90 protein-coding genes and 2 pseudogenes are annotated in these 95,608 nt (G+C 59.3%); 43 read left to right on the top strand and 49 right to left on the bottom strand.

Annotated elements, in window-relative coordinates:
- Nucleotides 1–15: 15 nt before the first annotated feature.
- From rsmB to def, 3 genes are all read right to left on the bottom strand, one after another.
- Nucleotides 16–1,335, bottom strand: coding sequence for a 16S rRNA (cytosine(967)-C(5))-methyltransferase RsmB (gene rsmB / locus N5D61_RS24000; RefSeq protein WP_279894427.1), 1,320 nt, complete (start codon nucleotides 1,333–1,335; stop codon nucleotides 16–18).
- Nucleotides 1,332–2,291 carry a methionyl-tRNA formyltransferase gene (gene fmt / locus N5D61_RS23995; RefSeq protein ID WP_279894426.1) on the bottom strand — a complete coding sequence of 320 codons (960 nt, stop codon included), beginning with the start codon at nucleotides 2,289–2,291 and terminating at the stop codon, nucleotides 1,332–1,334. The genes rsmB and fmt overlap by 4 nt, the downstream gene beginning before the upstream one ends.
- Nucleotides 2,292–2,423: 132 nt before the next feature.
- Complete coding sequence (gene def / locus N5D61_RS23990; RefSeq protein ID WP_108236350.1) at nucleotides 2,424–2,930, bottom strand: peptide deformylase; 507 nt, start codon at nucleotides 2,928–2,930, stop codon at nucleotides 2,424–2,426.
- Nucleotides 2,931–3,066: 136 nt separating this feature from the next.
- On the opposite strand from def, the gene N5D61_RS23985 reads away from it, so the two are divergent.
- The 3 genes from N5D61_RS23985 (at nucleotide 3,067) to N5D61_RS23975 (ending at nucleotide 5,926) form a co-directional block, all read left to right on the top strand.
- The gene (locus tag N5D61_RS23985) at nucleotides 3,067–4,092 is read left to right on the top strand and encodes a LysM domain-containing protein (RefSeq protein ID WP_279894425.1); all 1,026 of its coding nucleotides are present in this window, start codon (nucleotides 3,067–3,069) and stop codon (nucleotides 4,090–4,092) included.
- A gap of 124 nt (nucleotides 4,093–4,216) precedes the next feature.
- Nucleotides 4,217–5,329, top strand: coding sequence for a DNA-processing protein DprA (dprA, locus tag N5D61_RS23980; RefSeq protein ID WP_279894424.1), 1,113 nt, complete (start codon nucleotides 4,217–4,219; stop codon nucleotides 5,327–5,329).
- Nucleotides 5,330–5,368: 39 nt separating this feature from the next.
- Nucleotides 5,369–5,926: an L-threonylcarbamoyladenylate synthase gene (locus tag N5D61_RS23975; protein WP_108236353.1), complete on the top strand. Its 558-nt coding sequence runs from the start codon at nucleotides 5,369–5,371 to the stop codon at nucleotides 5,924–5,926.
- A gap of 113 nt (nucleotides 5,927–6,039) precedes the next feature.
- On the opposite strand, the gene N5D61_RS23970 is transcribed toward N5D61_RS23975, so the two are convergent.
- Complete coding sequence (locus N5D61_RS23970; protein ID WP_279894423.1) at nucleotides 6,040–7,017, bottom strand: NADPH:quinone reductase; 978 nt, start codon at nucleotides 7,015–7,017, stop codon at nucleotides 6,040–6,042.
- Nucleotides 7,018–7,175: 158 nt separating this feature from the next.
- On the opposite strand from N5D61_RS23970, the gene hemF reads away from it, so the two are divergent.
- Both hemF and aroE read left to right on the top strand, forming a co-directional pair.
- Nucleotides 7,176–8,096, top strand: a complete 921-nt coding sequence (gene hemF, locus N5D61_RS23965; protein ID WP_279894422.1) for an oxygen-dependent coproporphyrinogen oxidase — start codon at nucleotides 7,176–7,178, stop codon at nucleotides 8,094–8,096.
- Nucleotides 8,096–8,923: a shikimate dehydrogenase gene (aroE, locus tag N5D61_RS23960; protein ID WP_279894430.1), complete on the top strand. Its 828-nt coding sequence runs from the start codon at nucleotides 8,096–8,098 to the stop codon at nucleotides 8,921–8,923. Before hemF ends, aroE begins: the two co-directional genes overlap by 1 nt.
- 107 nt (nucleotides 8,924–9,030) lie before the next feature.
- Here aroE and choX read toward each other — a convergent pair whose 3' ends face one another.
- Both choX and betC read right to left on the bottom strand, forming a co-directional pair.
- Nucleotides 9,031–9,960, bottom strand: a complete 930-nt coding sequence (gene choX, locus N5D61_RS23955; RefSeq protein ID WP_279894421.1) for a choline ABC transporter substrate-binding protein — start codon at nucleotides 9,958–9,960, stop codon at nucleotides 9,031–9,033.
- A gap of 39 nt (nucleotides 9,961–9,999) precedes the next feature.
- Nucleotides 10,000–11,505 (bottom strand): choline-sulfatase, encoded by a 1,506-nt coding sequence (gene betC, locus N5D61_RS23950; protein WP_279894420.1) that lies wholly within the window; start codon nucleotides 11,503–11,505, stop codon nucleotides 10,000–10,002.
- A gap of 114 nt (nucleotides 11,506–11,619) precedes the next feature.
- Between betC and N5D61_RS23945 the strand changes: the two genes are divergently transcribed.
- Nucleotides 11,620–12,570, top strand: coding sequence for a LysR family transcriptional regulator (locus N5D61_RS23945; protein WP_279894419.1), 951 nt, complete (start codon nucleotides 11,620–11,622; stop codon nucleotides 12,568–12,570).
- Between the two features lie 45 nt (nucleotides 12,571–12,615).
- The gene (locus N5D61_RS23940; RefSeq protein WP_279894418.1) at nucleotides 12,616–12,948 is read left to right on the top strand and encodes a DOPA 4,5-dioxygenase family protein; all 333 of its coding nucleotides are present in this window, start codon (nucleotides 12,616–12,618) and stop codon (nucleotides 12,946–12,948) included.
- A gap of 131 nt (nucleotides 12,949–13,079) precedes the next feature.
- Here the strand turns inward: N5D61_RS23940 and N5D61_RS23935 are convergent.
- From N5D61_RS23935 to trpB, 3 genes and pseudogenes are all read right to left on the bottom strand, one after another.
- Nucleotides 13,080–13,546, bottom strand: a pseudogene (locus N5D61_RS23935) (anti-virulence regulator CigR family protein).
- 124 nt (nucleotides 13,547–13,670) lie between these two features.
- Nucleotides 13,671–14,483 (bottom strand): tryptophan synthase subunit alpha, encoded by an 813-nt coding sequence (trpA, locus tag N5D61_RS23930; RefSeq protein WP_279894417.1) that lies wholly within the window; start codon nucleotides 14,481–14,483, stop codon nucleotides 13,671–13,673.
- The gene (trpB, locus tag N5D61_RS23925; RefSeq protein WP_279894416.1) at nucleotides 14,483–15,709 is read right to left on the bottom strand and encodes a tryptophan synthase subunit beta; all 1,227 of its coding nucleotides are present in this window, start codon (nucleotides 15,707–15,709) and stop codon (nucleotides 14,483–14,485) included. The genes trpA and trpB overlap by 1 nt, the downstream gene beginning before the upstream one ends.
- Before the next feature lie 119 nt (nucleotides 15,710–15,828).
- Between trpB and N5D61_RS23920 the strand changes: the two genes are divergently transcribed.
- Complete coding sequence (locus N5D61_RS23920; RefSeq protein WP_108236362.1) at nucleotides 15,829–16,728, top strand: LysR family transcriptional regulator; 900 nt, start codon at nucleotides 15,829–15,831, stop codon at nucleotides 16,726–16,728.
- On the opposite strand, the gene N5D61_RS23915 is transcribed toward N5D61_RS23920, so the two are convergent.
- Complete coding sequence (locus N5D61_RS23915) at nucleotides 16,729–17,055, bottom strand: DUF883 family protein (protein ID WP_108236363.1); 327 nt, start codon at nucleotides 17,053–17,055, stop codon at nucleotides 16,729–16,731.
- Between the two features lie 179 nt (nucleotides 17,056–17,234).
- On the opposite strand from N5D61_RS23915, the gene N5D61_RS23910 reads away from it, so the two are divergent.
- Nucleotides 17,235–17,450 carry a dodecin gene (locus tag N5D61_RS23910; RefSeq protein WP_108236364.1) on the top strand — a complete coding sequence of 72 codons (216 nt, stop codon included), beginning with the start codon at nucleotides 17,235–17,237 and terminating at the stop codon, nucleotides 17,448–17,450.
- 140 nt (nucleotides 17,451–17,590) lie between these two features.
- Nucleotides 17,591–17,815 carry a DUF1161 domain-containing protein gene (locus N5D61_RS23905; RefSeq protein WP_108236365.1) on the top strand — a complete coding sequence of 75 codons (225 nt, stop codon included), beginning with the start codon at nucleotides 17,591–17,593 and terminating at the stop codon, nucleotides 17,813–17,815.
- A 267-nt stretch (nucleotides 17,816–18,082) separates the two neighbouring features.
- On the opposite strand, the gene N5D61_RS23900 is transcribed toward N5D61_RS23905, so the two are convergent.
- Nucleotides 18,083–19,084, bottom strand: a complete 1,002-nt coding sequence (locus N5D61_RS23900) for an LLM class flavin-dependent oxidoreductase (RefSeq protein ID WP_108236366.1) — start codon at nucleotides 19,082–19,084, stop codon at nucleotides 18,083–18,085.
- Between the two features lie 286 nt (nucleotides 19,085–19,370).
- On the opposite strand from N5D61_RS23900, the gene N5D61_RS23895 reads away from it, so the two are divergent.
- Both N5D61_RS23895 and N5D61_RS23890 read left to right on the top strand, forming a co-directional pair.
- Nucleotides 19,371–19,802 (top strand): OsmC family protein, encoded by a 432-nt coding sequence (locus N5D61_RS23895; RefSeq protein ID WP_108236367.1) that lies wholly within the window; start codon nucleotides 19,371–19,373, stop codon nucleotides 19,800–19,802.
- Between the two features lie 124 nt (nucleotides 19,803–19,926).
- The gene (locus N5D61_RS23890; RefSeq protein WP_108236368.1) at nucleotides 19,927–20,160 is read left to right on the top strand and encodes a DUF1161 domain-containing protein; all 234 of its coding nucleotides are present in this window, start codon (nucleotides 19,927–19,929) and stop codon (nucleotides 20,158–20,160) included.
- 43 nt (nucleotides 20,161–20,203) lie between these two features.
- Here N5D61_RS23890 and N5D61_RS23885 read toward each other — a convergent pair whose 3' ends face one another.
- Nucleotides 20,204–20,620, bottom strand: coding sequence for a hypothetical protein (locus N5D61_RS23885; protein WP_108236369.1), 417 nt, complete (start codon nucleotides 20,618–20,620; stop codon nucleotides 20,204–20,206).
- 120 nt (nucleotides 20,621–20,740) lie between these two features.
- Here N5D61_RS23885 and N5D61_RS23880 point away from each other — a divergent pair, with 120 nt between their 5' ends.
- The gene (locus N5D61_RS23880) at nucleotides 20,741–21,796 is read left to right on the top strand and encodes an aminopeptidase (RefSeq protein ID WP_256601163.1); all 1,056 of its coding nucleotides are present in this window, start codon (nucleotides 20,741–20,743) and stop codon (nucleotides 21,794–21,796) included.
- Nucleotides 21,797–21,931: 135 nt separating this feature from the next.
- On the opposite strand, the gene N5D61_RS23875 is transcribed toward N5D61_RS23880, so the two are convergent.
- Together N5D61_RS23875 and N5D61_RS23870 are read right to left on the bottom strand one after the other, a co-directional pair.
- The gene (locus N5D61_RS23875; protein WP_279894415.1) at nucleotides 21,932–22,582 is read right to left on the bottom strand and encodes an HAD family hydrolase; all 651 of its coding nucleotides are present in this window, start codon (nucleotides 22,580–22,582) and stop codon (nucleotides 21,932–21,934) included.
- A gap of 78 nt (nucleotides 22,583–22,660) precedes the next feature.
- Complete coding sequence (locus N5D61_RS23870) at nucleotides 22,661–23,209, bottom strand: gamma carbonic anhydrase family protein (RefSeq protein WP_279894414.1); 549 nt, start codon at nucleotides 23,207–23,209, stop codon at nucleotides 22,661–22,663.
- Nucleotides 23,210–23,321: 112 nt separating this feature from the next.
- On the opposite strand from N5D61_RS23870, the gene prlC reads away from it, so the two are divergent.
- Together prlC and N5D61_RS23860 are read left to right on the top strand one after the other, a co-directional pair.
- A complete protein-coding gene (gene prlC, locus N5D61_RS23865) occupies nucleotides 23,322–25,373 on the top strand; it encodes an oligopeptidase A (protein WP_279894413.1) in 2,052 nt (683 codons plus the stop codon).
- The gene (locus tag N5D61_RS23860) at nucleotides 25,370–25,657 is read left to right on the top strand and encodes a YheV family putative zinc ribbon protein (RefSeq protein WP_279894412.1); all 288 of its coding nucleotides are present in this window, start codon (nucleotides 25,370–25,372) and stop codon (nucleotides 25,655–25,657) included. Before prlC ends, N5D61_RS23860 begins: the two co-directional genes overlap by 4 nt.
- 85 nt (nucleotides 25,658–25,742) lie before the next feature.
- Here N5D61_RS23860 and N5D61_RS23855 read toward each other — a convergent pair whose 3' ends face one another.
- The gene (locus tag N5D61_RS23855; protein ID WP_279894411.1) at nucleotides 25,743–27,377 is read right to left on the bottom strand and encodes a hypothetical protein; all 1,635 of its coding nucleotides are present in this window, start codon (nucleotides 27,375–27,377) and stop codon (nucleotides 25,743–25,745) included.
- Nucleotides 27,378–27,547: 170 nt separating this feature from the next.
- Nucleotides 27,548–27,868 (bottom strand): annotated as a pseudogene (locus tag N5D61_RS23850) (hypothetical protein); the annotation flags it as partial.
- A gap of 142 nt (nucleotides 27,869–28,010) precedes the next feature.
- On the opposite strand from N5D61_RS23850, the gene N5D61_RS23845 reads away from it, so the two are divergent.
- The gene (locus tag N5D61_RS23845; RefSeq protein ID WP_279894410.1) at nucleotides 28,011–29,912 is read left to right on the top strand and encodes an ATP-binding protein; all 1,902 of its coding nucleotides are present in this window, start codon (nucleotides 28,011–28,013) and stop codon (nucleotides 29,910–29,912) included.
- Entirely contained in the window at nucleotides 29,878–32,178 is a 2,301-nt protein-coding gene (locus tag N5D61_RS23840; protein WP_279894409.1) for a hypothetical protein, read from the top strand. Before N5D61_RS23845 ends, N5D61_RS23840 begins: the two co-directional genes overlap by 35 nt.
- Before the next feature lie 119 nt (nucleotides 32,179–32,297).
- Here N5D61_RS23840 and N5D61_RS23835 read toward each other — a convergent pair whose 3' ends face one another.
- On the bottom strand, nucleotides 32,298–32,948 hold the full coding sequence (locus N5D61_RS23835) for a hypothetical protein (protein WP_279894408.1): 651 nt from the start codon (nucleotides 32,946–32,948) through the stop codon (nucleotides 32,298–32,300).
- A gap of 405 nt (nucleotides 32,949–33,353) precedes the next feature.
- Here N5D61_RS23835 and coxB point away from each other — a divergent pair, with 405 nt between their 5' ends.
- From coxB to N5D61_RS23815, 4 genes are all read left to right on the top strand, one after another.
- Nucleotides 33,354–34,481, top strand: coding sequence for a cytochrome c oxidase subunit II (gene coxB, locus N5D61_RS23830; protein ID WP_279894407.1), 1,128 nt, complete (start codon nucleotides 33,354–33,356; stop codon nucleotides 34,479–34,481).
- 63 nt (nucleotides 34,482–34,544) lie between these two features.
- A complete protein-coding gene (gene ctaD, locus N5D61_RS23825; RefSeq protein WP_108236378.1) occupies nucleotides 34,545–36,131 on the top strand; it encodes a cytochrome c oxidase subunit I in 1,587 nt (528 codons plus the stop codon).
- Nucleotides 36,132–36,695 carry a cytochrome c oxidase assembly protein gene (locus N5D61_RS23820; protein ID WP_279894406.1) on the top strand — a complete coding sequence of 188 codons (564 nt, stop codon included), beginning with the start codon at nucleotides 36,132–36,134 and terminating at the stop codon, nucleotides 36,693–36,695.
- A 17-nt stretch (nucleotides 36,696–36,712) separates the two neighbouring features.
- Nucleotides 36,713–37,597, top strand: a complete 885-nt coding sequence (locus N5D61_RS23815) for a cytochrome c oxidase subunit 3 (protein ID WP_108236380.1) — start codon at nucleotides 36,713–36,715, stop codon at nucleotides 37,595–37,597.
- A 1-nt stretch (nucleotide 37,598) separates the two neighbouring features.
- Here the strand turns inward: N5D61_RS23815 and N5D61_RS23810 are convergent, their stop codons facing one another.
- A complete protein-coding gene (locus N5D61_RS23810; protein WP_279894405.1) occupies nucleotides 37,599–37,802 on the bottom strand; it encodes a twin transmembrane helix small protein in 204 nt (67 codons plus the stop codon).
- Between the two features lie 71 nt (nucleotides 37,803–37,873).
- Between N5D61_RS23810 and N5D61_RS23805 the strand changes: the two genes are divergently transcribed.
- The 4 genes from N5D61_RS23805 to N5D61_RS23790 all read left to right on the top strand — a co-directional run bounded on the left by N5D61_RS23805 (nucleotide 37,874) and on the right by N5D61_RS23790 (nucleotide 41,075).
- A complete protein-coding gene (locus N5D61_RS23805) occupies nucleotides 37,874–38,647 on the top strand; it encodes an SURF1 family protein (protein ID WP_279894404.1) in 774 nt (257 codons plus the stop codon).
- Entirely contained in the window at nucleotides 38,613–39,206 is a 594-nt protein-coding gene (locus N5D61_RS23800; protein ID WP_108236383.1) for a hypothetical protein, read from the top strand. The genes N5D61_RS23805 and N5D61_RS23800 overlap by 35 nt, the downstream gene beginning before the upstream one ends.
- Nucleotides 39,207–39,217: 11 nt before the next feature.
- Nucleotides 39,218–40,276 (top strand): COX15/CtaA family protein, encoded by a 1,059-nt coding sequence (locus N5D61_RS23795; RefSeq protein ID WP_279894403.1) that lies wholly within the window; start codon nucleotides 39,218–39,220, stop codon nucleotides 40,274–40,276.
- A 166-nt stretch (nucleotides 40,277–40,442) separates the two neighbouring features.
- On the top strand, nucleotides 40,443–41,075 hold the full coding sequence (locus N5D61_RS23790; protein WP_279894402.1) for an SCO family protein: 633 nt from the start codon (nucleotides 40,443–40,445) through the stop codon (nucleotides 41,073–41,075).
- A gap of 54 nt (nucleotides 41,076–41,129) precedes the next feature.
- Here N5D61_RS23790 and N5D61_RS23785 read toward each other — a convergent pair whose 3' ends face one another.
- The 3 genes from N5D61_RS23785 to N5D61_RS23775 form a co-directional block, all read right to left on the bottom strand.
- The gene (locus tag N5D61_RS23785) at nucleotides 41,130–41,903 is read right to left on the bottom strand and encodes a MetQ/NlpA family ABC transporter substrate-binding protein (protein ID WP_279894400.1); all 774 of its coding nucleotides are present in this window, start codon (nucleotides 41,901–41,903) and stop codon (nucleotides 41,130–41,132) included.
- A gap of 65 nt (nucleotides 41,904–41,968) precedes the next feature.
- Complete coding sequence (locus tag N5D61_RS23780; RefSeq protein WP_108236387.1) at nucleotides 41,969–42,643, bottom strand: methionine ABC transporter permease; 675 nt, start codon at nucleotides 42,641–42,643, stop codon at nucleotides 41,969–41,971.
- Entirely contained in the window at nucleotides 42,643–43,650 is a 1,008-nt protein-coding gene (locus N5D61_RS23775) for a methionine ABC transporter ATP-binding protein (protein WP_279894399.1), read from the bottom strand. The genes N5D61_RS23780 and N5D61_RS23775 overlap by 1 nt, the downstream gene beginning before the upstream one ends.
- 400 nt (nucleotides 43,651–44,050) lie before the next feature.
- On the opposite strand from N5D61_RS23775, the gene katE reads away from it, so the two are divergent.
- Complete coding sequence (gene katE / locus N5D61_RS23770; protein ID WP_108236389.1) at nucleotides 44,051–46,210, top strand: catalase HPII; 2,160 nt, start codon at nucleotides 44,051–44,053, stop codon at nucleotides 46,208–46,210.
- A 161-nt stretch (nucleotides 46,211–46,371) separates the two neighbouring features.
- On the opposite strand, the gene N5D61_RS23765 is transcribed toward katE, so the two are convergent.
- From N5D61_RS23765 to N5D61_RS23750, 4 genes are all read right to left on the bottom strand, one after another.
- Nucleotides 46,372–47,085, bottom strand: coding sequence for a PA5502 family lipoprotein (locus N5D61_RS23765; protein WP_279894398.1), 714 nt, complete (start codon nucleotides 47,083–47,085; stop codon nucleotides 46,372–46,374).
- Nucleotides 47,086–47,243: 158 nt separating this feature from the next.
- Nucleotides 47,244–48,026, bottom strand: coding sequence for a zinc ABC transporter permease subunit ZnuB (gene znuB / locus N5D61_RS23760; RefSeq protein ID WP_279894396.1), 783 nt, complete (start codon nucleotides 48,024–48,026; stop codon nucleotides 47,244–47,246).
- Complete coding sequence (gene znuC, locus N5D61_RS23755) at nucleotides 48,019–48,831, bottom strand: zinc ABC transporter ATP-binding protein ZnuC (RefSeq protein ID WP_279894395.1); 813 nt, start codon at nucleotides 48,829–48,831, stop codon at nucleotides 48,019–48,021. Before znuC ends, znuB begins: the two co-directional genes overlap by 8 nt.
- Nucleotides 48,831–49,313 carry a Fur family transcriptional regulator gene (locus N5D61_RS23750; RefSeq protein ID WP_108236392.1) on the bottom strand — a complete coding sequence of 161 codons (483 nt, stop codon included), beginning with the start codon at nucleotides 49,311–49,313 and terminating at the stop codon, nucleotides 48,831–48,833. Before N5D61_RS23750 ends, znuC begins: the two co-directional genes overlap by 1 nt.
- Nucleotides 49,314–49,370: 57 nt before the next feature.
- On the opposite strand from N5D61_RS23750, the gene N5D61_RS23745 reads away from it, so the two are divergent.
- Nucleotides 49,371–50,297, top strand: a complete 927-nt coding sequence (locus N5D61_RS23745; RefSeq protein WP_108236393.1) for a zinc ABC transporter substrate-binding protein ZnuA — start codon at nucleotides 49,371–49,373, stop codon at nucleotides 50,295–50,297.
- Between the two features lie 101 nt (nucleotides 50,298–50,398).
- Here N5D61_RS23745 and N5D61_RS23740 read toward each other — a convergent pair whose 3' ends face one another.
- Complete coding sequence (locus N5D61_RS23740) at nucleotides 50,399–51,349, bottom strand: homoserine kinase (protein WP_279894393.1); 951 nt, start codon at nucleotides 51,347–51,349, stop codon at nucleotides 50,399–50,401.
- A gap of 33 nt (nucleotides 51,350–51,382) precedes the next feature.
- Nucleotides 51,383–51,673, bottom strand: a complete 291-nt coding sequence (locus N5D61_RS23735) for a DUF2782 domain-containing protein (RefSeq protein WP_279894391.1) — start codon at nucleotides 51,671–51,673, stop codon at nucleotides 51,383–51,385.
- A 72-nt stretch (nucleotides 51,674–51,745) separates the two neighbouring features.
- On the opposite strand from N5D61_RS23735, the gene polA reads away from it, so the two are divergent.
- Nucleotides 51,746–54,511: a DNA polymerase I gene (gene polA / locus N5D61_RS23730; protein ID WP_279894389.1), complete on the top strand. Its 2,766-nt coding sequence runs from the start codon at nucleotides 51,746–51,748 to the stop codon at nucleotides 54,509–54,511.
- 251 nt (nucleotides 54,512–54,762) lie between these two features.
- On the opposite strand, the gene yihA is transcribed toward polA, so the two are convergent.
- Nucleotides 54,763–55,398: a ribosome biogenesis GTP-binding protein YihA/YsxC gene (gene yihA / locus N5D61_RS23725; protein WP_279894388.1), complete on the bottom strand. Its 636-nt coding sequence runs from the start codon at nucleotides 55,396–55,398 to the stop codon at nucleotides 54,763–54,765.
- Between the two features lie 218 nt (nucleotides 55,399–55,616).
- Here yihA and N5D61_RS23720 point away from each other — a divergent pair, with 218 nt between their 5' ends.
- The 6 genes from N5D61_RS23720 to N5D61_RS23695 all read left to right on the top strand — a co-directional run bounded on the left by N5D61_RS23720 (nucleotide 55,617) and on the right by N5D61_RS23695 (nucleotide 62,731).
- Complete coding sequence (locus tag N5D61_RS23720; RefSeq protein WP_108236398.1) at nucleotides 55,617–56,234, top strand: c-type cytochrome; 618 nt, start codon at nucleotides 55,617–55,619, stop codon at nucleotides 56,232–56,234.
- A 202-nt stretch (nucleotides 56,235–56,436) separates the two neighbouring features.
- Entirely contained in the window at nucleotides 56,437–57,078 is a 642-nt protein-coding gene (locus N5D61_RS23715; RefSeq protein ID WP_279894387.1) for a thiol:disulfide interchange protein DsbA/DsbL, read from the top strand.
- Nucleotides 57,079–57,088: 10 nt separating this feature from the next.
- The gene (locus tag N5D61_RS23710; RefSeq protein ID WP_108236400.1) at nucleotides 57,089–57,967 is read left to right on the top strand and encodes an endonuclease/exonuclease/phosphatase family protein; all 879 of its coding nucleotides are present in this window, start codon (nucleotides 57,089–57,091) and stop codon (nucleotides 57,965–57,967) included.
- Nucleotides 57,964–60,129 (top strand): diguanylate cyclase, encoded by a 2,166-nt coding sequence (locus N5D61_RS23705; RefSeq protein WP_279894385.1) that lies wholly within the window; start codon nucleotides 57,964–57,966, stop codon nucleotides 60,127–60,129. Before N5D61_RS23710 ends, N5D61_RS23705 begins: the two co-directional genes overlap by 4 nt.
- A gap of 124 nt (nucleotides 60,130–60,253) precedes the next feature.
- The gene (locus tag N5D61_RS23700) at nucleotides 60,254–61,030 is read left to right on the top strand and encodes an N-acetylmuramoyl-L-alanine amidase (RefSeq protein ID WP_279894384.1); all 777 of its coding nucleotides are present in this window, start codon (nucleotides 60,254–60,256) and stop codon (nucleotides 61,028–61,030) included.
- A gap of 81 nt (nucleotides 61,031–61,111) precedes the next feature.
- Nucleotides 61,112–62,731 (top strand): EAL domain-containing protein, encoded by a 1,620-nt coding sequence (locus N5D61_RS23695; RefSeq protein ID WP_108236403.1) that lies wholly within the window; start codon nucleotides 61,112–61,114, stop codon nucleotides 62,729–62,731.
- Nucleotides 62,732–62,773: 42 nt separating this feature from the next.
- On the opposite strand, the gene N5D61_RS23690 is transcribed toward N5D61_RS23695, so the two are convergent.
- Nucleotides 62,774–64,561: a KinB sensor domain-containing domain gene (locus N5D61_RS23690; RefSeq protein WP_108236404.1), complete on the bottom strand. Its 1,788-nt coding sequence runs from the start codon at nucleotides 64,559–64,561 to the stop codon at nucleotides 62,774–62,776.
- A 10-nt stretch (nucleotides 64,562–64,571) separates the two neighbouring features.
- The gene (algB, locus tag N5D61_RS23685) at nucleotides 64,572–65,918 is read right to left on the bottom strand and encodes a sigma-54-dependent response regulator transcription factor AlgB (protein WP_108236405.1); all 1,347 of its coding nucleotides are present in this window, start codon (nucleotides 65,916–65,918) and stop codon (nucleotides 64,572–64,574) included.
- Nucleotides 65,919–66,137: 219 nt separating this feature from the next.
- Here algB and N5D61_RS23680 point away from each other — a divergent pair, with 219 nt between their 5' ends.
- From N5D61_RS23680 to N5D61_RS23655, 6 genes are all read left to right on the top strand, one after another.
- The gene (locus N5D61_RS23680; protein WP_108236406.1) at nucleotides 66,138–66,992 is read left to right on the top strand and encodes a BON domain-containing protein; all 855 of its coding nucleotides are present in this window, start codon (nucleotides 66,138–66,140) and stop codon (nucleotides 66,990–66,992) included.
- A gap of 227 nt (nucleotides 66,993–67,219) precedes the next feature.
- The gene (locus N5D61_RS23675; RefSeq protein WP_279894383.1) at nucleotides 67,220–67,504 is read left to right on the top strand and encodes a hypothetical protein; all 285 of its coding nucleotides are present in this window, start codon (nucleotides 67,220–67,222) and stop codon (nucleotides 67,502–67,504) included.
- Nucleotides 67,505–67,594: 90 nt separating this feature from the next.
- The gene (locus tag N5D61_RS23670) at nucleotides 67,595–67,759 is read left to right on the top strand and encodes a DUF1328 domain-containing protein (protein ID WP_108236408.1); all 165 of its coding nucleotides are present in this window, start codon (nucleotides 67,595–67,597) and stop codon (nucleotides 67,757–67,759) included.
- Nucleotides 67,760–67,826: 67 nt separating this feature from the next.
- A complete protein-coding gene (locus tag N5D61_RS23665) occupies nucleotides 67,827–68,231 on the top strand; it encodes an inhibitor of vertebrate lysozyme family protein (protein ID WP_279894429.1) in 405 nt (134 codons plus the stop codon).
- Between the two features lie 708 nt (nucleotides 68,232–68,939).
- Nucleotides 68,940–70,271, top strand: coding sequence for a glutamate/aspartate:proton symporter GltP (gltP, locus tag N5D61_RS23660; RefSeq protein WP_108236410.1), 1,332 nt, complete (start codon nucleotides 68,940–68,942; stop codon nucleotides 70,269–70,271).
- Between the two features lie 94 nt (nucleotides 70,272–70,365).
- Nucleotides 70,366–71,604: a spore maturation protein gene (locus tag N5D61_RS23655; RefSeq protein WP_279894382.1), complete on the top strand. Its 1,239-nt coding sequence runs from the start codon at nucleotides 70,366–70,368 to the stop codon at nucleotides 71,602–71,604.
- Here N5D61_RS23655 and N5D61_RS23650 read toward each other — a convergent pair.
- The 9 genes from N5D61_RS23650 to N5D61_RS23610 all read right to left on the bottom strand — a co-directional run bounded on the left by N5D61_RS23650 (nucleotide 71,577) and on the right by N5D61_RS23610 (nucleotide 82,043).
- Nucleotides 71,577–72,215, bottom strand: coding sequence for an ABC-type transport auxiliary lipoprotein family protein (locus tag N5D61_RS23650; RefSeq protein ID WP_108236412.1), 639 nt, complete (start codon nucleotides 72,213–72,215; stop codon nucleotides 71,577–71,579). The two genes, N5D61_RS23655 and N5D61_RS23650, sit on opposite strands and share 28 nt — an antisense overlap.
- Nucleotides 72,212–73,150, bottom strand: coding sequence for an MlaD family protein (locus tag N5D61_RS23645; RefSeq protein WP_279894428.1), 939 nt, complete (start codon nucleotides 73,148–73,150; stop codon nucleotides 72,212–72,214). Before N5D61_RS23645 ends, N5D61_RS23650 begins: the two co-directional genes overlap by 4 nt.
- A complete protein-coding gene (locus N5D61_RS23640; RefSeq protein ID WP_279894381.1) occupies nucleotides 73,150–73,956 on the bottom strand; it encodes an ATP-binding cassette domain-containing protein in 807 nt (268 codons plus the stop codon). Before N5D61_RS23640 ends, N5D61_RS23645 begins: the two co-directional genes overlap by 1 nt.
- The gene (locus N5D61_RS23635; RefSeq protein ID WP_108236415.1) at nucleotides 73,953–75,110 is read right to left on the bottom strand and encodes an ABC transporter permease; all 1,158 of its coding nucleotides are present in this window, start codon (nucleotides 75,108–75,110) and stop codon (nucleotides 73,953–73,955) included. The genes N5D61_RS23640 and N5D61_RS23635 overlap by 4 nt, the downstream gene beginning before the upstream one ends.
- A gap of 22 nt (nucleotides 75,111–75,132) precedes the next feature.
- Nucleotides 75,133–76,302 carry a DUF5924 family protein gene (locus N5D61_RS23630; protein ID WP_279894380.1) on the bottom strand — a complete coding sequence of 390 codons (1,170 nt, stop codon included), beginning with the start codon at nucleotides 76,300–76,302 and terminating at the stop codon, nucleotides 75,133–75,135.
- Between the two features lie 117 nt (nucleotides 76,303–76,419).
- The gene (locus tag N5D61_RS23625) at nucleotides 76,420–77,802 is read right to left on the bottom strand and encodes an insulinase family protein (RefSeq protein ID WP_279894379.1); all 1,383 of its coding nucleotides are present in this window, start codon (nucleotides 77,800–77,802) and stop codon (nucleotides 76,420–76,422) included.
- A 67-nt stretch (nucleotides 77,803–77,869) separates the two neighbouring features.
- Nucleotides 77,870–79,513 carry a Na/Pi cotransporter family protein gene (locus tag N5D61_RS23620; RefSeq protein WP_279894378.1) on the bottom strand — a complete coding sequence of 548 codons (1,644 nt, stop codon included), beginning with the start codon at nucleotides 79,511–79,513 and terminating at the stop codon, nucleotides 77,870–77,872.
- Between the two features lie 393 nt (nucleotides 79,514–79,906).
- Nucleotides 79,907–80,674, bottom strand: a complete 768-nt coding sequence (locus tag N5D61_RS23615; RefSeq protein WP_279894377.1) for a TerC family protein — start codon at nucleotides 80,672–80,674, stop codon at nucleotides 79,907–79,909.
- 61 nt (nucleotides 80,675–80,735) lie between these two features.
- On the bottom strand, nucleotides 80,736–82,043 hold the full coding sequence (locus N5D61_RS23610) for a CitMHS family transporter (protein ID WP_108240576.1): 1,308 nt from the start codon (nucleotides 82,041–82,043) through the stop codon (nucleotides 80,736–80,738).
- Nucleotides 82,044–82,369: 326 nt separating this feature from the next.
- Between N5D61_RS23610 and N5D61_RS23605 the strand changes: the two genes are divergently transcribed.
- On the top strand, nucleotides 82,370–82,771 hold the full coding sequence (locus N5D61_RS23605) for a GFA family protein (RefSeq protein WP_108240574.1): 402 nt from the start codon (nucleotides 82,370–82,372) through the stop codon (nucleotides 82,769–82,771).
- Nucleotides 82,772–82,974: 203 nt separating this feature from the next.
- Here the strand turns inward: N5D61_RS23605 and N5D61_RS23600 are convergent, their stop codons facing one another.
- The 10 genes from N5D61_RS23600 to N5D61_RS23555 all read right to left on the bottom strand — a co-directional run bounded on the left by N5D61_RS23600 (nucleotide 82,975) and on the right by N5D61_RS23555 (nucleotide 92,823).
- Nucleotides 82,975–84,936 carry a DUF4105 domain-containing protein gene (locus N5D61_RS23600; RefSeq protein ID WP_108240573.1) on the bottom strand — a complete coding sequence of 654 codons (1,962 nt, stop codon included), beginning with the start codon at nucleotides 84,934–84,936 and terminating at the stop codon, nucleotides 82,975–82,977.
- Nucleotides 84,933–85,253 carry a DUF2388 domain-containing protein gene (locus N5D61_RS23595; protein WP_108240572.1) on the bottom strand — a complete coding sequence of 107 codons (321 nt, stop codon included), beginning with the start codon at nucleotides 85,251–85,253 and terminating at the stop codon, nucleotides 84,933–84,935. The genes N5D61_RS23600 and N5D61_RS23595 overlap by 4 nt, the downstream gene beginning before the upstream one ends.
- Nucleotides 85,254–85,288: 35 nt before the next feature.
- Nucleotides 85,289–85,594 carry a DUF2388 domain-containing protein gene (locus N5D61_RS23590; protein ID WP_108240571.1) on the bottom strand — a complete coding sequence of 102 codons (306 nt, stop codon included), beginning with the start codon at nucleotides 85,592–85,594 and terminating at the stop codon, nucleotides 85,289–85,291.
- 113 nt (nucleotides 85,595–85,707) lie between these two features.
- A complete protein-coding gene (locus N5D61_RS23585) occupies nucleotides 85,708–86,025 on the bottom strand; it encodes a DUF2388 domain-containing protein (RefSeq protein ID WP_279894376.1) in 318 nt (105 codons plus the stop codon).
- Between the two features lie 335 nt (nucleotides 86,026–86,360).
- Nucleotides 86,361–86,576, bottom strand: coding sequence for a DUF1127 domain-containing protein (locus N5D61_RS23580; RefSeq protein WP_108240569.1), 216 nt, complete (start codon nucleotides 86,574–86,576; stop codon nucleotides 86,361–86,363).
- 319 nt (nucleotides 86,577–86,895) lie between these two features.
- Entirely contained in the window at nucleotides 86,896–88,389 is a 1,494-nt protein-coding gene (locus N5D61_RS23575; RefSeq protein WP_279894375.1) for an acetyl-CoA hydrolase/transferase family protein, read from the bottom strand.
- A gap of 189 nt (nucleotides 88,390–88,578) precedes the next feature.
- Nucleotides 88,579–90,024, bottom strand: coding sequence for an NAD(P)(+) transhydrogenase (Re/Si-specific) subunit beta (locus N5D61_RS23570; protein WP_108240567.1), 1,446 nt, complete (start codon nucleotides 90,022–90,024; stop codon nucleotides 88,579–88,581).
- Entirely contained in the window at nucleotides 90,024–90,359 is a 336-nt protein-coding gene (locus N5D61_RS23565) for an NAD(P) transhydrogenase subunit alpha (protein WP_108240566.1), read from the bottom strand. The genes N5D61_RS23570 and N5D61_RS23565 overlap by 1 nt, the downstream gene beginning before the upstream one ends.
- Nucleotides 90,360–90,370: 11 nt before the next feature.
- The gene (locus tag N5D61_RS23560; RefSeq protein ID WP_108240565.1) at nucleotides 90,371–91,492 is read right to left on the bottom strand and encodes a Re/Si-specific NAD(P)(+) transhydrogenase subunit alpha; all 1,122 of its coding nucleotides are present in this window, start codon (nucleotides 91,490–91,492) and stop codon (nucleotides 90,371–90,373) included.
- A 407-nt stretch (nucleotides 91,493–91,899) separates the two neighbouring features.
- Nucleotides 91,900–92,823, bottom strand: coding sequence for a LysR substrate-binding domain-containing protein (locus tag N5D61_RS23555; protein ID WP_279894374.1), 924 nt, complete (start codon nucleotides 92,821–92,823; stop codon nucleotides 91,900–91,902).
- A 174-nt stretch (nucleotides 92,824–92,997) separates the two neighbouring features.
- Here N5D61_RS23555 and N5D61_RS23550 point away from each other — a divergent pair, with 174 nt between their 5' ends.
- Nucleotides 92,998–94,179 carry an acyl-CoA dehydrogenase gene (locus tag N5D61_RS23550; RefSeq protein ID WP_108240563.1) on the top strand — a complete coding sequence of 394 codons (1,182 nt, stop codon included), beginning with the start codon at nucleotides 92,998–93,000 and terminating at the stop codon, nucleotides 94,177–94,179.
- 13 nt (nucleotides 94,180–94,192) lie between these two features.
- A complete protein-coding gene (locus N5D61_RS23545; protein WP_279894373.1) occupies nucleotides 94,193–95,413 on the top strand; it encodes a CaiB/BaiF CoA-transferase family protein in 1,221 nt (406 codons plus the stop codon).
- Nucleotides 95,414–95,608 lie beyond the last annotated feature (195 nt).

Raw genomic sequence — 95,608 nt, 5'->3', positions numbered from 1 at the left:
GCGCTCCTACAGGGATCAGCCCGCAGCGATCTTGATGAGCTTGGCGTAATAGAACCCATCATGCCCGCCTACCTGAGCCAGCAGTTGTCGGCCATGGGGTTGTTTCAGCCCGGGCGGCGGATTGCCTGCTTGCCCGGCAATGTCCAGCTCCCTGGCACCCGGTGTCCGGGACAGAAACGCCTCGATCATCTCCGTATTTTCGGTCGGCAGTGTGGAACACGTCGCGTAGAGCAGAATCCCGCCCACTTGGAGGGTTGGCCATAATGCGTCGAGTAACTCGCCCTGCAGCATCGCGAGGGCCGGAATGTCATCGGCCTGGCGTGTCTGCTTGATGTCGGGATGACGACGGATTACGCCGGTGGCCGAACAGGGCGCGTCCAGCAGGATGCGTTGGAACGGCTTGCCATCCCACCATTGGTCGGTAGCGCGGGCGTCGGCGGCAATGAGGTCTGCGCTCAGCCCCAGACGATCGAGGTTCTCTTTGACGCGGACCATGCGCTTGGCTTCCAGGTCCACCGCTACCACGCCGGATAACCCCGTTTGTGCTTCCAGCAGATGGCAGGTCTTGCCTCCCGGCGCGCAGCAGGCATCCAGCACGCGTTGTCCCGGCGCCAGCTCCAGCAGCTCGGCGGCCAGTTGGGCTGCTTCGTCCTGAACGCTGATCCAGCCCTCGGCAAAGCCCGGCAGCGAGCGCACGTCGCCCGGCTCGGTCAGGACGATACCGTCCTGGCTGAAGGTGCTGGCCGTCGCTGCAACGCCTGCGTCCTCCAGCAACTGCAGGTACTGATCGCGGGTTTTGTGGCGGCGATTGACCCGCAGAATCATCGGCGGATGCGCGTTGTTGGCGGTGCAGATGGCTTCCCAGTGCTCAGGCCAAGCGGCCTTGAGCGCTTTTTGCAACCAGCGCGGATGCGCGGTTCGGACTACCGGGTCGTGCTCCAGCTCAGTCAACAACGCCTCGCCCTCACGCTGGGCGCGCCGCAGTACGGCATTGAGTAAGGCCTTGGCCCAGGGCTTTTTCAGTTTGTCAGCGCAACCGACCGTTTCGCCGATGGCAGCGTGGGCTGGGATGCGTGTGTAGAACAGTTGATACAGCCCCACCAACAGCAACGCCTGGACGTCGGTGTCCGCAGCTTTGAACGGCTTCTGCAGCAGTTTTGCCGCCAGGGCCGACAGCCGTGGCTCCCAGCGGGCGGTGCCGAAGGCAAGGTCTTGAGTCAAACCCCGATCCCGGTCATCGACCTTGTCCAGTTGAGCGGGCAGCGAGCTGTTCAGCGATGCCTTGCCGCTGAGCACCGCAGCGAACGCCTTGGCGGCGGCTAAACGCGGGTTCATTGAGCTTCAACCGAGAGGCCGAGCACAGTCCCCGTCGCGAATTTTTCGCGGCGGCTGTTGAACAGGTCGGCGAAGCCCAGCGGCTTGCCACCCGGCAGTTGTAGACGTGTCAGGCGCAAGGCGTTTTGTCCGCAGGCGACGAGCAGGCCCTCCTTGCTGGCATCAAGAATGGTGCCCGGTTCACCCCGCCCTTCGGCGACCTGCGCGGCGAGCACTTTCAAGGTTTCGCCGTTGAGGGTGCTGTGGCAAATGGGCCAAGGATTGAAGGCGCGCACCCGCCGCTCCAGCTCATCGGCCGGACGCGACCAGTCGATACGCGCCTCGTCCTTGTTCAGCTTATGGGCGTAGGTAGCCAAGCTGTCGTCCTGTACTTCGCCGACCAGCGTACCGTTGGCCAGGCCGGCAATGGCCTGCACCACTGCGTGGGGGCCCAGTTCAGCGAGACGATCATGCAAGCGGCCGCCCGTGTCGTCGGCGCTGATCGGGGTGGTGACCTTGAGCAGCATAGGACCGGTGTCCAGACCCGCTTCCATGCGCATCACGGTCACACCGCTCTCGGCATCACCTGCCTCGACAGCGCGCTGAATCGGCGCGGCACCACGCCAGCGTGGCAGAAGCGAGGCGTGACTGTTGATACAGCCCAGACGCGGGATGTCGAGGACCCCTTGCGGGAGGATCAGACCGTAGGCGACCACCACCATCAAGTCGGGCTGGAGCGCGGCCAGTTCTGCCTGAGCCTCCGGCGCCCGCAAGGTCGGTGGTTGGCGCACAGGAATGGCGTGTTGCAGCGCGAGTTGCTTGACCGGGCTGGGCATCAGCTTCTGGCCTCGGCCTGCAGGGCGATCCGGCTGGGTGTAGACCGCGACCACTTCATGAGGGCTGTCCAGCAGGGCTTTGAGGTGTTCGGCGGCGAATTCCGGGGTCCCGGCGAAGACGATGCGCAGTGGCTCGGTCATGGGTTTCTCTTGGGAGGTAGCTTTGAGGAGCGCGCTTGCCCGCGAATAGAGGGTGCTGATGATACGAAGGTGACTGACACAATCGCGGGCAAGCGCGCTCCTACGGTCTGGAAGGCATGGGACGAAACCCGATCAAGCGTTCTGCCTGTGTTGCTTTTCGAGCTTTTTCTTGATCCGGTCACGCTTCAGAGTAGACAGGTAGTCGACGAACAGCTTGCCATTCAGGTGATCGCATTCGTGTTGAATGCATACGGCGAGCAGGCCTTCGGCGATCAACTCGTAGGGTTGCCCGTCGCGGTCAAGGGCTTTGACTTTCACCCGCTGTGGACGGTCTACGTTCTCATAGAAGCCGGGCACCGACAGGCAGCCTTCCTGATACTGATCCATCTCGTCGGTCAGCGGTTCGAGCTCGGGGTTGATGAAAACCCGGGGCTCGCTGCGGTCTTCCGAGAGATCCATTACAACCACGCGCTGGTGTACGTTAACCTGCGTCGCCGCCAGCCCGATGCCTGGCGCTTCGTACATGGTTTCAAACATGTCGTCGACCAACTGGCGAATGCCGTCGTCCACGGCCGCCACCGGTTTGGCGATGGTGCGCAGGCGCGAATCGGGAAATTCGAGAATGTTTAAAATGGCCATATACGTAAGAGTTGCACTTGTAGGGTAAAGTCAAAATCGGCTGCTAGGCTTGGGACGTCGCCAGCGCGGGCAGCCACAGAAGTCTCGCGAGACTCCATGTTTCACGCGAAGCCAACATGATAAAGGGATTCACCGCATGAGGAAATCACTACTCGCCCTGCTGCTGTTGGCCACCACGGGCCTTGTTCAGGCGCAAGTACAACTCAGGGAAGGCCATCCAGAGCAGTACACCGTTGTCGCCGGTGACACCCTTTGGGACATTTCCGGGAAATTTCTCAGCCAGCCATGGCAATGGCCGCAGATCTGGAGGGCCAATCCCCAGGTCCATGATCCCGATCTCATTTACCCCGGCGACACCCTGAACCTCATTTATGTCGACGGCCAGCCCCGAATCGTCGTCAACCGTGGCGAATCACGTGGCACCATCAAGTTATCCCCCCGGGTGCGCAGCACCCCGATCGCCGAAGCCATCCCCACGATTCCCTTGGGCGCGATCAATGCGTTTCTGCTGAACAACCGCATCATGGACCGTGCTCAGCAGTTCGACGATGCGCCGTATGTCGTCGCGGTCAATGGCGAGCGGGTCCTCAGTGGCGCAGGGGACCGCATCTATGCTCGGGGCCACTTCAGCCCTGAACATGTGTCTTATGGCGTTTTCCGCAAGGGCAAAACCTACTTCGATCCCGACACGAACGCTGTGTTGGGCATCAACGCGGACGATATCGGCAGCGGCGAGATCGTTGCCAGCGAGGGTGACATCGGTACGCTGCAAATGCAGCGCTCGACCGAAGAGGTGCGGTTGGGTGATCGCTTGTTCGTCAGTGAGGAGCGCGCGATCAATTCCACATTCGTCCCCAGCGAGCCAAAGCAGCCGATTCAGGGGGTGATTCTGGACGTGCCCCGCGGTGTCACGCAGATCGGCGAATTCGATGTGGTAACGCTGGACCGCGGCAAGCTGGACGGCCTGGTCGAAGGCAACGTGCTGGCGATCTACAAGACCGGCGAAAAGGTGCGTGATCGGGTCACCGGCGAACAGGTCAAGATCCCTGACGAGCGCGCAGGCCTGCTCATGGTATTCCGCACCTATGATCGGCTGAGTTACGGGATGGTCCTGCACGCTACCCGTTCTCTGGCGGTGTCTGACAAGGTCCGCAATCCGTAATCCTATGTATCAGCTTTGAAACGCATTTTCCCACCGGCGTGCTTCACTTATCTAAACGTTGTTAACAGAGTTATCCACAGGCTGTCCTGCCGATTGAGGCAGGCGCCCCATCAAGGAAGAACTCATGCCGTTGTTCGAAAATGCCGGGCAGTCGCCTGCCGAGCTGGAAGCCCGTTTGCGCCTTCATCGATTGCCCGAGATCGGTTCCAGACGTTTCAAAATCCTCATCGATGCCTTTGGCAGCGCGTCCGCCGCGCTCAGTGCGCCTGCCTCAGCCTGGCATTCATTGGGCCTGCCCACCGCCAGCGCGCAGGCCAGGCGCGACCCGGCTGTAAGGGATGGCGCCAGCGCCGCATTGGCCTGGCTAGAGCGGCCGGGCCAGCATTTACGGATGTGGGACGACGCTGATTACCCCGCGCTACTCGCAGAAATCCCCGACCCTCCTCCCCTGCTCTTCGTCGCCGGCGATCCCGCGCTTCTGGACCGTCCACAGCTCGCCATGGTCGGAAGTCGACGCGCTTCCAAGCCAGGATTGGATACCGCCGCTGCCTTTGCCCGCAGCCTGGCAAGTGCTGGATTCGTCATCACCAGTGGCCTTGCACTGGGCATCGACGGCGCCGCCCATCGAGGGGCGCTTGAGGGAAATGGCGCCACAATCGGCGTACTGGGAACGGGCCTCGAAAAACTTTATCCACAGCGGCATCGCGCGTTGGCGGCTGACATGATGGCCCGAGGGGGCGCGGTCATTTCCGAGTTGCCGCTGGACACTGAACCTCAAGCGAGCAATTTCCCGAAACGCAACCGTATCATCAGCGGCCTCTCGCTCGGCGTGTTGGTGGTCGAAGCCAGCGTGGCCAGTGGCTCGCTGATCACGGCGCGGCTTGCTGCGGAACAAGGTCGAGAGGTGTATGCGATTCCTGGGTCGATTCATCACCCTGGCGCCCGAGGCTGCCACCAACTGATTCGAGACGGCGCCATACTCGTTGAAACCATCGAGCACATTCTCGAGGGGGTACAGGGCTGGAAAAACCTTCCGCCCTCGCCGGCACCGGGGCAAGGACGGGCAGTGCCCGATCATCCGCTTCTCGCCTTGTTGCACGCGGCGCCGCAAACCAGCGAGACCTTGGCGAGCAACCTTGGCTGGCCATTGCCCCGGGTTCTGGCTGCGCTGACGGACTTGGAACTCGAGGGTTGCGTGGTGTGTGAGGCTGGACGATGGTTTGCCCGGGCGCGCTGAGGTTACACTGCCCGCCAGCGTTAAATCGGAGAGCGAACGATGGTCAGCAGTTGGCGTGTGCAACAAGCCGCACAAGAGGTTCGGGCCGGGGCGGTGATTGCCTATCCAACCGAAGCGGTTTGGGGGTTGGGATGCGATCCCTGGAATGCCGAAGCGGTGTACCGCTTATTGGCAATCAAAGAGCGGCCGGTGGAAAAGGGGCTGATTCTGATCGCGGACAACATTCGCCAGTTCGACTTTCTCTTCGAGGACTTTCCCGAGCTGTGGATTGACCGCATGGCCAGCACCTGGCCTGGGCCGAATACCTGGCTGGTGCCGCATCAGGGGCTGTTGCCCGACTGGATCACTGGCGGGCGAGATACCGTTGCTCTGCGTGTCAGCGATCATCCCCAGGTCCGCGAATTGTGTGCATTGACTGGCCCGCTCATTTCAACGTCCGCCAACCCGACCGGCCGGCCAGCCGCCCGCTCTCGCTTGCGCATCGAGCAGTACTTTCATGGGCAACTGGACATGGTGCTCAACGGTGCACTGGGCGGACGGCGCAACCCCAGTGTGATTCGGGACTTGGTGACCGCCGAAGTGCTTAGAGCTGGCTGAGTTCGCTTCTTATTCTGGCCGAAGGCCGTAGGAGCGCGGCCCAGAGACGAGCGTGCTCCTACGCCCTTTGGGCAGAAGCGGAACGGGTGATGGCCACGCTCCGCGCCAATGCCTCATGGCACCAGAATGATTGACCCGGTGGTGCGCCGTCCGGAAAGGTCGGTATGCGCTTGAGCTGCGTCCTTCAACGCATATTTCTTGAGGTCATCGACCTTCACCTTGCCACTGGTGACCATCGCAAAAACCTCGTCGGCCATCGCTTGCAGGGCTTCAGGGCCGTTGGCGTAGGAGCCGAGCGTCGGACGGGTGACGTACAGCGAGCCCTTGGAAGCCAGGACGCCAAGGTTCACCCCTGTCACTGCCCCTGACGCATTGCCGAAGCTCACCAGCAATCCTCGTAGCTCCAGGCAATCCAGCGATGTTTCCCAGGTGTCTTTACCCACGCCGTCGTAGACGACCGGGACCTTCTTGCCATCTGTCAGTTCGAGCACCCGCTTGACCACATCTTCCTTGCTGTAATCGATCACTTCCCAAGCACCCAGCGCTTTGGCATGAGCGGCCTTCTCCGCGGAACTGACGGTGCCGATCAAACGCACGCCAGCCGCCTTCGCCCATTGGCAGGCGATGGACCCGACCCCACCGGCCGCTGCGTGAAACAGGATGGTTTCTTCAGGACGGATTTCGTAGGTCTGACGGAACAGGTATTGGACCGTCAGGCCCTTGAGCATGATCGCAGCTGCCTGTTCGAAACTGATGTCGTCTGGCAGCTTGACGACGTTGGCAGCTGGCGTCAGGTGCAATTCTGCGTAGCTGCCCAGCGGGCCAGTACCGTAGCCCACGCGGTCGCCCACCTTGACGTGAGTGACTTCACTGCCGACGGCCTCGACCACGCCAGCCCCTTCATTTCCCAAGCCCGACGGCATGGAGGCAACGGGGTACAGGCCGGTGCGGAAGTAGGTCTCGATGAAGTTGACGCCAATCGCCTTGTTGCGCACGAGGACCTCTTTCGGCCCCGGTTCGGCAGCTTCGAAGTCAACGTATTCGAGGACTTCAGGGCCGCCATGGGCGCGGAACTGGATACGCTTTGCCATATGCTTTCTCCGTCATGGATCGAAACGGCTGGAACAAAACTGAATGCCGTGAAGGGATGTATCGGACTCCTTCGTTCGGTCTTCGTCAACTGCGAGGCTGGTCGAGCAGGTGTATGCTACGCGCCAATTTCGAAGCACCGTTACTTCAAGGTACCGCCATGTCTTTCCGTACTGATGCCGTCAAAGCCTACCTGCTCGATCTACAAGACCGGATCTGCGCGGTCCTGGAACACGAAGACGGCAGCGCTCGTTTCGTCGAAGACGCATGGGAGCGCCCAGCCGGTGGAGGTGGCCGGACCCGGGTGATCGAAAATGGCGAAGTGTTCGAGAAAGGCGGCGTGAATTTTTCCCATGTTTTCGGCGCGGGCCTCCCGCCTTCCGCTAGCGCCCACCGCCCCGAGCTGGCGGGCCGTGGCTTCGAAGCGCTGGGCGTGTCGCTGGTGATGCACCCACATAACCCTCATGTTCCGACCTCCCATGCCAACGTGCGCTTTTTCATCGCCGAGAAAGAGGGCGAAGAACCGGTCTGGTGGTTCGGGGGTGGTTTTGATCTGACCCCCTATTACGGGGTGGAGGAAGACTGCATCCACTGGCACCGTGTGGCCGAGCAAGCCTGTGCTCCGTTCGGGGCCGATGTCTATCCGCGTTACAAGGCCTGGTGCGATCGGTACTTCCACATCAAGCACCGCAATGAACCGCGTGGTGTGGGGGGGCTCTTCTTCGATGATTTGAACGAATGGGATTTCGACACCAGTTTTGCCTTCTTGCGCGCCATCGGTGAGGCGTACATCGAGGCGTACCTGCCCATCGTGCAACGTCGAAGATCCGCGCCGTATACGCCGCAGCAACGCGAATTTCAGGAGTTTCGGCGGGGACGTTATGTGGAATTCAACCTGGTCTACGACCGTGGCACGCTCTTCGGTCTGCAGTCGGGCGGGCGTACAGAGTCGATCCTCATGTCATTGCCGCCTCAGGTTCGCTGGGGTTACGACTGGAAAGCCTCGCCAGGCAGCGAAGAAGCGCGTTTGACGGAGTACTTCCTGCAAGACCGCGACTGGTTGGCCGAGGAGGCCCAATGATGACAGATCAATACGTGGTTTTTGGCAATCCCATCGCTCACAGCAAGTCGCCATTGATCCATCGCCTGTTCGCCGAGCAGACCGGTGAAACCCTGGAGTACCAAACGTCGTTGGCGCCCCTGGATGACTTCACGTCTTTTGCCAGGCGGTTTTTCGAAGCGGGTCGTGGTGCCAACGTCACCGTGCCATTCAAGGAAGAGGCCTATCGTCTGGCCGATCACCTGACCGAGCGAGGCCGTCGCGCGGGTGCGGTGAATACCTTGGCACGTCAGGCGGACGGCAGTTTGTTGGGAGACAACACCGACGGCGCCGGGCTAGTGCGGGACTTGAAAGTGAATCATGGCGTGGCGTTGAGCGATAAGCGCATTTTGTTGCTCGGTGCGGGCGGCGCGGTGCGAGGTGCGCTGGAGCCGTTGCTCGCGGAAACGCCCCACGTACTCGTCATCGCTAACCGCACGGTGGAAAAGGCCGAGCAATTGGCGAAGGAATTCAGTGATCTAGGCCCCGTGCTGCCTGCCGGTTATGACTGGCTCGAAGAGTCTTTCGATATCATTGTCAACGCGACCTCGGCCAGCCTGGCGGGGGCGCTTCCGCCGATTGCTCCCAGCCTGATTCAGCCGGGCAAGACCTTCTGTTACGACATGATGTATGCCAAAGAGCCAACCGCGTTCTGTCGTTGGGCCTCGGAGCATGGTGCCGCACAAGCGGTCGACGGTCTGGGTATGCTGGTTGAGCAGGCCGCCGAGGCCTTTTACCTATGGCGTGGCGTCCGGCCGGAATCGGGGCCGGTGCTGACAGCATTGCGGCGGCTGATGGCTGAGGCGTGATCTGATCTCTGCCGTACGTTCACCCAATCCCTTTGACCAAATGATCGTTCCCGCGCAGAGCGTAGGAACGATCACAGACCCACCGCGCTTTCAAAGGGCTGTCAGGATCACAGCTTCGCTTTGACGGCTGGCAACGCCTCCTTGCCGTCGATGGTTTTCACCCCTTCGAGCCATTTTTCCAGCACCGCCGGGTTGGCCTTGACCCAGCCTTTGACGGCGTCGGCGTTGCTGATTTTCTTGCTGTCCACTTCCTGCATGATGCTGTTTTCCATGTCCTGGGTGAACATCAGGTTAGCGAACAGCTTGGCCACATTGGGGCAGGCGTCGGCGTACCCTTTACGGGTCACGGTGTAAACACTGCCGGTATCACCGAAGTACTTTTCCCCACCCTTGAGGTAGTGCATGCCTTGGATCTGGACGTTCATCGGGTGCGGCGTCCAGCCGAGGAAAACCACGAATTCCTTCTTCTTCACGTTGCGCTTCACTTCGGCGAGCATCGCCTGCTCGCTCGATTCGACCAGCTTCCAGTCGCCCAAGTCGAATTCGTTTTTCTTGATGATTTCCTGAATCGAGGCGTTGGCCGGAGCCCCGGACCCGATGCCATAAATCTTCTTGTGGAATTTGTCGGCGAATTTGTTCAGGTCGGCGAAGTCATGCACGCCTGCGTCATAGACATAGTCCGGGACGGCCAGGGTGAACTCGGTGCCCTCAAGGTTTTTTGCGTATTGCGTCACATCCCCGGTGGCGATGAACTTGTCGTAGAACCCCTGCTGCGCAGGCATCCAGTTACCCAGGAAGACGTCCATCTGACCGTCCTTGAGGCCACCGTAGGCAATGGGTACTGCCAGCGTGTCCACCTTGGTCTTGTAACCCATGCCGTCCAGTAGAAAACCCGCCGTCGCATTGGTCGCAGCGATGTCGCTCCAACCCGGATCGGCCATTCTCACCGTACTGCAGCTGGGTGCGTCAGCGGCGTTTGCGACGACGCTCCCCAGACTCATCACCGCGACCGCCAGTGTTGTGAACAACTTCTTCATGGTGTGCCCCTTTTTTGATTTTCTAGGTGTTGGCAGGGTTCAAGGTTGTGGATAACGGGCCTTGCGCTCCAGATCGTCCAGATCGATATGGTTGCGCATGTATTGCTGACTGGCGTCTACCAGCGGCTGGTGATCCCAACTCTTCAGCTTGCCGAGTGTCAGCGATTGGGCGACGAAGCGCCGACGCCGCTGACTGGCGAGCACCTGATGGTGTATCGCCGGAATGTCCCATTTGGCCTTCGCTTCGGCCAGGAACGCGTTGAACAGGTCGCGGTGGGCCTCGGAATGGCTCAGCTCCTCGCGTTCATTCGGATCGTTGTCCACGTCATACAGCAGACAAGGGTCTTGCTCCGAATAAATGAATTTGTACGCGCCGCGCCGAATCATCATCAGCGGGCTGGTGGTGCCCTCGGCCATGTACTCACCGAACACTTCGTCATGGCCGCCCTCGCCCTGCAGATGCGGCATGAGTGAACGTCCGTCCAGCGGCAGACCGGCTTCAAGCTCGCCATCGGCCAACGCGACAAAGGTCGGCAGCAGGTCAGCAGTGGAAACGGCAGCCTTCACCCGGCCGGGCTTGAACTGACCCGGCGCGTAAACCAGCAATGGCACGCGGGCGGACATTTCGAACCAGTGCATTTTGTACCAGAGGCCTCGTTCGCCCAGCATGTCGCCATGGTCGCCGGAGAACACCACGATGGTGTCGTCGGCCAGGCCGTTGTCTTCCAGGGTTTTCAGCAGCTTGCCGATGTTGTCGTCGATGTAGCTGCAAGCGCCGAAGTAGGCACGGCGGGCGTCGCGGATCTTGTCGTGCGACAGGGGCTTGTCCCACAGGTCGTAGACTTTCAACAGGCGCTGGGAATGCGGGTCCTGATCGGCCTGAGCAATGGGCGCGGCGGGCATCGGGATTTCGTCGTCGCTGTACAGATTCCAATAGTCCTTGGGAATGGTGTACGGGTCGTGCGGGTGGGTCATCGACACGGTCAGGCAGAACGGCTGGTTACGGTCTTCGCGTACCCGGTCGAATAGATATTGTTGAGCCTTGAATACCACTTCCTCATCGAAATCGAGTTGGTTGGTGCGCACACAGGGCCCGGCCTGCAGTACGGATGACATGTTGTGATACCAGGTCGGGCGCACGTCCGGTTCGTCCCAGTTCACGGCCCAGCCGTAGTCGGCCGGGTAGATATCGCTGGTCAACCGTTCTTCGTAACCGTGCAATTGATCCGGGCCGCAAAAGTGCATCTTCCCCGATAGCGCGGTGTGATAACCCAGGCGACGCAGATAATGGGCATAAGTCGGTACATCGGCGGCGAAATCGGCCGCGTTGTCGTAGGCGCCGATCTTGCTGGGCAGTTGGCCGCTCACCAGGGTAAAGCGCGACGGTGCACAGAGCGGGCTATTGCAATAGGCAGCGTCAAACACCACGCCCTCGGCAGCGAGGCGACTCAAATTCGGCATCTTGATCGGGGATCGGGCGTAAATCGGCAACATCGGCGCGGCCATCTGATCGGCCATGATGAAAAGAATGTTCTTGCGCTTCATGTCTTCGCGGCATTCCATAGTGAATATTTATGCGAAATTGCTGGCTTAGAGAATGGAATCCAAGAAGTCAGCGGTAAAGCCCATAAAACGCAATGCCTAGGATAAGCCACGCTTATGTTTGATGCCCTTGGTGAGATCTCTTTGGATTTACTGCGAGGTTTCGAGGCCGCCGCCCGCCTGCGCAGCTTTACAGCGGCTGCCATCGAGCTCGGCACCACCCAGCCCGCCATTAGCCAACAAATCAAAAGGTTAGAAGAACAATTGGCAACGCGCCTGTTCGACCGCATTTATCGCGGCATTGAGCTGACCGACGCCGGCGAGATCCTCTTCAACCATGTACAAGCCGGTTTGCAGTCGATGGACGCAGGGCTGAGTCTCATCACTGAGCAGCATCAGCACGAGGTTTTGCAGGTCGCGACCGACTTCGCCTTTGCTGCCTATTGGCTGATGCCGCGTCTGCATCGTTTCCATAAGGAGAACCCCGACGTGGACGTCAGCCTCGTCACCAGCGAGCGCAGCCACAGCATGCTGCGTGCGGATATCGATGTGGCAGTGCTGTTTGGTGATGGACGCTTCAAACAGGGCGAGAGCCATTGGCTGTTCAGTGAGGAAGTGTTTCCGGTGTGCAGTCCTAAACTGATCGCCGGGCGTGAACTGCCGTTACGGCCCGAAGCGTTGAAGGAGTTTCCCCTGCTGCACTTGCGTGGCGAGGGCGGCAATAACTGGTTCGATTGGGGCGGCGTGTTTCGCGCCTTGAACATCGCTCAAGCGCCTGCGCCGGGGCAGTTGCGGTTCGACAATTACACGTTGCTGATTCAGGCGGCGATTGGCGGGCAAGGCGTTGCGATTGGCTGGCGGCATCTGGTGGATGATTTGCTGGATCAGGGCTTGCTGTGCCGTCCCGTCGAGGCTGCGGCTATTTCTGCTTACGGCTATTACATCGTTTTGCCCCAGCGCAAACGACGTGTACAGATTATGCAGCGGTTCGTCGATTGGTTAAGAAGTGAACAGACGATGAGCGGGGATTTGTTGGCGGGTAAGCCGTTGCCATCTATTGCCGTTTGAGGTTTGTCGCGTTCCCTGTAGCAGTACACATTTTGAGGACTGAGCATGTCATCCACCGAGGGCTACCATGCCCACGTTTACTTCGACGCGCAAACCCTCTCGCAGGCGCGGGCCTTGTGCGAGAGCGTTGCGGCGAAATTCGATATTCGTATGGGGCGCGTGCACGAACGCTCTGTGGGGCCGCATCCGGACTGGAGTTGCCAACTGGCGTTCAGCCATGAGCAGTTCGCTGATGTGATGCTTTACCTGGCCTTGAATCGTGGCGGGTTGGTGATCTTCACGCATCCGCTGACTGGCGATGATCTGGCGGATCACACTGAACACGCGATCTGGATGGGCGGTGTGCGGGAGCTGAATGTGGGGATGTTCAGGAAGTGATGGATCGTTGATCGTACCCACGCTCTGCGTGGGTATGCATTTAGCGACGCTCCGCGTCGCATGGGCCGCGGAGCAGCCCGACCGGTGTTCCCACGCAGAGCGTGGGAACAATCGAGGTTGGAGCGCGCGGCTTAGTTCAGCACACCATCCAGAATTTCGTAAACGATCCCGCTGCCAATCGCGACCAGCACGATGTCCGGGCCGAGGCGGCGCCATTCGTAGCCGTCGTAGCGTGGCAGGTATTCCAGCGAGCGGCGTCCAGACGGCGGCCATAGCCATGGGGCAGCGGACGACCCTTCACGATGTGCACGTTCGGCGGCAGCGGCTGGCCGCGCCCGATGATTTCACGGTGTTCCTGAATCGTGCGGCGAACGTCGCCGAAATCAGCAGGAGGGCGTCCGCCACCGCCATGATTCTCAGGGCGATGATCATTGCCACGATTATTCTGCGGGCCACCTTGCGGGCCATGGTCCTGATGCTGGCCAGGGCCATGGTCGTCGTAGCCGCCACGCCGATCGGGCGGCGCGGCCTGCACCAGTGCGCTTGCGCTGACCAGCAACGCGCCCAGCCCGGCGACCAAACGCTTCGAGACTTTCATACAGCGTGCTCCTGACCAAATTCGAGTCAGCAGAAAGGGGTTCAGACACAGGTCCTGAACCCCTTTGCTGTATTGCTTAGTCTGCTAACGAAGGCGGAGATTCCTCTGCATCAGAACTTTACCTTCAGGATACGCGGGCCTTACGAACACCTTCTGACAGCTCCGAACACAGCTTCAATACGCCGCTGACTGCTTGATTCGCTGAAGGTGCATTGGCGATCTGATCGATCAGTGCCGAGCCCACCACTACGCCATCGGCAATCCGTGCAATGGCGGCCGCCTGGTCCGGAGTGCGAATCCCGAAACCCACACTGATGGGCAGATCCGAGTGGCGACGCAGACGTGCTACCGCATCTTTGACGTGGTCGATGGTCGCCGACCCGGCGCCGGTCACGCCCGCTACCGACACGTAATACACAAAACCCGAGCTGCCATTGAGCACTGTCGGCAGCCGACTGTCGTCGGTGGTTGGCGTGGTCAGGCGGATGAAGTCCAGACCGGCGTCCTGGGCGGGATCACACAACTCGGCGTTATGTTCTGGCGGCAGATCCACCACGATCAGGCCATCGACCCCCGCCTCGTGCGCCTCTGAAATGAAGCGCTCAACGCCGTAGTTATGAATCGGATTGTAGTAACCCATCAACACCAGCGGGGTGGTGCTGTCGTCAGCGCGGAACTCACGCACCATTTGCAGCGTTTTTGCCAGGTTCTGCTTGGCGCCCAGCGCGCGGATGTTGGCCAACTGAATGGCCGGGCCGTCCGCCATGGGATCGGTAAACGGCATGCCGAGCTCGATGACGTCGGCACCGGCTTTCGGCAGCCCTTTGAGGATTGCCAGCGAGGTGTCGTATGCCGGGTCACCTGCGGTGATGAAGGTCACCAGGGCGGCGCGGTTGTGTTGTTTCAGCTCGGCAAAGCGAGTCTGCAGGCGGCTCATCAATGTTTCTCCTGCTGGGACAGATCCAAGTGGTGCATCACGGTTTGCATGTCCTTGTCGCCGCGACCGGACAGGTTGACCACCATCAGGTGATCCTTAGGCAGCGTCGGGGCGCGTTTGAACACTTCGGCGAGGGCATGGGCGCTTTCCAGGGCCGGGATGATGCCCTCCAGACGGCAGCACTGGTGGAAGGCGGCCAAGGCTTCGTCATCGGTGATCGAGGTGTATTCGACGCGTCCGATGTCATGCAACCACGCGTGTTCCGGCCCGATGCCAGGGTAATCAAGACCGGCGGAGATCGAGTGGGCGTCGATGATCTGGCCATCTTCATCTTGCAGCAGGAAGGTGCGGTTACCGTGCAGCACGCCCGCCACGCCGCCGTTCAAGCTGGCCGCGTGTTGCCCTGTTTCGATACCGTGGCCGGCCGCTTCCACCCCAACGATGCGCACGGTGGTGTCATCCAGGAAGGGGTGAAACAAGCCCATGGCGTTGGAGCCGCCACCGATGCAGGCAATCAGGCTGTCGGGCAGACGGCCTTCCTGTGCCTGGAGTTGCTCACGCGTTTCCTTGCCGATCACCGCCTGAAAATCGCGGACCATGGCCGGATACGGGTGTGGACCGGCCACAGTGCCGATCAGGTAGAAGGTGCTGTCGACATTGGTCACCCAGTCACGCAACGCTTCGTTCATCGCGTCTTTCAGCGTGCCGGTGCCCGCTACCACCGGAATGACCGTGGCGCCGAGCAGCTTCATGCGGAATACGTTTGCCTGCTGGCGTTCGATGTCGGTGGTGCCCATGTAGATCACGCATTCCAGACCGAACCGTGCGGCCACCGTGGCCGTGGCCACGCCGTGCATGCCCGCGCCGGTTTCGGCGATGATGCGCTTCTTGCCCATGCGTCGCGCCAGCAGAATCTGGCCGATGCAGTTGTTGATCTTGTGCGCGCCGGTGTGGTTGAGCTCTTCGCGCTTCAGGTAAATCTTCGCCCCGCCGCAGTGCTCGGTGAGACGTTCTGCGAAATACAGCGGGCTTGGACGACCGACATAGTCACGCTGGAAATAGGCCAATTCTTTCTGGAAGGCCGGATCGTTCTTCGCCGCTTCGTATTCGCGGTTCAGGTCGAGAATCAACGGCATCAGGGTTTCAGCGACGTAGCGGCCGCCGAAGGCACCGAACATACCCCGGTCGTCCGGGCCAGTGCGGTATTGGGTCTGAGTCTGGGACATGAGAACCTCCAGGTGACGAATGCATTGAGCCGTTAGGCAGTGCGCACACTTTAACCAGCGTCATGGCCGGTGAAAACCGATAAGATTGCCGCAACCTGTCAGAAAAACTCACAGATCATATGAGCCGGGAACTGCCACCTCTCAACGCCCTGCGCGCCTTCGAAGCCGCCGCTCGCTTGAACAGCGTTAGCCTGGCGGCTGAGCACCTGCACGTTACGCATGGGGCTGTCAGCCGTCAGATCAAGGTCCTTGAAGAGCATCTTGGGGTCAGCCTGTTCAGCAAGGAGGGGCGTGGCTTGAAACTCACAGATGCGGGTCTCAAGTTGCGCGAAGTCAGTGGCGAGGCGTTTGACCGGCTGCGCAGCGTCTGCAACGAACTGAGCCACGGCGGCGCCGATGCGCCATTCGTACTGGGGTGTTCTGGGAGCCTGCTGGCGCGCTGGTTCATTCCGAGACTGGGCCGTTTGAACGCGGACTTGCCTGATCTGCGCTTGCACCTGTCCGCGGGTGAAGGTGATCTGGATCCTCGTCGCCCCGGTCTGGATGCCCTGCTTATTTTTGCCGAACCTCCCTGGCCGGCGGACATGCAGGTTTACGAGTTGGCCCGTGAGCGGATAGGCCCGGTACTGAGCCCGCGCTTCGCGAGCTTCGAAGCGCTTCGACACGCACCGGCCGATGCTCTGCTGAGCGAGCCGTTGTTGCGGACACTTTCCCGGCCACAGGCTTGGCCCAGCTGGGCGAGGCATTGGCATATCGACCCTGACGCGCTCACCTACGGTCAGAGTTTCGAGCATTTGTATTATCTGTTGGAGGCGGCCGTTTCGGGCCTTGGGATTGCCATCGCACCGGAGCCGCTGGTGGCGGACGATGTGAAAGCAGGACGCCTCGCTGCGCCATGGGGTTTCAGCGAAACCCCGGCGCAACTGGCGTTATGGGTGCCCAAGCGGGTGGCTGACGGGCGGGCTCGACAGCTGGCCGACTGGCTCAGACGGGAGTTGGCCCGGCCAGGCCAGGCCTGATCAATTGCTGCGCTTGCACAGCAGGTAGGCGGCCAGCAAACCGATCGCGCCCACGGCCACACCGGCGGTGGTCCAAGGGTGCTCCTGAGCGTAGTCCCGGGTGGCAACGCTGGCTTCGCGGGTCTTGACCTTGGCGTCCTCGTAGACATCGCTCAACAGGCTACGCGAATGGCTCAGCGCGCTTTCAGCGTTGGCTTTGAGGGTCTTCAAGGTTTTGCGCGACTCGTCCGAAGCGTCCGATTTCAGGCTTTCCAACGACTTGAGCAAGCTTTCGATTTCAGCTTCCATACTTTGCAACGACGCTTTACGGGATGACGTGAATGCCATGATTGACTCTCCTGCGGTGATGGGTGGCGTGTGATGATTCCGACTACAGGGTTTTCAGAAAGTGCAGTGCGGTTTCGGTGGCGCGTTTTTTCTGAACTTTCCGGCCGCTTCGCCCGCCAGACAGAGACAGCGATTTTTCACTGCTACGCTGCAATCGAGACCACTTGAGGAGTTCTGCCATGTCTGATCACCACACGTACAAGATTCTTGAACTGGTCGGCTCATCGACCACTAGCACCGACGATGCAATTCAGAATGCCATCGCCCAGGCTGCCAAAAGCGTGAAGTTTCTGGAATGGTTCGAAGTGCTGGAGACCCGCGGTCACATCCAGGACGGCAAGGTGGCGCACTTTCAAGTGACCCTCAAAGTGGGTTTCCGCATCGACAACAGCTAATGAACTTTCAAACTGGCTGAATGCCATAATTTGCGCTACACAGACCGTGTCGCTTTTGAGAGCGGCGGGTCTCCTGTATCGGGCCGCCTCCTCAGGCGGCCCTTTTTGCGTCCGAGACGCCTGACCAGGGAGTGTGACCGATGAAGAAGATTCTTTTGGCGGTAGGATTATTGAGCATGGCAGGCACCACCTTTGCGGCGGGCAAGTCGTGCGATGACGTGAAAGCGGATATCGACGCGAAGATCAAGGCGAAGGGCGTTGCGTCCTACACCCTTGAGGCCGTCGACAAAGGCAATGCAGCAGATGGCAAGGTCGTCGGCACTTGCGAAGGCGGTAGTAAGGAAATCGTCTACAAGCGCGGCTGATTGGCCCATCGGAGCCTCTGAAAAACCGACGCCATCCGTGTCGGTTTCTCACGTGCCCTCCCCCCGTCACCCGACCTCATTCGGCTAGCTGTTTACCCGGGTCTTCAGCGTTTCGTCGACGTCGATGATCGTCCCAATACTTCCTCACCAGAGAGGCCCGGCAGAACGCTGAGCGTCCATCGTCGGCAATCCGGGGCCTGGGTACGATCATTCGACTGCCCTATTCACCGAAAAAGCATCCTGACCGTGGGGAGAGGGTTTTGAACCTCAGCCTCGTGCGACCTGCGCCAGAATCTCGTATGAGCGCAAGCGGTCCGCGTGCTCGTACATGTCACAGGTGAAGATCAGTTCATCGGCGTTGGTCTGTTCCAACAGGACGTCGAGTTTGGCGCGGATCTTTTCAGGGCCCCCTACCATGGCCAACCCCAAGAAATCCATCACCGCTTCGCGTTCGTGAGGCAACCACAAGCCATTCATGGTTTCGACGGGAGGCCGCTGCATCAGGCTCTGTCCGCGCATCAGGTTGAGAATGCGCTGATACACAGACGTCACCAGGTACTCGGCCTGCTCATCGGTATCGGCCGCCGCAAGCGGTACGCCCAGCATCACGTAAGGCTTGTCGAGCACGGCCGAAGGCTGGAAGTGATTGCGGTAGACTCGGATGGCCTCGTGCATGTAACGAGGGGCAAAGTGTGAGGCGAAGGCATACGGCAAGCCCCGTTGCCCCGCGAGCTGTGCGCTGAACAGGCTGGAGCCCAATAACCAGATCGGCACGTTGGTGCCGGTGCCGGGGACGGCGATGACCCGCTGATGAGGCTGGCGCGGCCCGAGGTAGCTCATCAGTTCCGCCACGTCGTCCGGGAAGTCGTCTGCGCTGCCGGAACGCTCACGGCGCAGGGCGCGGGCGGTCATTTGATCCGAGCCAGGGGCTCGGCCCAAACCCAGATCGATACGATCAGGGTACAAGCTTGCCAGGGTGCCGAATTGTTCAGCGATCACCAGTGGCGCGTGGTTAGGAAGCATCACGCCGCCGGAACCCACGCGGATGGTCGATGTGCCACCGGCCAGATAGGCCAGCAGCGTGGATGTCGCCGAGCTGGCGATGCCATCCATGTTGTGATGCTCGGCCACCCAGAAGCGGGTGTAACCCCATTTCTCGACGTGTTGCGCCAGATCCAGCGAGTTGCGCAGCGAGGCCGCCGGGCCTTTGTCTTCGCGCACGGGCACGAGATCGAGGGTAGAAATTTTCACATCAGTCAGGCGTTTCATAGGCTGTGGTGAATCCTCTTGGGAGGCTGAGTCGGGCGCCGAACTAAAAGCGGCGCGAGAACGAAGCCAGCGTTAAGCCTAAATATTTGCGTTAAGGCACTAGGATACGTCCGGATTCTGAGGTTGCAATGGGGTGATGGAAATTTCCTACTAATTTGGTCGGATTTATTCTTGGCCAGGCGAGATAAAGCACAGTTGTCACAACCTTTGAACTAAGAGCCGCCTACACTCCTCAGACTTTTGGTCAATGTGCGAGCCGTTCGCACTTATCACATGAGGAGACACCATGAGCATCGTCAAGAAAGCATCCGCCCATTGGGAAGGTGATCTGAAGTCCGGCATCGGTAGCATCTCCACGGAAACCGGCGTGTTGCGCGAAGCCCCTTACGGTTTCAAGGCGCGTTTCGAAGGCGGCAAAGGCACCAACCCTGAGGAGTTGATCGGCGCGGCCCACGCCGGCTGTTTTTCGATGGCCCTGTCGATGATCCTCGGTAACGCCAACCTCAAGGCCGACAGCATCGACACCCAGGCTGAAGTCACGTTGGATCAGGTCGATGGCGGCTTCGCGATCACCGCTGTGCATCTGATTCTCAAGGCGAAGGTTCCGGGAGCCACTCAGGAACAATTCGATGAATTGACCAAAGCGGCCAAAGAAGGCTGCCCTGTGTCCAAGGTGCTGAATGCCAAGATCACTTTGGACGCTACGCTCCTGAGCTGATCGGGCCGAACGCTTGCCCCCTAATGACCCGCTCGTGCGGGTCATTTGCGTTGCAGAACCCGGCGTGGGTCGCGCGGTCAGATCAAGGTCCCATGCACATCGCGCGGCGTCGAAGGAGTCAAGCATGAAACGCATCGCCATCACCCTGTTTCTCAGCGCACTGACCACCAGCGTGTTCGCCGCTCCCAAGCCTTGCGAAGAGCTCAAGGCCGAGATCGAAGCCAAAGTTCAGGCACAGAACGTCAGCTCGTACACGCTTGAGATCGTCAGCAATGAAGAGGTCCACGATCAGAACATGGTTGTGGGCTCGTGCGACAACGGCACGAGAAAAATCATTTACCAGAAAAACGATCGGTAGACGTTCTGCCAGACGAACATGCGCGGTTGGCCCGGCGATAGCGCTAGGGAATGCAGTAGATTTCCCCTTCATTCGCGAGCACCTTGCGCTGCTCGTCCCGCAGTTGCGCATCGATACTGTTAGCGATGTGGCGGACATCCAGACGGTACCGATGGCCGGCTTCGAAGTGGTCGTAGTCGATCGTGACGTAGCAGGTCAGCTCGTTGTAGATATCCATCGATAACCCCAACCCTCCTGGTGCGTACTCATAGTCGTAGCGCACCTCCAGCGTGTGTTTGCCGGGTGTCACCTGAAAATATCGACCGTCTTCCGTGCGTCTGCCATCAAGCTTATCGGCCATCAACGTCTTGCCTGTGTAGGTATGCAAGTCCACCCAGGCTTGTTGCGGGTCGACGGCAGGCAGCGGCCCCGCGCATCCGGCCAGCAGGCTCAAGGCTATGATCGACAGGGGCAAACGCATGACGGACTCCGCATTCAGGCAGTTGGACGAGGGTGGTTGCGTCAGAGGTCGGGTGTGCGGCATAACGCAGGCTTTATACCCTTCCTGTATTTCGACGTTAAGGCGCGCATGAATCGTTCGATGACCTTGTGGTTCCGGCGCGGCTTGCCGCTGCTGGCGATGTTACTCCTCGGCGGCTGCTCCAGTCTTTCCTATTACAGCCAATTGGCCCAAGGACAGCTTGCGTTGTTGCGCGCGCGCGAGCCGGTCACTCGAGTGGTCAACGACCCCCAGCGTGACCCGACGCTGCGTGCCCGCTTGCATACCGCACAGCAGGCCCGCGATTTTGCCAGCCAGCACCTGCACCTGCCGGATAACCAGAGCTATCGCCTGTATGCGGATATCCATCGGCCTTACGTGGTGTGGAACGTCTTCGCCACCGGCGAGTTTTCGCTCGAGCCCGTAACGCACTGTTTCCCCATCGCCGGTTGTGTCGCTTATCGCGGTTACTACGACCAGAACGCTGCGCGGGGAGAAGCGGCGTTGCAGAAGCTCGAAGGCAAGGACGTCTATGTCAGTGGCGTGGAGGCGTATTCGACACTGGGATGGTTCGACGATCCGATCATGAGCTCAATGATGACGTGGGGCGATGAACGCTTGGCAACGCTGATATTCCATGAACTGGCGCACCAACGGGTCTACGTCAAGGATGACAGCGAGTTCAATGAGTCCTACGCCACTTTCGTCGAAGAGGAGGGCACCCGGCAGTGGCGTGCTGCGCGGGGATTGCCGCCCGAGACGGCGTCTTCCGAGACCCGGCGGCGGGATCAGTTGACGCAGTTGGTGCTCGACACACGCGAGCGCCTGAAACGCCTCTACGCCGAACCCTTGAGTCCCGTCGTCATGCGCCAGCGCAAGGTGGCTGAGTTCGAACGTCTGCGGGCTCGGTATCGCGATTTACGCGATGGCCAATGGGGCGGCGACAAACGATTCGATGCCTGGGTGTACGCACCGATGAATAACGCCAGGTTGTTGCCTATCGGTTTGTACGACCAATGGACCCCCGCCTTCGCCGCGCTCTTCAGGCAGGTGCACGGCGATTGGTCTGCATTTTTTACCGCAGTGGAGCAACTGGGTGAGCTGCCTGCCGATAGGCGAAAGGCGGCGTTGGAGCGGTTGATGAAACCTGCTGGCTAACCCAATCTGTAGGAGCGCGCTTGGTCTAGGCCGCATTCGGACGATGGCGTAGTGTCTGTCACTGCAGATGCCTGAGACAGATCGCCATCGTCCGAATGCGGCGCCAGACCAAGCGCGCTCCTGCTCGTAGCATCTTCAGCGCTTCAAGAACGCCTGATGCAGTGCACTCAACGAGGCGAAATGGTAGGTCGGCGCTTCGGCTAGCAGTTCTTCTCGGCTGCCAAATCCGTACCCTACCGCCACGACGTCCAGCCCGTTGCGCTTGCCGCCGATCAGGTCATGCTTGCGATCACCGATCATCAGCGTTTGCTTCGGATCCAGCGCTTCCTCATCCAGCAGATGTCGGATCAGCTCGACTTTATCGGTGCGCGTGCCGTCCAGTTCGCTGCCGTAGATCACCTTGAAATGACGCGCGAAGTCGAAATGGCGGGCGATTTCGTGAGCGAAGACCCATGGCTTGGACGTCGCGATGAACAGCGTGCGTTCTTGATCTGACAACAGGTCGAGCAGCTCGAAGACGCCATCGAACACCCGATTTTCATACAGCCCGGTCACCTTGAAGCGTTCGCGGTAGAAACCCACGGCTTCCCACGCCTTGGCCTCGTCGAAACCGTAGGCGTGCATGAATTGCTCGAGCAGTGGCGGACCGATGAAGTGCTCCAGCCGGGCAATGTCCGGTTCCGCGATGCCCAGCTTGCTCAAGGCGTATTGGATCGACCGGGTAATGCCTTCGCGAGGGTCAGTCAGGGTGCCGTCCAGGTCGAACAGAATATTCTGGTAATGCATGGTATCTCTCAACAGCGTGAGGAGCGTTCAGCCGCAGCACGCTCCACGGAATGTTTTACCGAAACAGCGCGTGGCGCTTCAGCACGGCTGGTCGAAACCTTCGGCCAGGTGCTGGTCCTTGAGCTTGACGTAGTTGGTTGCGCTGTAGGGGAAGAACGCCAGTTCTTTCTCGGTGAGCGGGCGAACCTGCTTCACCGGCCGCCCCACATACAGAAAACCGCGCTCCAGCCGCTTGCCGGGCGGCACCAGGCTGCCCGCGCCGATGATCACCTCGTCCTCCACCACCGCGCCATCCATGAGGGTGCTCCCCATGCCGATCAGGATACGGTTGCCGATGGTGCAGCCATGCAACATGACCTTATGACCGATGGTCACTTCATCGCCGATGATTAGCGGGAACCCATCTGGGTTGAACGGTCCGGCATGGGTGATGTGCAGCACACTGCCGTCCTGAACGCTGGTGCGCGCACCGATGCGGATGCGGTGCATGTCGCCGCGAATGACCGTGAGCGGCCAGACTGAGCTGTCGGCACCGATTTCAACGTCACCGATGACAACCGCCGAATGATCGACGAAGGCCCGCTCCCCAAGGGTTGGCGTGTGATTCTGGAACGTGCGAATGGCCACAATAGGCTCCCTCTTTGGCACTGATAGCTCGGCTACCCCTGTTAGATAGCTGCGGTGAGCGTCGATTGTAATTAAGATGCTCGGGTGTTTCTCCCAGCCAAGGTGCCAAACCGTGAGCGCGAACAACCCTCTTTTGCAATCGTACGACCTGCCACCTTTCTCGGCGATCCGCGCCGAGCACGTAAAACCCGCCATTGACCAGATTCTCGCCGACAACCGCGCTGCGATTGCCGACATTCTTGCCCAACAAGGTTCGCAGCCCACCTGGGCCGGCCTGGTGCTGGCGATGGACGAATTGAACGACCGCCTGGGTGCCGCGTGGAGCCCCGTCAGCCACCTGAATGCCGTTTGCAACAGCGCCGAGTTGCGCGACGCCTATGAGTCCTGCTTGCCTGCATTGAGCGCTTACTCGACGGAAATGGGTCAGAACCGCGAACTCTTCCAGGCTTTCGAGGCTCTGGCCAACAGCCCCGAAGCGGCCCATTTCGACGTCGCGCAGAAAACCATTCTGGAGCACTCCCTGCGAGATTTTCGCCTGTCGGGCATCGACCTGCCGCCGGAGCAGCAAAAGCGTTATGCCGAAGTGCAGAGCAAGCTGTCGGAGCTGGGAAGCCAATTCTCTAACCAGTTGCTCGACGCCACCCAAGCCTGGACCAAACACGTCACCGACGAAGCGGCGCTGGCGGGTCTGACGGATTCGGCCAAGGCGCAGATGGCCGCTGCAGCCAAGGCCAAAGACCTCGATGGCTACCTGATCACCCTGGAGTTTCCGAGTTACTACGCGGTAATGACCTACGCCCAAGACCGCGCCCTGCGCGAAGAAGTCTATGCCGCGTACTGCACCCGCGCGTCGGATCAAGGCCCGAATGCGGGTAAGAACGATAACGGTCCGGTCATGGAACAGATCCTGGATCTGCGTCAGGAACTGGCAAAATTGCTGGGGTTTGCCAGCTTCTCCGAGCTGAGCCTGGCGACAAAGATGGCCGAATCCAGCGATCAGGTGCTGAGCTTCCTGCGCGATCTGGCCAAGCGCAGCAAGCCGTTTGCCGCTCAAGACCTGCAACAGCTCAAGGCGTATGCCGCTGAGCAAGGCTGCCCGGATCTTCAAAGTTGGGACAGCGGGTTCTATGGCGAAAAATTGCGCGAGCAGCGCTACAGCGTTTCTCAGGAAGCCCTGCGCGCCTACTTCCCGATCGACAAGGTGTTGAGCGGCCTGTTCGCCATCGTACAAAAACTGTATGGCATCGAAATCGCCGAGCTGAAAGGCTTCGACACATGGCACCCGGACGTTCGCCTGTTCGAAATCAAGGACAACGGCCAGCACGTTGGCCGCTTCTTCTTCGACCTGTATGCACGCGCCAACAAACGTGGCGGTGCGTGGATGGACGGCGCCCGTGATCGTCGTCGCACCTTGGACGGCGCCTTGCAGAGCCCGGTGGCCAACCTGGTGTGCAACTTCACTCCTGCGGTGGCGGGCAAGCCTGCGCTGCTGACTCACGATGAAGTGACCACGCTGTTCCACGAATTCGGTCATGGCCTGCATCATTTGCTGACGCGCGTCGAGCACGCGGGTGCATCGGGCATCAATGGCGTGGCGTGGGATGCGGTCGAGCTGCCTAGCCAGTTCATGGAAAACTGGTGCTGGGAACCGGAAGGCCTGGCGTTGATCTCGGGCCATTACGAAACGGGCGAGCCACTTCCTCAGGACCTGCTGGAAAAAATGCTCGCGGCGAAAAACTTCCAGTCGGGGCTGATGATGGTCCGCCAATTGGAGTTCTCGCTGTTCGATTTCGAGCTGCACGCCACCCACGGCGATGGCCGCAGTACCCTTCAGGTGCTGGAAGACGTGCGTGATGAAGTATCGGTCATGCGGCCTCCGGCGTACAACCGTTTTCCCAACAGCTTCGCGCACATTTTCGCTGGCGGTTATGCGGCGGGGTACTACAGCTATAAGTGGGCGGAAGTGCTGTCGGCTGATGCGTTTTCGAGATTCGAAGAGGACGGCGTGCTCAATCCCGAGACTGGCCGCGCGTTCCGCGAGGCGATCCTGGCCCGTGGCGGATCGCAGGCACCGATGGTGCTGTTCGTCGACTTCCGCGGACGGGAGCCTTCGATTGACGCACTCTTGCGCCATTCCGGCCTGAGTGAGGACGCGGCAGCATGACCGATACACCGCAGGTGATTACCAAGAAACGCTTCATTGCTGGGGCGGTATGCCCGGCGTGCAGCGAGCCTGACAAGCTGATGATGTGGAGCGAAAACGACGTTCCGCATCGCGAGTGCGTGCATTGCGGGTATTCGGACACGCTCAACGCACAAGGCCAGTCGATTCCCAAGGAGCTTGGGACTCGGGTCAATCAGGAGAAAGCCAAACCGGCCAATCCCAAGGTTCAAGGGGTGCAATTCTTCCCCAATCCGAAGCTGAAGAAGCCGGTTGATCCGAACTGACCGGCTCTTTCAACTCGCCTCACCCACCTTGAGTGAAAACGGGCAAGGGTTCGTATGTTTCGATCCCTTGCCCGGGCACGGTGGCTTATTTAGCACCACTGATATAACCGAAGGAAATCTTCCCATCGACGCCTTTCTTGTGGTTTGTCACTTGCACATCGGCGTCCTGATAAGAATGGTTGAAGCTGCTTATGATGACAGGCGATGTAATGTCGCGCCGGACAGTGACCACTGTCCTTCCTTCTTTAAAACTCCCCTCGGGATGGCCGGTCAATGAGAATTCGGCGCCCTTTTTGGCTTTGAGAATCTTCGCTGAGCGTATTTCGTCATTGGAGCAGCCGTAGCTGTTGCTTTTCATTTTTATGGTGTAAGCACGATCAAAGGGGATAGTACAGTCAAGGTTTTGGCTGGCATTGTTGCCTTCATACAGCGCAATGCTGGCGTCTGAAAAGTCTAACGGCGTTTGCGTGACTTCAATGCGTGAGACTTTTCCGTTCAACCCATTATTACGAACATACGTTGCCTTGTAGGCATCCGTCGTCCAGTTTTGCTCAAACGAGCCCACTACCACGTGTTCATGAAGACCAATATCACGCGTGACATCAATGATCATGTGATCATCTTCGCGGCTACCACTGCGACTGTCGAAGAGAGAGAGGCGTGTACCTTTGGCGATCCCCGACAGGGACAGTGATCTGGCTTCATCATTTTCGCAACCGGCAGTCGGCAGTTCGAGGGTTCGCTGGGCGCGCGGAATGACACAGACGGCGTCCTGCTTGGGGTCCGCGTTGTTACCTTCCCACAGATAAATGCCGCCTTGGCTTAGCGCCTTGGTGTAGGCCAAGATGTCTCCGTTTCGATAGTTATCGATGGCAATGAAGTTTGGAGTTTTTCCGCAGTTATTAACGCGACGGGTGAGATAAGTCAGGTTGTTGTCATACGCAGCGGAATCGGAAATAGTTTTTGTCGCAGTATGAAACTGATTCATCAGAAACAGACGGCTCCAGGATTTTCCCGTGTTTGCATTGACGCGAGATTCCGTGACCGGAGTGTCATCGTAGCGACTTGGGCACGACCAGTTATGTGCCGCTTCAATGTTTGAGGCGGCTGCACCCAGCGTGGACCAGTGATTTTGCGCGACCCAGTCCTTGTCAAACAATACGGTCACGGTCTTGCCGTTGACCGCGTAGTCGCCAGCCAGCGTTCGCTTGTTGGTAAAAAGCATGAGCCGGTTGTTTTGCGCCACGATCTGGCTCATGAGTGGCCAGTTGTCGGTCTTGAAATTTTTAGGGTTGAAGGTCAGTTCCGCGACTTCAGGCACCGAGTTGAACAGCGTCTGCAGATGAGAGCGTTCAACGTAAGATTCCAGGAAAATCGAAATCACTTCGTTGCGGTTCTGCTTCAAAAAGGGAATGAATTCATTCGCCAACTGATTCCTGAAGGAGCCGTAACAGAATGACGCCGTATGGCAAATCCGGATCTGCTCTTCTTCCCGGTAATTGGAATTGTGATAAAGATCGAGCATGAAGCTGCGCACGCCATCCCGCATCTGCTGTGGGAGTCCTTGCATGTTCTGATTGATCTTTTCGTAGGAATTGTGGGTGTTGACCCAGGAGTATTCGTGGAAAGGCTTGTCTGGGTGGGCAAACGGATTGTTTGCCATTGCACTGCTGCCAGCCGTAATAGCGGCAACGGCAATGAGCATTTTTGCGTAATGCATTGCGAATTCCCTTTCGATTAACAGCGCGTCCTGCGCTTTGGATGAGTGTCTGATTCAGACGCCCATACTCTTAACCCAGCACTACGCGCTTTGAAATCGATAAGGCTTTGCAAATTATGAGACCCAGACAGACCCAGAGCACGTTCGGATCTGTCTGGCGGCTATGGCAATCAGTCCTTCGCCACTTCCATCTCAAGCCCCACACCCAACTGACGCGACAGGCTTGGCCAACGCTTCCAGGCGGCTTCGGTGTCCGGGCTGGCCAGCTTTTCCCGGTAGGCCTCGACCGACTCCAGTGAAAAGCTGTCTTCGTTGAGCATCTGATCGATGGCGTGGTGCACCACCTCGTCGAGTTGATTCGCAAACGCTTCGCCGATCAACTGATGAGCGATGACGCTGGCGACGGTGGTGTTCACCGGAATCAGCGGTTGGGCGAAATGCACGATGTACAGGTCATGCACTTCCTCGACCAGGCGATGCGCCAGGTAGGCTGCCGCCAAGCAACATCCCGATGCATTTCTCTGCTGGAGGTGACGCCGCTTCAAGGCAATCCGAGCGGACGCGTCATGCATAATATTTCACGGCCGTACGCGCTACTTGAGCAATAGAATTTCCTACAGAGGCTGGATAGCCATGAACTTGGGTAACCACACCATTTTTGAGCCGCCGCAGATACGACGTGCCGGCGTTGATTTCTCCGGAGTGATGTCTGTATTGAGTAGGCATCTATACTCCACGCCCGTGGTGGCTCTGCGGGAATTGGTGCAGAACGCTCATGATTCAATTCTGCGTCGTCGGGAGGAACAACCGGAATGGAAGGGCAGCAGTCGTATTGATGTGATTGCCGATGGTATCGCGAACACGCTACGCATCGTCGATACCGGCGCAGGACTTACCGAATCGGAAATTCATGAGTTTCTCGCAACTGTGGGCGTAAGCTATACACGCAGCTTGCATAAGGAGCACTCCGACGGAAGCGGCTTGATCGGCATGTTTGGTCTGGGTTTTTTGTCGGCCTTCGTGTTGGCCAAACGGGTCACCGTCCGTACCACCTCTTATCAAACGCCCGATCGGGGTTTCGTTTATGTGTCGAGTAATGCTGAGCAATACAGTGTTAGCTCTATGCCCGCACGTTCAGTTGGAACCGAAATTCTTCTTGAACTTCAGGATAGTTTCACACATTTGACACGTACTGCTCTGTTACAGGAAGTTCTGGACCATTATTGCGTGCTGTTGCGTGAGCCCGTTTACGTGGGCGAAAAAACTCTACCAATCAACTTGGTCCCGCCCTGGCGCGACGAGAGTGCATTGACGTTAATTCCGCCGTTGAAGCACCGCCGCTACTTGGAGTTCGCGACGCGATTCGAGCAAAACTTTGAGCCTATCTGCTGCATGCCGGTGGAGCCCGGAGGTGTAAGCGATGCTGTTGGAGTGCTATGGGTGCAAGACGGCGGGACCTATGGCACCACCGACAATCGCAACCTGTCGGTTTTTTTGCGCGGCATGCTGCTGGACAATGATGCGCGCGAATTGCTCCCGTCTTGGGCTGGTTTTATCGGCGGCGTGATTGAATCCAGCCGACTGACGCCCACCGCCAGCCGTGAAGACGTTCAGCGCGACGCTCATTACGATTCAATTCGGCATTCGCTTGAGGAGGCCCTCGTCGTCGGTCTGCTAAAAACGAGTGAGAGTCAGCCTCAAGCATGGCGCCGAGTTTTGGCGCGGCATAACGAAGCGCTATTGGGAGCGTGCTTGTGCGATGAGCGCTTATTTGCCCTTCTGATGGACAGCGTCAAGGTACCCACTTCACAGGGAGACTTGCCCCCCCGAGAATTGCTATTCAAAGGCGCGCTTCATGTGATCATTAGCGACGAAGGTGGGTTCGAGGAAATGCTCTTTCGCACCATGGGAACACCGGTCGCGTTAGGTAACCGTTACGCCGTTGTGCCGTTTTTGAGACGGTGGGCCGAAGCGCGCAGAGTCCGGTTGATCGAGCTCGGCACCGAGTCTGGTAATCGCCAGATGTTCCATTTAGCAGAACTGGACGAGCCTCTTAAGCAGTGGCTGAGTGATAATTTGGCAACCGAAGAACGACTTGTGCCTGCGCACTTCAGCCCCGCCGAGTTGCCACTGGTCGTGGTGCACGACCATGAGGCGCAGCTTAAACAGCGGCTGGAGCAAGACCATAACGACAAGCGCATTTCTGTTTCGGCCCTGCGTCTGGCTCGTCAGTTTACTCAGACCGTCGACAGCACCCACCTTACCCGTTTGTATTTGAACCTCGACAACCCGGCAGTCCAGATGCTCATTCAGGCGGTCCGCGTAGCGAACCCTCGAGCCATCGATGCCGTCCGGCTGCTTAGAGCCTTTAAAGTGATCATTGCAAGCCACCGTAGTGCTTGCGCCACCTCATCATTGAACCAAGCACTCATAGATCTGGCTAGTGCAATGCGAAGATTGCTGTCTGAGTACCGTCATTCGTTCAACAAGGAAGAAAATCATGAACATCTGGAGCTGGGTGGACAAACTTTCTGATGACCTTCACGAAGCGGGTCAGATGCAACACGCTATCAGCATTAATCGCTTGTGTGACTACGTCGCTGATCTTGAGATTGAACGTGCTGCAGCTTTGTTGCCCGAGGTGAGAGCTTTGGCTGAGGTCCTTCAAAACCCTTGGCTGGAGGTGTACACGCGGCACTGGGAGATGCGCAATCGCTTGGGCAACTCAATGGAAGGCGAGACCGCCTTGGCTGACGCCGTCTCACTATTCGAAGCTGCCCACCGAGAAGATACCATCGGTTGCCCCCAGTCGGTGTGCGTCACACAAGACTTGGCCACCTGCTATGCCAACATTGACGGTCCAGGTTGGGTAACTGAACGCATAGCAGTTTGCGACGAAACCCTGGCCCGCATCGATCCGCGCTGGAGCTGTTATCAGTGCCTTACGGTGGAGAAATGCGAGGCGTTAATCGATTCCAAGCTTTATGACGACGTAATGATTTATCTCGATGAGCAAGAGCGCAACATTAATGCGGTCGGAGGAGAAGATCTCGGCGCCCTGGCCGAGATGCGCATACGGGCGCTGTTAGCGGCAGGGCGCGCTGCCGATGCATTGAAGATGATTGAAGCAGCAGAGGCTAGAATTGAAGGGCGCGAGTGGAAAGACGCTTCGCAAAAGAGAATACTGGCCAAGGTCTTGGCTTTGGCCGAGCTGGGGCGTGATAAAGAGGCCCTGGAAGCGATACCAGCTTATGACGATTTAGCGCCGAGCCACCGTAAAAGCTGGTTGCGAGCAGTGTTTCTCCTTGTCCAACGCGCGCCCATACTTAATACGTGGAGCCTTGGCAGCCAAGTGCACCACATGTTGGCGGAGTATTCACGGCAAGGTAATCACCGGCAGGTCATCGAGATGACTGATCTAGCAGTGCGGATGGCGATACAGCGCGGCTCTGCCTGGAATGCCCGACGACACCTTGATATGGCCCGCTCCCATCTACCCAAGCTTAAGGCTGACTGCGGGGCCAATGAGCTTCTGGAAAAGCTTGAGGTTTTGCTCCTTAAGCTCCCCGATCAAGATGCATTGCCTGTTCCCCCAAGTGAATTACTCGCCTGGCTGGACCGCGACGTTCCCGATCAGCCTGCTCGTGACCCAGAGGTTGAAGTTCAATGGTTGTTGAATGCCTTGCACGAGCGGCCCGAGGACACACAGTTACTTGGAGCCGCGGCCCGAGCGCTGCGAGCATGCTCGGATGAAAAGCATAGTATGGCCTTGCTTTGGGCCTACGTGCACAAGCATTCAGGACAAGAAAACTCCATCGCATACCAGTTGCTAAGCCTTCTCCTTGATCAGGAAGAGCATGATCAGGTTGAACGCTTGGCCGAGCTCTATCGTCCAGCAGTGCCGTTGCTCGCGTTGTGGTGCCAGGCGCGGTTGGCAGAGCGTTTGGGTGATTGGAAGGAGGTGGAGCGAAGCTGCCATGAGATGCTTGAGCTAGATGCCGAGCGGAATGCAGCCCGGCAATTTTTAGCGCATGCGCTTGTGCAGCAAAAGCGCTTTGATGAAGCCAGCGCTTGCTACGAGGAGCTTGCCAGCCGCCTTGACCGACCGCACTCGAGCCTATGGGATCTCATGACTGCGGCTACTTGTGCGGGCAATTGGGCCAAGGTTCGGCTGGCGGCCAAAAAATTGGGACTTCAATTATCCGGTGAGCAAGGTGTAATTGAAGAAGACGCAGGCTTGGTCATCTTACGCTTCATCGACGATGGCGAAGCAGTCGAGTGCTATGCGCGCCGAACCGGGCCTGTCACCGCGAGGGTCGTCGAGAACGCGATTTCGGAAAACGCCCAGCATGTCGGCGACTGGGTGGTATTCGATGCCGAGCAACTTTATGAAGCACCTGAAGATGAGCAAGAAGGTGAACAATTCGTGCCCACTTTTGCCGTTGTTCATGTGCTCGAGAAGGGTGGCTTCGGCGCTAGCTGGTGGGTGGATGGTGTGCATCCCGGTGATGAAGCCATTGCGACGCTACGTGAACTTGTAGCAGATGAAGGCTGGCAGCTTTGGGTGCACAGTGACGATGGCTACTTGCTCTACGATCGTGAGCTCGCTCATGGCGCAACCTTACCTGGCATTCTGTTTACGGTCGCCATTCAGTTCAACCGTTCGCCAATCGACCTGCACAACCTGTTACTGACAGTCACCGCCCAGTGGACGAATCCGGTGTGCTGGTTGCGCTTGGCCGATCATTGTCAGGCTGACACTCAACCACATCATGCGGTGATTGAGCGGTACGGCCTGTAACCTACGCAATATATGCCCGGCCGTTGCTCTTGAAGCAGTGGTCGCTAAGGGCGCTTGAGCCAATACGGGCACCGCCCGCATGCGAACATCAGGCGGAAAAGGAGGATGCGCAATTCTATTCAGCCTTTGGTCACTTCCATCTCAAGCCCCACGCCCAACTGACGCGACAGGCTTGGCCAGCGCTTCCAGGCGGCTTCGGTGTCCGGGCTGGCCAGCTTTTCCCGGTAGGCCTCAACCGATTCCAGTGAAAAGCTGTCTTCGTTGAGCATCTGATCGATGGCGTGGTGCACCACCTCGTCGAGCTGATTGGCAAACGCTTCGCCGATCAACTGATGAGCGATGACGCTGGCAACGGTGGTGTTCACCGGAATCAGCGGTTGGGCGAAATGCACGATGTACAGGTCATTCACTTCCTCGACCAGGCGATGCGCCAGGTAGGCTTCGTCCAGCAGGCTATCGAGCCCTTCATGGCCGTCCATGATGGCCGGGGGGGCGCTGAAGAATTGTTCGGCGATTTTCAGAACCGGCTTGATCTGGCCCTCGATGCCAGCCTGCAGCGCCACGTCATGGGCTGCGTCCAGCAGGTCCGGAACCTGTTCGATATAGGCGAGGACGAAGCGCGCCAACACGCCTGGCGCGTCGACCTCAGGTACATGGATGGCTGGGTGCAGATGGGGAAGTTGTAACTCGAGTTGGCGCAGAAGCTGGCCAGTCTGGTTCTCGTGTTGCCGTGCTTGGATGATCTGCTCGCGCAATGCGGCGGTCTTCATGAAGGCTCCATGGGTAAATAACAGTGAAGATTATACGGAAGTCATACGTTAGCTGGCTTATTAACGGCACTCAGACGTAATTGTCATAACAGATTCAGGGTTATGTGCGTCTGCTATTAAAAAGCCACTTTATGCCCAGTCAGGCCGTTTTTTTTCGCTAAGCGCCCAAGCTCTCGTTGGCTTACAACGGTCTTCCACCCCGGCGCGCCCTCTTGGGGTGTCTATACTCGGTTCTGTGATGAGCTCGCTTGATAGCGTTGGAACGTGAAGCAGGCCTGGCCCCGGTCCTTTGGATTCTTGTGTTGACCGCTCCCTCGCCCGCACAGGCAAACGTCAAACCTTGTGCTCGGCAACGTTTGCGCCTGACAGGATTTCTGGTCAACAAGAAGAACTGAGGGAACCGCAATGATGCGACATCCACACGTCTGGATGGCGCCCCTGCTGTGGTCGGTATTCAGTCCGGTGCACGCTGCCTGGACCACGAATATGGCGCCTGGAGCGACCGAGGTCAGTCATAAAGTCTTCAACCTGCACATGACCATCTTCTGGATCTGTGTGGTGATCGGCGTCATCGTTTTCGGCGCGATGTTCTGGTCGATGATCATCCACCGCCGCTCCACCGGTCAGGTCGCCGCCAGGTTCCACGAAAGCACGCCGGTCGAAATTCTCTGGACGCTGGTACCGTTGCTTATCCTCGTTGTCATGGCAATTCCTGCGACCAAAACACTCATTGAGATGTATGACAGCAGCGAGTCGGGGCTGGACATCCAGATCACCGGCTACCAGTGGAAATGGAATTACAAGTACCTGGGCCAGGACGTCGAATTCTTCAGCAACCTGGCCACGCCACAAGACCAGATCCACAAGAAGGACCCCAAAAGCGAGCATTACCTATTGGAGGTCGACCAGCCGCTGGTGGTCCCGGTGGGCGTCAAGATTCGCTTTCTGGTGACCTCGGCCGATGTCATCCACTCCTGGTGGGTGCCCGCCTTTGCGGTGAAGCGGGATGCCATTCCCGGGTTCGTCAACGAGGCCTGGACCCGTATCGAGAAGCCCGGCATTTATCGCGGGCAATGCGCGGAGCTGTGCGGAAAAGATCACGGTTTCATGCCCATTGTGGTCGATGCCAGGCCCCAAGCCGATTACGACACCTGGTTGGCCGAGCGCAAACAGGAGGTCGCCAAACTCAAGGAATTGACCAGCAAAGACTGGACCCTCGAAGCGTTGGTCGCGCAGGGCGACAAGGTCTACCACACCACCTGCGTGGCCTGTCATCAGGCTGAAGGTCAGGGTTTGCCACCCATGTTCCCAGCGCTCAAAGGCTCGAAGACAGTCATGGGTTCGCGAGAAGAGCACCTCAACACGGTGTTCAACGGGCGGCCGGGCACGGCCATGGCGGCGTTCGGCAAACAACTGTCAGAGGTCGACATCGCCGCCGTCGTCACCTATGAGCGCAACGCGTGGGGCAACGACAAGGGCGACATGGTCACACCCAAGGATGTGCTGGCGCTCAAACAGGCGGTGGCCAAATGAACGCCCCCTTCGCTGCGAGTAGACCTATGGTTGCTTCCGTCAATGTTTCGCAGGAGACAGGACATGAGTGCAGTGATTGACGACCCAGGTCAGGCGGACCATGCCCACGGTCCTGCCAAGGGCCTCATGCGATGGCTGCTGACCACCAACCACAAGGACATCGGCACACTGTACCTCTGGTTCAGCTTCTGCATGTTCCTGCTGGGCGGCTCGTTTGCGATGGTGATCAGGGCCGAACTGTTTCAGCCGGGCCTGCAGATTGTCGAACCTGCCTTTTTTAACCAAATGACCACCATGCACGGTCTGGTCATGGTGTTCGGCGCTGTGATGCCGGCATTCGTGGGGCTGGCGAACTGGATGATCCCGTTGATGATCGGCGCGCCGGACATGGCCTTGCCGCGCATGAACAATTTCAGTTTCTGGCTGCTGCCCGCGGCCTTCCTGTTACTGGTTTCGACGCTTTTCACACCCGGTGGCGGCCCTAACTTCGGCTGGACGTTCTACGCGCCATTGTCTACGACATACGCCCCGGAAAGCGTCACCTATTTCATTTTCGCCATACACCTGATGGGCATCAGTTCGATCATGGGTGCGATCAACGTTATCGCGACCATCCTCAACTTGCGCGCCCCTGGCATGACCCTGATGAAAATGCCGCTGTTCGTCTGGACCTGGTTGATCACTGCCTTTCTGCTGATCGCCGTCATGCCGGTGCTGGCCGGCTGCGTGACAATGATGCTGATGGACATCCACTTCCATACCAGCTTCTTCAGCGCGGCAGGCGGCGGGGATCCCGTGCTGTTCCAGCATGTTTTCTGGTTTTTCGGTCATCCCGAGGTGTACATCATGATCCTGCCGGCCTTCGGCGCGGTCAGTTCGATCATCCCGGCGTTCTCGCGCAAGCCGCTGTTCGGCTACACATCCATGGTTTACGCCACCGCAGCCATTGCGGTGCTGTCGTTCGTCGTCTGGGCGCATCACATGTTCGTGGTGGGCATTCCACTGGTGGGCGAGCTGTTCTTCATGTACGCGACAATGCTGATTGCCGTGCCCACTGGGGTGAAGGTGTTCAATTGGGTCAGTACCCTGTGGCAGGGCGAACTGACCTTCGAGACGCCGATGCTGTTCGCGGTGGCGTTCGTGATCCTGTTCACCATCGGCGGTTTTTCCGGGCTGATGCTGGCGATAGCGCCTGCCGACTTTCAGTATCAGGACACCTATTTCGTCGTCGCTCATTTTCACTACGTACTGGTGCCCGGTGCGATCTTCGGCATTTTTGCGTCCGCCTATTACTGGCTGCCGAAGTGGACCGGCCACATGTACGACGAAACCTTGGGCAAGTTGCATTTCTGGCTGTCGTTCGTCGGGATGAACATGGCGTTCTTCCCCATGCATTTCGTGGGGCTGGCCGGCATGCCGCGGCGTGTACCGGACTACAACCTGCAATTCGCCGATTTCAACATGGTTTCGTCGATCGGCGCGTTCACGTTCGGAGCCACGCAGATCTTCTTTCTCTTCATCGTCATCAAAACCATACGGGGCGGGCCCCCTGCCCCAGCCAAGCCTTGGGATGGTGCCGATGGTCTGGAATGGACGGTGCCCTCGCCTGCGCCCTACCACACGTTCGTGACGCCGCCGGAGGTGAAGTAGATGGACGACGCACAGCGCGCCAACCGGCGACTGGTGACCCGCCTCCTGATGCTGGTGGTGGCTATGTTCGCTTTCGGTTTTGCCCTGGTGCCGCTGTATGACGTGATGTGCAAGGCGTTGGGTATCAACGGTAAGACCGGCGATCCCTACCGCGAGACGCAACAGGTCGACGAGAGCCGTCAGGTGCGAGTGCAATTTGTCGCGACCAATCATGCGGACATGGTGTGGGGTTTTTACCCCGTGGCGGCTGAAATCGTGGTGCATCCCGGCGCGGTCAGCGAAATGCGTTTCGTGGCCGAAAACCCCACTGAAAGGGTCATGACTGCCCAGGCCGTACCGAGCATCGCGCCGAGCACGGCGGCAGCCTATTTCCACAAGACCGAATGTTTCTGTTTTACCCAGCAAAGGCTGCAACCGGGCGAGCGTATCGAAATGCCGGTGCGCTTCATCGTCGACCGAGAGCTGCCCGGCGACGTCAAGCACCTGACACTGGCCTACACGCTGTTTGATGTCACCGCGCGCTTGCCGCCGTCAGTGGGCCCCGTAGCGGCTCACGGCGGTTAGAACCGAGGAGGTTAGAGATGGCCACTCATGAACACTACTACGTGCCGGCGCAGAGCAAATGGCCGATCATTGCCACCGTCGGCATGCTGGTCACCCTTTACGGCCTGGGCAATTGGCTGGTGGGCTTGAGAGCCGGTCGCGACACCCATGGCGCCCTGATTTTCTGCGTGGGCGTACTGATGATGGCCTACATGATGTTTGGCTGGTTCGGGGCGGTCGTGCGGGAAGGCCGGGCTGGGCTGTACAGCGCTCAGCTGAATCGCTCGTTTCGCTGGGGCATGGGATGGTTCATCTTTTCGGAAGTGATGTTCTTCGTCGCATTCTTCGGGGCACTATTCTACGTCCGTCACATCAGCTTGCCCGCCTTGGGCGGAGAAGGCACCAAGGCCGTTGCCCATATGCTCTGGCCCACGTTCCAGAACACCTGGCCGTTGCTGCAGACCCCGGACCCCACCCTGTTTCCCCCGCCAAAGGCGGTTATCGATCCCTGGCACCTACCGCTCATCAACACCGTTCTGCTGGTCAGTTCCAGCGTCACCCTGACCCTTGCCCATCATGCGTTGAAGCGTGGGCACCGGAGCGCGCTCAAAGGCTGGCTGGCGCTGACGATCCTTTTGGGCCTCGCGTTTCTCACGCTGCAGGCCTTCGAATACCACGAGGCTTATACAGAGCTGGGTCTGACCCTAGGCTCGGGCATCTATGGTGCCACGTTCTTCATACTGACCGGTTTCCACGGTGCTCACGTGACCATAGGCACGGTCATTCTGTTCGTGATGCTGATGAGGATCGTGCGGGGACATTTCGACGCCCAGCACCAATTCGGCTTTGAAGCGGCGAGTTGGTACTGGCATTTCGTGGATGTGGTGTGGGTGGGCCTGTTCGTCTTCGTCTATGTGCTGTGAGTCACCAGGGAGGGTGCCAGACCAGTTCGCCGCTGAAGTAGCCATAGGCGATCAGCGCCAGAGTGACGCTGGCGCAGATGACCCGAACGGTGAGGGCCTTGAGCAGGCGGGTGGAGGGCGAATCGTCTCTCACCAGGAAGAACAGACCGCTGAACAGGCTGGCGACCGTCGCGAGCAGCATGAGAACGATGGCCGCTTTGAGCATCGGATGACTCCCAGGAGGGACGCTATGCACAGCAGTATAGGCCGCGCAGTCGTGCCGGACCGGGAGGCGTGATGAAGCGCTTTCGGCCCGGCATCGCACCCACGCTGGCGGTCATCGCGCTGCTGCCGGTGCTGGTGTCCTTGGGCTGCTGGCAGTTGAAACGTGGCGAGGAGAAACGCGTCATGCTGGCCGTCTACGCTGCGCGCCGCACAGCCCCCGTGCTGTCGGCGGCGCAATTGCCAGATACAGCCGACTCTGTTTATCGCCGGGTTCAAGTGCAGGGTCGTTTCGACGGCGAACACAGCCTGTTGCTCGATAACAGCACGCGCGACGGGCAGGCGGGTGTCGAGCTGATTCAGGCGTTCCACGATGAGTCGAGCGGGTTGTGGTTGGCAATCAACCGCGGCTGGCTACCGTGGCCGGACCGCCGCACGCTGCCTGCTTTCGACACGCCAACACAGACGCTGAGGCTGAATGCGTGGGTGTATGTAACCACTGGCTCGCTGTACCAGTTGCATTCCGATCCGCAGAGCGGGTCATGGCCGAAACTGGTGACCGCTCTTGAACCTGCCAGCCTCTGGCAAGACTTGAGGCGCGACGGATTTGCCCATGAGTTGCGCCTTGAACCGGGCCCTGCCGCGTATCGGACCGACTGGCCAGTGGTCGCCATGGGGCCGGAAAAGCATGTGGGGTATGCCGTGCAATGGTTCGCCATGGCCTTCGCGCTGGCGGGGCTTTATCTGTACTTGGGCTTCGGCGCGCCTGACGGGTTGAAGAAGGGGCGGAAGAACAATAAGAAGGAACGACACGATGGCAACAATGACGAGTCCGGCCGGTACGTCTGACTCACGCAACCGGAAAAACCGACGTCGCGGGCGCCTCCAACTGATGCTGGTCCTGTTGGTGGCACTGGGGCCGATGCTGCTTGCCACGGCCATGTACAGGTTGCAGTTCTGGGTTCCGGAGGGGCGCAGCTACCACGGCGAGTTGATCGGCAATGGCGAAAGCCGCAGCGAGCTAGGGGTGCAGTCCGACGAGAAGCGCTGGCAAATGCTCGTTACCGCACCTGATGAGTGCGATGCCGATTGCCAACAGTTGGTCTATCTGGCGCGGCAGGTCCAGATCGGTCTGGGTCGAGACGCATCCCGCGCCACTCATGCGTTGGCTGTCGCACAGCCGCTCGTGGCTGAGTACGACGTTTCACTGGCCCGCGAGTACCCGCAGTTGCATCGCTACGCCCTTGACTTAAAACGGTATCGACGCATGGCGCCCGGTATCGAATTGCCGCAGCTGTGGATCGTCGATCCCCATGGCAACCTCGTGCTGCGCTACGGCGCGGAGGTCGATGGCAGGGATTTACTCAACGATCTGCGGCGACTGCTGAAGCTGTCGAACATTGGCTGAAGGGAGGGCATATGAACCGGCCCGGATTTCGTCTGGCTTTGTGCGCAACGCTGTTGGCACTGCTGGTCGTGCTGCTCGGTGCCTACACGCGACTGACCCACGCCGGGCTCGGCTGCCCGGACTGGCCGGGGTGCTACGGATTTATCAGCGTACCTTACACGGAAGCGCAGCTTGCGCACGCCGAGTTGCATTACCCGAACGCGCCGGTCGAGGCGCACAAGGGTCGCAACGAGATGTTGCATCGCTATTTCGCGGGCGGCCTGGCGCTGATGATCCTGGTCCTTGGCGCGCAAGGCTGGCATCGGCGGGTGGACATCGGCCAGCCGGTCGGTCTGCCGCTGTTGCTGGTAGGGGTGGTCTTTGCGCAGGCGGCGTTTGGCATGTGGACGGTGACCCTCAAGTTATGGCCGCAAGTGGTCACAGCCCATCTGTTGGGTGGAATCACGACGCTCAGCCTGCTGTGCCTGCTTACCGCCCGCCTTAGTGGGCGGTTTGCCGCACCGTTACGCCGAGTTGATCCCGGGTTGCGACACTTGGCAGCGGTCGGCCTGATCCTGGTCGCATCGCAGATCGCGCTGGGCGGTTGGGTCAGCGCCAACTACGCCGCCATGGCCTGCACTGACCTGCCCACTTGTCAGGGCCAGTGGTGGCCCGAAGCAGACTTCGCCAATGGCTTCCACCTGATGCAACACATCGGGCCCAACTATCTCGGCGGCCATTTGGACAGCACAGCGCGCACGGCCATTCATTTGACCCACCGCATCGGGGCGCTGCTGGTCGCCGTGTCCCTTTCCTGGCTGGCGTGGCGGCTTTATCGCGCCCGGCTACGGGGCTTGGCGGGCCTGCTGATGTTTACGCTCGGGGTTCAACTGGCATTGGGCATCAGCACTGTCGCCTTTCATTTGCCGCCGGGCCTCGCGGTGGCTCACACCGCGGGCGGCGCTGCGTTGATGGCAACCTTGACGTTCATCAATTACCGCTTGCGGCCGGCTTGGGCCACAGCCCGCAAGCAGGCGCCGAATGTCTGGCACCATGCCCATGTTTTGCTGCACCTCGGGCCGCATCGGTGAAGGTGCCGCTCAGGGCCTCGTCCCTGTCCCGAAGATTCGCTTTCGGGTGGCAGACGTGTGTTGTACCGTGGCAAGCGTGCATGTCGCCACGGACACCTTCACGTACTCGATCGAGTACTTGCAGAGGTCATCGCGCTGCTTTTCGACCACCACCTGTTGCTGAACTATGACCCGTACCCAAAAAACCGTTTTTATCCTGGTCGCCGTTGTGGCGTTGATTCTCGGCCTGACCGTCAATCGTGTGCTTTCTGGCAAAGGGCCGGGCGATCAGGCGGCGCTGATCGACGCTGGGATTATCCTGCTTCCTCAAAGCCGCTCCCTGCCAGATATGAAACTGGTTGATCAGGACGGCCAGTCCGTCGCGCTGGACTCGCTGAAAGGCAAATGGACATTGCTGTTTTTCGGCTACACCTTCTGCCCGGACATCTGTCCCACCACCCTTGCCCAGTTGCGACAAATCAAGCGCGAGTTGCCCAAGGAGGCCGTGGACCAACTGCGGGTGGTGCTGGTCAGCGTCGACCCGAATCGCGATACGCCACAGCAGCTGAAGACCTACCTGGGTTATTTCGACAAACAGTTTCAGGGGATGACGGCGCCTGTGGACGCCATCCAGAAACTGGCCAATGCGGTCAGCATCCCATTCATTCCGGCGGATACCACTCAGCCCAATTACACGGTCGACCACAGCGGCAATCTCGCTGTGCTAGGCCCGGACGGGATGCAGCGGGGGTTCATTCGCGCGCCGTTAAACAACCAGAAGCTGGTGGCGCAATTGCCGCGGCTGATGGAGAGGAAGTGACCGCGGCCGGTATGAAGCGCGCCCACACGCGTGGACGCGATCATCTGACAGGAATCAGAACGCCGGGACCACGGCGCCTTTGTACTGGGTCTCGATGAACTGTTTGGTTTCCGGGCTGTGCAGCGCGGCTACCAGTTTCTGGATTGCCGGGGCGTCCTTGTTGTCCTCGCGGGTGACCAGAATATTGGCGTAAGGCGATTCTGCGCCTTCGATGACCAATGCATCCTTGGTCGGGTCGAGTTTGGCCGCCAACGCATAATTGGTGTTGATCAGGGCCAGGTCCACTTGGGTCAGCACCCGCGGCAGGGTCGCCGCTTCCAGTTCACGGAATTTCAGTGCTTTCGGGTTCTGCTGCACGTCGCTCGGCTTGGCCGTGATGCTGGTCGGATCCTTGAGGGTGATCAGGCCGGCTTTGACCAGCAGCAGAAATGCACGACCTTCGTTGGTTGCATCGTTGGGCAATGCCACGGTCGCACCGTCCGGGAGATCGGTCAGGTTCTTGATCTTGTCGGAGTACGCGCCAAAGGGCTCGACGTGTACCTTGGCCACGCTCACCAGATGTGTGCCCTTGCCTTTGTTGAATTCATCCAGATAAGGCTGGTGCTGGAAGAAGTTGGCGTCCATGCGCTTCTGGTCGACCTGCACGTTCGGCTGAATGTAGTCATTGAAAACCTTCACGTTCAGCGTCACACCTTCTTTGGCCAGCGCCGGTTTCACGAACTCGAGAATCTCGGCGTGAGGCACGGCGGTGGCGGCGACGGTCAGCGTTTCATCGGCGTGGGCAGACAGCGCGGTGACGGCTGCGAAAACGGCCAACAGTTTCTTCATATCTTGCTCCTTGAAATGCGCGCCCCTTGGCGCGCATGTGCCAGCTCAAGGCTGGCCCAATTCGTTTAGCGATGTGAAAAGTGCGCGACCAGCTTGTCGCCCACGGTTTGCAGAATCTGCACCAATACCAGCAGCAGTACGACCGTCACGAACATCACATCGTTCTGGAAGCGCTGATAACCGTAGCGAATTGCCAGGTCACCAAGCCCGCCTGCCCCGACCGCACCGGCCATGGCAGTGAACGATACCAGCGCGATGGCCGTGACGGTGACGGCGGCCAGGATGCCCGGACGCGCTTCTGGCAGCAGCGCCTTGACGATGATCTGGCGCGTAGTGGCCCCCATTGCCTGAATCGCTTCGATGATCCCGCGATCCACTTCACGCAGAGCGGTTTCCACCAAGCGGGCAAAGAACGGCGTGGCACCCGCGATCAACGGGGGCAAAGTGCCGAGAATCCCCAATGAAGTGCCGGTGATGATTTCCGTCAGCGGCATCATGACGATCAGCAGAATGATGAACGGCAGGGCCCGAAGCATATTCACGATCAGGCCGATGGTCGCGTAAACCGGTTTGTTTTCCAGCAACTGGCGCGGCGACGTGAGGAACATCAACACGCCCAACGGAAGCCCCAGCAGCACAGTAAACGCCAGGGAAATGCCGAGCATGATCAATGTGTCGCCGGTAGCGACCCAGATTTCATACCAGTCGACGTTGGAAAACAGAGTAGCGAGGGTATCCATCAGCGTAGGATCTCCATGTGAACGTCCGCTGCAGTGAAACGCGCGAATGCGGCGTCCATGTCACCGCCGGTGATGGCCAGCGTCAGTTGCCCGTAGGGAGTGTCCTTGATGCGGTCGATTCGTCCGGCCAGGATGCTGTAGTCCACCCCGGTTTCCCGGGCGACGGTGCCCAGCAGTGGCGCGTAAGTCGCATCGCCTTGGAATGTCAGACGCACGATGCGCCCCTGAACATGAGCGAAGTCCGAGTTCTGTTCATTTTCGTCGACCTGCTCGTCTTCCTGCACGAAGCGGCGGGTGGTCGGGTGTTCGGGATGCAAAAACACATCGGCCACGGCCCCCTGCTCGACGATCACCCCCGCGTCCATCACGGCCACTTGGTCACAGACGCGACGAATCACGTCCATCTCATGGGTGATCAACACGATGGTCAACTTCAGCTCGCGATTGATCTCGGCCAGCAATTGCAGCACCGATGCCGTGGTCTGTGGGTCGAGAGCGCTGGTGGCCTCGTCGCACAGCAGGATTTTCGGTTTGGTCGCCAGTGCGCGAGCGATGCCGACGCGCTGCTTCTGGCCGCCGGACAGTTGCGCCGGGTACTTTTTCGCGTGGTCAGACAGGCCCACGCGCGCCAGCAACTCGGCAACGCGCTGGTCGATCTGGCTGCGGGTCATGTCCCCGGCCAGTGTCAGCGGCATGGCGACGTTGTCGGCCACGGTTTTGGACGACAGCAGATTGAAGTGCTGGAAGATCATCCCGACTTGTTGACGGAAGCCGCGCAGGCCGTTGGCGTCCAGCGCGGTGACATCCACGCCATCGACGATGATCTTGCCGCCGCTCGGGGCTTCCAGGCGGTTGATCAGACGCAGCATGGTGCTTTTACCTGCACCCGAGTGGCCGATCAGACCGAACACCTGGCCGTTTTCAATCTGCAGACTCGTGGGGTGCAGCGCTGGAATTTCCCTGTCGGCGACCCGATAGGTTTTATGGACGTCTTGAAACTCGATCACGTAGCGAACCTTGTGGGGGCGCGTTGGTAGTTCAGCTCGCGAAAAGAGGTGCGATGCACCTGCGAGCTGCGTGGCGATGCCATTTTTGGCCGTCTGTCGCCTTGGCTGGATAAACCGGGCGCGCATTTTAGCCTGCCGGGCCGGGTTTAGGCCCAGCGTTCTTAGCATTTATTTGGCAGATCACCTGCCGAACGGTCATAACGGGAAGCGTCATACCTGTGACTCAACGTTAGACCAAAGGTTGAAAATAAAAGGAACGGCCCTTTTTCTCCTCAGTCATTAGCTAAGCACCGGGATTTGCCCTGTTTCTATCAGGGCAGTCCTGCTTATCAAGCTCGCACCGACCTTTCCCTGCGGAAGAACGAGAAAAGAGCTGCCTGAACCGAGGAGTCTTTGACTGATGGCCACGAAGAAACCCGCACCTGTAAGCAGCACCCCGAAGAGCGAACTGGCAGGGACTGACACCCTTGATCGGGGCAATACCAACACCAAGCTCGACAGCCTCGAGCCGTTTCGCTCCGACGCGACCGGCCAAGCCCTGCGCACCAACCAGGGGGTAAAAGTCTCCGACAACCAAAACACCCTGAAGGCGGGCAACCGCGGACCGTCTCTGCTCGAAGATTTCATCATGCGTGAAAAAATCACGCACTTTGACCATGAGCGCATCCCGGAGCGCATCGTGCACGCCCGCGGCACCGCGGCCCACGGCTATTTTCAGAGTTATGAAAACCACAGCGCATTGAGCAAGGCGCAATTTTTGCGCGACCCGGGCAAGAAAACCCCTGTGTTCGTTCGCTTCTCCACAGTGCAAGGGCCGCGTGGATCAGGCGACACCGTGCGTGATGTGCGGGGTTTCGCCGTGAAGTTCTACACCGATGAAGGCAACTTCGACTTGGTGGGCAACAACATGCCGGTGTTCTTCATTCAGGACGCGATCAAGTTCCCCGACTTCGTACACGCGGTAAAACCCGAGCCTCACAACGAGATCCCCACTGGGGGCTCGGCTCACGATACTTTTTGGGACTTCGTTTCGCTGGTGCCCGAATCAGCGCACATGGTGATCTGGGCGATGTCCGACCGGGCGATCCCGAAAAGCCTGCGTACCATGCAAGGCTTCGGTATCCACACTTTCCGGCTGATCAACACGGAAGGTAAATCGTCATTCGTCAAATTCCACTGGAAGCCCAAATACGGGACCTGCTCGTTGCTGTGGGATGAGGCGCAGAAGCTCGCTGGCAAGGACACCGATTACCATCGCCGCGATTTGTGGGAGTCCATCGAGTCGGGTGACTACCCTGAATGGGAATTGGGTGTGCAGATCGTCGCCGAAGAAGACGAACACAAGTTCGACTTCGACTTGCTCGACCCGACCAAGATCATTCCTGAGGAAATGGTCCCGGTGACGCCTTTGGGCAAAATGGTACTCAACCGCAACCCCGACAATTATTTCGCCGAAACCGAGCAAGTTGCGTTTTGCCCCGGCCATATTGTGCCCGGTATCGATTTCTCCAACGATCCGCTGTTGCAGGGGCGCTTGTTCTCCTACACCGACACGCAAATCAGCCGCTTGGGCGGGCCGAACTTCCATGAGATTCCGATCAACCGTCCGGTTGCGGCCAACCACAACGGCCAGCGCGATGCTCAGCATCGGATGACCATCGACAAGGGCCGTGCGTCCTATGAGCCCAATTCCATTGATGGTGGCTGGCCGAAGGAGACACCGGCCGCGCCCGAAGACGGCGGTTTCGAGAGCTATCAGGAGCGCATCGAGGCGCATAAGGTCCGCGAACGCAGCCCGTCCTTCGCCGATCACTTCTCCCAGGCCACGCTGTTCTTCAACAGCATGAGTGAGCACGAGAAGGAACACATCATCGCCGCATACAGTTTCGAACTGGGCAAGGTCGAGCGCGAGTACATTCGTGCCCGACAAGTGAACGAAATCCTGGCGAACATCGACATGACCCTGGCTTCTCGGGTTGCGGAAAACCTTGGGTTGCCTGCGCCAACCGGCCCAACCGTCAAAGCGCAAAAAACCGGCAAGCCCACCGTGGACAAGTCGCCCCTGTTGAGTCAGGCGAATCTGCTGGCTCCCGACATCGCGTCGCGCAAAGTGGCAATCGTGGTGGCGGACGGGGTAGACGACAAAGCAGTGGCTGCGATGAAGGCCGCGCTAGAGGCGGAAGCGGCCCACGCCAAGGTGTTGGGCCCGACGTCGGCGCCTGTCAAAACGGCAGGCGGGAAAACGCTGGCAGTGGACGCCTCCCTCGAGGGCCTGCCGTCGATCGCCTTCGATGCGGTGTTCATTCCAGGGGGGGCGGCGTCCATCAAGGCGCTGAGCGGTAATGGCGTCGCGCTGCATTATGTTCTCGAGGCCTACAAGCACTTGAAGGCCATTTCCTACGCAGGCGAGGCGAAAGAGCTGATCGACCTGCTGCGTCTTGAAGAAGATGCTGGCCTGCTGGCGGTGTCGGACACTCAGTCGTTCAAGGCGTTCTTCGAGGCCATCCGGCAGCACCGTGTGTGGGCGCGTGAGCCCAAGGCCAAAGCCATTCCGGCTTGATGCCTTGACTGGGGGGCAGTTCACTGCCCCTCGCCGGTTGGTCAATGGCGTCGTCAAAGGGCCATCGACCAATTGGGTGCTTGCGACGACAAACTCACCCGTAAACGAAAAAAGGCGCTGCCTGTGAGGGCAGCGCCTTTTGCGTTCGAAGCAGGCGGTGTTCAGAGCTTTGCGGGTTTGAGGATGATCTGTGCAGGTTGCGCTTTTTCGATCTCCCGCTGAATCTGCAGCTCGAAATCGGGATTGATCTTGGCAACACGCTTGCTGAGCAAGGTGGCCAACCATGGATAGTCATCGGTGCGCGGCACTTGCACCATCACCTCGCAATTGAACGCCACAACATCTGCAGCGATGTCATTCAACTGCCGACGCAATTGCCTGGAATCCGTGATTTTCAGCGTAACGGCAGTGCTTTCAGTGGTGGGGTCGATGATCTTCGCGGTGCGTTTGGCTTCCGCTGCCCGCAATTCAGCCTCAGCCTTTTCCAGTTCGGCCTTGCGCGCATTGGCGATGGCCCCGTTGACACCGCTCGTCAGCGCGGGTGCCTTGGGCATCAGTGCACGGGCACGGCTCAGCGCCGTGGCAGCGGCATTGACGTCGCCTTTCTGCAGGACGATCTGGCTGCGAGTCAGATAGGCCTCGGCCAGTTTGCGCTGGTACTGCTCCACACGCGGGTCGTCAGGGTCTTTGGCTTGCAACGCAGCGAGCTGGTCTTCAGCGGTGGCCAGCTCGCTACTGGCAATGTTCTGGTCCAACTGCTGGTACGCATCAGGCGCCGACACTTGAGCGGGGGTTTCGACAGGTTTGCTCTGGCAGGCGCCCAACAGGACGGATAATGCAGCAAGCAGCAGATAACGGGATGGGAACGGCTTCATTCCAGCGATTCTCTATTTGCGCAAAAAACGAGCAAGTCTACACATAAAGTGGCTTGCACCGAAAACAACCGATCACGCACCGCGGCGCGGTATCGCATCATTGCACATTGCCGCCATTCAATGATTGCCGAGTATGACTCTCGTTCCAAGGCAAGGTTCTACCGCTTGGGCAAAACGAAACTGAGCAGAAACAATGCCGCAGCGCAGACCACGATGGACGGGCCCGCAGGGGTGTCCTTGAACCATGACAGCGCCAGCCCGCCGCACACGGCGACGATGCCGAGCACGCTGGCCCCCAGAGCCATCTGTTCGGGTGAGCGAGCGTGACGTTGTGCCGCAGCCGCTGGGATGATCAGCAGCGATGTAATCAGCAGAACGCCAACGATCTTCATCGCCACGGCGATCACCACGGCAATCAACAACATCAGGGTCATGCGCAAGGCCGCCACTGGCAGACCTTCGACCATTGCCAATTCCTCATGCACTGTGATCGCCAGCAGCGGACGCCAAAGCGCACAGATCAGCACCAGAACTGCCGCGCTGCCGCCGAGAATCCACCCCAGATCGAGAGGGCTGATCGCCAGCAGATCGCCAAACAGATACCCCATCAAGTCGATGCGAACTTCCCGCATGAAACTCAGCACCACCAGCCCCAGGGACAACGTGCTGGGCGCCAGGATGCCCAACAGCGTGTCGGAGGCCAAGGGTTGGCGTTGTTGAAGCGTGACCAGAAGAATCGCGAGCAGCAAGCAGCCGACCGTGACAGCGATGGCCGGGCTGATGTCCAGCAGGAACCCCAGCGCTACCCCCAACAGGGCGGCATGGGACAGGGTGTCGCCGAAATAGGCCATGCGCCGCCAGACCACGAACGAACCCAATGGGCCGGCAACGACGGCCAGAGAGAGGCCTGCGAGCAAGGCATAGAGTAGAAAATCAGCCATGCTTGCAGTTGTCCCCATGGTCATGATCGTGAGTGTGGCCATGCGACGCGCCGTGTTCATGGGCTGGAGTGGCCTGGCACACCTCTCCATGCAGGTCATGGGCGTGATCGTGATGGTGGTGATAGATCGCCAGGCTGGGCGCGTTCTGGCCGAACAGCTCGACGAATGCTGGATCGTTGCTGACCTGCTCGGGATGTCCCGAACAGCAGACATGGCGATTCAGGCACACCACTTGGTCAGTGGTGCTCATCACCAAGTGCAAATCATGGGACACCATCAGCACGCCGCATTGGTGGCGGTCGCGCAGTTGAGTGATCAAGGCGTAGAGCTCCGCCTGCCCGGCTACGTCTACCCCTTGGACCGGCTCGTCGAGCACCAGCAGTTCCGGTTTGCGCAACAGCGCCCGGGCCAGCAGCACGCGTTGCATCTCGCCCCCCGAAATACCCTGGAGCGGGCTGTCGATGACCCTTTCGGCTCCGACCTCGGCCAGTGCGGCCAGGGCCATGGCCCTGTCGACTCCCGGTACGAGACGCAGGAACCGCAGGACAGAAAGGGGCAGCGTGGCGTCCACGTGCAGTTTTTGCGGCATGTAGCCCACGCGCAACCGGGGCTTGCGCCAGACGTCGCCCGCGTCCGGTTTCAGCAGGCCCAGCACCGCTTTGACGAGTGTGGTCTTGCCGGCGCCGTTGGGGCCGATGAGGGTCACGATCTCGCCAGGCCTGACACTCAACTGAATGTTGTCCAGCACGTTTTGGCCGGTGCGGGTGACACTCACGCCTTTCAAGCGAATCAATGCGTCGCTCATCAGGCGGCCTTGCAGCCCGCGCACACGCCCACGACTTCGACGGTCTGAGTTTCCACGGCGAAGCCGACTTCGTTGGCGGCATTGATGATGGCCGCACTGATGGCGCCATGCTGCAACTCGATGGCTGCATGGCATTCGCGGCAGATCAAAAACTGGCCCTGATGCGCGTGAGTGGGATGGTTACAGCCGGCGAACGCGTTGAGCGAGGCAATGCGATGCACCAGGCCGTGCTCCAGCAGGAAATCCAGCGCACGATAGACGGTGGGCGGTGCAGCCCGACGGCCATCCTCTTCACTCAGCACAGCGAGTATGTCGTACGCACCCAGTGGCTTGTGGCTCTGCCAGACCAGTTCGAGGACGCGCCGCCGCAAGGCCGTCAGACGCAGGCCTTTTCCGGCGCACAGTGCATCGGCTTCAGCGAGGGCGCTGTGCACGCAATGAGAGTGATCGTGAGGGCGACTGGCCAAGGGTGTTTTAGACATGGGCGGCGACGGCTTCTGATAGAGACGTTATTATGTTACCCGTTCCTGCCCCTGTGAGTGGTCATCGTGTCCCGACTTTTTTTACTTTTTGTCGTATTCATCACCGGTTTTTCCATCCTTTCCCCCGCCCAGGCCGATGTCCGCGTATTGACCAGTATCAAGCCGCTGCAGCTGATCGCAGCTGCCGTGCAGGACGGTGTCGCCGTGCCCGAGGTGCTTCTTCCACCGGGCGCGTCGCCGCACAATTATGCATTGCGTCCTTCCGACGTACGGCGTGTCCAGGATGTCGATCTGCTGTACTGGATCGGCCCGGACATGGAGACGTTTCTGCCGCGGGTACTGACCAACCGCAGCAAGACGTCGGTTGCCGTGCAGTCGTTGCCGGGGATGCACTTGCGCACGTTCACCGCCAGCAGCTCGCACCACGACGATGACGATGAACACGATCATGACCACCGCCCCGGCAGCATTGATGCGCACCTGTGGCTATCGACGGTCAACGCCCGAGTGATCGCGGCCAGAATGGCGGCGGACCTTGGCAACATCGACCCTGCCAACGCTGCCCGTTACCAAAGCAATCTCAACGCTTTCGATGCGCGATTGGACGCGCTGGATGCCAAGATCAAGCAGCGCGTGGCGGGTATTGCAGGCAAACAGTATTTTGTGTTCCACGAGGCGTTCGATTACTTCGAGGAGGCCTACGGCATCCAGCATGCCGGTGTGTTCGCCGTGAGCCATGATGTGCAACCTGGAGCGCAGCACGTGGCCGCGATGCGCGAGCGGTTGGCTGAATACGGCAAGACCTGCGTGTTCAGCGAGCCCCCGCTGCGACCGAAGCTGGCGGATACCCTCAGTGCGGGTTTGCCGGTGAAGCTGGCTGAATTGGACGCGCTGGGTGGTTACACCCCCGCCACTGCGCAAGGGTACGAGCAATTGCTGACCCGACTGGCAGACGACTTGGCGGGATGCCTGGAAAACCTATGACCGCGGTCGCTCTAAGCCGTGTGCCGCTCATCGGTTGCACGGGGAGTGAGCTGCCTCACTCACCGTCCTCCTGACGCGGACGTCGCCATCAAGATGGCCGTTTACAGGGCGAATGGCAGGGGAATGTGCGTTTCCTGGCGTTGCTCCAGACGTATGCGAAACTCCCCAGGGTCGTGAATCAGCACGTCCTGGCCCGCGAAGCTCTCCGCGGCGATCAGTCGCGACAACCAGAACCTGACGCAACCGACTCGCAGCATGGTTGGCCACAAGTCGGCTTCTGCTGCCGTGAAGGAGCGCAAGGCGGCGTAAGCCCCCAACAGTGCCCGTGCGCGGGGCGCATCGATGCTGCCATCCTCGAATGAGCACCAGTCGTTTACGGCGATCGCCACGTCGTAGAGCATCGGTGCGGAGCAGGCATTGTAGAAATCGATCACCCCGGTCAGATGCGTGCCTTCGAACAGCGTGTTGTCGCGGAACAGGTCCGCGTGGACGTTGGCACGGGGCAGCGCCATGATCTTTGCCTGCTGGCGGGCGATTTCCTCCACCGAGGCCTTCAGCAGCGCTGCCTCCGTTTCCCCGAGGTGAGAGACAAAGTTGCCACCTTCCTGCAGCATCCACTCCAGACCCCGATCCGTACGGCGCTCGATGGGGTTGTCGCGCGTGGCCAAATGCATGTGGGCAAGCAGTTCGCCAATCTGCGCGCAGTGCTGAGTGTTCGGCTCGGACGGATGCTTGCCGGACAGGCGTGGCTGCAGCAAGGCCGGTTTGCCCTTGAGCTGGCGCAGCGCCTGGCCGTCGGTGGTCCGCAGCGCATAAGGGACAGGTAGGTCCGCCTCGTGCAGGACGTCGAGCAACTCGATGAAAAAGGGCATCTCCTGTACGGGGCCGCGCTCGACCAGGGTCAGGACGAATTCGCCTTGTTCCATGCTGATGAAGTAGTTGGTGTTTTCACTTCCGGCTGCAATGCCCTGGAAATCGCGCAGGTGGCCGAGCCCGTACGGGGCGAGAAAGGTTTCCAGCTCAGGCCGAGCCAGGGGAGTAAAAACGGACATATGAACACTGCCAGCAAAAAGTGAATGTGAGGCCTACCAGCTGAATAATACCCATTGGGGAATCAGCATGTCCGGTGGGTCCGAACGGATGAATTGACCGCTTGTGCCATCGGCGCGCACGAGATAGTACGGCTTGCCGTGTTTTGGCGTGACTTTTACCGCATAAACGAAGCCGTTGGCTTTGTACTCCTGAACGAAGGTATCGCCGTCCTTGCGAATGGTCACATCAGGCTCAGCCGTAGGAGCTTGATCCTCCGCCGCGTGTGCAAAGAGAGGGAAAGCCAGCAACAGAGCGACCAGTAACAAGCGATTTGGCGTACGCATGATAACCTTGCTCCTTTGTCGTCAACGGTCTTCGCATTCTAGCGCCGACCCCGCCGAAAAGGTTGATCCTGCATGAGTCTCGCGCCCCTCGTCCTGGTGGACGGTTCTTCTTACCTGTACCGCGCGTTCCACGCGCTGCCGCCACTCACCACGTCAAAAGGTCTGCCGACCGGCGCGGTCAAGGGCGTGCTGAACATGCTCAAAAGTCTGCGAAAACAGTACCCGGACAGCCCGTTCGCTGTGGTTTTCGACGCCAAGGGCGGCACGTTCCGCGACGAGATGTTCGCTGAATACAAGGCTAATCGCCCGAGCATGCCCGACGACATGCGGGTACAGATCGACTACCTGCACAACTGCGTGAGAGGGCTGGGGTACCCGTTGTTGTGTGTGGACGGCGTCGAGGCCGACGACGTGATCGGCACCCTGGCGCGTAGCAGTGCGGCGGCGGACCGCCCGGTGATCATCTCGACGGGCGACAAGGACATGGCGCAACTGGTCGATGGTCACATCACGCTGGTGAACACCATGACCGGCAGCGTTCTGGACGTCGCAGGTGTCGTCGAAAAGTTTGGTGTCGGCCCCGAGTACATCATCGACTACCTCGCGCTGATGGGGGACAAGGTCGACAACATTCCCGGCGTGCCAGGAGTGGGTGAGAAGACTGCCGCCGGCCTGTTGGTCGGGATCGGCGGCGGTCTCAAAGCGCTCTACGAAAACCTCGACAGGGTCCCTTCCCTGCCGATTCGCGGCGCCAAATCGCTGCCCGCGAAACTCGAAGAGCACAAGGAAATGGCATTCCTGTCGTATCAGCTGGCAACCATCAAGGTCGACGTGCCCCTGGACATCGAGCTGGACGCCCTTCACTGCGGCGAGCCCGACCGTGAAGCCCTTCTGGCGCTCTACACCGAACTCGAGTTCAAGAGCTGGATCAATGACCTGCAACGCGAAGCGAAGCAGGAAGGTGCGCCAATCGCACCCGCACAGGAGCCTGCTCCCGTCATTGAGGCCCAATATGAACTGGTGCTTGAGCAGACGCAGTTCGACGCCTGGCTGAAAAAGCTCGACGCGGCCAAGTTGTTCGCCTTCGTCGTGCAAAGCAACGGTACCGATGCTCAACGCGCACAGATCGTAGGGCTCTCCTTCGCAATCAAAACCCACGAAGCGTGTTACATCCCCCTGACCCACGCCTACATGGGGGTGCCTCAGCAACTGGACCGTGACGCAGTGCTCAAGGCTGTCAAACCCATGCTGGAAGACCCCAGCAAGGTGAAGGTCGGTCAGCACGCGAAGTTCGCCATCAATCTGTTGGCCAACTGCGCGATCGATGGCGACCCGAATCAGGGCATCAGTGTCCAAGGGGTCAAGTTCGACACCATGCTTGAGTCCTATGTGCTCGATTCCACCGCCACCCGGCACGACCGCGACAGTCTGGTAGCGAAATACCTGGACCACACGCCCGTCAATTTTCAGGACATTGCGGGCAAGGGTGCCAAGCAGTTGAGCTTCGACCAGATAGCCCTGGAGCAAGCGGGCATCTATGCGGCTGAGGAAGTGGACCTGACCCTGCGTCTGCATGAAACCTTGCAGGAAAAACTGGCTCGCACCCCATCGTTGGCGCCTGTCCTCGATGAAATCGAGATGCCGCTGATGCCGGTGCTGGCGCGCATCGAGCGTCAGGGCGCTTTAGTGGATGCCAAACTGCTGGGGACCCAAAGCGTCGAACTGGGCAACAAGATGATCGAACTGGAGCGCGAGGCCTTCGCCATCGCGGGCGAAGAGTTCAACCTCGGTTCGCCAAAGCAGTTGGGCGTGATTCTTTACGAAAAGCTCGGGATGCCAATCATCAGCAAAACGGCCACTGGGCAGCCCTCCACTGCCGAAGCGGTGCTGGCCGAACTGGCCGAGCAGGAATTCCCGCTGCCGAAAGTGCTCATGCAGTATCGCTCGATGAGCAAGCTGAAAAGCACTTACACCGACCGCCTGCCCGAGCAGATCAATCCTCGCACCGGCCGCATCCACACCTCATACCATCAAGCGGTGGCGGTCACAGGGCGTTTGTCCTCCAGTGACCCTAACTTGCAGAACATTCCGATTCGTACCGCCGAAGGACGCCGGATTCGCCAGGCGTTCGTCGCACCCCAGGGCTACAAGCTGCTGGCGGCGGACTATTCGCAAATCGAACTGCGGATCATGGCGCATCTGGCCAAGGACGAAGGGCTGCTTCACGCTTTCCGCCACGACCTGGACGTCCACCGCGCGACGGCGGCGGAAGTCTTTGGCGTCGAGCTGGAGAACGTCACCGGTGACATGCGGCGCAGCGCCAAGGCCATCAACTTCGGTCTGATCTACGGCATGAGCGCGTTCGGGCTGGCCAAACAGATCGGGGTGGATCGCAAGCAGTCCCAGGCCTACGTCGACCGTTACTTCGCCCGCTACCCAGGCGTGCTCGACTACATGGAACGCACCCGCACCCAGGCGGCCGAGCAAGGCTTCGTGGAAACCATTTTCGGTCGCCGCCTGTACTTGCCCGACATCAACGCCAAGAATCAGGCCCTGCGCAAAGGCGCCGAACGCATGGCGATCAACGCGCCGATGCAAGGCACGGCGGCCGACATCATCAAGCGCGCGATGGTTGCCGTGAACGGTTGGCTCGACCGTTCAGGCCTGGATGCACGCGTCATTCTGCAGGTGCACGACGAGTTGGTGTTGGAGGTGCGAGAAGATCTGGTCGAGGCGATCAGTCAGGAGATCCGTGTGCACATGAGCGGTGCGGCCAAGCTGGATGTGCCGCTGCTGGTGGAAGTGGGGGTCGGCAGCAACTGGGATGAAGCCCATTAACTGTCAATCCTGATTGATGGCGGCCAGCCCGTGAACCGCGGGCCCCGCGAAGCTGCCAACATTAAATTTCCGCCGTTTTTGAACTTCGGCGGACAAACCCCGGTCAGAGTTCGGGAATGGCTGACGCAGCCATTCATGCTCCTATGTTGTGTTAAGTGTTGGCAGATATCCGGGCCCTTCCCTGAAGGCCTGGACTTGGACCCCGAACTTCCCCTCCCCATATGAAGTCCGGGGTTTTTTTTGCCTGCAATTCAGGCCGCAGGCGCCTTGTCTTCCAGTTCCATCCAGTGGGCCAGCACGGTGTACGCCTCTTCCAAGCCCTGGCGCTTGGGCGCGGAGAACAACTGGATGGTCACCGCGTCGCCCCACCCTTTTCGAATTTGCGACTGCACCTTGAGCAGCGTGTTCTTCGCCGCGCCGAAGGTCAGCTTGTCAGCTTTGGTCAGCAGAATATGCATCGGCATCCCGCTGGCAATGGCCCAGTCGAGCATGAGCGTGTCGAAGTCGGTCATCGGATGGCGGATGTCCATCATCAAAATCAACCCTTTCAAACTCTCCCGGCTGCCCAGGTAGGCTTCCAGGTGCCGTTGCCAATGCTGTTTGAGCGGGATCGGCACCTTCGCGTAACCGTAACCCGGCAAGTCGACCAGACGACGCTCGTCGTCCAGGCGGAAAAAGTTCAGCAGTTGGGTGCGACCGGGTGTTTTCGAGGTGCGCGCCAGGCTGGCGTGGGTCAGGGTGTTCAGTGCGCTGGATTTGCCAGCGTTCGAGCGTCCGGCGAAAGCGACTTCGTACCCTTCGTCATCCGGGCATTGTTCGACTTTGGCGGCGCTGAGCTGGAACTTGGCCTGTTGGCACAAGCCGAGGATCGGGTTCTTGAGTTGCATGGGATATCCGGTGAGGGCGTAGCGGCAGAGGCGCTGCCACGAGTGTCGATGCCGATTGATGGCCGCAAGTATATAGCGCCAGGCATTTTGTGTGTGCGTTGTCCCCCCCCGGCGGGGTGACGTTCGCGCAAGTGGGGCTACCATTAGACCTATAACAAACGCTGGGGGAATGAGTAGCCCTGCTATTCATCGCTCACCCCGGCCGCACGGATGAGCCGATGAACAAATTACTGGTGAGTCTGCTGTTGACGTGGGGCGTTTCCCTGACCGCACAGGCTGCTGACATTGCTGTGGGCGACGTGGTGGCCGGTCAGGCGAAAACCGCCGTGTGCGGTGCCTGCCATGGCGCGGACGGCAACAGCATGGCCCCCAACTTCCCGAAACTGGCCGGGCAAGGCCAGCGCTATCTGCTCAAGCAACTGCACGAGATCAAGGACGGCAAGCGTGTGGTGCTGGAGATGACCGGCTTGCTCAACAACCTTAGCGATCAGGATCTTGCAGACATCGCAGCGTATTTCGCCAGCCAGCGAGGCAGCGTCGGAGCGGCGGACCCCAACCTGGTCGCCAGAGGCGAAGCATTGTTTCGCGGCGGAAAGATCGATCAAGGCATGCCCGCTTGCACGGGTTGTCATTCACCGAATGGTGCTGGGAATGCTGCCGCCGGCTTTCCTCACCTGAGCGGCCAGCATGCCGACTACGTGAAAAAGCAACTGACGGCCTTTCGGGAAGGTGAGCGCACCAACGATGGCGACACCATGGTCATGCGCACCATTGCGTCGAAGCTGAGCAACAAGGATATCGACGCGTTGGCCGCCTACATACAGGGCCTTCATTAAGTCTGGATTAAGGTGCGAGGCCCTGTTTATCGGAAGCCGACAGTCGGAAACAACGAAATACATTTCCTTCTCAACCGGGCGAAAAAGGGTCGTAAATGGCTGCTCTTTTTTGACCTCTCAGGCGTTACACTTGCGAACTCGTATCACCTCCCCCGGTCAAAACGCGGCCGTCGAGGTGACTTTTCATGCCCAGGAGTTAAGCATGCGTAATCTGATTCTCAGCGCCGCTCTGGTGATCACCAGTCTGTTCGGTCTGACCGCTCAAGCGGCGGAGCCGATCGAAGCTGGCAAGCAATATGTCCAGTTGAGCAGCGCCGTTCCTGTTTCCGAACCCGGCAAGATCGAAGTCGTCGAGATGTTCTGGTATGGCTGCCCTCACTGCTATGCCTTCGAGCCCACCATCAACCCATGGATTGAAAAGCTCCCGGCCGACGTCCATTTCATCCGCATCCCTGCCATGTTCGGCGGCCCATGGGATGCCCATGGCCAACTGTTCATCACGCTCGACACCATGGGCGTGGAAAAGAAAGTGCACAGCGCCGTCTTCGACGCCATCCAGAAAGGTGGCAAACGCTTGACCGATCCTAACGACATGGCCGATTTCGTTGCTACCCAAGGCGTGGACAAGACCAAGTTTCTCGAGACCTACAATTCGTTCGCTGTGAAGGGCAAGGTTGCCCAATACAAGGAATTGGCCAAGAAGTACGAGATCACTGGCGTTCCAACCATGATCGTCAACGGCAAATACCGTTTCGACCTGGGCAGTGCCGGTGGTCCTGAGCAGACGCTGGAAGTGGCGGATCAACTGATCGCCAAAGAACGCACCACGCTGACCAGCAAGTAAGCGCTGCCGCATCATGCGCTGGGGTTCCGAACGCACCGTTGCCCGGCACACACCGAAGGTCAACGAGCGCCATCTGAAGCAAACCGGCCTGCCCGCCGATGGCAGGCTGCGTTTGCTCAGCTTCAACATTCAGGTGGGCATCAGTACCGAGCGCTACCGGCACTACCTGACGCGCGGCTGGCAACACGTGTTCCCGCACAACGGCCGCGCGGGGAATTTGCAGAAAATCGGTGATCTTCTCGGCGACTATGACTTGGTCGCCTTGCAGGAAGTCGACGGTGGCAGCCTTCGCTCCGGCTACGTCAATCAAGTCGAACATCTGGCCCAGCTCGGGTCGTTTCCTTACTGGCACCAGCAGCTCAATCGCAACCTCGGACGCTTTGCCCAGCACAGCAATGGCGTGCTGAGCCGCCTGCGGCCGTGGGATATCGAGGATCACCCCTTGCCCGGCCCTTCGGGGCGCGGTGCGATTCTCGTCCGTTTCGGCGAAGGCGAAGACGCGTTGATTGTCGTCGTCATGCACCTGGCATTGGGCGCGCGGACGCGAACGCGCCAACTCGCCTACATCCGTGAGCTCATCGCAGGCTACAAGCATCAGGTCTTGATGGGCGACATGAACACCCATGCCGCCGATTTGCTTGAAACTTCACCGCTGCGCGACTTGGGCCTGTTAGCACCCCAGATCGAAGCCACTTTTCCGAGTTGGCGCCCTCAGCGCTGCCTGGACCATATCCTCCTCAGCCCCTCCCTGACACTGGAAAAAGTGCAGGTGCTGGCTCAGCCCATTTCCGATCATCTGCCGGTTGCGGTGGAGATTCGCTTGCCTGCCTCATTGATTGGCGATTCCCTGCCGATAACAAGCACATCTCCCCGCGGACCCTCGGAATGAGCGACGAAGCCCAACGCTGGAAAGAGAAATACCTCAAAAGCATCGAGCAGCAAGACAAGCTCGAAAAGCGCTGGAATGCCCGGTTGGACCTGTTGCGACGTGGTTTGGTGCGCAGCAGCCTGGCCGCTGAGGGTGCCGACAAGGCCGTCGATCAGTGCATGAAGGAAATGCGCGAGATCGTGCGCAAGGACGATATGGACGCTGGCCTGGCGGCGTTGATTCCTCGTCTGGAGAAAGCCGTGCTCGATTCAGAGCAGCGCCGGGAGCAACGGATCGAGCAGATGGGCACCGCGCTGACGTCGCTGGTGACGCAACTCCAAGCGTTGCCGTTACCTCGCGAAGTGGCCAAACCGCTCAAGCGTTTCGCCAAGAACGTTGAAGACCGCGTCAGTCAGGCGCGTGAAATCCCCCTGTTGTTGAGTGAACTGAGCGGATTACAAGGCAAGGCGCTGGCCGAAATCGAGCATCCCGAGGCGGTCGGGCGGCCTGGCTTCTTCGAGCGCTTGTTCCGCGGGCGGGAAGAGCCCGAGCCTGGCTTGTCGTCTGAGCCGCCTGCGGCCCCCCTCGTCGCTGCACCTGCCTCTGCTGGAGCCGCTCACCCAATCGACGTTCAACCGATCGATGTTCAAGACTCGGCACCGCAACTCGATGATCAGACAGGCTCCGCCACCAGGCAGGACCGCGTCGAAGAGGCCCCCGTCGAAGTGTCTGTCGCGGCCGCCCAGTCCGATGGGGCGGAGGGCGGAGCCTTACCAGAAGCTCACGTCGTATCGCCCGTCGACGCCGAGCCTGTCATTACAGAGGTCAAAGAACCCTCTCCCACCCTCGCCCTCAGCTCCGTTGAACAGGGGGAGCCCCCCGTTGCGCAGGCCGACCAGGTGCCCGCCTCTCTCATGGGCGCCGAGTCCGATGACGCCCTGGCGGCGCCCAGCGTCGAGCCTGCTCCCGAAGGCGATGAGCCGGCAACGGCGAACGGCGAGCAGACGCCCTCCTCAGCGGCGGGTCAGGACGGGCAAAGCGACGAAGACGTCGTCCGGCGCGAAGATGAGCCTGACGAGGGCACGACCACTGAAACTGACGAAGAAGGCCCCTATGCGCTGCCCTCTTCTCCCGAGCCCAGTTACAGTTCGGTCGCCGCGCACATCGAGCAGACGCTCCTTGGCCTGCTCGACGACCTGACGCTGCCAGAACATCACCGTCCACAAGCCGAGGCCATGCGTATCCGATTGCAGCATGGCTTGAATTGGTATGAATTGCTGCCGATTCTCGATGATCTCGCCGTGCTGATGCTGGCCATCACCGACAGCGGTCAGCATGAGTTCGAGCGTTATCTGAAGCAACTCAACGAGCGGCTGGAATCCTTTCAGGCCAATCTGCAGGCTGCCAGTGCAGACCATGCCGGCCAGCAGACCGCGTCACAGGAGCTGAACGAGCAACTGCGCGAGCATGTCGGGGATCTGCAAACCAGCGTTCAAGAAGCCGCCGATCTCGACAGCCTGAAGACCATCCTCGAGCGTCGGCTGGAAGGCCTGCTCGGCACCATGGACGAGCATCAACGGCAGCGCGATCAGCGCGAACAAGAGGTCGCCTCGCGTCTCCAGTCGCTGGCCAGTCGGGTCGCCACCATGGAGCAAGAGGCACTGGGTTTTCGGGCCCACCTCGAGGAGCAGCGACAAAAGGCGCTGATCGACACGCTGACGGCATTGCCTAATCGCGCAGCCTGGAACGAGCGGCTGGAGCAGGCGGTCGCGCAGCAGCCCAGAGACTCAAGCCTGCTGCTGGGAATTCTTGACCTCGATCACTTCAAGCGGATCAACGATGGCTATGGTCATCTGGCAGGCGACAGGGTGCTGAAAATTGTCGCCACCGAGTTGAAGAAGAAGCTGCGGGGGGCGGACTTCATCGCGCGGTTCGGTGGAGAGGAGTTTGTCCTGCTGTTGCCCCACACCTCGATGGCCGATGGGCTTGCCCTGCTGGAGCGCCTGCGTCAGACCGTCGAACGGTGTCCGTTTCATTTCAAGGGCGAACCGGTCACCATCACGGTCTCGATGGGGGTCACTCCTTTCCGTCCCGGTGAGCGCAGCGACGCCGTGCTCAAGCGGGCGGACCAGGCGCTGTACCGTGCCAAGGATCTGGGTCGGAATCGCATCGAGCAGGGTTGACGACGCGCGCTGCGCAGCTGGACCCGTTTGCCTGTGCGCCCCTTGTGGGGTTGTGCACTTTTTGGGTGTTGCGCCGGCATTACGTTACACTGTTGCATTATTCGCCTCAGCGATCTGCCTTTTTATGAAGTCTTTCTGCACCCTTTGCATGGCCTTGCTGCTTGCTGCCTGTTCCAGCGGGCCGAAGCTCGACACCAGCCACCCTTCCGTCAATTTCGACAGTCGCGCGCAATTCGTCGTGGTGCATTACACCTCTGCGTCGCTGGAACGCTCGTTGGCGCTGCTGACCCATGGGGAGGTCAGTGCCCATTATCTGATCGGCGACGGTCCTGCCACGGTGTACAAGCTGGTCGATGAAAATCAGCGAGCCTGGCATGCGGGTGAAAGCGAGTGGGAAGGTCGAACCTGGCTGAACTCCAGCAGTATCGGCATCGAGATCGTCAATCCGGGCTACAGAGACACGCCCACCGGTCGACTGTGGTATCCCTACAGCGAAGCGCAGATCAAGGCGCTGATCGCGCTGCTCAAAGACATCGTCAAACGGAACAAAATCGAACCGCGCCATGTGATCGGTCACAGCGACATCGCCCCGCTGCGCAAGCTCGACCCCGGTCCGCTGTTTCCTTGGAAGCGCCTCGCCCAAGAAGGCCTGGGCGTCTGGCCGGATGAGCAACTCGTTGCCCGGCAGCAAGCTCAGATGATGGGTGTACTTCCGAGTGCGACCTGGTTCCAGCAGCAGTTGGCGTCAGCGGGCTATTCAACTCCCCAGACGGGTGAGTGGGACATCGCGACGCGCCATGTTCTGGCGGCGTTCCAGATGCATTATCGCCCGCAGAAGTTCGATGGCGAGCCCGATACCCAAAGTGCGGCTATTCTTCAGGTATTGAACCTCAGGCATTAAATTTCCCGTGGCATCGGTATTCGGCGGGCTATTTGCGCGCTTGTTGCTATACCTCATTGGTATTCACTTGGATATCGGCCGATGTTCACGGCGTCAACGCAGTTGCGCTCTATCTTTTCCCGCCCTTCGTTCCTGGCATTGCTGGCCGCGTTGTTGAGCGCTGTTGTGCTGCTGGCGGGGAGTTTCGGGCTGGCAATGCATCAGGCGCGCCAGGAGGAAAGCGCGCAAATGAACGCCCAGGGCGAGCGATTTCTGGCCCGCCTGGAGCAATTGTTCGGGCAGTTGCGAACCGGCCTCGATCAGCTTGAGGCACAACCGTTGCGCGGGTGCAGCCCGGAAATGATCGAGCTGCTGCGTCAGGTCAACTCTCGCTATCGCTTCATTTATGAAGTGGCTTACGTCGATGGTGCGCAATTCTGCTCCAGTTGGACCCGTCAAAGCATGATCGGCAAAACCCGCGCCCCGGACATTCGGGGGCCAACCTACGATTATTGGCTCAACACTTCGACCCAGCCCGACGATAATCTGGCTTCGTTGATGCTCGGGCGGGGAGAGTTTCGCGTCTCGACGTCCCGTGGCCATTTGACCGACGTGGTCGACCTCCCCGCAGGAGGCAGTCTGGTAGTGGTTCTGGATCAAGGCGCCAAGGCCGTTCCCGTGCTTGGCCCTGCGCAGCTCTGGCCCCCCACCCCGGACTGGACGCCCACCTCTGCCGAGACCCTCCTCACCACGCAGGACAAGCTGATCTACCGGATGCCCACGCAGAGTCCGGAGTATCAACTGGTCCTGATCACGCCGCGCAACGGCCTTCAGCAGAAGGTAACAGGTGCCTGGTGGCTGCTCGTGCCGGCCAGTCTTCTGGTATCGCTCTGCGTCGGGATTCTGGTCTTCCAGTTGGTCCGCCAGCGGCAGTCCTTGGGTGGCGAGCTGCAAGGGGCTTTGCGTCGCGGCGAGTTGAAAGTGCTGTACCAGCCCATTTTCGACCTCAACACCCGGCTGTGCGTAGGTGCCGAGGCTTTGGTGCGCTGGCGACGACCTGACGGTACGCTGACCAGCCCCGACTTGTTCATTCCCCTCGCCGAAAATACCGGACAGATCCGCCAGATCACTGACTTCGTCTTGCAGCAGTCGCTCGAGCAGCTCGGGCAGTTGTTGCGTGCCAACCCCCATATCTACGTCTCGGTCAATCTGGCTGCCTGCGATGTCATGGCGCCCCGCATTGGCAGGGTCACGGCAAAGCTGCTGGCGCTGCATCGAGTATCGCCGCGGCAGATCGCCTTCGAGGTGACCGAGCGAGGGTTGGTGGACGTGGTGGTCGCACGCAACCATCTCCAAGCGCTGCGCGAGCGTGGCCATCAGGTCCTGATCGACGATTTTGGTACGGGTTATTGCAGCCTCGCCTATCTGCAAACCCTGCCCGTCGACTGCCTGAAAATCGACAAGGCGTTCATCGATGCCCTGGGGCATGACGCGGCCAGCAGCGGCGTCGCACCGCACATCATTCGCATGGCCCATGCGCTGGATTTGCGGGTCATTGCCGAGGGCATCGAGTTCGAATCACAGGCGTTGCTGCTCAAGAGCGAAGGGGTGGTTTACGGTCAGGGCTGGCTATTTGCTCGGCCCCTGAGTGCTGCCAAGTTCACTGAGCTGGTGACAGGGGGACGTCGCAATGCGTCGCGCCGCGCGGATGATGTGGCGTGAGGGGATCGGCCATCCGATACAGTCGTTTCAAGGGCCGTGTCGCTATAACGGCAGCGCCATGTAGAACTGCGTTCCCTGGCCCGGACGTGAGTAGACGCCCATGCGCCCCCCGTGCAGTTGCACGATTTCCTTGCACAGTGCCAGCCCCAGGCCGGCGCCGCCTTTTTTGCGCCCTACCTGAACAAACGGCTCGAATATCCGCGCCTGCTGACCGTATGCGATGCCTTCGCCGTTGTCTTCGACGCTGATGATCAGCCGCTCCCCATGGCGCCTCGCCTGCAGTCGGATCAACCCGGACTGGGGCGTGTGACGCAGCGCATTGTCCAGCAAGTTATCCAGCACGCGCTCCAATTGCGCTTTGTCGGCCTGCAGGCGAGGGAGGGGCTCCTGCGTTTCCAGTTCCACCTGCACGTCCTGCTTTTGTGCGGAGTCCGCGAAGCGCTGGCGCGCCTCATGCAGCAGCTCACCGACATCACAGGGGGCTAGCGTGAGCTTCTGCAGACCATTCTGATAGCGGGAGAAATTCAGCAGATCGTTGATCAGTTGCATCAAGCGCTGCATTTCCTCGTTGACCGTTTTCAGCAGGTCGGTTTCGCGGGAATCGGGGTCAAAATGCACGCGCTCCTGCAATAGACCGAACGCCATGTGCATGCCCGTGACCGGGGTGCGCAGCTCATGTGAGGCGCGCAGAACGAACTCGCTGCGCACACGCTCGAACGCGCGTTGCTCGGTGACATCGTGCAGCACCATCACGGCGCCGAGGATGTGGCCTTTGGTGTGGCTGACGGGTGTGAGGCTGTAGGTCAGCAGGCGGGTTTCCCCGTCGATCTCGATCGACAGGTCCTCCGGCGCCCTCTCAAGGGTTCCGCCGCGCAGCACCAAATATAACTGTTCATCCAATTCAGGACGTTGCAACGCTTCGCCCAATCCCTGCCCGAGACGTCCCTCTTCCCAACCCAGCTGTCGCTGGGCAACAGGATTCAGGTGCTCCAGCCGCCCTTGCCGGTCAATCATCAAGAGCCCGTCGTCGATGCTGTCGAGCACCGCTTGCAGCCGTTGTTGGCCCGCCAGCAGCTCATCGACATTCGTCACCTGATGTTGGCGCAGGGCTTCTGCCATGATGCCGAAACGCCGGGTCAGCAGATTCATCTCCGCAGCCGATGAGATGGGCAGTGTCACCTCGAAATTGCCTTGACCGATCTTGTCCGCTGCCTTGGCCAGCGCCTCGATGGGCGCGCCGAACCGTCGGGCGATACCGTGAGCGGTGATGAACCCGATCACCAGCACTGCCAGCCCGACCAACCCCAGCAGTGCGGCCACCCAGAGCGCTCGCGAGCGCGACGCGCTTTCAGCCTGGCTGATGTTGGCCAACGCTTGGCGATGGGCGTCGAGCAGCCCGTTGCGCAATGTGTTGAAGGTGTTCGTGACCGCCTTGTCATCACTCATGGCATTGGCAGGGTCGCTGGACGATTTCAAGGCCTGCAGAAAGTCGGCGTAATCCTCTCGCGCCTTGTCGAAGCCGCTGTGGGTTCCGGCCTGCTGGTCATGCTCGATGCCTTGCCCGAGCAGGTCTTCGAACTGAGCCTGATAGTGGTTGAGCACCGTCAGGTCGGGTTTGTCCTTGAGCAACATGACCAGTTGGTCGCCCAGGTTCTGCCTTAATTTGAGGCCGATATCCAGCGTGATGAAGTTGTGGCGGATCAGCTCTTCCTGAGATCGGGCCATTTGCATGACGCTGACCAGACCGAGCAAAAGCCCCAGCAACGCGACAGTGATCAGCGCGGAAATGCTAAGGAACAGTCGCGTTCGCAACTTCATCGTCAACTTCATGAGTAAAGGATCACAGGTTGTACTGTTTGCGTTTGCGATACAGCGTCGAGGCATCGATCCCGAGGGTACGAGCGGCCTGATCGAGCGTATCGCTCGTGGCCAGTACCGCGCCGATGTGTGCCTTTTCCAGCTCATCCAGGCTCAGCGGGGCGCCGACGCGTGGCGCATTATTGGTCGGTTGATCGCCCATGCCCAGATGACTGATTTCCACTTTTTCCTGTGGGCAGATGATGCTCGCCCGTTCGATGACGTTACGCAGCTCGCGGATGTTGCCTGGCCATCGGTAATTGACCAGCGCTGTACGAGCTTCTTCACTGAATCCCCGCGCGGGACGACCGTAGTCCTTGACGAAGCGCGCCAGAAACCGGTCTGCCAGGGTGAGAATATCCTCGCCCCGTTCGCGCAGGGGCGGCAGGTGCAGTGTGATGACGTTAAGGCGATACAGCAGGTCCTCGCGGAACCGCCCTTCGCGCACCATATCTTCCAGGTTCAGGTTGGTGGCGGCCAGGATGCGGACGTCGGCCCGGCGGGTCACGGGGTCGCCGACGCGTTCGTATTCCTTGTCTTGAATGAAGCGCAGCAGCTTGGGTTGCAACGTCAGGGGGAAGTCGCCGATTTCATCGAGGAACAACGTTCCGCCATCTGCCTGGTTCACCCGGCCCAACGTACTCTCGCTGGCCCCGGTGAACGCGCCGCGACTGTGCCCGAACAACTCGCTTTCCATCAGCTCTGCAGTGAGCGATGGGCAGTTGATGGTGACGCAAGCCTTTTTCGCTCGCTTACTCCAACCATGAATGGCACGCGCCAGCTCCCCTTTACCGGTTCCGGATTCGCCAAGAATGAGGATGTTGGCGTCGGTGCTGGCCACTTGGCGTGCGGTCTCCAGAATCGCCATCATCGACGGGCTGTGGGAATCCAGGCCGTCTTTGGGTTTGCGCACCTCGCCTTCCAGCGCTTCGAGGCGAGCCGAAAGCTGGCGAACCTCCAACTGCTTGGCGGTCGCCAGGCGCAGTTGATCCGGGCTGCACGGCTTGACCAGATAATCCGCGGCCCCGGCTTGAATCGCGTCGACCGCGGTGTCCACCGCTGAATGGGCAGTGACGATCACCACACGCATCCAAGGCGCTTGAATGCGCATTTGTGCCAGCACATCCAGACCATTGTCTTCCCCCAGACGCAGATCCAGAAAACACACGTCGAACACCTGCCGCTGCAACAGCGCTTCGGCCTGGGCCGCGCTGTTGGCGGTGGCGACGCTATAGCCTTCATCTTCCAGGCAATACCGAAACGTGCGAAGGATGGCGGATTCATCATCCACGAGCAGAATACGGCCCTGATTCTCAGTGGCTGCTTCCATTTTTCCTACGCTCCTAAGTGAATTGTCTTGGTTAGTCCCGGAAAGATCGGGCAAGTTGCATGGTTCATTCTGATTGATTCGGCGTGTTGCATGGTAGCGATATGCCAAAAAAACACCTCTTGCGGCGTTGCAGGACCTTCGAGGTCGAGATCCCCGGCAGAACGTCTGGCGCAATGAAAAGTCTTCAGTAGCACTTTTGCCACTGACTGGAGATTTGTCATGTATCCGTTCAAGCGCGTCGCACTGGCCGTAACCGCCGCCGGTTTGCTGGGGCTCACCCCTCTCTTGGCGCATGCCGCGCAAAGCGATTTGCAAGCGCAGCTGACCCAGGCCCGGCAGGAGGGATCAATCTGGACGGCGTTTGCGCTGAACCGCCACCTCAGCCCGTTCAATATCGGGGTGAAAGTCGAACAAGGTACGGCCACCTTGACCGGTAAGGTCGAGAATCAAGTGGATAAGGACCTGGCTGCGCAAATTGCCGGCGACACCCAAGGTATCGACAACGTCGACAATCAACTGCAGATCGACCCGCAGGTCGCTGCCGAGCCTGGCACCAAGGCCAACATGGCTCAGCGCTTCGACGATGCCACGCTGGTCGCTACGATCAAATCGAAGCTGCTGTGGAACAGCGTGACTGAAGGGCTGAACATCGAGGTGGCCGCGGCGCAAGGCGTTGTGACGCTTAAAGGCCAGGCGAGAGATGCCGACGCCAAGCTGCTCGCGGGGAGCCTGGCCAGCAACACCGAGGGTGTGACGGACGTGAACAACCTGATCAGCGTCAGCGCGCGCGACACCCAAGCCATCAAAGAACAAAACGAGGCGCAAGCCGACAGCGTTCGCGAAGAGTTCAGCGATGCTTGGATCACCAGCAAGGTCAAAGCCAGCCTCGTTTATAGCCGCACGCTCGACGGCCTGAACATCAAAGTCGAGACAAAGGCGGGCGTAGTGCGTCTTGACGGTGTAGTCCCCAATTACGCCGAAAAAGAGTTGGCGGTGGACATCGCCCGTAATATCCGCGGCGTGAAGGGTGTGGATGCGGACACACTGCGAGTGACGGCACGCAGTGCAGGCTGAATGCGACGTCCCTGATCACGCAGACGCTCCGTTCCTCTGGGTCGTGCAATACGCACGATCCCAAACCTTCGATCGTGCACCTTGCGTGCCCGATGGTGGATGAGAAGTTTAATAACCTATTGATTTATAACGTATTTAACTGACATTAAAATCTGGCACACAGGCTGCAATACCTCCGCTAACAAGGTCTTTATCAACGACCGACAAGATTTTCCGGAGCTGAATCAATGAACACTCAACGCCTTGCCGCCCTGCGTATCTCCCCTCTGCACATTCAGCAGAGCTTGTTCGCCAGCTTGGCGTTGCTCATCACTCTGATCATTGTTCAACAGTTCGCTCACTGGACCCAAAAGCAGGACGTCGCTCCACATTCAACGCTCTCCGTTCACAGCGCGCCATTCGCCAAGGCGAGCGCGCTCAAAGCGACAGATGTGGGATTGAGCTTCCGGTCGGTTGAAGGCACTGCGGCGTCCGTTGATCAAGCGCCGCGCCAACAGAGTTGGGTTTTCTGACCGCTGCGGCGGTGAGGGCACGACCTGCCACGAGGACCACGCCGGTCACCTCGCGGTAGTCAGAAATCAAAAACAGTAAGGAGAGTCACCATGTTGAGCTGGGCTATCACATTTCTGATCATCGCCATCATTGCAGCTGTATTGGGCTTCGGTGGTATCGCAGGCACCGCAACGGGTATCGCGAAGATTCTCTTTATCGTGTTCCTGGTGATGTTCGTCGTGTCGTTCTTCTTCGGTCGCCGCGGTCGGGGCTGACCGCATGGGTGGCAGACACTTCCATGCACTGACGCTGGCGCTGCTGACAAGCGCCAGCGCTACGGTGATGGCCGCAAATGACGGCCAGGCCAGGGTCAATGAGCTTCTCAGCTCCGACCCTGAGTATCGGCAATCTTGGTCGAGCGTTGTGAAAAAGGAAGAGCGCTTGCCCGATTGGGTGATCAATCTGTCCGGCTCATCCGATCAGATGAATGCGGTAACGGAGGATGGGGACAAGTATCTCGTCGGTCCCCTTTGCGAAACCCAGGATACCTGTATCCAGAAGCGGCTTATCGTCGCCTTCAGCCTGGATAAGTCGCACGCATACGCAATGTTGGTAGAGGTCCCGGCGGGGCTGCCTGCCGACAAGTCCCCTACACGGCATGCCGATTACCGGTTTCTCGGCAAGCCCGACGAGGGGATGCAGGGTCTTTTACGGGAACAGCTGAAGAAAGACCCGAACTGGTACTGATTCAGATGACGGGAGATCGGACCATGAAGGGTCTCCCTGAACACCGCGCAGCCCGAGGAGGGTTTGCGCGTGACCAAGGGGCCGGGACGTTCTGACCAAAGGAGTGGTTGCAGCGACCCAAGTACACAGGGAGTGTTCTCACGCGTGGGCCGGGTCAGGAAGCCGCAACGCAAGTCCATTGTCGGATCAGATCTGATCATGGGCTTGCGACGCGCAAATTGTTTTTAATTCGCTCAATTCGATTCGGGCGCTAAATGACCTTGAGTCAGGAAGCGGCCGCGCGCCGTCAAGGGGTTGACCGCTCCGGTGACCTGACCGTACATCGAGAAAAATTCCCCATCCGCTCAAGAATCAGTCCTCCACCCCTGCCTCCTCACTCTTCCCTGAGCGAGAGTTCAACAACGCTACAGGCGACATTTTAGCCACTTCTCAGCACAAAAAGCCCCGCTGGCGGTTGCCCCGCGAGACGTCGCTTTCGCTAACTCATTGATTTTTCTCATGCCGATGCTGCATGGGTCAGTCACTTACGGCATTAGACGTCGATCCAGTGGATGGGAATAGTTGCGCCCTTTTTCCGCCTGCTGAGCGCATGGACGCTCTTTGCAGAGACCTTCTGGACAGGTCGTGAGTGTCCGCAGTGCGCAGAGCTTCGTGCAAGCCACTGTGGCGTCATGAACTGTCCATGCCAACCGCAACAAAGGTAATGACATGAAGAAGGCAAAACTGAGCCTGGCCTGGCAGATTCTGATCGGTCTGGTGCTGGGCATTCTCCTAGGCGCCCTGCTCAACCATTTCAGCGCCGACAAGGCCTGGTGGATCAGCAATATCCTTCAACCTGCCGGGGATATCTTCATCCGTCTGATCAAAATGATCGTCATCCCGATCGTCATCTCCTCGCTCGTGGTGGGTATTGCGGGGGTGGGCGATGCAAAAAAGCTGGGCCGCATCGGCCTCAAGACGATCATTTACTTCGAAGTGGTCACCACCCTGGCCATCGTGGTCGGATTGGTGCTGGCCAATCTCTTTCATCCCGGCACTGGCATCGACATGAGCACGCTGGGCACTGTGGATATCTCCCAGTACGAGAAAACCACGGCGGAAGTGCAGCATGATCATGCGTTCATTGCGACGATTCTGAATCTGATCCCGTCCAATATTTTCGCCGCCATCAGCCGCGGCGACATGCTGCCGATCATTTTCTTCTCGGTGTTTTTCGGCCTCGGGCTGTCCAGCCTGAACGCTGAGGTTCGCGAGCCATTGGTCAAAGTGTTCCAAGGCGTTTCCGAGACGATGTTCAAGGTCACACACATGATCATGAACTACGCCCCCATCGGCGTATTCGCGCTGATCGCCGTGACGGTTGCCAACTTCGGCTTCGCTTCGCTGCTGCCTTTGGCGAAACTGGTCATTCTGGTTTACGTGGCCATCGCCTTTTTTGCATTCGTGGTGCTGGGGCTGGTCGCCCGCCTGTTCGGTTTCTCGGTGGTCAAGCTCATGCGTATCTTCAAGGATGAGCTGGTGCTGGCGTATTCCACGGCGAGTTCCGAAACGGTACTGCCGCGTGTGATCGAGAAGATGGAAGCCTATGGCGCTCCCAAAGCCATCAGCAGCTTCGTGGTGCCGACAGGCTATTCATTCAATCTCGACGGATCGACCCTCTACCAGAGCATTGCTGCGCTGTTCATCGCTCAGCTATACGGTATCGATCTGTCGATCGGCCAGCAGTTGATGCTGGTCTTGACCCTGATGGTCACCTCCAAGGGCATTGCTGGCGTACCGGGTGTCTCATTCGTCGTGCTGCTGGCGACCCTGGGCAGTGTAGGCATTCCATTGGAAGGCCTGGCGTTCATTGCCGGTGTCGACCGCATCATGGACATGGCGCGCACCGCACTCAACGTGATCGGCAACGCCCTGGCAGTGCTGGTGATCGCCCGTTGGGAAGGCATGTATGACGACGCCAAGGGCCAGCGCTACTGGAACTCCCTGCCCCATTGGCGCAGCAAGGAGGCCTCGCCGACGCGTCAGTCGGTCGTCGAGTGACCCGTCTCGCTTGAAGTCAGACCCCGGCGTGTCCGGGGTTTGTTGTTTCGTCCTGCGCCGCTATCATCCCCGCATCGTGTGAGGGGGTGTACTGATGCTCAATGGCCTGTGGCTTGGCTTTTTCGTGGTCGCGGCAGTTTCCGCGCTGGCGCAGTGGCTGGTGGGCGGCAATGCCGGGGTGTTTGCTGCGATGGTCGAAAGCATTTTCGCCATGGCCAAGCTGTCAGTGGAAGTCATGGTGCTGCTGTTCGGTACGCTGACGTTGTGGTTGGGCTTTCTCAACATCGCTGAAAAGGCCGGAATCGTCGACTGGCTCGGCAAAGCACTTGCGCCGCTGTTCCACCGCCTGATGCCTGAAGTCCCTCGCGGGCACCCCGCGTTGGGGCTGATCACGCTCAATTTTGCGGCCAACGCCTTGGGTTTGGACAACGCCGCCACGCCCATAGGCCTGAAAGCCATGCGCTCGCTGCAGGAGCTCAACCCCAGCCAGACGATTGCCAGCAATGCGCAGATCCTGTTTTTGGTGCTCAACGCTTCATCGCTGACCTTGTTGCCTGTGACGATTTTCATGTACCGCGCGCAACAAGGTGCGGTCGATCCGACCATGGTTTTCCTGCCGATCCTCCTGGCCACGAGTGCTTCCACGCTGGTGGGCCTGTTGTCGGTGGCGTTCATGCAGCGTCTGCGGTTATGGGACCCTGTGGTGCTCGCCTATCTGGTCCCCGGCGCGCTGCTGCTGGGTGGATTCATGGCCATCCTCGCCGGGCTGTCCACGGCGGCGCTGTCGAGCCTGTCGTCCATTCTGGGTAACGTCACACTGTTCGGCATCATCATGGTCTTTCTGCTGGTGGGTGCGCTGCGCAGGGTCAAGGTGTACGAGACTTTTGTCGAGGGCGCCAAAGAAGGCTTCGATGTGGCGAAGAACCTGCTGCCGTACCTGGTGGCGATGCTCTGCGCTGTCGGTGTTTTGCGGGCTTCGGGCGCCCTGGACCTGATCCTTGAGGGGATTCGCCACGCCATCCACTGGGCGGGCCTGGACACCCGATTCGTCGACGCATTGCCCACGGCGCTGGTCAAGCCGTTTTCCGGCAGTGCCGCTCGAGCGATGCTGATCGAGACCATGAAAACTCAGGGCGTCGACAGCTTCCCTGCTTTGGTGGCTGCGACCATTCAGGGAAGCACCGAAACCACATTCTATGTGTTAGCCGTTTATTTTGGGGCCGTAGGCATTCAGCGCGCGCGTCATGCGGTCGGGTGCGCGCTGCTGGCCGAGTTGTCAGGCGTGATCGCCGCCATTGCGGTGTGTTATTGGTTCTTCGGCTCGGCGGTGTAATGCTTCTGGCCCTGCTCGACGGTCCACTGCATCACTTGGGCGGTCAGCGCATCGCTGGCTTGACCGAAGCTGGCCACAACGGCTGAGACCTGCTTGTCGGCCACGGGTTGGTGGACCTCGAAACGGCGGCTGGCGATGATCCGCTGGCGGTCGTCCGCCAGCCGCGCGTCGAGACGAATCACCACTTCAATGGCCTGCCCCCGGTACTCGCTCTGAAACGCCTGTAGCTCGCCCCCCAGCTCGAAATCCGCCTGCAGATTGCTGTCGTCGGTGCTGATCGACTGCACACGACCATCACGGTAAAAAGCGTCAGCCAACCGGTTACGCAGCAGCGCTGGCGCAGGATCACTCCAGCGCGCACCTTTGTAGCTACTCAGCACGTCCCCCTGTGGAATGACTGCAATGCGCGCGCTGTCCAGGGTTTCGCTGGCCTTGGGCCGCGCCACGCGTAACGACCAGGCCACCGGCGTCGTCGCTTTGCTGGCGGCCAAGGTGGTGGGTAGGCGATAGACATCGGAAGGCTCTTGCTTGGGCAGAATCGAACAGGCGGCTATGGCCATCAGTGCGCTTGTCAGCAATGAGCGGGTGAGGAACTGACGTGCAAGCCTCATGGCTCGAACTCCTTATTCTTGTCGCTACCGAGCAGGTAGCCGCTGGGGTTGGCGTTCAAGCCGCGGGAAATGGTCTTGAGCGACGCCAGTGTTTCACGCAGTTCGCGGATCGCCGGGCCCAACTCGCTCAGGCCTTGCAGCCCGCCGTCGACCGAGTCTTTGTTGGCTCTGATCAGCCGGTTGATCGTGTCGGTACTTTCCTGCAGCGACACCATGGCCGCTTGGCCGGTGGCGATCGCCTGCTTGCCGTCCACCGTGAACAGCACGTTGGCGTTGCGCATCGCTGTCGAGGTCTGGTCGAGGGTGCTGCTGGCCTGTTTGCTCAACGCCAACAGCTGCTTGAGCGTCTGACGAATGTCGTCGCGCTGTTCGGCGATCACCGCAGTGGTCTGCTCCAGGTGACCCAAGGTATTGCTCAAGGCCACTACGTTTTTGGACGACAGCAGTTCATTGGCGTTGTGAAGCAGCGTGTTGATCCCGGTCAGCAGATCGTTGCTGTCGTTGAGCAGCCGCGAGATAGGTGAAGGCGATGCGATGATTTCCGGCAGGCTGCCATCATCGCTTTTGAGCGGCTGGCTCTGAGGCGTGCCGCCACTGAGTTGGATAATCGATGTGCCCGTAATCCCGGCAAGGGCCAGTTTGGCGAAAGTGTCGCGTTTGATCGGGGTCTCGCCGGCGACGCGAATCTGGGCCAGCACCCGGCGTGGGTCCTGTGGGTCGAGGCGAAGGTTGACGACATCCCCGACCTTGATGCCGTTGTATTGAACAGGGCTGCCACGGGACAGCCCCGTCACCGCCTCGTTGAACACCACTTGGTAGTCCTTGAATGCGGTGTCGATGCTGGACTTCGCCAGCCACAGGCCGAACAGTAACGCGGCGGCGACCGCGATCACCGTGAACAGGCCGATCAAGACGTGATGGGCGCGGGTTTCCATCATGAGACCTCGTGAGGGTGAGTGGCTGCAGCGTAGGCCGAGCGGCCACGCGGGCCATGAAAGTATTCGTGAATCCAGTCGTCCTTGTAGGCCGAGACCTTGTCGATGCTGTCGGCCACCAAAACACGCTTTTGCGCGAGCACGGCGACGCGATCGGTGATCGTGTAAAGCGTGTCCAGATCGTGGGTCACCATGAACACACTCAGGCCGAGCGCGTCGCGCAGGGTCAGGATCAGTTGATCGAACGCCCCGGCGCCAATCGGGTCGAGGCCCGCCGTGGGTTCATCGAGAAACAGAATGTCCGGGTCCAGCGCCAGCGCTCGAGCCAGTGCTGCGCGCTTGATCATCCCGCCGGAAAGCGAGGCGGGGTATTTGTGGGCCGCCGACAACGGAAGCCCGGAAAGCGCCATTTTGATTCCGGCCAGGTGCTCCGCCTCTTCTCGGCTCAAACCGGCATGTTCGATCAAGGGCAGCGCCACGTTTTCCGTGATCGTCAGCGAGGAGAACAAAGCCCCCTTCTGAAACAGCACACCAAAACGCCGTTCGACCAATGAGCGCTCTTTATCTGGCAAATTCAGCAGGTCCTTCCCGAGCACCTGAACATTGCCCTCTGCAGGCCTTTGCAAGCCGACGATGCTGCGCAGCAGAACAGACTTGCCGCTCCCCGAACCGCCGACCACCGCGAGAATTTCGCCACGATACAGGTCCAGGTCGAGGTTCTGATGCACCACCTGGGGACCGAAGCGGTTGCACAGGCCTCGAACCTGAATCACTGTTTCATTGGGTTGAACGCAACGTCGGGTCACCAGCCCATCTCCATGAAGAACATCGCAGCCAGCGCGTCCAGCACAATGACTACGAAAATCGATTGCACCACGGCCGATGTGGTGTGCGCGCCCACCGATTCGGCGCTGCCTTCCACTTTGAAGCCTTCCAGGCAGCCGATGGCGGCAATGAAGAACGCGAAGATCGGCGCTTTGACGATGCCTACCAGAAAATGCTGCACACCGATGTCCGCTTGCATCAACGACAGAAACATCGCGGGTGAAATGCCAAGGGACAGCGCGCATACCACCCCGCCTCCGATGATGCCGCACATCATGGCCAGAAACGTCAGGACCGGCAGTGAGATCAGCAGCGCCAGTACGCGGGGAAGTACCAGCATTTCGGTAGGGCTCATTCCCAGCGTGCGCAAAGCATCCAGTTCCTCGTTGGCTTTCATTGAGCCGATCTGTGCCGTGAAGGCGCTGGCAGTACGGCCTGCGAGCAGGATGGCGGTCAACAACACGGCAAACTCACGCAAAAAAGAAAAGCCAATCAGGTCGACGGTAAAGATCGTTGCGCCGAAGGCCTTGAGCACCGTAGCGCCGAGAAACGCGACAACCGCGCCCACCATGAATGTGAGCAGCGCGACGATGGGCGCCGCGTCCAGACCGATCTGTTCGATGTGAGCGATGACGGATGTGGTACGCCAGCGCCTTGGGCGCAGCATCGTGGCGACGAAGCTTTGCAGGATGAGCCCTATGAAGCCCAGCAATTGCAGGGTGTCGTTCCATACCACTTCAACCGCGCGTCCGATCCGCGCCAGCAATTGCGTACCGACCGGCACCTCTGGGTCTTTCACGGGCTGGCAGTAGTCGCACAGCGCACTCTGAATGGTTTGCATCAACGCACGGCTGGATTCCGGCAGATTCGGCGCCTGCACGGCCAGCAGTCTCAGTCGCTGGGCACCGAGTAATTCCACCAGCAGCGATGCCCCGGCCGTATCCAAGGCGCCCAGCCCGTCCATGTCGACCTGCGTGGCAGGGCTGAACGCAGCGCTCAGCGCATCGGTCTGGCGCTTGAGGTCGTGGTAATGGGCGAGCGTCCAGTCTCCGGCAATCCACATTTGTGCAGGATGTGTCGAAGTGTCCAGTCGGACACTGCCGCACGCATTCGGCGAGCGGTTGGCGAGGCTCATCGTTGGGGTCATGGGCACGAGCTTAGTTGGTTTTTGCCGGGTCAGATGAACCCTCTGCTGGCGCATCTTCATCATTGTGCCCTGCGCCGGATGAGTCCGTTTCCTCTGCGCCGGGCTTGAGACCCGCAGGCTTGATCTTCTTGCGCGTAACAGCAGGCTGATCCGTATCGGTCACTTCAAAGCGCAACACGCCGATCATTTGGCCATCCTCCGTCATCACACGCACCTGCCACTTACCGAGCACATCCGGTGGGAAATTCTGTTTGTGGGTCCACGCGCGGTAGCCTTCCTTACGTCCACCGTGAATGTCTAGTGCAATTCGATCCACCTCTTCGCCGTTGTGGCGCCACACGTGATAGATCCGCTCGTCCAGACCGCGCGGTGCATTGATCGACGTATAGGCGTAGAGCCCGCTGCTGCGCAACTGGTTGACGCCGATTTCCTGAACGCTTTCGCCTGGGCTGCGATTCTGGTTGTCGAACTGTGTGCTGACGGCCACCTCCGTCATCCACAGGGTGGCCGGTGGTACCCAGGAGCGCAGTACCCAACCCGCCCCCCCGATGGTCGCCACCAGTAACATCAGGCCCAGCCCCCGTTTGAAACTGGTGACCGGAAAACTCATCGCCAGGCTCGGTATCGACAGCAGCATGGCGGTGGCCAGTGCCAGTTTGTAGCTCTGCGCTGTTGTCAGGTGCAGGATAATCGGCAGGGCCGTCAACATGGCGGCGAAGAGCGTCAACGTATGCAGGGCGAGGAATAGCCAGCGGCGCGGTGCCAGCCATTTGTAATACAGCGGGTCGATGATCGAGACCAATCCTGCGATTGCCAGCAACCCGGTGAACGCCAACTGGCCGCTGTTCCAGGTGGTGGTGATGGAGAAGAAGGGCAGTACGAAGAACAGACTTTCCTGGTGGATCATCTGGGTGGCATAGCGCAGTAGAGGTTGTGGGATTTCCCGCTTCAAGAGCTTTGCGAGGACTTTGACGGCGCTGTTTTCCACCATCAACCACAACCAACTGATCAGCAGCAGAACTGCCACCCAACTCGCGAGCCGGGCCTGGCGGTCCACCATGATGAAGCTGGCCACACCCGAGCAGAATCCGAACAGCGCAATCAGGCCCGGATAACGTTTAATGAATTCCAGCACGCGCTGCACGGCGGAATTCTGGATGAGGGCGTTTAAGTCCGGCATGTCGGTGGTCACTTGGGCTGTAGGACAGATCCTGTGGAGGATAGCAATGCCGGGCGGCAGCAATGAATGTTTGCGGTCCTGCCGAAACTTCGCGACAGGGCCTCGACAGCGGTCCCATTACGATGGACGTTTTTTGTACACCCGCCAACGCCAGACAATCAGCAAGCCCACCATGGCCGCCAGCGCTATCCCGATCTCATATAACGCGTCATAGCCGAGCAACGGCTCTTCAATACGCAGATAGCCCGGCTGAGTCAGCATCTGCCGAAGCGCCCGGTTGGCCAGGTCCAGGCTCACAGCCTTGGTGCGTTTGCCCGGATCCTCGAACCGACCATCCGCATAGTCGTTCAGTGCCCCCCAGTAATAATCGGCCAGCGCGCTGTTGCCTTGCGCCGCCCATGCTTGCTTGGCGATGGACGCCTGCTGCAGGCGGGCGAAAGTCGCCGGGTCCATCCCTTCCTTACGCAACCGCTCCAGCATCGCGCGAACGGACGTGATGGCGGCCTCCACGTCATCACGGTCCAGATCGGCATTAAGGCTCAACAAACCCGTGTCACCGAAGGCCTCGCGGTCCGCCCATGGTCCGTAGGAGTAGCCCTTGTCCAGACGCAACTCGCTGTAGAGGGACCAGTCCAGATAGGCTTTGACCAGATCCCAGGTTTCATCATGCTGTTCGCCCATGTCGGGCTCTGGAAAAAACAGGTGCAGCCTGGCACCGTTCCCAACGAATCCGCGCATGAGGGTTCGCTCAGGCTCGGCTTTCTCGCTGGTGGTGGCCAGAGGGGGATGCTCGGTGGGATCAACGCCGTTGAGCTGGCCGTAAGTCCGTTCCAGGTAGGCGGGCAGCAGCTTATCCAGATCGCCCACGATGATCAGGGTCATGTTGTTCGATGCGTACCAATGATCGTGGAGCGCTTCGACCTGCTCGAGTGTCAGGTGATCGACTTCCGGACGCTCGGCGCATTTGAGTCCCAGCTCGACGGCCAATTGGTTGCTCGCGCTATGGCCGAGGTCGCGTTTGTCCAGCCAGCGCTGCAAATGGGAGTAATGTCCCCCATCCTCCCGCTCGACGATGCGTTTGGCCATGTCCAGGTTGGCTTGGTTGATCTGCGTGCGCGTCAGCACATCGAGCAACAGGTCCAGTACCTTGCGCTGGTTCTGCGCAGGTGCCTCGATCACGAAGGTGGTGTCCGTATTGCTGGTGAAGGCGTTCCACTCCCCGCCCAGCGCCTGCATCTGCCGTTCGAGGCCGCCTTCCCCGGCGTCGTCTATGCCGCTGAACAGCAGATGCTCCAGCAGATGTGGCAATTCTTTGTCTGCGCACGGAAAGTCATCGAAGCCGACGCCGACCACCAGCCGGATCGACACATGGCCTTTTTCCGCTGGCTTGAGCAAGAGCTGCAACCCGTTGGGCAGCACGTAGCCTTCCACTTGAAAGCGGTCGAGGGCCGTCGAGGTGAAAGAAGTCAACAACAGGACTGCAAACAGCAGGCAACGCATATGAACGGGTTTCCGCGCGGGCCGGTATGTGTAACAGACTTCTGTCCGGCTCCGGCGTTCCTCTCGATTACTCTGGCTGGCTCTCGCTGGACAGGGCCCCGGTGTCAGAGGTCTCAAGAACGGCATAGGCGCTGCTGCAGAACAGGGAATTCAGTCGCTTCATGTCGGCGATCAGCTCAAGGTGTAGCGAACTGGTCTCGATACTTTGCACGATTTTACGTTGCAACCTGCTGACATGAGCGTGGGCCAGACGTCGCTCTTGTGCCCGAAACCGACGTTTTTCACGCAGCAACTGCCGGGCACTTTCCGGATCGCCACTGAGAAACACCGACAGACCAAGCCGCAGATTGGCCATCAACTGTTCATGCAACCCCGAGAGCTCTTCCAGGCCGACGTCGGAAAAGGAACGGCGCTGTGAGGTCTTCTGTTGCTGGACCTTGCGCAACATGCGTTCGATCAGGCCGCTGGCCAATTCCAGATTGATCGACAATTCGATGATTTCAGCCCAGCGACGGTTGTCCTGGTCGCTCAAATCTTCGCGGGGCATTTGCGCCAGGTAGAGCTTGATGGCGTTGTACAGGACTTCGACGTCATCATTGAGGCGCCGCACTTCCTGGGTCACCGCCGTTTGATTGCCGCGCAAGACCTCCTGCATCGCGTGCAGCATGCTGTCGATCAAGTCCCCCATGCGCAGGGTTTCCCGCACCGCATTGGCCAGTGCCAGGCTGGGCGTCGACAGTGCTGCCAAATCCAGATGGCGAGGTTTGGTCTGACCGTTGACTTCCGCTGCCTGGGGCAACAAGGACGCGCACAGCCGGCCCATCGGGCCAACGGTGGGCAGCATGATCAAGCAGCGCACTGAGTTGTAGATCACGTGGAAGCTGATCACCAGGCTCGACGGGCTGACATTGAGGGTGTCCATCCAATTCACCAGTGGCGTCAGCACCGGAATGATCAGCAGCAAGCCGATCAACTTGTAGAGCAGGCTGCCCAAGGCGACCTGACGCCCAGCGACGTTCTGCATGCTGGTGCTGAGAAAGGCCAGCAGCCCACTGCCGATATTGGCACCGATCACCAGGCCGATGGCGACGGGCAAGCTGATGATTTCCGCGCCCGCCAGCGTTGCAGTGAGCAGCACGGCGGCCAGGCTGGAGTAGGAAATCAGCGCGAACATTGCGCCGACCAGTGCGTCGAGGAGGATGTCCCCCGTCAGCGAAGCGAACAGCACTTTGACCCCGGCGGCCTGGGTGATCGGCGCCGCTGCCGTGACGATGAGCTGCAGGGCCAGAATGATCAGCCCCAGCCCGATGCCGACGCGACCCAACTGGCCGACGCGGGTCTGTTTGCGAGACAGGAAGAAAACCACCCCAAGAAAGATCAGCAGCGGCGAGAGCCATGATAGGTCGAATGTCAGAATTCGCGACATCACCGCCGTCCCGACATCGGCGCCCAGCATGATAGCCAGCGCAGGCGTCAGCCCCATAAGGCTCTGACCGACGAACGAAGTCACCAGCATGGCGGTGGCGTTGCTGCTCTGGACCAGCGCTGTGACGAGAATCCCGGCAATGAAAGCCAGCGGACGTTTGGCCATGTTCTGGCTGAGCACACGGCGCAATTGCGAGCCGTAGACGCGCAGAATCCCAGTCCTAACGATGTGCGTGCCCCAGATCAACAGCGCGACGGCGGAGAGCAAATCGAGCAGGGTCAGCATACGGAAAGCCCCCTGTTAAAAGCCCGGCGGGTCAGAGCAACTGGCGTCCGGCGGGCAAACATGAATGTACGGCGGATAGTGAGGGGCGCCCTGCGGCCACTGCGCGAGGTTGCCTGCTCAACTAAAGCTTTAGTCGGCTTGAAGCCTTATTGCCAGCATGGCACAGATGATTATTGCGTGAAACAAATCTGTCACAAATCAGCCAGTTGGGCCAGTGGTTGGGCACTGTCGACTCATGCTTAGCCAGAACACGCTGTGCTCTGGGGCACGCGGGCTGCTCAGCGGAGGCGATCTCCGTTTCTTGAGCAAGCCCGTCTCCGAAGGCGATCTTCGTCAACCCAAACGGGGCACATTTCAATGCCCCCGTTCCCATCCCACAGAGCGCGTCGGACGTTATTGACCCGGCACGTCTTTGCGAAGTTTCACCGGATCATTCGTTGCCTTCTTCTTAGCTATGGCGGTGCGCATCTTGATGTTGATGGCTTCAACCGCCAGCGAGAACGCCATGGCGAAATACACATACCCTTTCGGTACGTGGACATCGAACGATTCGGCGATCAGCACTGTACCGACCACGATCAGAAACGAAAGCGCGAGCATCTTCAGTGAAGGGTGTTTGTCGATGAATTCGCTGATAACGCCCGAGCACAGCATCATCACCAGCACGGCGACAATGATCGCGGCGATCATGACGGGAACATGGGACACCATGCCGACGGCCGTGATGACCGAATCCAGCGAGAACACGATGTCGATGATAGCGATCTGCACGATCGTGTAGAGGAATTGGCCGCCCTTTCCTTTTGGCTCTTCCAGCGTTTCTTCCTCGCCCTCCAAGCCGTGGTAAATCTCTTGCGAGCTTTTCCACAGAAGGAAGAGCCCGCCAAAAAACAGGATCAGGTCGCGGCCAGAAATGCCCTGCCCCACCACCACGAACAGATCGTCGGTCAGGCGCATCACCCACGTGATCGACAGCAGGAGCAGGATACGAGTGACCATCGCCAGCGCTAGGCCGAAAATCCGCGTACGCGGTTGCATCGTCTTGGGCATGCGGCTGACCAGGATCGAGATCATGATGATGTTGTCGATGCCGAGCACGATTTCCAATGCGGTCAGCGTAAAGAAAGCAACCCAGATCTCCGGGTTGGTCAGCCATTCCATTACAGATTCCTTTGAGCTTGTGAGCCTTCACGGATGCACACCCGAGAAGGCATAAAGTGTCTTATAGACTGCTGAACACCGGGAAGATCCCCATCAGCAGCGCAGCAATCAGGATGCAAACGCAGACCAGCACCGCCCATTTCAGGGTGAAGCGCTGATGATCGCCGAATTCGATCCCCGCCAGCGCGACCAGTAGATAGGTCGACGGTACCAATGGGCTCAGCAAGTGGACGGGCTGGCCGACGATTGAGGCACGTGCCATTTCCACGGGGCTGATGCCATAGTGCGAGGCGGCTTCAGACAGCACCGGCAACACGCCATAGTAGAACGCATCGTTCGACATGAAAAACGTGAACGGCATGCTGACCACAGCGGTGATGACCGCCAGGTAAGGCCCCATCGCTTCAGGGATCACCGCCAACAGGCTCTTGGACATCGCATCGACCATGCCGGTGCCGGACAGGATACCGGTGAAGATCCCTGCCGCGAAGATCAGCCCGACCACCGCCAGCACGCTTCCGGCGTGCGCGGCGACGCGGTCTTTCTGCGCTTGCAGGCACGGGTAGTTGACGATCATCGCGATGCTGAACGCGATCATGAACAGCACTGGCAGAGGCAGCAGGCCCATGATCAGGGCCACCATCAGCGCCAGGGTCAGGGCGGCATTGAACCAGATCAGCTTGGGACGACGTGCCTCAGGGAACTGCGAGACACTGATTTCGCTGTGATCCACTTCGTCCCCTGGCAGATGCAACTCGCCCAGACGCGCACGCTCACGTTTGCCGTAGAAGTATGCGATGACCAGGATTGCCACCACCCCGGCCAGCATTGCGGGAATCATCGGTACGAAGATGTCGGAGGGATCGACGTGAAGCGCGCTGGCTGCGCGCGCGGTCGGACCGCCCCAGGGCGTCATGTTCATCACGCCCCCTGCGAGGATGATCAGCCCCGCCATGATGCGCGGGCTCATGCCCAGACGGCTGTAGAGCGGCAGCATCGCGGCGACGCAAATCATGTAGGTGGTGGCGCCGTCGCCGTCCAGTGATACGACAAGCGCCAGCGCAGCAGTGCCGACGGAAACTTTGACCGGGTCGCCTTTGACCAGCTTCAGGATCTTGCGCACAGCCGGGTCGAACAGGCCCGAATCGATCATCAGTGCAAAGTAGAGAATGGCAAACATCAACATCACGCCAGTGGGCGCGAGTTTGGTAATACCGGCCAGCATCATCGGGCCGATGTCCGAAGCGAAGCCGCCGAACAAAGCGAAAACGATCGGCACGATGATCAAGGCGATCAGTGCAGACAGGCGCTTTGTCATGATCAGGTACATGAAAGCGACGACCATGGCGAAGCCGAGGAAGGTCAGCATAGGGAAGTACTCCAGGTGTTGCGCGACGTGAAAAACGGATGAGGTGAAGTAATCAGCTCAGCCCGTGCGGGGCGCAGAGTTGGAATACGAGCGAGGAATACAGGGGGGCACTGGAAAGCATCAGAATCACCAAGTTGTTGTTGTAGATGGGCCGGACGTCATCGAGAGAAAGTCCTGGCCTGATCGGTCTGTGGCCGACGGTGACGCGATGCTAATCGCCTTAGCTTTCAGCCAGCTTTCGGCGCCATTGGGCTTGTTCATCTTTCACAGCTGAAGAAAATCGGCTTGCAGGTAGTCAGAGCCTGAACACGAACGGGAGAACGACAATGAGTGAACGGCATACCGGTGGCTGCCACTGTGGCCACCTGCGTTATCAGTTGGACGCACCCCTGCGGGACATCGCGCACTGCCACTGTTCCATTTGTCGGCGCACCTCGGGTGGGATCGTGACGACGTGGGCCACGGTGCCGCTGGAAGCCTTCGAATGGTTGGCAGGGAGTCCTGCCGCTTACGACTCAGGGCCGACTTGCGTCAGGTATTTCTGCAATATCTGTGGGGCACAGGTGGCTCTATTCAGCAGAAACAGTCCTCAGACGATGGACGTGACCATCGCCACCCTCGACCACCCCGAAAGCGTCCGGCCTGACCGGCATATCTGGGCCGATAACCGCCTGCCGTGGTTGCACTTGGACGAGCATCTGCCAGAAGAGCGGGAAGAGACCAACTAGATAACCGCAGACAGGGGACTGGCCGACGCAGCGTGGCTGGTCCGTGATCTGTCTTGAGCAGGCAGCAGATCCAGGCAATGCGACATGGCTAAGCCTATCGGGGTAGCCGGTTCACTACCGCCGCGCACCGGACCGGGAGCACGTTCGCGCTTAGGGGCGCAAGCAGAGTCGGCGCGCCTGTGGTGATGACAGAGAGGGGCTTTTTACGGCAATTCTAGGCCACCCGCCGCCTTGTGCAGCGCGCGCAGGTGTTCACCTATCTGCTTGAGGTTACCTTCGGTGGCGGCAATCTCCGCCGCGCGATCCGGCTCCAGTAGCGCCCTCACCTCCTTATCGAGGTCACCGCTGAGGCGTGCCAGTTGCTTCTGCCGCTGGCTGCTTTCGGCTTCGAGCCGTCCCCATTCACCTTGCTGCGGTAAGCCATAGCCACCGCTGCCCAGCAACTCCGCAGGCCGACTCAGGAAACCACTGTTGGCGAGGATATCCTGCAATGTTCCGGTCGCCTGGGACACGCGGTTGTCCTTTTTCTCGACCGCGCTGAGGTAACGCTGCTTGACTTCGTCCTGGGCCAGCAACAATTGGCGTCGCATGCTTGCCTGCTCCAGCAACAGCAAGGCTGCACTGGCCCGCAGATCGGCTTTGGCGAACCAAGGTTGTCGCTCTTTTGCAGGCAGCGCCAACCAGTCCTCGACCGTCTTTTCATGGACGTTCGTACTGTTGCGCAGCACATCGAACATCGCTTGGTAGCGATCCCGATACGAGTCGAACCGATAGCCGAGCCGCAACGCCCTCTTCGGGTCATCCAGCACGCTGGTGTCGGCCAGCCCCCTCCCCTTGAGCACTTCCAGAAGACCGTTGGGCATGATGCTGTCCAGTCCGATCAGTCGCGGATCGTTGGTCCCGCTGCGCAAGAGTTTCAGGTTCTCGACGGCACAGTTGTTCGACAGGAACCAATAATTGCCGTCATACGCCCAGTGCATCTCGGCGGCATGCTGCACCAGCCCATCGATTTCGTCGCGAGAGAGTTTCAGCGGGACCGACGCCAGGCTGCGAAGCTCGGTTTTCGTGTATTCGTCGATCACTTGGCCCAAAGGCAGCACGAACAGACGAGAGGGATATACCCCCGTCAGCCCGCTCCAGCTCGACAGTTGCAGGTCGTTGACGAAAGCCCGGTAGGACAGCACCAGGTGCTGATCCAGGTCGAGGCGACAATCCGGACCGCGCGGGCGGCCCGGTTTGCAGATCACTAGCCGCAACATGCTATGGCCCCACCGGCTCACCAGATTCTGGTTGGCCTCGGCCAACAGATAGTCAACTTCGTACACCCGTTCCGGATCGAGCTTGCCCAATGGCTCGCGCGCAAAATCATTGCCGGCGTTGAGGTAGGGATAGGATGTGGAGCATGTGTCTTTGGCTTCGGGCGCCCAGTTGAATTGCTGCTTGTAGTAGGCGTAAAGGGCAGGCCGACGGCAGGCGTAAGCGGGGTCGAGCAGGAAATATTCCATGTTGACCGCGACGAACTCCAGCGGGCTGGTGATCTCGTAAATGTCCGGGCTGCGCGCGACCTGCCCGTTGCGTTCTTCGCGTTCGCCTCGGCGCCCGACGTATTGTGGCCAGCCAGCCAGGTCCAGCAGGCGAGGGTCATCGCTCAGGGTGAAGCGTCGGTCGGTCTGACCCCGGCAACTGTCGCGAAGCCCAACCTTGCCAACGCTGTTGCCCTGACGGGTGCAGGCGATGATGAGCTTGCGGGCTTCAGGCGACCAGAGTTGCGCGTGATCGTAGATGTGGGTCAGCTCGTGCAGCACCGTGGCGAGCATTTCCTCGCGAACAGTGCCATGGGGGCGATTGGTTCGGGTGGTGGCGGCACTGCCATCCGTCAGGCCACTCAACAAGCGTTGGTTCAAATCCAGACGATATGGCCCGTCGGCACGACCGTAAGCATTGGACGGCATGTCGTCGGTCCATCGAACTTCGACTTTCCGGTCCAGCTTGCTGACGAACAGGGGCGGCAGGTGCGCCATCGCTTCGTCAAGCAGCGCCTGGCTGGCTTTCGTCTGCTCACGATTCAACCCGTCGGTGTAAAGCGACAGGCTCAAATCGGCAAGGGCGCTCGTGCAGAAAAGCGAAAGTGCAGACCCCAACAGCCAGGCGGCTACGCATCTCACAGTGCGAGGATGGCTTCGGCGAGATCCTGATCACTGGCGTCACGGGCTTCAGGCAGACGCTCGCGCAGGGTCGCAAACGCGGCATCCAGGCGGGCGCCATGGATGTTGCCATTGCTGGCAACGTAGCTGGCGGCGTCGTCTTGGGCTTCCACGATCATTTTCCAGTTACGCACTGACGAGGTGGTGTCGGAAGTGAAATCAACGCTGCGCCCCAGCGCGCGCACGACGATGTTACTGGTGGCTTTCAAGGTTTGCGCGTGCGCGACATCGGTCAGCAACAACAGACCGAGGGCGGCGGCGATCAGCGGGGTACGCATGGAACGGCTCCAGAAATACAGAAATGCAAAAGTGACTATTGGACGAGAATTGCCTGCGCCAGTTCAAGGTCGCTGGCATGAAGTTTTGACGTGGACCTGCGCAGATACATCAATGCAGATTCCAGTCGAGCGCCTCGCAACTGGCCATCCGTGGCCACGAAGGCTGCCGCATCATCGTGAGCGGCAACGATCAGCTTGTTGTCGAATGGCCCGGTCGTCACCTGGCTGGTGGCATACCCGCTTTTGACCAGGCTTTGTGTGGTCGTATCGAACGCATGGGCCTGGGCGATGCACATCAGCCCGGCGATCGATCCCATCAACAGGCGAGTCAATGAACGCATGAGACTTCGTGAGTGGCGGAACGAGAGCCAAAGGCTAGCGCAAATGCCCCGGGCAGAGCCAGTAAACACGTCCGGTCTAACGGTACGAAAGCTGTCGCGTGGCTGAACTTGAATCAAATAGCCAGGATCGCCTGAGCCAGTTGTTCATCGCTAGCGTTCAGATTCGGGCTGATTTCCCGAATATGCTGGAAGGCACCTTGAAGGCGAGCGCCACGGATGCTGCCGTTGCTGGCAACGAAACTGGCTGCATCGTCCTTGGCAGCCAGCACGATTTTATCGTCGTGAAAGGAAGAAGAGATTTTCGAAGTAGCGTTCGAAGAGGCATCCAGTGCCCGCACCACTGTATCGGTGGTTACAACGAAACTCGAAGCCTGGACTCCGGTGGCAGCGATCAGGAGCGCTGCAGCGCTCAACAGGTGAATGCGGGGCATGGTAGTACTCCAACGGAATGGATCGAGACCGCGCACGCGTTTTTGTCGGATAAGACAGTCCGGCAGGCGATCGGGCAAGGGAGAGGCAAGACTAGCGTAACCGGCTCTTAGCGACTATCTCGGCGTAGCGTCGGCAGTGCGCGAACGCTAACAAAGCCAAACTGTACCTGTAGTAATTTAATTCTCCAAAACTGTACCTGTTGTAGGATTCAGCCGCCAAGAGGGTTTATGGCGCTCTGAAACGACAAAACCCGTCAGCAGTCACCTGCGACGGGTTTTGTAGGAATTTGGGTTGCTGGTGAGAGGCTCTCAGCCTGGGACCAGCAGACGCTTAATCAGCGCCAGAACGGCTTGCTCAGCTCTTCGTAACGCTGGGATTCGCTGATACCGGCGTCAGCCAGCAGGCGAGCATCCAGACGAGCCAGTTGGTGGCGGCTGGACAGGCGACGCTGCCAGAGCATCAAGTTGGCGAACATGCGCAGCGGCAACGAGGCTTTAGCGGATTTTGCGGTGTCTTCGTAGAACAGTTCGGAACTTACGGTGCGTTCCATGGTGCTTCTTCCTTCCGCTTGTGGCGGGATTAGATAGTGGCTTGATTGGTGCCAATCTTCCTCTCGTTGCCCGCCTCTCTCCAGACACAGTTCAATCGTATTGTGCTGCTCCAGTTAACTGTGGAGGAGCACTGTTTTGTTCGGATTTGGGGCAACTGTACCGGTTTGCACCTTAATGATGCATTTTGTGCGCTAGAACGGTGAAAGCTTTGCGTTTAGCGCTGGATGTGACCGGTACAGCAGAACAGTTTTTGAATATATCTCGATCAGGCGGGCCATGATGGCGACGAATGGTCGTCGCCATAGCCCAACTGTTTTCTCATACGGCGAGCATGCGACCGGTTTCTTCCAGATTAAGGTGCCAACTGAGTGCGTCGCGCAGGACATGGGGAGTATGCCCTCCCAAGGCGCAGGCACGGCGGAAATAATCGTTCAACGCTTCTCGGTAAGCCGGATGGACACAGTTATCGATGATTACCCGGGCGCGTTCACGAGGTGCCAGGCCGCGCAGGTCTGCGAGCCCCTGCTCGGTCACCAGGATGTCGACGTCGTGCTCTGTATGGTCAACATGACTGACCATAGGCACCACGCTCGATATCGCGCCGCCCTTAGCGATGGACTTGGTGACGAAAATCGCCAGATGCGCGTTGCGCGCGAAGTCGCCCGAGCCACCGATGCCGTTCATCATCCGTGTGCCTCCGACATGAGTGGAATTGACGTTGCCGTAAAGGTCGAACTCCAGAGCGGTGTTGATGCCGATGATGCCCAGGCGCCTCACGACTTCCGGGTGATTGGAGATCTCCTGGGGGCGCAATAACAGTTTCGGTTTGTACTGCTCGAGGTGATTGAACACCGCATCGTGCTTGCGTGCGGACAGCGTCATCGAACAGCCCGACGCGAAATCCAGCTTGCCCGCTTCAAAGAGGTCGAATGTCGAGTCCTGCAGCACCTCGGAATACATCGCCATTCCATGGAAAGGCGAGTCGATAAGCCCTGTCATCACCGCATTGGCAATGGTCCCGACGCCTGCCTGCAAGGGCATTAACTGATTGGTCAGCCGGTGCTGGCGCACTTCATTTTTGAAAAACTCCACCAAATGACCTGCAATGGCCTGCGTTTCATGATCCGCAGGCAATACAGTCGAGGGCGAATCGTTTTGATCGCTGAACACGATGCCCACGATTTTGGCTGGATCGATCCGCACCGCCTGGCTGCCGATGCGGCTATCGGCTTTCAGCACAGGGATCGGCAGGCGTGTTGGCCGATAAGTCGGAATATAGATGTCATGCAGGCCTTCGAGCTCGACCGGCTGTGCGGTGTTGATCTCGACAATGACCTTCTCGGCCAGGATCGCGAAGCTGGCCGAGTTGCCGACCGAGGTGGACAGTACCAAGTGGCCTTCTTCAGTGATTGCCACACATTCGATGACCGCAATGTCGACAGACTTGATCTGGCGGTTGCGCAATTGTTCGACGGTATCGGACAAGTGCTGGTCGATGAACATGACCGAACCATCGTTGATGGCCTTGCGAAGTGTGTTGTCGACCTGGAAGGGCATGCGGCGCGAGAGTACGCCCGCTTCAGTCAGTTGCTTGTCAAGATCGTTGCCCAAGCTGGCGCCGGTCATCAGGCTGATTTTCAGTGGATGGGCCTTGGCCCGCTCGGCCAGGGCCTTCGGGACTGCCTTGGCTTCACCGGCGCGGGTAAAGCCGCTCATGCCGATGGTCATGCCGTCCTTGATCAGGGAAGCGGCATCAGCCGCGCTCATTACCTTGCTCATCAGCGACGGCAGGCGAATACGTTCACGGTGCATGGAGTGTTATCTCGAGACGAGGATGCGAGCGACCCAGTCTAGAGATTTGAGCGTGTTTGGCTCCCCGACCAAGGTCGCATGGGAGGGCTCTAATTGGCGGGTTGGCGCGCAAAACACCTTTACGCAGGATGTAAAAAACCCTCGACCGATGTCCGCGTCGAGGGTCTGTCCAGCCGTAGGCCAGCGTCGTTATTCGACAGCCTTGACCATGTCTTCGATGACTTTTTTGGCGTCGCCGAAGACCATCATGGTCTTGTCGAGGTAGAACAGTTCGTTATCCAGGCCTGCGTAACCGCTGGCCATCGAACGCTTGTTGACGATGATCGTCTTGGCCTTGAAGGCTTCGAGAATCGGCATGCCCGCGATCGGGGATTTCGGATCGTTCTTGGCCGCCGGGTTGACCACATCGTTGGCGCCTAGCACCAGAACCACGTCTGCCTGGCCAAATTCGGAGTTGATGTCCTCCATCTCGAACACTTGGTCATACGGCACTTCAGCCTCGGCCAGCAGTACGTTCATGTGCCCTGGCATCCGACCCGCCACAGGGTGGATCGCGTATTTGACGGTCACACCGGCGTGGGTCAGCTTCTCCGTCAGCTCTTTGAGCGCGTGCTGAGCGCGCGCCACTGCGAGGCCGTAGCCTGGGACGATAATCACGGTGTCGGCGTTGGTCAGCAAGAAGGTGGCGTCGTCAGCCGAGCCGGATTTGACTGGCCGAGCTTCTTTAGCCCCGCCCGTCGCGCCTGCGTCTGCCGCCCCGCCGAAACCTCCGCCGATCACGTTGAAGAACGAACGGTTCATGGCCTTGCACATGATGTACGACAGAATCGCACCCGACGAACCGACCAGCGATCCTGCGACGATCAGCATGGAGTTGTTCAGCGAAAAGCCAATACCGGCGGCTGCCCAGCCCGAATAACTGTTGAGCATCGACACCACGACGGGCATGTCGGCACCCCCGATCGGGATGATCAGCAACACCCCAATCACGAACGCCAGAATCAGCATGATCGCGAACGCGAACAGACTGCCAGTGAACATGAAGGTCAGGCCAAAGAACAGCGTCGCCAGGCCCAGGATCAGATTCAGCTTGTGCTGACCGGCAAACTGCACCGGTGCGCCCTGGAACAGACGAAATTTGTATTTGCCTGATAACTTGCCGAACGCAATGACCGAGCCGGAAAAAGTGATGGCTCCGATGGCTGCGCCAAGGAACAACTCCAGGCGGTTACCGGTTGGGATCGAATCGCCCAGGTGTTGAACGATACCCAACGACTGAGGCTCGACGACCGCAGCGATAGCGATGAACACCGCTGCCAGGCCGATCATGCTGTGCATGAACGCGACCAGTTCCGGCATCTTGGTCATCTCGACGCGTTTGGCCATGATCGAACCGGCCGTACCGCCCAGCAGCAGGCCGATGACGATGTAACCGATACCGGCGCTGGCACCATCGGTGGACAGCGCTGCCAGCTTGAACACCAGGCCGATGGTGGTCAGGACTGCCAAGCCCATGCCGCACATGCCGAACAGGTTGCCACGCCGGGACGTCGTCGGGTGCGAGAGGCCTTTGAGGGCCTGAATGAAGCAAATCGCGGACACGAGGTACAGCAGAGTCACGAGGTTCATACTCATTACTTAGCCACCTCATCCTTGGCAGCACCTTTGGTAGGGGCTGCTTTTTTCTTGAACATTTCCAGCATGCGACGGGTGACCAGAAAGCCACCGAATACGTTGACAGCGGCCAATGCGACCGCCAGCGTGCCCATCGTCTTACCCAGCGGGGTGACCGTCAGCGCAGCAGCCAGCATCGCGCCGACGATAACGATCGCCGAAATCGCGTTGGTGACTGCCATCAGTGGGGTGTGCAATGCAGGGGTGACGTTCCAGACCACGTGGTAGCCGACGTAGATCGCCAGTACGAAGATGATCAGGTTGTAGACGCCATGAGAGATCAGCATGTCTTCCATCAATATTGTCCTCAGCCGTTCTTGCGGACGATCTGGCCATCGCGGCACATGAGGCACGCGGCGACGATGTCGTCTTCGAGGTTGATCTCGAGCTGGCCTTCCTTGGTGAAGATCAGCTTCATGAAGTCCAGCAGGTTGCGCGCATAGAGCGCCGACGCGTCAGCCGCCACCAGGGCAGGCAGGTTGGTATGGCCGACGATGGTCACCCCGTGCTCGATGACCACTTGATCCGCCACGGTGAGCGGGCAGTTGCCGCCTTGGGCCGCCGCAAGATCAATCACCACCGAACCGGGTTTCATCTGCGAAACGGTCTCTGCGCTCAGCAGCACCGGCGCCTTGCGTCCGGGAATCAATGCAGTGGTGATCACGATGTCCGCCTGTTTGGCGCGTTCGTGAACGGCTACTGCCTGGCGCTGCATCCAACTGGCGGGCATGGGGCGCGCATAGCCTCCTACACCTTCCGCAGCCTCGCGTTCTTCATCTGTTTCGTAGGGAACGTCGACAAATTTGGCACCCAGCGACTCGATCTGCTCTTTGACCGCAGGGCGAACGTCAGACGCTTCGATCACCGCGCCCAGGCGTTTGGCGGTGGCGATGGCCTGCAGGCCGGCAACCCCAGCGCCGAGGATCAGCACACGCGCAGCCTTTACCGTGCCCGCGGCGGTCATGAGCATTGGCATGAAGCGCGGATAGTGATGTGCAGCCAGAAGCACCGATTTGTAACCGGCGATGTTGGCTTGCGACGACAGCACGTCGAGGCTTTGCGCACGTGATGTCCGAGGTGCCGCCTCAAGGGCGAAAGCGGTAATGCCGCGCTCGGCCATCTTGGCGATTATTTCGTTGTTGAAGGGATTGAGCATCCCGATGACCAACGTGCCGCTCTTGATCAGCGCCAGCTCGCTGTCACTTGGCGCGACGACCTTGAGAATCAGCTCTGCGCCGAAGGCGTCAGCGGCGCTACCAATCGAAGCGCCTGCAGTTTGGTAGGCACTGTCCGTGACGCTGGCGGTTATACCTGCGCCCGACTGCACGGTGACCGTGTGGCCTTGGCCGATGAGTTTCTTGATGGTTTCCGGAGTAGCAGCAACCCGAGTTTCACCGGACTGGGTTTCTAGGGGGACACCAATGTGCACGTCAAATCTCCTGCGTGATCTTTTTATCTTTGAAAAATAGGCCAGCGCACTACGGATGGCGCGTCTGGGACAGCGATCACCACGACCCCGTCAACAAAGCGGGGCGCGGCATTTTGCAGGGGTAACCTAGGACGTTCAAGCAATTCTGTAACGGGACGTGTCTTTTACTACAAGTCACCCTGTGACCGATTGACGCAACAAAAAGCTGAAAGCCTTTAATTTAAAGGCCTACAGCTCGATTTGTCCGTTTCAGCGTATTTTTAAAATCCTGATTCGAAATGATGTCCTATCAGGCCAAAGACCGCGTATTTCAAAGCGTTCAGCCTGTTTTGGATATAAAACACGGGTGTTTCGTAAATGCGACATTCCGAGATATATGTAGCGCTTCATAGATACTTACTACAAAGTTAGTCAAGCCCCTCCAACCCAGCAATTCCGGGCAGATTGAAGGTCTGTGCCTGCTCCACCAGCCAGTCTTTAAAGGCTTTTAATGATACGGATTCGACTTTCCGATCGGGAATCATCAGGTAATAGGCTTTTGCGCTCGCCAATGGATGCGTGTTCGCCACGACCAGCCGTTGTTCCTCCAGCTCGCGCTGGATCAAAAAAGGCGGGATCAGTGCGACACCCATCTCATGCATCGCCGCCTGCGCGAGCATGGAGAACAACTCGTATCGCGGCCCTGTCATATCTCGCGCCACGCTCAGGTCCATTGAGTTGAACCATTGCCGCCAAGCGTAGGGCCTTGTGGTTTGTTGCAGCAGCGGCATTGACGACAATTCCCCTGCGCTAAGTCTGGGTTTGTTGCCCAAGATTTTGGGGCTACAAACAGGCATTGGGTTTTCGCTCATCAGGCGATGAGACTCGGTACCTGACCAGTCTGCATCGCCGAAATAGATGGCGGCGTCAAAGTCGGTATCGGCGAACAGGAAAGGTCGAGTGCGATTGGTCAAGTTGACCGTGACGTTTGGGTGCCGCTGCTGGAAGTCCCTCAGGCGGGGCAACAACCACTGCGTGCCGAATGTCGGGACCACCGCAAGTTCGATCACATTCGCACCTTGAGGGCCCATCACCGACAGCGTATCCCTTTCAACGGCGTCGAGCTGGGTAGCCACGCGTCGACTGTAAGAAAGGCCTGCTTCGGTCAACTTCACTCCCCTGCGAGAGCGTCGGAACAATTCCACATTCAGGAATTCCTCAAGCCCTCCGATCTGTCGGCAAATGGCACTTTGAGTCAGCGAAAGTTCTTCGGCTGCCTTGGTAAAGCTTTCGTGTCGCGCCGCAGCTTCGAAGCTGACCAGCGCAGCAGTGCTTGGAATTCGGCGGCGCATGTACGTCAACCTCACTTGTCATGTCGGATAGTTGCGCGATTGCGCATTACGAAGTGAGAAATTATCACAAGTATGTTCGCAATCCTCGTTTGCCCCCTCCCGAGGCACGCCTTAGCATCGCTTCAAGACTCACCTCGGCTCCGGCCGAGGAAACCATTTAGTGAGGAGACGAACATGGGTGGTAAGGCAAGCTTCAATTGGATTGACCCCCTGTTGCTGGATCAGCAGCTCACCGAAGAAGAGCGCATGGTGCGCGACAGTGCAGAGCAATTCGCTCAAGACAAGCTTGCCCCTCGTGTCCTCGAAGCCTTCCGGCATGAAAAGACCGATCCTGCGATCTTCCGTGAAATGGGTGAGGTCGGTCTGCTGGGTGCGACCATTCCCGAGCAGTATGGCGGCAGCGGCTTGAACTACGTTTGCTATGGCCTGATCGCCAGAGAGGTTGAGCGTGTCGATTCTGGCTATCGCTCGATGATGAGCGTGCAGTCGTCGTTGGTCATGGTGCCCATCAACGAGTTCGGCAGCGAAGCGCAGAAGGAGAAATACCTGCCCAAGCTGGCATCCGGTGAGTGGATTGGCTGCTTTGGCCTGACGGAGCCCAATTACGGCTCGGATCCTGGCGCGATGATCACCCGCGCCCGGAAAGTGGACGGCGGTTACCGACTGACTGGCAACAAAATGTGGATCACCAACAGCCCTATCGCGGATGTGTTCGTGGTCTGGGCAAAGGACGACGCCGGAGACATCCGCGGGTTTGTCTTGGAGAAGGGCTGGCAGGGGCTGAGCGCTCCGGCAATCCACGGCAAAGTTGGGTTGCGTGCCTCGATCACCGGGGAAATCGTGATGGACAATGTATTCGTCCCCGAAGAGAACATCTTCCCGGAGGTTCGCGGTCTGAAAGGGCCGTTTACCTGCCTCAACTCTGCCCGCTACGGCATTTCCTGGGGAGCGCTTGGGGCCGCCGAGTTCTGCTGGCACACCGCTCGCCAATACACGCTGGACCGCCAGCAATTCGGTCGTCCGCTGGCAGCCAATCAATTGATCCAGAAAAAGCTGGCCGACATGCAGACCGAGATAACGCTGGCGCTGCAGGGGTGCCTGCGATTGGGGCGCATGAAGGACGAAGGGACGGCAGCCGTCGAGATCACCTCGATCATGAAGCGTAACTCCTGTGGCAAGTCGCTCGACATCGCGCGAATGGCCCGCGACATGCTGGGCGGTAATGGTATTTCCGACGAGTTCGGCATTGCTCGCCATTTGGTCAACCTCGAGGTCGTGAACACCTACGAAGGTACCCACGATGTGCATGCCCTGATCCTGGGGCGCGCTCAGACCGGCATTCAAGCCTTCTACTGAGGGGGAGTCAGCCATGGGGGCGTTGTCGCATTTGCGAGTGTTGGACTTGTCCCGGGTGTTGGCCGGCCCCTGGGCAGGGCAGATTCTTGCCGACTTGGGCGCCGATGTGATCAAGGTCGAGCGGCCGGTCCATGGCGATGACACGCGTGCCTGGGGGCCACCTTTTTTAAAGGATGGGCGCGGCGAGAATACCTCTGAAGCGGCCTATTACCTTTCTGCCAACCGTAACAAGCAGTCTGTCACCATCGACTTCACACGACCTGAAGGTCAGAAGTTGGTTCGTGAACTGGCGGCTAAGTCCGACATTGTGATCGAGAATTTCAAGGTTGGAGGCCTCAAGGCATACGGGCTGGATTACGCTTCGCTGCAAGCTGAAAATCCACGACTTATCTACTGCTCGATTACCGGTTTCGGGCAGACCGGGCCCTACGCGCAGCGGGCGGGCTACGATTTCATGATTCAGGGGTTGGGCGGGCTTATGAGCCTGACTGGCCGGCCAGAGGGCGAAGAAGGGCAGGGACCTGTCAAGGTGGGTGTCGCATTGACTGACATTCTGACCGGGCTGTACGCCACATCGGCGATTCTCGCGGCGTTGGCCCATCGGGATCAAGGCGGGCCTGGCCAGTACATCGACATGGCATTGCTGGATGTACAGGTTGCCTGTCTGGCGAACCAGGCCATGAACTATCTCACCACTGGCACGCCGCCGCGACGGTTGGGGAACGCACACCCTAATATCGTGCCATACCAGGATTTTCCTACAGCTGATGGCGACTTCATCCTTACGGTGGGTAACGACAACCAATTCCGCAAGTTTGCTGAGGTCGCCGGCCAGCCGCAGTGGGCTGACGATCCTCGGTTTTCGACCAATAAGCAGCGGGTGCTGCATCGCGCAGAGTTGATACCTCTTATTCGTCAGGCGACGGTGTTCAAAACCACGGCGGAATGGGTGCAGTCCCTCGAGCGTGCGGGTGTTCCGTGTGGGCCGATCAACGACGTCGCCCAAGTATTTGCAGATCCCCACGTTCAGGCACGAGGCTTGAAGGTCGAACTGCCCCATGCGCTGGCCGGGACGGTGCCTCAGGTCGCGAGTCCTCTTCGTTTGTCCGAGACGCCTGTGGAATATCGACGTGCGCCGCCGCTGTTGGGCGAACACACGCTTGAGGTGTTGCAACGGGTATTGGGGCTTTCTGATTCAGCCGTGATGGCATTACGGCAAGCGGGTGTTCTGTAGCGCTTTTAAAAAGTGGCGGAGGCTTCCTATATAAACAGAAGCAACTGATTGTTTTTGCCAGGATTTCGCCTTTTTGAGGCAAACTTCAAATTAAGGGTTGACGGGCCTTCAGATGTCTCTATAATTCGCCCCACTTCCGGCGCAGTCGGAACCGAAAACTCCTTGAAGATCAACGAGTTAAAGGTTTCAGATAAG

It is taken from the genome of Pseudomonas sp. GD03842 (genome assembly GCF_029841165.1).
Lineage (GTDB): Bacteria > Pseudomonadota > Gammaproteobacteria > Pseudomonadales > Pseudomonadaceae > Aquipseudomonas.
Note: the sequence above shows the minus strand (reverse complement) of the source record. Positions and strands in the feature narration are given on the sequence as shown.

Coding starts and splice junctions, on each gene's coding strand:
- rsmB (WP_279894427.1), bottom strand. CDS start 1,335: ATGAACCCGCGTTTAGCCGCCGCCAAGGCGTTCGCTGCGGTGCTCAGC.
- fmt (WP_279894426.1), bottom strand. CDS start 2,291: ATGACCGAGCCACTGCGCATCGTCTTCGCCGGGACCCCGGAATTCGCC.
- def (WP_108236350.1), bottom strand. CDS start 2,930: ATGGCCATTTTAAACATTCTCGAATTTCCCGATTCGCGCCTGCGCACC.
- N5D61_RS23985 (WP_279894425.1), top strand. CDS start 3,067: ATGAGGAAATCACTACTCGCCCTGCTGCTGTTGGCCACCACGGGCCTT.
- dprA (WP_279894424.1), top strand. CDS start 4,217: ATGCCGTTGTTCGAAAATGCCGGGCAGTCGCCTGCCGAGCTGGAAGCC.
- N5D61_RS23975 (WP_108236353.1), top strand. CDS start 5,369: ATGGTCAGCAGTTGGCGTGTGCAACAAGCCGCACAAGAGGTTCGGGCC.
- N5D61_RS23970 (WP_279894423.1), bottom strand. CDS start 7,017: ATGGCAAAGCGTATCCAGTTCCGCGCCCATGGCGGCCCTGAAGTCCTC.
- hemF (WP_279894422.1), top strand. CDS start 7,176: ATGTCTTTCCGTACTGATGCCGTCAAAGCCTACCTGCTCGATCTACAA.
- aroE (WP_279894430.1), top strand. CDS start 8,096: ATGACAGATCAATACGTGGTTTTTGGCAATCCCATCGCTCACAGCAAG.
- choX (WP_279894421.1), bottom strand. CDS start 9,960: ATGAAGAAGTTGTTCACAACACTGGCGGTCGCGGTGATGAGTCTGGGG.
- betC (WP_279894420.1), bottom strand. CDS start 11,505: ATGAAGCGCAAGAACATTCTTTTCATCATGGCCGATCAGATGGCCGCG.
- N5D61_RS23945 (WP_279894419.1), top strand. CDS start 11,620: ATGTTTGATGCCCTTGGTGAGATCTCTTTGGATTTACTGCGAGGTTTC.
- N5D61_RS23940 (WP_279894418.1), top strand. CDS start 12,616: ATGTCATCCACCGAGGGCTACCATGCCCACGTTTACTTCGACGCGCAA.
- trpA (WP_279894417.1), bottom strand. CDS start 14,483: ATGAGCCGCCTGCAGACTCGCTTTGCCGAGCTGAAACAACACAACCGC.
- trpB (WP_279894416.1), bottom strand. CDS start 15,709: ATGTCCCAGACTCAGACCCAATACCGCACTGGCCCGGACGACCGGGGT.
- N5D61_RS23920 (WP_108236362.1), top strand. CDS start 15,829: ATGAGCCGGGAACTGCCACCTCTCAACGCCCTGCGCGCCTTCGAAGCC.
- N5D61_RS23915 (WP_108236363.1), bottom strand. CDS start 17,055: ATGGCATTCACGTCATCCCGTAAAGCGTCGTTGCAAAGTATGGAAGCT.
- N5D61_RS23910 (WP_108236364.1), top strand. CDS start 17,235: ATGTCTGATCACCACACGTACAAGATTCTTGAACTGGTCGGCTCATCG.
- N5D61_RS23905 (WP_108236365.1), top strand. CDS start 17,591: ATGAAGAAGATTCTTTTGGCGGTAGGATTATTGAGCATGGCAGGCACC.
- N5D61_RS23900 (WP_108236366.1), bottom strand. CDS start 19,084: ATGAAACGCCTGACTGATGTGAAAATTTCTACCCTCGATCTCGTGCCC.
- N5D61_RS23895 (WP_108236367.1), top strand. CDS start 19,371: ATGAGCATCGTCAAGAAAGCATCCGCCCATTGGGAAGGTGATCTGAAG.
- N5D61_RS23890 (WP_108236368.1), top strand. CDS start 19,927: ATGAAACGCATCGCCATCACCCTGTTTCTCAGCGCACTGACCACCAGC.
- N5D61_RS23885 (WP_108236369.1), bottom strand. CDS start 20,620: ATGCGTTTGCCCCTGTCGATCATAGCCTTGAGCCTGCTGGCCGGATGC.
- N5D61_RS23880 (WP_256601163.1), top strand. CDS start 20,741: ATGACCTTGTGGTTCCGGCGCGGCTTGCCGCTGCTGGCGATGTTACTC.
- N5D61_RS23875 (WP_279894415.1), bottom strand. CDS start 22,582: ATGCATTACCAGAATATTCTGTTCGACCTGGACGGCACCCTGACTGAC.
- N5D61_RS23860 (WP_279894412.1), top strand. CDS start 25,370: ATGACCGATACACCGCAGGTGATTACCAAGAAACGCTTCATTGCTGGG.
- N5D61_RS23855 (WP_279894411.1), bottom strand. CDS start 27,377: ATGCATTACGCAAAAATGCTCATTGCCGTTGCCGCTATTACGGCTGGC.
- N5D61_RS23845 (WP_279894410.1), top strand. CDS start 28,011: ATGAACTTGGGTAACCACACCATTTTTGAGCCGCCGCAGATACGACGT.
- N5D61_RS23840 (WP_279894409.1), top strand. CDS start 29,878: ATGAACATCTGGAGCTGGGTGGACAAACTTTCTGATGACCTTCACGAA.
- N5D61_RS23835 (WP_279894408.1), bottom strand. CDS start 32,948: ATGAAGACCGCCGCATTGCGCGAGCAGATCATCCAAGCACGGCAACAC.
- coxB (WP_279894407.1), top strand. CDS start 33,354: ATGATGCGACATCCACACGTCTGGATGGCGCCCCTGCTGTGGTCGGTA.
- ctaD (WP_108236378.1), top strand. CDS start 34,545: ATGAGTGCAGTGATTGACGACCCAGGTCAGGCGGACCATGCCCACGGT.
- N5D61_RS23820 (WP_279894406.1), top strand. CDS start 36,132: ATGGACGACGCACAGCGCGCCAACCGGCGACTGGTGACCCGCCTCCTG.
- N5D61_RS23815 (WP_108236380.1), top strand. CDS start 36,713: ATGGCCACTCATGAACACTACTACGTGCCGGCGCAGAGCAAATGGCCG.
- N5D61_RS23810 (WP_279894405.1), bottom strand. CDS start 37,802: ATGCTCAAAGCGGCCATCGTTCTCATGCTGCTCGCGACGGTCGCCAGC.
- N5D61_RS23805 (WP_279894404.1), top strand. CDS start 37,874: ATGAAGCGCTTTCGGCCCGGCATCGCACCCACGCTGGCGGTCATCGCG.
- N5D61_RS23800 (WP_108236383.1), top strand. CDS start 38,613: ATGGCAACAATGACGAGTCCGGCCGGTACGTCTGACTCACGCAACCGG.
- N5D61_RS23795 (WP_279894403.1), top strand. CDS start 39,218: ATGAACCGGCCCGGATTTCGTCTGGCTTTGTGCGCAACGCTGTTGGCA.
- N5D61_RS23790 (WP_279894402.1), top strand. CDS start 40,443: ATGACCCGTACCCAAAAAACCGTTTTTATCCTGGTCGCCGTTGTGGCG.
- N5D61_RS23785 (WP_279894400.1), bottom strand. CDS start 41,903: ATGAAGAAACTGTTGGCCGTTTTCGCAGCCGTCACCGCGCTGTCTGCC.
- N5D61_RS23780 (WP_108236387.1), bottom strand. CDS start 42,643: ATGGATACCCTCGCTACTCTGTTTTCCAACGTCGACTGGTATGAAATC.
- katE (WP_108236389.1), top strand. CDS start 44,051: ATGGCCACGAAGAAACCCGCACCTGTAAGCAGCACCCCGAAGAGCGAA.
- N5D61_RS23765 (WP_279894398.1), bottom strand. CDS start 47,085: ATGAAGCCGTTCCCATCCCGTTATCTGCTGCTTGCTGCATTATCCGTC.
- znuB (WP_279894396.1), bottom strand. CDS start 48,026: ATGGCTGATTTTCTACTCTATGCCTTGCTCGCAGGCCTCTCTCTGGCC.
- znuC (WP_279894395.1), bottom strand. CDS start 48,831: ATGAGCGACGCATTGATTCGCTTGAAAGGCGTGAGTGTCACCCGCACC.
- N5D61_RS23750 (WP_108236392.1), bottom strand. CDS start 49,313: ATGTCTAAAACACCCTTGGCCAGTCGCCCTCACGATCACTCTCATTGC.
- N5D61_RS23740 (WP_279894393.1), bottom strand. CDS start 51,349: ATGTCCGTTTTTACTCCCCTGGCTCGGCCTGAGCTGGAAACCTTTCTC.
- N5D61_RS23735 (WP_279894391.1), bottom strand. CDS start 51,673: ATGCGTACGCCAAATCGCTTGTTACTGGTCGCTCTGTTGCTGGCTTTC.
- polA (WP_279894389.1), top strand. CDS start 51,746: ATGAGTCTCGCGCCCCTCGTCCTGGTGGACGGTTCTTCTTACCTGTAC.
- yihA (WP_279894388.1), bottom strand. CDS start 55,398: ATGCAACTCAAGAACCCGATCCTCGGCTTGTGCCAACAGGCCAAGTTC.
- N5D61_RS23720 (WP_108236398.1), top strand. CDS start 55,617: ATGAACAAATTACTGGTGAGTCTGCTGTTGACGTGGGGCGTTTCCCTG.
- N5D61_RS23715 (WP_279894387.1), top strand. CDS start 56,437: ATGCGTAATCTGATTCTCAGCGCCGCTCTGGTGATCACCAGTCTGTTC.
- N5D61_RS23705 (WP_279894385.1), top strand. CDS start 57,964: ATGAGCGACGAAGCCCAACGCTGGAAAGAGAAATACCTCAAAAGCATC.
- N5D61_RS23700 (WP_279894384.1), top strand. CDS start 60,254: ATGAAGTCTTTCTGCACCCTTTGCATGGCCTTGCTGCTTGCTGCCTGT.
- N5D61_RS23695 (WP_108236403.1), top strand. CDS start 61,112: ATGTTCACGGCGTCAACGCAGTTGCGCTCTATCTTTTCCCGCCCTTCG.
- N5D61_RS23690 (WP_108236404.1), bottom strand. CDS start 64,561: ATGAAGTTGACGATGAAGTTGCGAACGCGACTGTTCCTTAGCATTTCC.
- algB (WP_108236405.1), bottom strand. CDS start 65,918: ATGGAAGCAGCCACTGAGAATCAGGGCCGTATTCTGCTCGTGGATGAT.
- N5D61_RS23680 (WP_108236406.1), top strand. CDS start 66,138: ATGTATCCGTTCAAGCGCGTCGCACTGGCCGTAACCGCCGCCGGTTTG.
- N5D61_RS23675 (WP_279894383.1), top strand. CDS start 67,220: ATGAACACTCAACGCCTTGCCGCCCTGCGTATCTCCCCTCTGCACATT.
- N5D61_RS23670 (WP_108236408.1), top strand. CDS start 67,595: ATGTTGAGCTGGGCTATCACATTTCTGATCATCGCCATCATTGCAGCT.
- N5D61_RS23665 (WP_279894429.1), top strand. CDS start 67,827: ATGGCCGCAAATGACGGCCAGGCCAGGGTCAATGAGCTTCTCAGCTCC.
- gltP (WP_108236410.1), top strand. CDS start 68,940: ATGAAGAAGGCAAAACTGAGCCTGGCCTGGCAGATTCTGATCGGTCTG.
- N5D61_RS23655 (WP_279894382.1), top strand. CDS start 70,366: ATGCTCAATGGCCTGTGGCTTGGCTTTTTCGTGGTCGCGGCAGTTTCC.
- N5D61_RS23650 (WP_108236412.1), bottom strand. CDS start 72,215: ATGAGGCTTGCACGTCAGTTCCTCACCCGCTCATTGCTGACAAGCGCA.
- N5D61_RS23645 (WP_279894428.1), bottom strand. CDS start 73,150: ATGGAAACCCGCGCCCATCACGTCTTGATCGGCCTGTTCACGGTGATC.
- N5D61_RS23635 (WP_108236415.1), bottom strand. CDS start 75,110: ATGAGCCTCGCCAACCGCTCGCCGAATGCGTGCGGCAGTGTCCGACTG.
- N5D61_RS23630 (WP_279894380.1), bottom strand. CDS start 76,302: ATGCCGGACTTAAACGCCCTCATCCAGAATTCCGCCGTGCAGCGCGTG.
- N5D61_RS23625 (WP_279894379.1), bottom strand. CDS start 77,802: ATGCGTTGCCTGCTGTTTGCAGTCCTGTTGTTGACTTCTTTCACCTCG.
- N5D61_RS23620 (WP_279894378.1), bottom strand. CDS start 79,513: ATGCTGACCCTGCTCGATTTGCTCTCCGCCGTCGCGCTGTTGATCTGG.
- N5D61_RS23615 (WP_279894377.1), bottom strand. CDS start 80,674: ATGGAATGGCTGACCAACCCGGAGATCTGGGTTGCTTTCTTTACGCTG.
- N5D61_RS23610 (WP_108240576.1), bottom strand. CDS start 82,043: ATGCTGACCTTCCTCGGCTTCGCCATGGTCGTCGCTTTCATGTACCTG.
- N5D61_RS23605 (WP_108240574.1), top strand. CDS start 82,370: ATGAGTGAACGGCATACCGGTGGCTGCCACTGTGGCCACCTGCGTTAT.
- N5D61_RS23595 (WP_108240572.1), bottom strand. CDS start 85,253: ATGCGTACCCCGCTGATCGCCGCCGCCCTCGGTCTGTTGTTGCTGACC.
- N5D61_RS23590 (WP_108240571.1), bottom strand. CDS start 85,594: ATGCGTTCATTGACTCGCCTGTTGATGGGATCGATCGCCGGGCTGATG.
- N5D61_RS23585 (WP_279894376.1), bottom strand. CDS start 86,025: ATGCCCCGCATTCACCTGTTGAGCGCTGCAGCGCTCCTGATCGCTGCC.
- N5D61_RS23580 (WP_108240569.1), bottom strand. CDS start 86,576: ATGGAACGCACCGTAAGTTCCGAACTGTTCTACGAAGACACCGCAAAA.
- N5D61_RS23575 (WP_279894375.1), bottom strand. CDS start 88,389: ATGCACCGTGAACGTATTCGCCTGCCGTCGCTGATGAGCAAGGTAATG.
- N5D61_RS23570 (WP_108240567.1), bottom strand. CDS start 90,024: ATGAGTATGAACCTCGTGACTCTGCTGTACCTCGTGTCCGCGATTTGC.
- N5D61_RS23565 (WP_108240566.1), bottom strand. CDS start 90,359: ATGGAAGACATGCTGATCTCTCATGGCGTCTACAACCTGATCATCTTC.
- N5D61_RS23555 (WP_279894374.1), bottom strand. CDS start 92,823: ATGCGCCGCCGAATTCCAAGCACTGCTGCGCTGGTCAGCTTCGAAGCT.
- N5D61_RS23550 (WP_108240563.1), top strand. CDS start 92,998: ATGGGTGGTAAGGCAAGCTTCAATTGGATTGACCCCCTGTTGCTGGAT.
- N5D61_RS23545 (WP_279894373.1), top strand. CDS start 94,193: ATGGGGGCGTTGTCGCATTTGCGAGTGTTGGACTTGTCCCGGGTGTTG.